Origin of the sequence: Caballeronia sp. ATUFL_F2_KS9A, from assembly GCF_023630765.1 — a bacterium.
Taxonomy (GTDB): Bacteria; Pseudomonadota; Gammaproteobacteria; order Burkholderiales; family Burkholderiaceae; genus Caballeronia; species Caballeronia zhejiangensis.
Genome location: NZ_JALQEK010000002.1, coordinates 282,853 through 396,514 on the forward strand (window position 1 = coordinate 282,853; position 113,662 = coordinate 396,514).

Annotated in this window: 103 protein-coding genes and 1 tRNA gene (2 of these 104 running past the window's edge); 47 read left to right on the forward strand and 57 right to left on the reverse strand. The window is 64.0% G+C overall.

The annotated features are described in order from the left end of the window. Window positions 1-203, reverse strand: partial view of a PA2169 family four-helix-bundle protein gene (locus NCS67_RS03605; RefSeq protein ID WP_008350776.1) — the beginning only. The gene continues 250 nt to the left of window position 1, outside the view; 203 of the gene's 453 nt are visible here — the first part of the coding sequence; its start codon is at window positions 201-203; its stop codon lies beyond the left edge, outside the window. A gap of 183 nt (window positions 204-386) precedes the next feature. Here NCS67_RS03605 and NCS67_RS03610 point away from each other — a divergent pair, with 183 nt between their 5' ends. Further along, window positions 387-638, forward strand: coding sequence for a hypothetical protein (locus NCS67_RS03610; protein WP_250434238.1), 252 nt, complete (start codon window positions 387-389; stop codon window positions 636-638). A gap of 58 nt (window positions 639-696) precedes the next feature. Here the strand turns inward: NCS67_RS03610 and NCS67_RS03615 are convergent, their stop codons facing one another. The 6 genes from NCS67_RS03615 to NCS67_RS03640 form a co-directional block, all read right to left on the reverse strand. Further along, entirely contained in the window at window positions 697-1,272 is a 576-nt protein-coding gene (locus tag NCS67_RS03615) for a glycine zipper domain-containing protein (protein WP_034471300.1), read from the reverse strand. 56 nt (window positions 1,273-1,328) lie between these two features. After that, window positions 1,329-1,688 (reverse strand): DUF1488 family protein, encoded by a 360-nt coding sequence (locus tag NCS67_RS03620; RefSeq protein WP_008350770.1) that lies wholly within the window; start codon window positions 1,686-1,688, stop codon window positions 1,329-1,331. Next, window positions 1,685-2,215 carry a DUF4142 domain-containing protein gene (locus tag NCS67_RS03625; RefSeq protein WP_250434240.1) on the reverse strand — a complete coding sequence of 177 codons (531 nt, stop codon included), beginning with the start codon at window positions 2,213-2,215 and terminating at the stop codon, window positions 1,685-1,687. The genes NCS67_RS03620 and NCS67_RS03625 overlap by 4 nt, the downstream gene beginning before the upstream one ends. A gap of 25 nt (window positions 2,216-2,240) precedes the next feature. Then, a complete protein-coding gene (locus tag NCS67_RS03630; RefSeq protein ID WP_008350765.1) occupies window positions 2,241-2,789 on the reverse strand; it encodes a type 1 glutamine amidotransferase domain-containing protein in 549 nt (182 codons plus the stop codon). A gap of 116 nt (window positions 2,790-2,905) precedes the next feature. Beyond that, window positions 2,906-4,273 carry an MFS transporter gene (locus tag NCS67_RS03635; RefSeq protein WP_034471296.1) on the reverse strand — a complete coding sequence of 456 codons (1,368 nt, stop codon included), beginning with the start codon at window positions 4,271-4,273 and terminating at the stop codon, window positions 2,906-2,908. 103 nt (window positions 4,274-4,376) lie between these two features. After that, entirely contained in the window at window positions 4,377-4,880 is a 504-nt protein-coding gene (locus NCS67_RS03640; RefSeq protein ID WP_008350762.1) for a YbhB/YbcL family Raf kinase inhibitor-like protein, read from the reverse strand. Between the two features lie 282 nt (window positions 4,881-5,162). On the opposite strand from NCS67_RS03640, the gene NCS67_RS03645 reads away from it, so the two are divergent. Next, on the forward strand, window positions 5,163-6,641 hold the full coding sequence (locus tag NCS67_RS03645; protein ID WP_250434242.1) for a sensor domain-containing diguanylate cyclase: 1,479 nt from the start codon (window positions 5,163-5,165) through the stop codon (window positions 6,639-6,641). On the opposite strand, the gene NCS67_RS03650 is transcribed toward NCS67_RS03645, so the two are convergent. Next, window positions 6,642-7,040 (reverse strand): hypothetical protein, encoded by a 399-nt coding sequence (locus tag NCS67_RS03650; RefSeq protein ID WP_239295192.1) that lies wholly within the window; start codon window positions 7,038-7,040, stop codon window positions 6,642-6,644. It abuts the gene before it with no gap. Between the two features lie 130 nt (window positions 7,041-7,170). Here NCS67_RS03650 and NCS67_RS03655 point away from each other — a divergent pair, with 130 nt between their 5' ends. After that, window positions 7,171-7,851, forward strand: a complete 681-nt coding sequence (locus tag NCS67_RS03655) for a TetR/AcrR family transcriptional regulator (RefSeq protein ID WP_008350756.1) — start codon at window positions 7,171-7,173, stop codon at window positions 7,849-7,851. Window positions 7,852-7,920: 69 nt separating this feature from the next. On the opposite strand, the gene NCS67_RS03660 is transcribed toward NCS67_RS03655, so the two are convergent. After that, complete coding sequence (locus NCS67_RS03660) at window positions 7,921-8,778, reverse strand: shikimate dehydrogenase (protein WP_034471290.1); 858 nt, start codon at window positions 8,776-8,778, stop codon at window positions 7,921-7,923. A 249-nt stretch (window positions 8,779-9,027) separates the two neighbouring features. Between NCS67_RS03660 and NCS67_RS03665 the strand changes: the two genes are divergently transcribed. Further along, on the forward strand, window positions 9,028-10,926 hold the full coding sequence (locus tag NCS67_RS03665) for a sugar phosphate isomerase/epimerase and 4-hydroxyphenylpyruvate domain-containing protein (RefSeq protein WP_250434585.1): 1,899 nt from the start codon (window positions 9,028-9,030) through the stop codon (window positions 10,924-10,926). 6 nt (window positions 10,927-10,932) lie between these two features. Here the strand turns inward: NCS67_RS03665 and NCS67_RS03670 are convergent, their stop codons facing one another. Continuing rightward, the gene (locus tag NCS67_RS03670) at window positions 10,933-11,250 is read right to left on the reverse strand and encodes a hypothetical protein (RefSeq protein WP_008350750.1); all 318 of its coding nucleotides are present in this window, start codon (window positions 11,248-11,250) and stop codon (window positions 10,933-10,935) included. A gap of 140 nt (window positions 11,251-11,390) precedes the next feature. Between NCS67_RS03670 and NCS67_RS03675 the strand changes: the two genes are divergently transcribed. The 6 genes from NCS67_RS03675 (at window position 11,391) to NCS67_RS03700 (ending at window position 18,701) form a co-directional block, all read left to right on the forward strand. Further along, window positions 11,391-11,465: transfer RNA gene (locus NCS67_RS03675), tRNA-Arg, on the forward strand. A gap of 123 nt (window positions 11,466-11,588) precedes the next feature. Further along, complete coding sequence (locus NCS67_RS03680) at window positions 11,589-12,386, forward strand: bestrophin-like domain (protein ID WP_008350748.1); 798 nt, start codon at window positions 11,589-11,591, stop codon at window positions 12,384-12,386. Next, window positions 12,386-13,132: a class I SAM-dependent methyltransferase gene (locus tag NCS67_RS03685; protein ID WP_250434244.1), complete on the forward strand. Its 747-nt coding sequence runs from the start codon at window positions 12,386-12,388 to the stop codon at window positions 13,130-13,132. The genes NCS67_RS03680 and NCS67_RS03685 overlap by 1 nt, the downstream gene beginning before the upstream one ends. Before the next feature lie 584 nt (window positions 13,133-13,716). After that, window positions 13,717-14,799 (forward strand): glycosyltransferase family 2 protein, encoded by a 1,083-nt coding sequence (locus NCS67_RS03690; protein ID WP_250434246.1) that lies wholly within the window; start codon window positions 13,717-13,719, stop codon window positions 14,797-14,799. 2 nt (window positions 14,800-14,801) lie between these two features. Further along, complete coding sequence (locus NCS67_RS03695; protein ID WP_250434248.1) at window positions 14,802-16,766, forward strand: HAD family hydrolase; 1,965 nt, start codon at window positions 14,802-14,804, stop codon at window positions 16,764-16,766. Between the two features lie 123 nt (window positions 16,767-16,889). Further along, complete coding sequence (locus NCS67_RS03700) at window positions 16,890-18,701, forward strand: GT99 family glycosyltransferase N-terminal domain-containing protein (RefSeq protein ID WP_250434251.1); 1,812 nt, start codon at window positions 16,890-16,892, stop codon at window positions 18,699-18,701. Window positions 18,702-18,742: 41 nt separating this feature from the next. Here the strand turns inward: NCS67_RS03700 and NCS67_RS03705 are convergent, their stop codons facing one another. Next, entirely contained in the window at window positions 18,743-18,925 is a 183-nt protein-coding gene (locus NCS67_RS03705; protein ID WP_008350739.1) for a rubredoxin, read from the reverse strand. Between the two features lie 217 nt (window positions 18,926-19,142). Between NCS67_RS03705 and NCS67_RS03710 the strand changes: the two genes are divergently transcribed. The 6 genes from NCS67_RS03710 to NCS67_RS03735 all read left to right on the forward strand — a co-directional run bounded on the left by NCS67_RS03710 (window position 19,143) and on the right by NCS67_RS03735 (window position 27,268). Continuing rightward, window positions 19,143-19,550, forward strand: coding sequence for a DUF4399 domain-containing protein (locus NCS67_RS03710; protein WP_033536673.1), 408 nt, complete (start codon window positions 19,143-19,145; stop codon window positions 19,548-19,550). Window positions 19,551-19,752: 202 nt separating this feature from the next. Then, window positions 19,753-21,687: an ATP-binding cassette domain-containing protein gene (locus tag NCS67_RS03715; protein ID WP_008350736.1), complete on the forward strand. Its 1,935-nt coding sequence runs from the start codon at window positions 19,753-19,755 to the stop codon at window positions 21,685-21,687. Window positions 21,688-21,988: 301 nt separating this feature from the next. Next, window positions 21,989-23,968, forward strand: a complete 1,980-nt coding sequence (locus NCS67_RS03720) for a DNA topoisomerase IV subunit B (RefSeq protein ID WP_008350734.1) — start codon at window positions 21,989-21,991, stop codon at window positions 23,966-23,968. Between the two features lie 26 nt (window positions 23,969-23,994). Further along, window positions 23,995-26,313 (forward strand): DNA topoisomerase IV subunit A, encoded by a 2,319-nt coding sequence (parC, locus tag NCS67_RS03725; RefSeq protein ID WP_250434253.1) that lies wholly within the window; start codon window positions 23,995-23,997, stop codon window positions 26,311-26,313. 97 nt (window positions 26,314-26,410) lie between these two features. Then, window positions 26,411-26,605, forward strand: coding sequence for a helix-turn-helix domain-containing protein (locus tag NCS67_RS31875; protein WP_277621788.1), 195 nt, complete (start codon window positions 26,411-26,413; stop codon window positions 26,603-26,605). Window positions 26,606-26,809: 204 nt separating this feature from the next. After that, window positions 26,810-27,268, forward strand: coding sequence for a CopD family protein (locus NCS67_RS03735; protein ID WP_008350729.1), 459 nt, complete (start codon window positions 26,810-26,812; stop codon window positions 27,266-27,268). A 13-nt stretch (window positions 27,269-27,281) separates the two neighbouring features. Here the strand turns inward: NCS67_RS03735 and NCS67_RS03740 are convergent, their stop codons facing one another. From NCS67_RS03740 to NCS67_RS03765, 6 genes are all read right to left on the reverse strand, one after another. Next, entirely contained in the window at window positions 27,282-29,723 is a 2,442-nt protein-coding gene (locus tag NCS67_RS03740; RefSeq protein WP_034471280.1) for a bifunctional diguanylate cyclase/phosphodiesterase, read from the reverse strand. A gap of 453 nt (window positions 29,724-30,176) precedes the next feature. Further along, window positions 30,177-31,088 (reverse strand): PhzF family phenazine biosynthesis protein, encoded by a 912-nt coding sequence (locus NCS67_RS03745; RefSeq protein WP_250434255.1) that lies wholly within the window; start codon window positions 31,086-31,088, stop codon window positions 30,177-30,179. 426 nt (window positions 31,089-31,514) lie between these two features. Continuing rightward, entirely contained in the window at window positions 31,515-31,976 is a 462-nt protein-coding gene (locus tag NCS67_RS03750) for a RidA family protein (RefSeq protein WP_008350722.1), read from the reverse strand. 24 nt (window positions 31,977-32,000) lie between these two features. Next, the gene (locus NCS67_RS03755; protein WP_008350720.1) at window positions 32,001-33,197 is read right to left on the reverse strand and encodes an aminotransferase-like domain-containing protein; all 1,197 of its coding nucleotides are present in this window, start codon (window positions 33,195-33,197) and stop codon (window positions 32,001-32,003) included. Window positions 33,198-33,272: 75 nt separating this feature from the next. After that, window positions 33,273-34,214, reverse strand: a complete 942-nt coding sequence (locus NCS67_RS03760; RefSeq protein ID WP_250434264.1) for a DMT family transporter — start codon at window positions 34,212-34,214, stop codon at window positions 33,273-33,275. Continuing rightward, window positions 34,211-34,993, reverse strand: a complete 783-nt coding sequence (locus tag NCS67_RS03765; protein ID WP_051079033.1) for a VOC family protein — start codon at window positions 34,991-34,993, stop codon at window positions 34,211-34,213. Before NCS67_RS03765 ends, NCS67_RS03760 begins: the two co-directional genes overlap by 4 nt. 177 nt (window positions 34,994-35,170) lie before the next feature. On the opposite strand from NCS67_RS03765, the gene NCS67_RS03770 reads away from it, so the two are divergent. Next, window positions 35,171-36,637 carry an aminotransferase-like domain-containing protein gene (locus NCS67_RS03770; RefSeq protein WP_034471274.1) on the forward strand — a complete coding sequence of 489 codons (1,467 nt, stop codon included), beginning with the start codon at window positions 35,171-35,173 and terminating at the stop codon, window positions 36,635-36,637. On the opposite strand, the gene NCS67_RS03775 is transcribed toward NCS67_RS03770, so the two are convergent. Then, window positions 36,634-37,179 carry a hypothetical protein gene (locus tag NCS67_RS03775; RefSeq protein WP_034471272.1) on the reverse strand — a complete coding sequence of 182 codons (546 nt, stop codon included), beginning with the start codon at window positions 37,177-37,179 and terminating at the stop codon, window positions 36,634-36,636. The genes NCS67_RS03770 and NCS67_RS03775 overlap by 4 nt on opposite strands. 118 nt (window positions 37,180-37,297) lie before the next feature. On the opposite strand from NCS67_RS03775, the gene htpG reads away from it, so the two are divergent. Further along, window positions 37,298-39,202, forward strand: a complete 1,905-nt coding sequence (gene htpG, locus NCS67_RS03780) for a molecular chaperone HtpG (RefSeq protein WP_250434265.1) — start codon at window positions 37,298-37,300, stop codon at window positions 39,200-39,202. A 54-nt stretch (window positions 39,203-39,256) separates the two neighbouring features. Here htpG and NCS67_RS03785 read toward each other — a convergent pair whose 3' ends face one another. Further along, window positions 39,257-39,514: a hypothetical protein gene (locus NCS67_RS03785; RefSeq protein ID WP_008350714.1), complete on the reverse strand. Its 258-nt coding sequence runs from the start codon at window positions 39,512-39,514 to the stop codon at window positions 39,257-39,259. Between the two features lie 137 nt (window positions 39,515-39,651). Between NCS67_RS03785 and NCS67_RS03790 the strand changes: the two genes are divergently transcribed. The 6 genes from NCS67_RS03790 (at window position 39,652) to NCS67_RS03815 (ending at window position 44,909) form a co-directional block, all read left to right on the forward strand. Then, entirely contained in the window at window positions 39,652-40,293 is a 642-nt protein-coding gene (locus NCS67_RS03790) for a chorismate--pyruvate lyase family protein (RefSeq protein ID WP_250434267.1), read from the forward strand. After that, entirely contained in the window at window positions 40,290-40,772 is a 483-nt protein-coding gene (locus NCS67_RS03795; RefSeq protein ID WP_250434269.1) for a DNA-deoxyinosine glycosylase, read from the forward strand. Before NCS67_RS03790 ends, NCS67_RS03795 begins: the two co-directional genes overlap by 4 nt. Further along, on the forward strand, window positions 40,769-41,662 hold the full coding sequence (locus tag NCS67_RS03800) for a class I SAM-dependent methyltransferase (protein WP_250434271.1): 894 nt from the start codon (window positions 40,769-40,771) through the stop codon (window positions 41,660-41,662). The genes NCS67_RS03795 and NCS67_RS03800 overlap by 4 nt, the downstream gene beginning before the upstream one ends. A 228-nt stretch (window positions 41,663-41,890) precedes the next feature. Beyond that, complete coding sequence (locus tag NCS67_RS03805; protein WP_008350708.1) at window positions 41,891-42,139, forward strand: DUF3311 domain-containing protein; 249 nt, start codon at window positions 41,891-41,893, stop codon at window positions 42,137-42,139. Next, window positions 42,139-43,689, forward strand: coding sequence for a monocarboxylate uptake permease MctP (mctP, locus tag NCS67_RS03810; RefSeq protein WP_008350706.1), 1,551 nt, complete (start codon window positions 42,139-42,141; stop codon window positions 43,687-43,689). The genes NCS67_RS03805 and mctP overlap by 1 nt, the downstream gene beginning before the upstream one ends. 113 nt (window positions 43,690-43,802) lie before the next feature. Continuing rightward, on the forward strand, window positions 43,803-44,909 hold the full coding sequence (locus NCS67_RS03815) for an FUSC family protein (protein ID WP_175981858.1): 1,107 nt from the start codon (window positions 43,803-43,805) through the stop codon (window positions 44,907-44,909). Window positions 44,910-44,921: 12 nt separating this feature from the next. Here NCS67_RS03815 and NCS67_RS03820 read toward each other — a convergent pair whose 3' ends face one another. The 7 genes from NCS67_RS03820 to NCS67_RS03850 all read right to left on the reverse strand — a co-directional run bounded on the left by NCS67_RS03820 (window position 44,922) and on the right by NCS67_RS03850 (window position 50,883). Further along, entirely contained in the window at window positions 44,922-45,350 is a 429-nt protein-coding gene (locus tag NCS67_RS03820) for a VOC family protein (protein WP_008350703.1), read from the reverse strand. Window positions 45,351-45,526: 176 nt separating this feature from the next. Then, the gene (gene tal, locus NCS67_RS03825; protein ID WP_008350701.1) at window positions 45,527-46,480 is read right to left on the reverse strand and encodes a transaldolase; all 954 of its coding nucleotides are present in this window, start codon (window positions 46,478-46,480) and stop codon (window positions 45,527-45,529) included. 227 nt (window positions 46,481-46,707) lie between these two features. Then, entirely contained in the window at window positions 46,708-46,965 is a 258-nt protein-coding gene (locus tag NCS67_RS03830; protein ID WP_250434274.1) for an energy transducer TonB, read from the reverse strand. A gap of 72 nt (window positions 46,966-47,037) precedes the next feature. Then, window positions 47,038-48,234, reverse strand: a complete 1,197-nt coding sequence (locus tag NCS67_RS03835; protein ID WP_175981862.1) for a benzoate/H(+) symporter BenE family transporter — start codon at window positions 48,232-48,234, stop codon at window positions 47,038-47,040. Between the two features lie 13 nt (window positions 48,235-48,247). Beyond that, window positions 48,248-49,423: a vWA domain-containing protein gene (locus tag NCS67_RS03840; RefSeq protein ID WP_250434284.1), complete on the reverse strand. Its 1,176-nt coding sequence runs from the start codon at window positions 49,421-49,423 to the stop codon at window positions 48,248-48,250. 19 nt (window positions 49,424-49,442) lie between these two features. Further along, entirely contained in the window at window positions 49,443-50,033 is a 591-nt protein-coding gene (locus NCS67_RS03845) for a GNAT family N-acetyltransferase (protein ID WP_034471257.1), read from the reverse strand. Between the two features lie 7 nt (window positions 50,034-50,040). After that, on the reverse strand, window positions 50,041-50,883 hold the full coding sequence (locus NCS67_RS03850) for an AAA family ATPase (protein WP_008350690.1): 843 nt from the start codon (window positions 50,881-50,883) through the stop codon (window positions 50,041-50,043). Window positions 50,884-51,281: 398 nt separating this feature from the next. Here NCS67_RS03850 and NCS67_RS03855 point away from each other — a divergent pair, with 398 nt between their 5' ends. Beyond that, window positions 51,282-51,647 carry a c-type cytochrome gene (locus tag NCS67_RS03855; protein ID WP_008350687.1) on the forward strand — a complete coding sequence of 122 codons (366 nt, stop codon included), beginning with the start codon at window positions 51,282-51,284 and terminating at the stop codon, window positions 51,645-51,647. 40 nt (window positions 51,648-51,687) lie between these two features. Then, window positions 51,688-52,068 (forward strand): c-type cytochrome, encoded by a 381-nt coding sequence (locus NCS67_RS03860; RefSeq protein ID WP_008350685.1) that lies wholly within the window; start codon window positions 51,688-51,690, stop codon window positions 52,066-52,068. 81 nt (window positions 52,069-52,149) lie between these two features. On the opposite strand, the gene NCS67_RS03865 is transcribed toward NCS67_RS03860, so the two are convergent. The 3 genes from NCS67_RS03865 to rsxB all read right to left on the reverse strand — a co-directional run bounded on the left by NCS67_RS03865 (window position 52,150) and on the right by rsxB (window position 54,154). Then, the gene (locus NCS67_RS03865) at window positions 52,150-52,581 is read right to left on the reverse strand and encodes a DUF1841 family protein (RefSeq protein ID WP_008350683.1); all 432 of its coding nucleotides are present in this window, start codon (window positions 52,579-52,581) and stop codon (window positions 52,150-52,152) included. A gap of 75 nt (window positions 52,582-52,656) precedes the next feature. Beyond that, complete coding sequence (gene nth / locus NCS67_RS03870; RefSeq protein ID WP_008350681.1) at window positions 52,657-53,301, reverse strand: endonuclease III; 645 nt, start codon at window positions 53,299-53,301, stop codon at window positions 52,657-52,659. Window positions 53,302-53,317: 16 nt separating this feature from the next. After that, window positions 53,318-54,154, reverse strand: a complete 837-nt coding sequence (gene rsxB, locus NCS67_RS03875; RefSeq protein WP_250434286.1) for an electron transport complex subunit RsxB — start codon at window positions 54,152-54,154, stop codon at window positions 53,318-53,320. 379 nt (window positions 54,155-54,533) lie between these two features. Here rsxB and NCS67_RS03880 point away from each other — a divergent pair, with 379 nt between their 5' ends. Further along, a complete protein-coding gene (locus NCS67_RS03880) occupies window positions 54,534-55,166 on the forward strand; it encodes a TetR/AcrR family transcriptional regulator (RefSeq protein WP_008350673.1) in 633 nt (210 codons plus the stop codon). A gap of 100 nt (window positions 55,167-55,266) precedes the next feature. Here NCS67_RS03880 and NCS67_RS03885 read toward each other — a convergent pair whose 3' ends face one another. Next, window positions 55,267-56,538, reverse strand: coding sequence for a polyhydroxyalkanoate depolymerase (locus NCS67_RS03885; RefSeq protein ID WP_008350671.1), 1,272 nt, complete (start codon window positions 56,536-56,538; stop codon window positions 55,267-55,269). A gap of 354 nt (window positions 56,539-56,892) precedes the next feature. Then, on the reverse strand, window positions 56,893-58,767 hold the full coding sequence (locus tag NCS67_RS03890) for a glycoside hydrolase family 15 protein (protein WP_250434296.1): 1,875 nt from the start codon (window positions 58,765-58,767) through the stop codon (window positions 56,893-56,895). A gap of 451 nt (window positions 58,768-59,218) precedes the next feature. Between NCS67_RS03890 and NCS67_RS03895 the strand changes: the two genes are divergently transcribed. After that, the gene (locus NCS67_RS03895; protein ID WP_033536686.1) at window positions 59,219-59,467 is read left to right on the forward strand and encodes a hypothetical protein; all 249 of its coding nucleotides are present in this window, start codon (window positions 59,219-59,221) and stop codon (window positions 59,465-59,467) included. A 151-nt stretch (window positions 59,468-59,618) separates the two neighbouring features. Here the strand turns inward: NCS67_RS03895 and NCS67_RS03900 are convergent, their stop codons facing one another. Then, complete coding sequence (locus tag NCS67_RS03900) at window positions 59,619-59,771, reverse strand: DUF3096 domain-containing protein (RefSeq protein ID WP_008350665.1); 153 nt, start codon at window positions 59,769-59,771, stop codon at window positions 59,619-59,621. Window positions 59,772-59,948: 177 nt separating this feature from the next. Here NCS67_RS03900 and NCS67_RS03905 point away from each other — a divergent pair, with 177 nt between their 5' ends. From NCS67_RS03905 to NCS67_RS03915, 3 genes are all read left to right on the forward strand, one after another. Further along, the gene (locus NCS67_RS03905; protein WP_250434298.1) at window positions 59,949-61,265 is read left to right on the forward strand and encodes a lactonase family protein; all 1,317 of its coding nucleotides are present in this window, start codon (window positions 59,949-59,951) and stop codon (window positions 61,263-61,265) included. Between the two features lie 39 nt (window positions 61,266-61,304). After that, on the forward strand, window positions 61,305-61,868 hold the full coding sequence (locus NCS67_RS03910; RefSeq protein ID WP_008350661.1) for a phospholipid:lipid A palmitoyltransferase: 564 nt from the start codon (window positions 61,305-61,307) through the stop codon (window positions 61,866-61,868). Between the two features lie 85 nt (window positions 61,869-61,953). Next, window positions 61,954-63,006 carry a transporter gene (locus tag NCS67_RS03915; protein WP_008350659.1) on the forward strand — a complete coding sequence of 351 codons (1,053 nt, stop codon included), beginning with the start codon at window positions 61,954-61,956 and terminating at the stop codon, window positions 63,004-63,006. 17 nt (window positions 63,007-63,023) lie between these two features. On the opposite strand, the gene NCS67_RS03920 is transcribed toward NCS67_RS03915, so the two are convergent. Both NCS67_RS03920 and NCS67_RS03925 read right to left on the reverse strand, forming a co-directional pair. Next, complete coding sequence (locus tag NCS67_RS03920; RefSeq protein ID WP_250434300.1) at window positions 63,024-66,599, reverse strand: DNA translocase FtsK; 3,576 nt, start codon at window positions 66,597-66,599, stop codon at window positions 63,024-63,026. Window positions 66,600-66,742: 143 nt separating this feature from the next. Further along, window positions 66,743-67,333: an META domain-containing protein gene (locus NCS67_RS03925; RefSeq protein WP_250434302.1), complete on the reverse strand. Its 591-nt coding sequence runs from the start codon at window positions 67,331-67,333 to the stop codon at window positions 66,743-66,745. Window positions 67,334-67,590: 257 nt separating this feature from the next. Between NCS67_RS03925 and purT the strand changes: the two genes are divergently transcribed. From purT to NCS67_RS03940, 3 genes are read left to right on the forward strand one after another with little or no spacing between them, the layout of a single operon-like run. Then, complete coding sequence (gene purT, locus NCS67_RS03930) at window positions 67,591-68,823, forward strand: formate-dependent phosphoribosylglycinamide formyltransferase (protein WP_250434304.1); 1,233 nt, start codon at window positions 67,591-67,593, stop codon at window positions 68,821-68,823. Window positions 68,824-68,867: 44 nt separating this feature from the next. Then, window positions 68,868-69,023, forward strand: coding sequence for a DUF6726 family protein (locus NCS67_RS03935; RefSeq protein ID WP_350029126.1), 156 nt, complete (start codon window positions 68,868-68,870; stop codon window positions 69,021-69,023). Window positions 69,024-69,060: 37 nt separating this feature from the next. After that, on the forward strand, window positions 69,061-69,417 hold the full coding sequence (locus NCS67_RS03940; protein WP_008350649.1) for an MliC family protein: 357 nt from the start codon (window positions 69,061-69,063) through the stop codon (window positions 69,415-69,417). A 64-nt stretch (window positions 69,418-69,481) separates the two neighbouring features. Here the strand turns inward: NCS67_RS03940 and NCS67_RS03945 are convergent, their stop codons facing one another. Beyond that, entirely contained in the window at window positions 69,482-69,883 is a 402-nt protein-coding gene (locus tag NCS67_RS03945) for a hypothetical protein (protein ID WP_244807849.1), read from the reverse strand. Between NCS67_RS03945 and NCS67_RS03950 the strand changes: the two genes are divergently transcribed. Then, the gene (locus NCS67_RS03950; protein ID WP_008350648.1) at window positions 69,882-71,363 is read left to right on the forward strand and encodes a DEAD/DEAH box helicase; all 1,482 of its coding nucleotides are present in this window, start codon (window positions 69,882-69,884) and stop codon (window positions 71,361-71,363) included. The two genes, NCS67_RS03945 and NCS67_RS03950, sit on opposite strands and share 2 nt — an antisense overlap. A gap of 55 nt (window positions 71,364-71,418) precedes the next feature. On the opposite strand, the gene gluQRS is transcribed toward NCS67_RS03950, so the two are convergent. Then, window positions 71,419-72,288 carry a tRNA glutamyl-Q(34) synthetase GluQRS gene (gene gluQRS / locus NCS67_RS03955; RefSeq protein ID WP_008350646.1) on the reverse strand — a complete coding sequence of 290 codons (870 nt, stop codon included), beginning with the start codon at window positions 72,286-72,288 and terminating at the stop codon, window positions 71,419-71,421. Then, window positions 72,288-73,151: a sulfurtransferase gene (locus tag NCS67_RS03960; protein WP_008350644.1), complete on the reverse strand. Its 864-nt coding sequence runs from the start codon at window positions 73,149-73,151 to the stop codon at window positions 72,288-72,290. Before NCS67_RS03960 ends, gluQRS begins: the two co-directional genes overlap by 1 nt. A gap of 210 nt (window positions 73,152-73,361) precedes the next feature. On the opposite strand from NCS67_RS03960, the gene dnaE reads away from it, so the two are divergent. Both dnaE and NCS67_RS03970 read left to right on the forward strand, forming a co-directional pair. Beyond that, complete coding sequence (dnaE, locus tag NCS67_RS03965; protein WP_033536668.1) at window positions 73,362-76,889, forward strand: DNA polymerase III subunit alpha; 3,528 nt, start codon at window positions 73,362-73,364, stop codon at window positions 76,887-76,889. Continuing rightward, window positions 76,889-77,953 (forward strand): glycosyltransferase family 4 protein, encoded by a 1,065-nt coding sequence (locus NCS67_RS03970; RefSeq protein WP_250434306.1) that lies wholly within the window; start codon window positions 76,889-76,891, stop codon window positions 77,951-77,953. Before dnaE ends, NCS67_RS03970 begins: the two co-directional genes overlap by 1 nt. Before the next feature lie 5 nt (window positions 77,954-77,958). Here the strand turns inward: NCS67_RS03970 and NCS67_RS03975 are convergent, their stop codons facing one another. Both NCS67_RS03975 and NCS67_RS03980 read right to left on the reverse strand, forming a co-directional pair. Then, the gene (locus tag NCS67_RS03975) at window positions 77,959-78,720 is read right to left on the reverse strand and encodes a glycosyltransferase family 2 protein (RefSeq protein WP_008350638.1); all 762 of its coding nucleotides are present in this window, start codon (window positions 78,718-78,720) and stop codon (window positions 77,959-77,961) included. A gap of 58 nt (window positions 78,721-78,778) precedes the next feature. Further along, on the reverse strand, window positions 78,779-79,774 hold the full coding sequence (locus NCS67_RS03980) for a glycosyltransferase family 2 protein (RefSeq protein WP_250434308.1): 996 nt from the start codon (window positions 79,772-79,774) through the stop codon (window positions 78,779-78,781). Between the two features lie 158 nt (window positions 79,775-79,932). Here NCS67_RS03980 and NCS67_RS03985 point away from each other — a divergent pair, with 158 nt between their 5' ends. After that, window positions 79,933-81,210 carry an O-antigen ligase family protein gene (locus NCS67_RS03985; RefSeq protein WP_250434310.1) on the forward strand — a complete coding sequence of 426 codons (1,278 nt, stop codon included), beginning with the start codon at window positions 79,933-79,935 and terminating at the stop codon, window positions 81,208-81,210. Between the two features lie 142 nt (window positions 81,211-81,352). Further along, complete coding sequence (gene msbA / locus NCS67_RS03990) at window positions 81,353-83,080, forward strand: lipid A export permease/ATP-binding protein MsbA (RefSeq protein WP_502801846.1); 1,728 nt, start codon at window positions 81,353-81,355, stop codon at window positions 83,078-83,080. A 35-nt stretch (window positions 83,081-83,115) separates the two neighbouring features. Here msbA and rng read toward each other — a convergent pair whose 3' ends face one another. The 9 genes from rng to upp all read right to left on the reverse strand — a co-directional run bounded on the left by rng (window position 83,116) and on the right by upp (window position 91,231). Then, the gene (gene rng / locus NCS67_RS03995; protein ID WP_008350634.1) at window positions 83,116-84,585 is read right to left on the reverse strand and encodes a ribonuclease G; all 1,470 of its coding nucleotides are present in this window, start codon (window positions 84,583-84,585) and stop codon (window positions 83,116-83,118) included. Between the two features lie 7 nt (window positions 84,586-84,592). Then, window positions 84,593-85,207: a Maf family protein gene (locus NCS67_RS04000; RefSeq protein WP_008350633.1), complete on the reverse strand. Its 615-nt coding sequence runs from the start codon at window positions 85,205-85,207 to the stop codon at window positions 84,593-84,595. Between the two features lie 54 nt (window positions 85,208-85,261). Further along, complete coding sequence (gene rlmH / locus NCS67_RS04005) at window positions 85,262-85,732, reverse strand: 23S rRNA (pseudouridine(1915)-N(3))-methyltransferase RlmH (protein ID WP_008350632.1); 471 nt, start codon at window positions 85,730-85,732, stop codon at window positions 85,262-85,264. A gap of 14 nt (window positions 85,733-85,746) precedes the next feature. Continuing rightward, window positions 85,747-86,199 (reverse strand): ribosome silencing factor, encoded by a 453-nt coding sequence (gene rsfS / locus NCS67_RS04010; RefSeq protein ID WP_008350631.1) that lies wholly within the window; start codon window positions 86,197-86,199, stop codon window positions 85,747-85,749. Between the two features lie 2 nt (window positions 86,200-86,201). After that, window positions 86,202-86,879 (reverse strand): nicotinate-nucleotide adenylyltransferase, encoded by a 678-nt coding sequence (locus tag NCS67_RS04015; protein ID WP_008350630.1) that lies wholly within the window; start codon window positions 86,877-86,879, stop codon window positions 86,202-86,204. Then, on the reverse strand, window positions 86,870-87,829 hold the full coding sequence (hemF, locus tag NCS67_RS04020) for an oxygen-dependent coproporphyrinogen oxidase (protein WP_008350629.1): 960 nt from the start codon (window positions 87,827-87,829) through the stop codon (window positions 86,870-86,872). The genes NCS67_RS04015 and hemF overlap by 10 nt, the downstream gene beginning before the upstream one ends. Window positions 87,830-87,962: 133 nt before the next feature. Next, a complete protein-coding gene (purD, locus tag NCS67_RS04025) occupies window positions 87,963-89,264 on the reverse strand; it encodes a phosphoribosylamine--glycine ligase (RefSeq protein WP_008350628.1) in 1,302 nt (433 codons plus the stop codon). A 266-nt stretch (window positions 89,265-89,530) separates the two neighbouring features. Continuing rightward, complete coding sequence (locus NCS67_RS04030; protein ID WP_008350627.1) at window positions 89,531-90,259, reverse strand: YebC/PmpR family DNA-binding transcriptional regulator; 729 nt, start codon at window positions 90,257-90,259, stop codon at window positions 89,531-89,533. Between the two features lie 318 nt (window positions 90,260-90,577). Then, window positions 90,578-91,231: a uracil phosphoribosyltransferase gene (gene upp, locus NCS67_RS04035; RefSeq protein WP_008350624.1), complete on the reverse strand. Its 654-nt coding sequence runs from the start codon at window positions 91,229-91,231 to the stop codon at window positions 90,578-90,580. Window positions 91,232-91,443: 212 nt separating this feature from the next. Here upp and NCS67_RS04040 point away from each other — a divergent pair, with 212 nt between their 5' ends. From NCS67_RS04040 to kdpE, 4 genes are read left to right on the forward strand one after another with little or no spacing between them, the layout of a single operon-like run. Further along, window positions 91,444-92,223: an SDR family oxidoreductase gene (locus tag NCS67_RS04040; protein WP_008350622.1), complete on the forward strand. Its 780-nt coding sequence runs from the start codon at window positions 91,444-91,446 to the stop codon at window positions 92,221-92,223. A gap of 13 nt (window positions 92,224-92,236) precedes the next feature. Beyond that, window positions 92,237-92,626 carry a methylglyoxal synthase gene (locus NCS67_RS04045; protein ID WP_008350620.1) on the forward strand — a complete coding sequence of 130 codons (390 nt, stop codon included), beginning with the start codon at window positions 92,237-92,239 and terminating at the stop codon, window positions 92,624-92,626. Window positions 92,627-92,649: 23 nt separating this feature from the next. Continuing rightward, window positions 92,650-93,624, forward strand: coding sequence for a quinone oxidoreductase family protein (locus NCS67_RS04050; protein WP_008350618.1), 975 nt, complete (start codon window positions 92,650-92,652; stop codon window positions 93,622-93,624). Between the two features lie 31 nt (window positions 93,625-93,655). Continuing rightward, the gene (kdpE, locus tag NCS67_RS04055; RefSeq protein WP_250434315.1) at window positions 93,656-94,354 is read left to right on the forward strand and encodes a two-component system response regulator KdpE; all 699 of its coding nucleotides are present in this window, start codon (window positions 93,656-93,658) and stop codon (window positions 94,352-94,354) included. Here the strand turns inward: kdpE and NCS67_RS04060 are convergent. The 7 genes from NCS67_RS04060 to NCS67_RS04090 form a co-directional block, all read right to left on the reverse strand. Beyond that, complete coding sequence (locus NCS67_RS04060; protein ID WP_008350614.1) at window positions 94,330-95,007, reverse strand: SDR family oxidoreductase; 678 nt, start codon at window positions 95,005-95,007, stop codon at window positions 94,330-94,332. The two genes, kdpE and NCS67_RS04060, sit on opposite strands and share 25 nt — an antisense overlap. 820 nt (window positions 95,008-95,827) lie before the next feature. Further along, window positions 95,828-99,163: an efflux RND transporter permease subunit gene (locus NCS67_RS04065; RefSeq protein ID WP_250434326.1), complete on the reverse strand. Its 3,336-nt coding sequence runs from the start codon at window positions 99,161-99,163 to the stop codon at window positions 95,828-95,830. Between the two features lie 3 nt (window positions 99,164-99,166). Further along, window positions 99,167-102,286 carry an MdtB/MuxB family multidrug efflux RND transporter permease subunit gene (locus NCS67_RS04070; RefSeq protein ID WP_008350610.1) on the reverse strand — a complete coding sequence of 1,040 codons (3,120 nt, stop codon included), beginning with the start codon at window positions 102,284-102,286 and terminating at the stop codon, window positions 99,167-99,169. A 15-nt stretch (window positions 102,287-102,301) separates the two neighbouring features. Then, entirely contained in the window at window positions 102,302-103,666 is a 1,365-nt protein-coding gene (locus NCS67_RS04075; RefSeq protein ID WP_250434328.1) for an MdtA/MuxA family multidrug efflux RND transporter periplasmic adaptor subunit, read from the reverse strand. A 321-nt stretch (window positions 103,667-103,987) separates the two neighbouring features. Then, window positions 103,988-104,821 (reverse strand): IclR family transcriptional regulator, encoded by an 834-nt coding sequence (locus NCS67_RS04080; protein WP_008350606.1) that lies wholly within the window; start codon window positions 104,819-104,821, stop codon window positions 103,988-103,990. A gap of 511 nt (window positions 104,822-105,332) precedes the next feature. Next, window positions 105,333-105,641, reverse strand: a complete 309-nt coding sequence (locus NCS67_RS04085; RefSeq protein WP_144403775.1) for a hypothetical protein — start codon at window positions 105,639-105,641, stop codon at window positions 105,333-105,335. A gap of 194 nt (window positions 105,642-105,835) precedes the next feature. After that, the gene (locus NCS67_RS04090; protein ID WP_250434330.1) at window positions 105,836-106,417 is read right to left on the reverse strand and encodes a DJ-1/PfpI family protein; all 582 of its coding nucleotides are present in this window, start codon (window positions 106,415-106,417) and stop codon (window positions 105,836-105,838) included. A 177-nt stretch (window positions 106,418-106,594) separates the two neighbouring features. Between NCS67_RS04090 and NCS67_RS04095 the strand changes: the two genes are divergently transcribed. Next, window positions 106,595-107,068, forward strand: a complete 474-nt coding sequence (locus NCS67_RS04095; RefSeq protein ID WP_051079045.1) for a BCAL1086 family glycoprotein — start codon at window positions 106,595-106,597, stop codon at window positions 107,066-107,068. Window positions 107,069-107,183: 115 nt separating this feature from the next. Beyond that, a complete protein-coding gene (locus NCS67_RS04100; RefSeq protein WP_250434333.1) occupies window positions 107,184-109,856 on the forward strand; it encodes a mechanosensitive ion channel family protein in 2,673 nt (890 codons plus the stop codon). A 7-nt stretch (window positions 109,857-109,863) separates the two neighbouring features. Here NCS67_RS04100 and NCS67_RS04105 read toward each other — a convergent pair whose 3' ends face one another. Further along, complete coding sequence (locus tag NCS67_RS04105) at window positions 109,864-110,472, reverse strand: cysteine dioxygenase family protein (RefSeq protein ID WP_051079032.1); 609 nt, start codon at window positions 110,470-110,472, stop codon at window positions 109,864-109,866. 127 nt (window positions 110,473-110,599) lie between these two features. On the opposite strand from NCS67_RS04105, the gene NCS67_RS04110 reads away from it, so the two are divergent. Beyond that, window positions 110,600-111,073: an Lrp/AsnC family transcriptional regulator gene (locus NCS67_RS04110; protein ID WP_033536869.1), complete on the forward strand. Its 474-nt coding sequence runs from the start codon at window positions 110,600-110,602 to the stop codon at window positions 111,071-111,073. Window positions 111,074-111,354: 281 nt separating this feature from the next. Beyond that, window positions 111,355-111,576: a hypothetical protein gene (locus tag NCS67_RS04115; RefSeq protein ID WP_008350594.1), complete on the forward strand. Its 222-nt coding sequence runs from the start codon at window positions 111,355-111,357 to the stop codon at window positions 111,574-111,576. A gap of 7 nt (window positions 111,577-111,583) precedes the next feature. On the opposite strand, the gene NCS67_RS04120 is transcribed toward NCS67_RS04115, so the two are convergent. Beyond that, window positions 111,584-113,662: the 3' portion of an FUSC family protein gene (locus tag NCS67_RS04120; protein WP_250434335.1), read on the reverse strand. It continues 465 nt past the right edge of the window; 2,079 of the gene's 2,544 nt are visible here — the last part of the coding sequence; its start codon lies off the right edge, out of view; it ends in the stop codon at window positions 111,584-111,586.

A 113,662-nucleotide genomic window follows, 5' to 3' on the forward strand; every position in this document is an offset into this window, starting at 1 on the left:
CCGCCGGTTTCGGGCTTGCCGCCCAGGCGTGCAACGATGTCCTGCAATTCGCGCGCGCCCTCTGCGCACTTTTGCGCGCGATTCTGAAACAGCAGCTTGAGGCTTGGATCACGCGTATCCTCGGCGGCCTTGAGAAAACCCTTTTCGCCGTCCTTCGAGGTTTCGACCAGATCGTTGAGTACCGATACGACATTCGTGCTCATATGAGACCTCCTTTTCGTTAGGACATTGCCACTGCGCAACCCCTGCGGGATGCGGCTCGCGGATTCATGACGCACGCGGCGTGCCCGATCGCGGGCCGCGCGGCATACGCCTTGCTGCCGTCACCGCACTACAGCGCGCGACCGGTTCGGGACGTGCGCACGACAAGGCAACAGGAGAACGCAGTGAAATTTTTCAACCGGCTCGCGCATCGCGAGTTTCTGGTGCTGGCGGCTGTCGCCGCATCGGCGCTGACCTTGCATATCCGACAAGAAAGCATCGACGCGCACGCGCGCTCGACACACGTTTCGCGCGCGGAATACGGACGCATCTGCGAGCCGCCCGTCGCACATGCGCAGAAGGGGCGCGTCCTGCCGGCCGACTGCGCCATTCGCGCCAACGTGCAGCCGAATCGGCCGAACGCGCCCTGGGTCTAGCACAGACGAAAACGCCCGCACGAAGCGGGCGTTTCATCGATACGGCGCGAAACTACGATCACACGCGCGATTGCGCGAACTCGCCAGCCGGTTGCGGCGGCTTCAGCGGATCGAAGTCGCTCCAGCGGCCTTGTTGCCAGCGGCCCGACGCGCGTTCGATGTCCATTCCGCCTGCTTCACGCAGCACCGCCGCGGCCTGATCGTGCGTTTCCGGCGATACGTGCACGGCCACCAGCACGCCCGCATGACGCGCGGGCTCTTCCGCTTGCGCCGCGCCGTGCGGCTTCTTCTTCGTATGCGACATCGCGCCGACGAGCGATCCGACGTACGCGCCGACGCCCGCCGCGATCACCGAAACCAGCAGCGGCGCCTTGAAGACGGCGAAGATCGCGGCGCCGATGACCGCGCCGACCACCGCGCCGATCGTCACGCCCTTGCCGGCGCCCTTGGGCGCGCCGCTCGCACCCGCATCGGTGCCGACATCGCCGCCGATCGGATGGCGTGCGTGCTGGCCGCTCGGATTGACGAAGAAAAGCGTCACGTCTTCCTCCAGGAAGCCGCGCGCAAAGAGCTTCTGCGCTGCCGTTTCGGCCGCGCGAAAAGTCTGAAATCGGCCCGCAATGATCAGGGACATGTTCCCTCCTTGTTGGCTTGGGTTTTGGGAATGCGTCGTTCAGACGACGAGGCCGCTCACTCGGGCTCCAGGCCGGCGACGCGGAACAATCCGCTCCTCAGCACGGCGGGCTGGCCGCCGTTGTCGTCGAGCACTTCGGCGCACACCGCGCGGATGCGCGACGCGCCTTGTTCGAACGCGGCGAGCAGATCGTCCTCGCGCGGCGATTTCGCGCCGAAGTGATCTTCGAGGGCTTCGGCGGTGATCGAGCAGACGACCGGCTCGCCGTCGATGAGCGCGGCGAAGTGAATCGCGAGATCGTCGCCGTCGTAGACAGGCGGTTCGTCGGCAAACGTGATGTGCATGGTCGAGTCCTCATAAGCGGGACGGGAAACGGAACGCAAGGCGGCGCGACCGGCGACGTGCGCGATCCTCATGACGCCGCCTTCGCTTTTGCGAGCTGCTGCGCCATCTCGTAGTGATGGCTGATGATCGGCAACGCCTTGGTCGCCGCGGCTTTCAGCGCGGTGTCGTTGCCGGTTTCGCTCTCTTTTCTGAACAGTTCGACGGCCTTTTGATGCCCGCCCACGGCCACCTTTTCAATATAGGCCTTGTCGAACTCGGCACCCTGGAGATTTTGCAGGCTGCCGATCACGGCGGTATCGGCGGCGGGCGGCGCGGTGATGCCGTGACGCTTCGCGAGCACGTCGAGATTGCGCGCGAGCTTCGTGTGATCGACGATCATTCGCTGTGCGAACTCCCGCACCTGCCGGTCGCTCGCATGCGTGAGCGCGAGCTTGCTCGCCGTGAGTTCGGTTGCGCCCGCCTGACCCGCGTCCTGCAGGAATTGCTGATCGATGGGCGAGAGCTTCTCGCTTGGCGTCTGTGCCTGCGCGAGCGGCGCGAAAGCAGCGGCGAGCGACAGCACGATCACGCGCGTCACGGATGGAAAGTATCTCGGCATCGGCGGGCCTCCGATGAACATGCGCTCACGCGCGCGCCTTGCCGAGCGCGTCGATCAGCGCCTCGTTGAACGCCGGAATATCGTCGGGCTTGCGGCTCGTGATGAGATTGCCGTCGATCTGCACTTCCTGATCGACCCACGTTCCGCCCGCGTTGCGCACGTCGTCCTGCAGGCTCGGCCAGCTCGTCATCGTGCGGCCCGCGACGATGCCAGCCGAGATCGGCAGCCAGCCGCCGTGGCAGATCACTGCGATCGGCTTCTTCGCGCGGTCGGCGTCCTTGACGAAGGCTTGCGCTTTCGCGTCGAGACGGATCGCGTCGCCGTTGACGACGCCGCCCGGCAGGACAATCGCGTCGTAGTCGGCGGGATTGGCGGCGTCGAAGGTCACGTCGACATCGACCTTGTCGCCCTTGTCGACATGCTTGAAGCCCTGAATCTGACCGGCTTTCTGCGATATGACGTCCACCTGCGCGCCCGCTTCCTTGAGCGCGCGTTGCGGTTCCACGAGCTCGGCCTGCTCGAAGCCGTCGACGGCGAGAATCGCGACCTTGCAACCGTTGAGGGAATTGGCCATGAACACACTCCTTATTGCTGATTTCGACTCTTCCGCGCGTGCGGAATCCATGGTCGAAGTTCAGCAAAGGCTGTGCCCAGCGGAACGGCCGGGCGGCCTTGAGCGGGAAGGGCGGATCAGGCGGGCTCGACGCTGCGTTTGCCCGTCAGACGCAGCACGCTGACGACCGCTGCGGCAGCCGCGAACACGGCTGCGACGCCGAGCGCGATCACCGGGCCTTGCTTGGGCGCGACGCCGAAGATCAGCGCGACGAGCGCGGCACCGAGCGTCTGACCGGTGAGGCGCGCGGTGCCGAGCATGCCGCTCGCGCCGCCGCTGCGATGACGCGGCGCGGAAGCGAGCATCTGACGATTGTTCGGCGACTGGAACAGCCCGAAGCCGAGCCCGCACACGGCCATGCGCCATGCGACGTCGAGGGCCGTCGGATGCGCGCCGACGCTCGCGAGCAGCACGAGTCCGACGGTCAGTATCGCGAGACCGATGCCGCCGAGCAGGCCGGCCGAATACCGGTCCGCGAGCACGCCCGCGAGCGGCGCGACGAACACGATCACGAGCGGCCACGGCGTCATCAGAAACCCGGTCTCGACCTGGCCCATGCCGAAATTGTTCTGCAAAAGGAACGGCAGCGAAACGAACGCGAGCATCTGCGCGCAGAACGAACACACCGACGCGCCGACCGACAGCGCGAACACCGGAATGCGCAGCAGATCGACGGGCAGAAGCGGCGCGCTTTGCGTCAGTTGCCGCTTGACGAAGAAATAGCCGATGACCGCCGTCGCGATGAATTCGGCGACGAGATACGGCCGATGCTCGCCGTGCCCGATGCCGTCGACGGCAACGATCGCGAGGCCGAAAAAGAGCGCGTTCATGATCGCGCTGATGTAGTCGTACGGCTGCCGATGCCCCGGCGTGCGCGGCATCGCGTTCCAGCCGATCGCGAACGCCGCGACGCCGATCGGCACGTTGATCGCGAAGAGCCACGGCCACGTCGCGACCGAAAGCACGCCGGACGCGACGGTCGGCCCGATCACCGACGAGATCGCCACGACCGTCGCGTTGATCGACACGCCGCGACCGAGCTGATCCTGCGGATAGATGATGCGCACGAGCGCCGTGTTCACGCTCATGATGCCTGCCGCGCCGAAGCCCTGGACGACGCGCGCGATGGTGAGCGCAGCGAGCGAGCCCGACAGCGCGCACGCGAGCGACGACAGCGTGAAGAGCGCGAGCCCCGTCATGTACACGCGCCGGTAGCCGATGCGGTCGCCGAGCGAGGCGAGCGGCAGCAGCGATATGGTGATCGTGAGCTGATACGCATTGACGATCCAGACGGAGTCGGCGGGAGACGCGTTCAGATTGCGCGCGATGGTCGGCAGCGCGACGTTGGCGATGGCGCCGTCGAGCACCGCGAGCGTGATGCCGAGCGCGACGACGGCAATGGCCCAGTATCGCTGGGGCAGCGGCAGACCTTTATCGGAGTCCATCGATGGGCGGGAAGTGGCGGGCGGCGCATCGTGTGTCGCGCCGTTTTTTCGAATGGCCAGGACGAAGACGCCGCCACGCGGGGCCGCGTCTTCGCCCGCGTGCTTACTTCAGTTCGTAGAGGCCGGTGTAAGTTGCCGAATCGATCTCGTTGAGATGCGTCATGAAGCGCGCGACGGCATTGGTCACGTTGCCATCGAGCGGCAGGCTTTCCGCCGAGAGCGCGTGGATGCGAAAGATGTAGCGATGCGGCTTGTCGCCACGCGGCGGCGCCGCGCCGCCGAAGCCGACCGTGCCGTAGTCGTTGCGCAACTGCAGCGCGCCTGGCGGCAGCAGGCTGCCGTCGGCCTTGCCGGCGTTGCGCGGCAGCGAGCGCACGTCGGGCGGAATGTTGACGACGATCCAGTGCCAGAAGCCGCTGCCGGTCGGCGCGTCGGGATCGTAGACGGTGAGCGCGAGACTGCGCGTTTCGGCGGGCGGATCTTCCCATTGCAGCGCCGGCGATACGTTCTCGCCCGAGCCGCCGAAGGCCTGCTGGTCGAATTCCTGCGCGCGCGTCATGAAGCCGTTCGCCGGAAATTCGTCGGACCAGATGCGGAAATCAGCCATGAGAGTCGAGCCTCCTTCTTATAGCGATGTGGATGGATGCGGCACGGCGCATCGGACTGCGTGGCGCCGCGAGCCTCGCGTGAGCCGGTGCAGCAAACGTGCCCGAGGCGGCAAGGACGAAGCCAGTCGAGTGTAGCATCCGCCCCCGATATCCCGCATGAGCGCGAATGCCGCTGGACGGAATGCGCGAAGACGGCCGGAAGCGGGCGATCGAGCCCTCGAAATATGACGCGCGTTACAATAATGAGATGAATTCAGCCGGCGCGAGCCGAAAGGACGACCATGCCAAACGACCCGCGCCGCGCTGCCGGTCAATTCGTGCCGGCGAGCATGCCGGCGGACGACGCCGACATGTTCGAGCTCGCGCCCGTTTCGCTCTGGCTCGAAGATTTCAGCGCCGTGCGCGAGCAGTTCGAACGCTGGCGCGCGGCGGGCGTCGCCGATCTGCGGTCGTTTCTCGCGGAGAATCCCGGGCGTATCGCGGAGTGCTCGTCGCGCATTCGGGTCGTGAAGGTCAACCGGCGCACGCTGTCGCTCTTTCACGCGAAGGATGTCGATCATCTCGTGCAGAACCTCGATCGCGTGTTCCGCGACGACATGCTCACCACGCACGTCGACGAACTCGAGCAACTCTGGGCGGGTCAATCGCGCTTCGTCAGTCAGACGGTCAACTACACGCTCGACGGCAAGCGTCTCGACGTGCTGCTCAAGGCGGTCGTGCTGCCGGGACACGAGGACACATGGAGCCGCGTGCTCGTCACGATCGAGGACATCACCGAGCTCGAAGCGATGCGCCGCAGCGCCGCCGCGAGCGAGCTCTATGCACGCGGGCTCTTCGAGCATTCGCCGGTGTCGCTGTGGGTCGAGGATTTCAGTTCCGTCAAGTCGTTGCTGGACGATGTGCGCGAGCGCGGCATCGTCGACTTTCGCACTTTCACGAACGTGCACCCGGAGTTCGTCGAGCGCTGCATGCAGGAGATCCACGTTCTCGACGTCAATCAGCACACGCTGCGGATGTTCGCCGCGCCCGACAAGGCGACGCTGCTCGCGCGCCTGTCCGATGTGTTCCGCGACGACATGCAACAGTACTTTCAGGAACAGCTCATCGATTTGTGGGACGGCAAGCTCTTCCAGCAGCGCGAAGTGCTGAACTATTCGCTCGAAGGCCACGAGGTGCACGTGCATCTGCAGTTCTCGGTGTTTCCGGGGCACGAGGCGCGCTGGGATCTCGTGCTCGTCGCGCTGACGGATATCACCGCGCGCAAGAAGGCCGAGGCGTATCTGGAGTTTCTCGGCAAGCACGACGTGCTCACGAAGCTCAAGAATCGCTCGTTCTATATCGATGAGATCAATCGTCTCGAACGCAAAGGCCCGTTCCCGGTGACGGCGATCGCCATCGACGTGAATGGCCTTAAGGCCGTCAACGATCAACTCGGCCACGCCGCCGGCGATGCGCTTCTGCGGCGCGCCGGCGAAGTGCTCGCCAAGGCGGTGGAGAAGCCGTTCCAGGCGGCGCGCATCGGCGGCGACGAGTTCATGGTGCTCTTGCCGGGCACCGACGAGCGCGGCGGCGAGGCGGTCATCGAGAGCATTCGCCAGTTGCTCGAAGTGAACAATCAGTTCTATTCGGGCAATCCGCTTTCCTTCGCGACGGGCGCGGCCACCGCGCACGAAGGCGAGCGTCTCGAACCGATGCTGCAACGCGCCGATGCCGCGATGTACGCGGAAAAGCGCGCGCATTACGACGGCGCGCGCGAGTGATCACTGCGACTGTGTGACTTCGTCGATGCCGCGGCTGAGTGCCGGACACGCTTCGCCGATCTGTTTCTTGTACTCGGCGGGATTGCTCGTCTTCAGCTTGTCGAAGCGATCGACGGTCGGTTGCGCCTGCGCAAGGCCGAGCTTCCATTCGCCATCGAAATCGGGTGCGTCGGGATAGCTTGTCCGCACGACGTTCTTGAAGCGCGCGACCTTGGCGGCGTCGATATGACAGACATCCGCCGCGCCCCGAGCGATGTTCGCGCTCGTCATCACGCCTTCCGCAGCCGCCAGTTCCTTCGATGACGGATGGCCCGGCGGCATCGCGGTCTGCGCCATCGCACACAGGCACCATGTGGTCAGAACGGCGGGAACGAGTAGGGTCGAGCGCTTCGTCGGCATGTGATTTTCGCTTTGTTCGTGGGGGCAAAAAATTATAGGTGAAGCCCTCCGTGCGCAACGTCTGTTATGGCGAGGATGCGTCAATATCGCGTGCTAGAATCGATTTTCAACGCCGTTCTCAGACAGAAAAATGAAAAAAGGAAGCAAGGCCGCTAGCGCCGCGCCCTCGTCGACCACGGAGCAGGGGCGGCGCAAGTACGATCCTGAGGAGACCAAGCGGAACATTCTCGACATCGCCACGCAGGAGTTCTCGGCGATGGGACTCGCGGGCGCGCGCGTCGATGCCATCGCGGAGCGCACCAACACCACGAAGCGCATGCTGTATTACTACTTCGGCAGCAAGGAAGGGCTGTACGAAGCGGTATTGGAGCAGGTCTATGGCGATATCCGCGCGCTCGAACAGGAATTGCAGCTCGCGGAAATGGAGCCGGAGGAAGCGCTGCGCGAATTCGTCGGCTTCACGTTCGACTATCACGACAAGCATCGCGATTTCGTGCGGCTCGTGACAATCGAAAACATCCACGGCGCGAAGTACATCGAACAATCGAAGACCTTCAAGGCGCGCAATTCGACGGTCGTGAAGACGATCGAAGATCTCATCGCGCGTGGCGTCGCGGCCGGCAAGTTTCGCGAAGACGTCGATCCGATCGACCTGCATCTGATGATCAGCTCGTTCTGCTTTCATCGCGTGGCGAACCGTCATACCTGGGGCGCGGCGTTCGGGCGCGATCCGTCGGGCGCGCGCTCGCGTGCGCGTCATCGCGAGATGATCGTCGATGCGGTGCTGCGGTTCATGCGGCGCGACGGCTGATTTCCCCGCGCGCAAAGCAAAACGGCGACGCTCTCGCGAGGTCGCCGTTTTTTCATTGCTGCCGATGCATCAGCGTTCCAGCAGGCTCTGGAAGTGCGCGAACATGCGCTCGGCATCCGGCTCCAGCCCGGTGAAGATGCGCAACGCATCGACCGCCTGACACACCGCCATCCCGCCGCCGCTCACCGTGCGGCAGCCGAGCGCCTTCGCCACTTTCAGCAGCTCGGTTTCGAGCGGGAAGTACACGATTTCCGCGACCCACAGTTCCTTGTGCAGATACTCGGCCGGCAACGGCAGGCCGGGCAGTTTCGCCATGCCGGTCGGCGTCGCGTGGATGAGGCCGCTCGCGCCGGCGAGCGTGTCGCGCAAGTCGCCGCCGCTTTTCACGACGCGATCCGGAAAGCGCGCCGCGAGCTCGGCGGCGAGCGAAGCCGCGCGGGCGTCGTCGGAATCGAAGAGCGTGAGTTCGCGCGCGCCCATCGTGAGCGCCGCGTGCGCGACGGCCGCGCCCGCGCCGCCCGCGCCCAGTTGCACGACGCGTTCGAGCGGCGCGTCCGGCAGACCGCGCTGAAACGCGCGCGCGAAGCCCGACCAGTCCGTGTTGTAGCCGATGCGCTTGCCGTCCTTCAGCACGACGGTGTTGACCGCGCCGAGCGCGCGCGCGTCGGGATCGAGGTCATCGAGCAACGGGATCACGCTTTGCTTGCACGGATACGTGATGTTCAGGCCGTCGTAGCCCATGCGCTCGGCGGCATCGAGCAGATCGGGCAGGGCGGACGGCTCCAGTTCCAGCGCCTGCAGGTCGATGCGCCGGTAGACGTAATTGAGTCCGAGGTTGCTGCCTTCCTTTTCGTGCATGGCGGGGGTGAGCGAGCCGCCGATGCCCGATCCGATCAGGCCGATGAGATACGAAGTCTTGTTGGTCATGCGAGCGCTCCGGCATGGATGAGCACTGCATGCTGCAGTGCGAGATGAATACGTCGCAGTGTGAACGCCCGCGCGAGGCTTGTCGGTTCGTGTTTCCACTGATTTGTACGGTCTAGTTAGTTTGTTATTATCTCGCAGAATGACATGGATTGCGCGCGTTCGCCATGCGGACGTCCTACACTGGAAGGCACCGCTCGATCCATCCCGCATTCACTGAATTGCAACGAGGAGGCAGCGATGCTGCGTTCGATCCGCACTTCCATCGCGACGGTTTCCATCAGCGGCACGCTTCCCGAGAAGCTGCACGCTATCAAGGCCGCCGGATTCGACGGCGTCGAGATCTTCGAGAACGACCTGCTGTATTTCGACGGCACGCCCGCCGACGTGCGCCGCATGTGCGCGGATCTCGGCCTCGAGATCTATCTGTTTCAGCCGTTCCGCGATTTCGACGGCGTGAGCGCCGAGCGTCTCCCGCGCAACGTCGAGCGCGCGAAGCGCAAGTTCGAGCTGATGCACGAGCTCGGCACAGACCGCATTCTCGTCTGCAGCAACGTGTCGCCGGATACGATTCGCGACGACGCGCTCATCGTCGACCAGCTCGGCGTGCTCGCCAAAATCGCGGAAGAAGCGGGGGTGATCGTCGCGTACGAAGCGCTCGCGTGGGGCCGCTACGTCAACTCGTACAAGCACGCGTGGAAACTCGTCGATGCCGTGAATCATCCGAGTCTCGGCCTCGCGCTCGATACGTTCCACACGCTGTCGATCCGCGATTCCGTCGACGAGATCGCGTCGATTCCGGGCGAGCGCATCGCGTTCGTGCAAATCGCCGATGCGCCCATTCTCGCGATGGACGTGCTCGAATGGAGCCGTCACTATCGGTGCTTTCCGGGGCAAGGCGCGTTCGATGTCGCACGCTTCACCGCGCGCGTGCTGGAAGCGGGCTACAAGGGGCCGCTGTCGCTCGAAATCTTCAACGACGGCTTTCGCGCCGCGCCGACCGCGATCACGGCGGCGGACGGCTATCGCTCGCTGCGCTTTCTGGAAGAGCAGACGCGCGAGCTGCTGGTTTCCGAAGGCAAGGCCGTGCCGCCGGAGCTGTTCAATCCGCCCGCGCCGCCCGAGCACATCGGCTTTCAGTTCCTCGAATTCGCCGTCGACGATTCGACGCGCGAGCATCTGTCGCAATGGCTCGGACGGCTCGGCTTCAGGCTCGCGGGCAAGCATCGCTCGAAGGATGTCGCGCTGTATCGGCATGGCGCGGGTTCGATCGTGCTGAACGCCGAGGCCGATTCCTTCGCGAGCGCGTTCTTCCAGAAGCACGGCTTGTCGCTGTGCGCGTCGGCGTTTCACGTCGATGACGCGAAGCAGGCGTTCGAGCGCGCCGCCGCGTATGGCTCGCAGCCGTTCTCGGGGCGCGTCGGTCCGAACGAGCGCGTGGTGCCGGGCGTGCAGTCGCCCGACGGCAGCCTCGACTATTTCGTCGACGAAGCGAAAGGCGGCCCGACTTTGTGGGAATCGGATTTCATCCTGACGGACATCGACGGGCCGTACGAAGTCGGCCCGCTGTCGCGCATCGATCACGTATGCCTGTCGCTTCCCGCCGATGCGCTCGATACCTGGGTGCTTTTCTTTCGCAGCGCGTTCGGTTTCGAGACCGAGCCCGCCGTGCTCGTGCCCGATCCGTACGGGCTCGTGCGCAGCCGCGCGGTGCGAAGCCGCGATGGTTCGGTGCGAATCGCGCTGAATGCGTCGATGGATCGCTATACGGCGGTGTCGGAGTCGCTGTCGACGTATCGGGGCTCGGGTCTGAATCACGTCGCGTTCAGCACGCCCGATATCTTCGACGCGATTCCGCGCCTCGAAGCCGATGGCGTCAAATTCCTGCGAATCCCGCGCAACTACTACGACGACCTTGTCGCGCGTTTCGGCCTGCCCGACGAGCAGATCGATCAGATGCGCGAGCACAATATCCTCTATGACCGCGACGAGCGCGGCGGCGAGTTCTTCCATGCGTACACGGAGCAGCTCGATCAGCGCTTCTTCCTCGAAGTGATCGAGCGGCGCGGCGGCTACGACGGCTACGGCGCGGCCAACGCGGCGGTGCGGCTCGCCGCGCACGCGCAACAGCGCGCGCGTCAGTCGGCCTGAAGACGCTCAGGCGCTTGCGGTTTTTCCGCTGCCCGCGGCGAGTTCGCGCTCGCGCCTGAGTTCTTCTTCGCGGGCGCGGCCGGCGGCCTCGAACGCGTCGATGTGCAGAAACAGCCGATGCACGGTCTGGATCTGCGTATGAGAGAGATGTGACCGACGCGTGATCGATGCGAGCCGCTCGCGCCAGTACGAAGGCGGCAGCAGCGGGCCGCCGAGATCGCACGACAATGAACGGCGCAGCACCAGTTCGAGGTGCGTCAGGTCTTGGTCTGCCAGCAACGCCGAAAACGCGCCCTGCGGCTTTGTATCGGGAAATGGGTCCATTACTCCGATGGCGGCGCGATCAGGCGGAACTTGATAGGTGCAAACCCTGGTTTTCGCCGATTTTTCGGATACGCGGCGAACGAAAGCGTTTGCTATACTCTGCGCTCGCTTCGCCGACGCTGTCGGCCCTGCGCGGTCCGCTCCCCGTAGTTCAATGGATAGAACGAGTGCCTCCTAAGCGCTAGATGCAGGTTCGATTCCTGCCGGGGGGACCACGATTCCCGCACGCCGTTTTTCCCCCTTCTTTTTCTTCGCCGTATCCGGTCCGCATTGGACCGCGCGCGCTTTCCCGTCGATAATGCGTCCACTCCGGTCACGCCATCACGGCTCGCGCGCTCATGACGGAAATTCAATCCGCGGTGCTCGTCTTCGTTCTCCTTCTGGCCAGCACGGGCATCGGCGCGATCGTGCGGCCGCTTCTGCCCGAGGAACACAAGGCGCAGGAGACGGTGCAACTGGTCCAGTTGCTCGTCGGCATGCTGGTCACGTTCGCGGCGCTCGTGCTCGGCCTTCTGACCGCATCGGCGAAAACGGTTTTCGACACGACCAACAACGACATGCGCAGCTACGCGTCCTCGATCATCGAACTCGATCGCACGATGCGCGACTACGGCGCCGAACTCGGTCACGCGCGGCAACTCCTGCGCAAATACACGGCGGCGGCGGTGGCGAGCACGTGGCCGAGCGAGCCGCGGCCGCCCGGCGAATATCCGGCGGTCGAGGCACCGAACAAGAACGACAGTCTCGCGAGCAGCACGCTCGGCGCCATGCTGAGCGAGGCGCAGCGCGAAGTGCGCTTGCTGGTTCCGCGCGATGACTATCATCGCCAGCTCGCGGTCGAAGCCGCCGCGCGCTTCGAGCAGCTGATCGCGCTGCGCTGGAAGCTGATCGAGGAGGCGCACGGATCGATTTCGTATCCGTTCGACCGGATTCTCGTCGGCTGGCTGCTCATCATCTTTCTGTGCTTCGGGCTGATCGCGCCGCGCAACGCGCTCTCGCTCGTGACGATCATGCTCGGCGCGCTGTCGATCGCGTCGGCGGTGCTTGTGATCCTCGATCTCGATACGCCGTTCACCGGGCCGATCATGGTCGGCAGCCAGCCGATGCGCGACGCGCTCTCCTACGAATCCCGCTGATGCTCTACGACGATCCGCGCCTCGTCGCGCTCTACGACGTCCTCAATCCGTTCGCCGCCGACACGGCGTTTTATCTCGCGCTGGCGCAATCGGCGCGGCACGTCGTCGATCTGGGTTGCGGCACGGGGTTGCTGGCTTGCGAGCTGGCCAAGCGCGGCCATCGCGTGACGGGCATCGATCCGTCGCCGCAGATGCTGCGCGTCGCGCGCTCGCGTCCCGACGGCGACGAGGTGACGTGGATCGAAGGCGACGCGAGCGCGCTGCCGTTCGTCGGCGCGGCCGATCTGCTCGTGATGACGGGCCACGTCGCGCAAGTCTTTCTCGACGATGACGCGTTTCTCGCGACGCTGAAAGCCGCGCGCCGGGCGATCGGGCCGGGCGGCGCGATCGCGTTCGAGAGCCGCCATCCGGCGGCGCGCGCGTGGGACAACTGGACGCGCGAGCGTTCGTCGAGATGCGTGAGCGCGCCCGATGGACGCGCGGTGGAAGTGTGGCAGGAGCGGCACGCCGAGCCCGATCCGCTTTCGACGGGACGCGTCGCGTTCACGACGCATTACCGCTTCATGCCGACGCCCGATGCGCCGGAGGAAACGCTGAGCGCCGTGAGCGAGCTGCGCTTTCGCACGCGTGACGAACTTGCGCGCTTGCTGACCGATGCGGGTTTCGCAAAAATCGACTGGTTCGGAGACTGGAACCGCGCGCCGGTCGATGAAGTGAGCCGCGAGTTGATCGCGGTGGCGCGCTGACTGGATCAAGTTCAATCCCCTGACTTAACGCGTTGGCATTCTGTCCAGGGGATCAATGTTCTTCGCATTGTTTGAACCTCGGCGCGCGCGGTGTCATGCGCGAACCCTATGCCTTTCGCCGGGATCGATAGTTGACGCGCCGAAAACCTCGAACGTTTGCAATCTAATTCGCGATATTATCCTGATAATAGGCTTTATACATAGCAGTTGCGCATCTAAACCTGTACATCGGAAAACAATTTATCACAGAATAAACGCCGAAATTTCCTAAATCATCGTTGTATTCAGCGCATCATGATCGACCTGTGAGCATCGGCGATTACACTTATAGTGTTCAGGCCTTAGCGGAAGATGCGAAGGTTAATTCCGAAGGTCTGCTGAAGGGCAAGCGTCCGTTGATTTTCGGCAATTATCGCGCATGGCTCGGATCGTCAATTTGAGACCCAGTTAGACATCCGGCTGGTTCGGGCCTTAAGGCGCATAAAAGCAAATGGTTCGCACTTTATGAATTTAACCCGTCCCATCTCGGCATCGGATTTCTCGATGTCGCGAAACCTCTACAAGTCAGCGGTCAAGGAATCGACATGATCGGGATTGTGATGCGTACGAAGGACCGGCCAGTCCTTCTGCGTAGAGCGCTGAAAAGCGTCATGCGGCAATCGTGGAAAAAATGGCACGTCGTCATTGCTAATACCGGTGATCCGCGAGTCGTTCAACGCGTGCTGGAAAGCTTGGGAGCCACCGACGGTCTAGCTATCGAGATAGTGCATCTGGACGAGGAGCTCAGCGCGGAAGATGCAACGAACGCGGCGCTGGAGCGTCTGAGCGGCGCAGAGCATATCGCATTTCACGACGATGACGATAGCTGGGCCCCGGATTTTCTGGGAATCTGCGTTAGGCAATTAGAAACATTATCGGAAATATATCCGGCAACGGTGGCCGTGATAGCTTTGGGAAAACGCGTCGATGAGGAAATCGACGGTAACGTGGTGCGTGTCAAAAGTACGGAGCTGATGCGGCCGCATATGAGCGCGGGATTTATTTCGCTTAATGCGATGGTGGTCGAAAATCAGTTCAAGAACATTCAGCTACTCGTAAAGAAAAGTGCGGTTGCCAAAATTCGCTTCAATTCGCTATTCGGCGGAATGTCAGACTGGGATTTTCACCTTCGTCTGCTCATGGCAGGAGATATCTATGTTATTCCGCAGGTGCTAGTGTTTTCTCACGTCCGAAGCTCGGTACGCGGCCCCTATGCAAACCGTTCGGCCGCCGCTCGTGCATTTGCCGGGACCGTCGCAGAAGCAACGATTTTGGGAAATGCCTGGCTTAGAGCCGACATTTCATCGGGAACAGTCGGCCTTGGGTTTCTGAACAGCATTCGACCGGTTCTTGAGCACTTGTCGTGGTACGCGACGCAAAGCAGCAACTCGTCCCGAGCGATGCTCGAACGATTACACGGCGACATAGGGGCCTTGGGGGCGGAGCTGTCGAACGTGTCCGGCAGAGTCTCACGTCGTCCAGTGCGAAACGTGTTCAAGCTCGGCTATTTGTGGCTGCGCTCTGGCCGCGCACTTCATTACTTGCTTCAGTTCTTGCGGACGGCGAATTCGGTCGGCTTGCGGCAAGCCGTGGACCGAACAAAAACCTGGTTACTCCTGCAGCGATAGATATGTGGCGCATAAACAAGAATTGCAGTTTTGAGGACGCAAAACGTCTGATCGACGAAGCAGGAATCGTGTCGTTTGACGTGTTCGATACGCTCATTCATCGTCTGGTTGCAAGACCTGCTGACGTTTTCGACTTGGTGGCGGCTCAATTGCGGCACGATGAGTACACTGAATTGGATTACGGGATGGTCGACTCGTTTCCGGCGAATCGACTTCTCGCAGAAATTCAGACGCGCGAGAAGTACTACAGGCTCCGCAACTCCTACGAAGTGACTTACGACGAGATCTATGAAGAGTTGGCATCGCAACTGGGAGCGGATCGCCTGGTTGACCGGTTCAAGGTGGTAGAACTCCAGGTGGAGCGGGCAATCGTCTATTGCAACCCAGTCATGCGGGAGCTAGTGCAATACGCGCAAGCCATTGGCAAGCCCGTGGTGCTTTGCTCCGACATGTATCTCCCGTCGACGGTCATTCTCGAACTCATTCAGGCATGCGGATACGGAAAGATAGAACTGGTGGTGTCCTGCGAGGAGGGAGCCAGCAAGCACGAAGGCTCTCTTTTCGCGATCGCTGCAAAAAGGGCAGGCGGCACGACGCGGGGCATGCTGCACTTCGGTGACAACCTCCACGCAGATGTAGAAATGGCGAAGCGCGCTGGCGTGAAGGGCGTGCATTTCGATTATCTCGCCCGCATCGAGTCCGATTTCTTACGGAATCCGATAGTGTCGTCAGTGGACATGCCGCACACCGCCAGTCTCATCGCCGGCGGGACGCGGGCAGTACTTATGCAGAGAAAGCGCGAGGTGGCGGAGCCATGGTTCGACATCGGCGCACAGGTGTTTGGGCCGTTGTTCCTCGGCTACTTCATCTGGATGATGCATCAGTTGAAGCTGGACAACGTTGACAAGGTTCTGTTCTTCGCGCGTGACAGTTACCTGTTCCATAAGCTGTATGAGCAGTACGCGGAGCAAATGGGTGTCAAAATTCCGAGCGAGTACGTTTACATTTCGCGCGCCGCCACGCTCCTGCCGAGCTTCGTCGATTTTCCGCCCGATCGGGTGTGGCATCTTTTCGGTGGAAAAACGGAGAGAACGGTCAAGCAGCATTTCAAACGTCTGGGGCTCGACGTTTCGCGTAATCGTGCCGCGATAAAGGCGGTCGGCTTCGCAAGCGAAGACGAGCGAGTAGTAGGCGGCGACATGCGAATGCACCGGCTGATCAGTATTCTTCTTTCGCAACTCATGGACGTCGCAGCCGAGCAGCGTGCGCTGGTATCTGCGTACTTGTCGAAGACAGTTATCGGATGCAAGAGAATCGCCGTGTCTGACATTGGCTGGGGAGGAAACATGCAAGGGGGCCTCTCACGTATCCTCCAGACGTCTCGAAGCGACTTCCGTACGTTTGGCTATTATTTCGGGACTTTCGAATCGGTGAGAATCAATCAGCTACCGAGTGACGCCTACTTCGGTTTCATGGTTCAGAACAGCGATCCCCGTCACGAAACGGAGCTTTTGCAAGCGGGGGGCGTCGAAATTCTGGAGTTTGCGACGGTAGCACCGCACGGCACGACATTGGGATACCGTCGTGAAGGAGACGAGATCGTTCCCATACTCGAGGAGAACAACGAAGACATCGCCGTGCAAAAGCTTGCGGCGGAGGTTCAAGCTGGCGCGCTCGAATATGTGCATACGGTCTTGCCGACGATCCTGGCTTTCGGCTACGAGAAATTCATCTCGCCGGCATGGGCGCAGCCGTTCAGCCGACTGGTCGAGCGTCCGAGCAAGAGCGAGGCGGCGTTATTCGGCGCGCTCACGCACTCGGATTCCGCAGGCGACACCAGCGCACGAACGAGTCTCGCCGAACGGCTTGACGTCAAAAATGGCCGGCCGAGCAACGAGGAAATCGCGCTCAGCAGAGCTCGCTCTTTCTGGAAGGCTGGTTTTGATGTATTGAATGCGCTAACTTAAAACAAGTAGCTGGATTGCTGAGAGAAAGAAGCGCCGCAAATGGCTCGCGCACGACGCGAGGACGCATTGCACGCTTCGTTCAAGTCCCATCGAAAATAACGAAGCATCAGACCGGCAAATCGTATGACGCATTTCGTCCTGTTCGTTCCACTCGTCGCTCCGGTGGAAGGAACTGCTCATTACTATTGGGTAATCCTGAAATGGCTTCACGCGTTCAGAGCAAAGCAGTCGACCATTCTTTTACCGCGGTACTACTTGAATATCGAATCCGACCTTTCTCGTTGGGAACTGTCGGACTGGTCAAAGCAGTTTCACGAGTATAACGTGTGGAATTTGGATTCTGAAAGGGTCCGGCTGGTTTGCTATGAAGACGGTTTGACGGACTGGTCACTTGACAAAGCACCGCTTGACCGGTTCATCTCTTACGTGACACGAGACTCTTCGGAATTGCATCGATATTTCGCAGACGCCTTTTCGCACTTGAAAGCGCTGCATCAAGAAGTTGTCGCGGTCACATGGCTCAATTGTCCGTCAATGCGACGCGCGGCCCAAGAGTCCGGTTGCGCGCTTGTTTTCAATGAGATCGGACCACTGCGAAAACCGTATTACGCACAATGCGCCTACTGGGACACGAGCGGAGTCAACGGAGATACTGAAGTCGGCATCCGGTGGCAGCGCGAGAAAGCCGCATTTCGCGATTGGGTCGGCGATCGAGGTGACGCCGCGATTTCCGAGACTCTCGAATCGGTACTGATCTCGGATTCAGCGCGCGAGATGTATCGTTCTTCGGAAGACTCGCATACGATCGGCGTCGCGCTGCAGGTGGAAACGGACTCTAACGCGCTCGCCTTCAGCAAAGGATGGAACAATCTCTCGCTGCTCGAATTCGCGTCGAGATCAACCTCCGAACACACTCCGCTTGTCCGATATCATCCGAACGGAAAGGCGCTTTATCCCGGCAAGGTCGACCTGGGAAGCTCGCCATTGAAATTCCTTGGCGCGATTCAGGAATTATGGACCATCAATTCGAGCCTCGGGATCGAGGCGGTACTGTGGCGCAAAAAGGTTCGATTCTTCGGTAGCACCCCTATTCAGACTTTTTTCGACGAGTCCGGCGAGTCGTCACGGTTATTTCGGATATGGTTCTTCCTGAATTATTTGATACCGTATTCGCTGTTGTTTTCGTCTGAATACTACTTATGGCGGTTATCGAACCCTTCAGTTGCCGACATCGCAGAAAAGCACTTCGTTTCGTTTCAGAATCAACGGCGCGGTGAACGGCTCGTGGACAAAAAGCCAGTTCCGGAAACTAGCGGCCGAACGCTGGAGGTTGATGCTCCAAATAAACTCCTTGATGAGCTCTTCAATCTGAGACGTCAGTGCGCTGAGCAAAATACCCGTATCTCACAACTGCAAACGTTCATTCTCGACCGTGATCGCTGGATAAGCGATAGGGACGGCTGGATAAAAGAGCGTGATCAGTGGATCGCGGAGCGAGACGCCAGAATTCGGGTGCTGGAAACCTGCGGCATCGAGCACAACGCAAGTTCGGAAAGACCGGATGGCCGAAGCGCTGCCGAGGAACTCGCGCTGAATGACCGCAACGTTGCGCTTGATCGGCTGTCGGCAGAAGCCGAAGTGTTACGGCTGGAGTTGGCGGAGTCGAAGGAAGCGCGGGAAATTGAAAAGCAAGAACACGAGCGTTTAAGGGAGGAATTTGCAAACATCAACGCGCAGAAAGCAACGGAAGTCGCGTTGCGCGAGAAAGCAGAAAGCGATGCGGTGATGTTGAGTAGCAGGCTGGCGGCGCTAGAATTGCGCCATGACCGACTGCTTCATGCCGCGCGCATCGTAGCGTCATATCTGCAAAGTAGATTGGTCACAACGAGATGGCGCACCCGCCACCTTGTCGCGATGCTAAAACTTTGCGATTGACAGGGCCTGCGCCGCGCCGCCAATTAGGCGCGGCGCCAGCATCAAAACTCGACGACGACGAAATCGGCCTTGCCCACGTCGCACAGCGGGCAGCGCCAGTCGGCGGGGATGTCGTCGAAACGGGTTCCGGCAGCGATGCCATCGTCCGGCAGACCTTCTTCCTCGTTGTAGATCCAGCCGCAAATCAGGCAGACCCAGCTTTTGAATTCGATGACTTCGCTCACGACAGACTCTTGATTCGAAAGAAATAAACGGACCGCGTGCGTTCGAAGACGATGCGCGGCGCAGCGAGCCGGCATCTTACCGTAATCGGCGCGATCGTTCCCCGATCGCCGTAGGCAGGATGGTCCCGATTCCGGCGTGCCGAAAGCCCGGTGTATGCTTTTCGAGGCTCCGGCGCCGACTCGCGCCATCGACCGGTTTCACAACGTGGAGAAAACGATGAAGAAAAAGCTCTTGGGCGCGATGCTGACGGGCGCGGTCCTGCTCACCCAGTACGCCGGCGCGGCGCATGCGCAGGCGCGCGTCTATTTCGTCGAACCGAAGGATGGCGCGACCGTCACGAGCCCCGTGCACGTCAGATTCGGCGTCGACGGCATGTCGGTCGCTCCGGCGGGCACGATGACCGATGGAACCGGCCATCACCACCTGCTGATCGATAGCAAGCCGCTGCCCAAAGGCACCGTGATTCCCGCGAACGACACGTCGCTGCACTTCGGCAAGGGCCAGACCGAAGCCGACGTGAAGCTGCCGCCCGGCGATCACACGCTGACAATGCAGTTCGGCGACGGCGCGCACCGCTCGTACGGCCCCGAAATGAGCCAGACGATCAAGGTGCACGTGCAGTAAGTTGTTTCGGCACGACGCGAGGAAAGGCCGCCACGGAGCGCATCCGGGCGGCCTTTCGCGCTTGCTGGCGCTGCGCGCCTCGTCCGTTCGGCCAATGGCGGATGGAGCGTGCGTGATCGCGCGCCGCGCCCGGTACAATGGCCGCTTCCATCGGTTGCTCGCGTGTTCGGCGCCGATTCTTCGCCATTCATCCGGTTTTCCCATGTCGCTTTATTCCATCTCGGACGCGCAGCTCGCGTTCGGCCACGTCGCATTGCTCGACCACGCCGACTTCTCGCTCGAAGCGGGCGAGCGTGTCGGGCTGATCGGCCGCAACGGCGCGGGCAAGTCGTCGCTTCTCAAAATCGTCGCGGGGCTCGCCGCGCCCGACGACGGGCTCGTCACGCGTCAGAGCGAGCTCACGACCGTCTACGTGCCGCAGGAACCCGAGTTCGATCTCGACGCATCCGTGTTCGATGTCGTCGCGTCCGGCCTCACCGAAGCGCGCGCGTTGCTCGACGAGTACGACGCCGTCGCGCACGCGCTCGCCGATACGCCCGAAGGCGCGAAGCACGACGAGCTGCTCGCGCGCATGAACGCGCTGCAGTCGGCGCTCGATACCCGCGACGCGTGGAACTGGCGCACGCGCGTCGCGACGACACTCGCGCAGATCGGTCTCGATGGCGATGCCCGCGCAGGCGATCTGTCCGGCGGCATGAAAAAGCGCGTGGCGCTGGCGCGCGCGCTCGTCGTTCAGCCCGACGTGCTGCTACTCGACGAGCCGACCAACCACCTCGACTTCGACGGCATCCGCTGGCTGGAGGAACTGCTCGTCACGTTGCGCACGGGCCTGCTCTTCATCACGCACGATCGCGCGTTTCTGGATCGCGTGGCGACGCGCATCGTCGAACTGGATCGCGGTCGGTTGCTGTCGTATCCCGGCAATTTCAGCGCGTATCAGACGAGGAAGGCGCAACAGCTCGAAGTCGAGCAGATCGAACAGGCGAAGTTCGACAAGCTGCTCGCGCAGGAAGAAGTGTGGATCCGAAAAGGCGTCGAGGCGCGGCGCACGCGCAGCGTCGGACGCATCGCGCGGCTCGTCGAAATGCGCAAGGAACGCGCCGAGCGCCGCAACGTGCAGGGCAATGTCAGGCTCGATGTCGGGCAGGGCGAGAAGTCCGGCAAGATCGTCGCCGAACTGACCGATGTGACCAAGCGCTACGGCGAACGCACGATCGTCGACCGGTTCACGGCAACTGTCATGCGCGGCGACAAGATCGGTCTCGTCGGCCCGAACGGCGCGGGCAAGACCACGCTGCTCAAGCTCATCCTCGGCGAACTGCAGCCCGACGAAGGCCGCGTGCGGACCGGCACCAACATTCAGGTCGCGTATTTCGATCAGATGCGCGCGCAGCTCGATCTCGACAAATCGCTTGCCGACACCATCAGTCCCGGCAGCGAATGGGTCGAAGTGAACGGCGTGAAGAAGCATGTCATGAGCTATCTCGGCGACTTCCTGTTCGCGCCCGAACGCGCGCGCTCGCCGGTGCAGTCGCTGTCCGGCGGCGAGCGCAATCGCCTGCTGCTCGCGCGCCTTTTCGCGCGGCCGGCGAACGTGCTGGTGCTCGACGAGCCGACCAACGATCTCGACATCCCGACGCTCGAACTGCTCGAAGAACTGCTGGCGGATTACGACGGCACCGTGTTGCTCGTGAGCCACGACCGCGCGTTCCTCGACAACGTCGTGACGTCGGTGTTCGCCGCGGAAGGCGGCGGCAAGTGGCGCGAATATGTCGGCGGTTTCTCCGACTGGCAGGTTCAGCGCGAACGTTCGGAGCGCATTGCCGAAGAAGCGGCGCGTCAGACCGCGAAGGACACGCCGAAAGACGATGCGCCGAAAGACAGCGCCGCCGGCCGCAATGCGCAGCGCACGGTGAAGCTGTCGTTCAAGGAACAGCGCGAACTCGAAGCGCTGCCGGGGCGCATCGCCGAACTCGAAGACGAGCAGAAGGTTATCGGCGCGCAACTCGAAGACGGCTCGATCTTCGCGAAGGACGCGAAGGAAGGCGCGCGTCTTTCCGAGCGACACGCGGCGATCGAAGAGGAGTTGCTCGTCGCCCTCGAGCGCTGGGAAGAGCTCGAAGCGAAGCGCAAATAGCGGCTCGCGCCCGCTGTGCGTGTGCTGAACGCATGTACGCGAACGAAGCGCGTTTTATCGCGCCGAGGTGGGCGCGGCGGGCGAAAACCGCTATTCTCCTAGCGCGGCTCGGATCGGCGGGCGTTTTTTTGCCTCGCTTTCAACGCATCCGGCCAGGCACAACATCAAGCATTTGCCGGCAGATCGGGCGTCATGTCGTGACATTCCGTCAGGCGTTCGAGAGCCGGATCAACGTTCAACTATGTCCACGAAAAAATCCAGCGCAATGGCGACAGGCACTGAACGAGGCAAGCGCCAGGTCATGAACGCCAAGGCAGCCGGCTACAGCGAAGCATCGATCAAGGTGCTCAAGGGCCTGGAGCCGGTCAAGCAGCGGCCCGGCATGTACACGCGGACCGAGAATCCGCTGCACATCATTCAGGAGGTGATCGACAACGCCTCCGACGAAGCGCTCGGCGGCTTCGGCAAGCAAATCACCGTCACCGTGCATCAGGACAACTCCGTGACCGTCGAGGACGACGGCCGCGGCATTCCTTTCGGCCTGCATCCGGAAGAAGGCGTGCCGGTAGTCGAGATCGTCTATACGCGGCTGCATGCGGGCGGCAAGTTCGATAAGGCCGCGGGCGGCGCCTATACGTTCTCGGGCGGTCTGCACGGCGTCGGCGTCTCGGTGACGAACGCGCTCGCAACCCGTCTCGAAGTCACCGTCTGGCGCGACAACAAGGTCGCGCAGCTTGCGTTTTCCAATGGCGACGTCATCGAAGAGCTGACGACGCGCCCGGCCGAACGCGGCGCGAAGAAGAGCGGCACGCGCGTGCGTGCATGGCCGAATCCGAAGTATTTCGACTCGCCGAATCTGCCGCTCGGCGAATTGCAGCGCCTCCTGCGTTCGAAAGCCGTGCTGTTGCCGGGTGTCGAAGTGGTGCTCGTCATCGAGAAAACGGGCGAGCGTCAGACGTGGAAATACGAAGACGGTCTGCGCGGTTATCTGCTCGAAGGCATGGGCGGCAGCGAACTGCTGATTCCGTTGTTCGAAGGCGAACGCTACGCGGAAAGCTCGAAGAACACCGAGGAAACCTTCGCGGAAGGCGAGGGCGCGTCGTGGGTCGTCGCGTGGACCGAGGAAGGGCCGCTGCTGCGCGAATCGTATGTCAACCTCATTCCGACGCCCGCGGGCGGCACGCATGAATCCGGTCTGCGCGACGGTCTCTTTCAGGCGGTGAAGAACTTCGTCGAGATTCACAATCTCCAGCCGAAGGGCGTCAAGCTGCTCGCGGAAGACGTGTTCGCGCGCGTGTCGTTCGTGCTGTCGGCGAAGGTGCTCGATCCGCAGTTCCAGGGGCAGATCAAGGAACGCCTCAATAGCCGCGATGCCGTGAAGCTCGTGTCGTCGTTCTCGCGGCCGGCGCTGGAGTTGTGGCTGAATCAGCACGTCGAATACGGCAAGAAGCTCGCGGAGCTCGTGATTCGCCAGGCGCAGGCGCGCACGCGCGCGGGCCAGAAGATCGAGAAGAAGAAGAGTTCGGGCGTCGCCGTGTTGCCGGGCAAGCTCACCGATTGCGAATCGACGGATATCTCCCGCAACGAACTCTTTCTCGTCGAGGGCGATTCGGCGGGCGGCTCCGCGAAAATGGGCCGCGACAAGGAGTTCCAGGCGATTCTCCCGTTGCGCGGCAAGGTGCTGAATACGTGGGAAACGGAACGCGACCGGCTCTTCGCGAACAACGAAGTGCATGACATCGCGGTGGCGATCGGCGTCGATCCGCACGGTCCCGACGATCAGATCGATCTGTCGAATCTGCGCTACGGCAAGATCTGCATTCTCTCCGATGCGGACGTCGACGGCGCGCACATTCAGGTTCTGCTGCTCACGCTCTTCTTCAAGCATTTCCCGCAACTGATCGAGCGCGGCCATGTGTGCGTCGCGCGTCCGCCGTTGTTCCGCGTCGATGCGCCCGCGCGCGGCAAGAAGCCCGCGCAGAAGCTCTACGCGCTCGACGAAGGCGAACTCGAAGCGATCCTCGACAAGCTGCGCAAGGACGGCGTGCGCGAAACGGCGTGGACCATCAGCCGCTTCAAGGGCCTCGGCGAAATGAGCGCCGAACAGCTCTGGGACACGACGATGAACCCGGACACGCGCCGTCTTCTGCCGGTCGCGCTCGGCGATCTCGGCTTCGATCTCACCGTTTCGCGCATGACGATGCTGATGGGCAAGGGCGAAGCGGCCTCGCGCCGAAGCTGGCTCGAAGAAAAGGGCAACGAAGTCGAAGCGGACATCTGACGCGAACGCATTAACACGGACATTCGATGGGAATCACAGACGATCTCTTCGCCGAACAGACTGCACCGGACGGCGAACAACTGACGCTCGGCGATTACGCCGAACGTGCTTATCTCGACTACGCGGTGAGCGTGGTGAAGGGCCGCGCGCTGCCCGACGTGTGCGATGGACAGAAGCCCGTGCAGCGCCGCATTCTCTACGCGATGAGCGAGATGGGCCTCGCGGCCAACGCCAAGCCGGTGAAGTCGGCGCGCGTGGTCGGCGACGTGCTGGGTAAATATCACCCGCACGGCGATCAATCGGCGTACGACGCGCTGGTGCGTCTCGCGCAGGACTTTTCGATGCGCTATCCGCTCATCGACGGCCAGGGCAATTTCGGCTCGCGCGACGGCGACGGCGCAGCGGCCATGCGATACACCGAAGCGCGTCTGACGCCGATCGCGCGTTTGCTGCTCGATGAAATCGATCAGGGCACGGTCGATTTCATGCCGAACTACGACGGCTCGTTCGAAGAGCCGAAGCTATTGCCCGCGCGCTTGCCGTTCCTGTTGCTGAACGGCGCATCGGGCATCGCGGTCGGGCTGGCGACGGAAATTCCGTCGCACAATCTGCGCGAAGTCGCGCAAGCCGCTGTCGCGATGATCCGCGATCCGAAGATCGGCCACGCGGGCTTGATGGAGAAACTGCCCGGACCGGATTTCCCCGGCGGCGGGCAAATCATTTCATCGCCGACGGAAATCTCGACGGCCTACGAAACCGGACGCGGCAGCCTGAAGGTGCGTGCGCGCTGGAAGATCGAGGATCTCGCGCGCGGCCAGTGGCAGGTCGTCATCACGGAATTGCCGCCGGGCGTGTCGAGCCAGAAAGTGCTCGAGGAAATCGAGGAACTCACGAATCCGAAGATCAAGCTCGGCAAGAAGACGATCACGCCCGAGCAGGTGCAGACCAAGCAGTCGATGCTCGCGCTGCTCGACGCCGTGCGCGACGAGTCGGGCAAGGACGCGCCCGTGCGGCTCGTGTTCGAGCCGAAGTCGAGCCGTATCGATCAGACCGAGTTCGTCAACACGCTGCTCGCGTACACGAGCCTCGAATCGAACGCGTCGATCAACCTCGTGATGATCGGCTCGGATGGCCGGCCGCGTCAGAAGGGCATTGTTGAGATCCTGCACGAGTGGATCGGCTTTCGCTTCGTCACGGTGACGCGGCGCACGCAGCATCGTTTGGGCAAGGTCAACGACCGCATCCATATTCTCGAAGGACGAATGATCGTCTTCCTGAATATCGATGAAGTCATCCGCATCATCCGCGAATCGGAGGAACCGAAGCAGGCGCTGATCGCGCGCTTCAATCTCTCCGACCGGCAGGCCGAAGACATTCTCGAAATCCGCCTGCGTCAGTTGGCGCGGCTGGAGGCGATCAAGATCGAACAAGAGTTGTCCGACTTGCGCGACGAAAAGACGAAGCTCGAAGAACTGCTCAACAGCGACGCCGCGATGAAGCGCGTGCTGATCAAGGAAATCGAAGCGGACGCGAAGCAGTACGGCGACGAGCGCCGCACGCTGATTCAGCAGGAGAAGCGCGCGACGTTCGAGGCGCGTGTCGTCGACGAACCGGTGACGGTGGTCGTGTCGCAGAAGGGCTGGGTGCGCGCGCTGAAGGGCCACGGGCTCGATCCGGCGGGCTTCACGTTCAAGCAGGGCGACGGGCTGTACGCCGCGTTCCAGGCGCGCACGCCGGATTCGCTCGTCGCGTGGGGCAGCAAGGGTCGCGTCTATTCGGTGCCGGTTTCGGCGTTGCCGGGCGGACGCGGCGATGGCGTGCCGGTGACGTCGCTGATCGAGCTCGAAACGGGCACGCATCTGCTGCATTACTTCGCGGCGAATGCTGAACAACAACTGCTGCTGGCATCGAGCAACGGCTTCGGCTTCATCGCGAAGCTCGGCGACATGGTGAGCCGCCAGAAGGCCGGCAAGGCGTTCATGACGATCGATGAAGGCGCGGCACCGCTCGCGCCGATGCCCGTCATTCCGGGCGCAATCTATGTCGCGTGCTTGTCGAGCGCAGGCAAACTGCTCGTCTTCGGCATGGACGAGATGAAGACGTTGTCGGGCGGGGGTCGCGGCGTCATTCTGATGGGCCTCGATCCGAAGGAAACGCTGCGCCAGGCGCTCGCCATCGATGCGCGCGGCGTGATGATGATCGGCACCGGGCGCGGCGGGAAGGCGAGGGACGAGAAGCTCAGCGGATCGCAGTTGCAACTGCATCTCGGCAAGCGATCGAGAAAGGGAAGGGCGCCGGATTCGTCGTTGAAGGTGACGGAGCTGCGGCCGGTGTTCGAGGGGTGATGTTTCAATGGGGCGCCGCGCGCGCTCCATGACAGCATGAAGCCCGCTCAGTGCGGGCTTTTTATCGTCTGTCGTTCGCGAGATTCAGACATCAATCATTTCAACGCTTCTTGGCATCAGTCAGCCCAAGCTCTCGCAGCTGATGCGTGGCCAGTTTCGCGGGCTCGGCGAGGCGAAGATGCTCGAACTGCTCGCGCGCCTTGGTCGCAATGTGCAGATCGTCGTCGGTCCACCGCGGCGCTCGGCGAAGCCGGGGCGGGAAAGCTGCCCGGCGGCCGATATCCGTCACTAAGGCAAGCCTCGGACTGGCATGGGGCATCGGCAAAACATATCCCATTCGCGCGATCCTTAGGGTCACGAATAATCCGGTTCTTTCGCGTGCCACGCTGTCATCGTCGAACAAAATCGGCCGGGCGGGGAACTCCACACTCCGCGCGTATTCCTATGCCTTGTGCCTGCACGTACTCAACAACTTAAATCAGCCCCGGAATTCACAATGAACAAAGCCATCGAAGCGGCGCTCTTTCTGCATTTGCTCGGCGTCGCCGTTTGGATAGGCGGAATGATCTTCGCGCATTTCTGCCTGCGTCCCGCGCTCGGCGATCTCACGCCGCAACTGCGTCTTCCGCTTTGGGAGTCGGTATTCGCGCGCTTCTTCAACTGGGTGGGCGCCTCGGTGATCGTCATCCTGCTCACCGGCGGTTTCCTGCTCATGCAATTCGGCGGCGGTCATGCGGCGTGGCCGCTGCACGCGATGGCCGGTCTCGGCATCGTGATGATGCTGATCTTCGGTCACATCCGCTTCGCCGTTTTTCCGCGCATCCGCCGCGCGGTGCAGGCGCAGAACTGGCCCGATGGCGCGAGGGCGGTCGGCACCGTGAGAAGGCTCGTCGTCATCAATCTCGTGCTGGGCGTCGTGACGATCGGCACGGCGGTTCTTTCGCGCGGCTTCTGATTCGACCCGTCGCTTAAACGCCGCGCTCGTCGCTGAGCGCGGTGCTCGATTCGTGGCCGGCGTCCTTGCGCGATCGCGGGGCGTGTCCGCGCGGCCATCCGCATACGCCGAAACGGTCGAGCAGCGCCTGCACGCCATCCGCCGGCACCGGGCGAGAGAACAGGAAGCCTTGCGCTTCCACCGGCCCGAGCGCGGCGAGCCACGCAATCTGCTCCTCGCGCTCCGTGCCTTCGACAATCACCGTCAACCCGAGCGAGCGCGCCAGATTGACGATCGCCGACACCATCACGCAGACGCTGCGATCTTCCGGAATCGCCTGGATGAACGAGCGATCCACCTTCAGCGTATCGACCGAAAAGCGGTTCAGATACGACAGCGACGAATATCCCGTGCCGAAGTCGTCGAGCGCGATACGCACGCCCAGCCGCTTCAGCGCGACGATCTTCTCCTGCACGAGCTCCGGATACTCCACCATCACGGTCTCGGTGATTTCGAGCTCCAGCTTGTCGGGCGGAATGCCGCTCGCCTCGATCGCGCGCGCGACCGTCTCCAGCAAATCGCCGCGCCAGAACTGCACGGCCGAAATGTTCACGGCGAGCGACAGTCCCGTATACCCGTCGCGCTGCCATTGCGCGAGCTCCATGCACGCGGTGTGAATCACGAAATCGCCGACCGCGACGATCAGTCCTGTCGATTCCGCCACCGGAATGAACTCGTTCGCCGGAATGAGCCCGTGCTGCGGATGATTCCAGCGCACGAGCGCCTCGAAACCGGTGATGCAGCGGCGCGTCAGATCGATCTTCGGCTGATAGACGAGGAAAAGCTGCTGCTCCGTCAACGCGACGCGCAGTTGCTGTTCCCACTTCATCAAATGGTCCGCGCGATGCGACAACTGCGGCGAATAGAACTGATAGCAGTTCCGGCCCGCGTCCTTCGCGCTGTACATCGCGAGATCGGCCTTCTTCAGCAGATCGATTTCGCTCTCGTTCGACACGGAAAAGAGCGCGATGCCGATGCTCGCATGCAGCACGAACGCGCTGCCGCGCACGTCGAAGGGCGTGGCGAACATCGTCGAGATGTCGTCGGCGAGCGTGACGGCGCGTTGCTCGACGTCGTCGCCCTTCACGACGACCACGAACTCGTCGCCGCCGATGCGCGACAGCGTGCCGCTTTGCCCGACCGTTTCGGCGAGCCGCGACGCGGTCATCTGCAGGACGATGTCGCCGGCGTTGTGGCCGAGCGTGTCGTTGACGGTCTTGAAGTTGTCGAGATCGATGAAGAGCAGCGCCAGGCGCCCGATGTTTTCCGGCTGCGCCACGTCGAGCCTGAGCGCGCGCAGCGTCGAATACCGGTTGCGCAGGCCGGTGAGCAGGTCGTATTCGACGAGATGCGTCATCTCGCGCTCGCGCCCGAGCAGCTTGCCGATGAGGCCCGTCGCGACCGCGAAGAAGCCGAGCATCGCGAGCGAAATGAAGCTCGCCATCAGCAGATAGACATTGCGCGTGTGGTTGTAGTCGACCATCTCCTCGCGCTCGGACAGGCCGACGAGCACGCCGAGCGGATAGCCGTCGATATGCCGGTACGACACGATGCGCTTCACGTGATCGATCGGATCGACGTAGATGCCCGACGCGTGATCGGTCGTCGGATACACGCCGGTCGCGCTGAACGCGGCGTGCGAGCGATCGGCCGGGCCGCTGCGCGCGCTGCCTTTCGCCGGGGCGCTCGCGGCGGCATTCGCGGCGGCGCTCTCGGCCAGGCTGCCGCCCGTGCTGCGCGCGAGCACGGAGCCGTTGTCCGACACGACCGCGATCACGCCTTCGTGCCCGATCGACGCGACGTTGTAGAAGTCGTTCGTGAAATACGCCGGGTCTTCCGACACGACCACGACGCCCGCGAACGAGCCGTCCGGATGATTGAGCCGCCGCGTGATCTGCAGCGTCCAGAGCCCGGATACCCGCCCGCGCACCGGGCGGCTGATGTAGAGCAGATCGTCGTTCGAATGCGCGTGGACCTTGAAGTGTTCGCGGTCGGAGAGATCGATCGGTTTCGGATGCGGATCGGATGTATTGGCGATCAGCGTCCCGTATTCGTCGATCAGCGAAACCTGCACGAGCGTGTCGCTTTGCACGACGCCTTTTTCGACGGTGGCGATCAGATCGAAGTTGTCGGGCGACTTCTCGTACTCGTATTTGACGAAGCGCGTGATCTGGTCGACCTGGTGAATCGCCTTGATGGTGTGCTGTTCGAGCGCCGACGAAAGAATGGCGGCGGACGACATCGACTCATGCGTGGTCGCTTCGCGCTCGACCGACAGCCGGGCGAAGATCACCGCCCACAGCAGCACCAGCACGAAGGTGCCGAGCACGGGAATCGCGAGAAGCGCGCGCCGACGCCGCGCCGACGGCGCGCCGAGGACGGTGTCGGAAAAGGCGTGGGAGCGCGTGCGCTTCATGGGGTGTCCGTCGGCGCTCTGTCGCGTGGCGCCTTGCGTGCTGCGGACTGCGCGAGGTGGATGAAGCGATGCATGTTCTGAGGCGTTCGACCGAAACGAGTGAATATACCGCGCGCGGCGCGCAGCGGATGATCGGCGGATATTTTCTCCGAGACCCGATCCACATCTCGATCCACCTCAGGTCCGCGCGCGACGGCCGTTCGGCGAGCCGTTTGCCGCTGCAGCGCCCGAAGCCCGGCATGAGCGAGACGGCGAGCATCCGGTGTCGTCGCGTGCATACGTTTGCGCTGCGGCGCGAGCGGCTCACCCTCACGACGCCTGTCGCCCGCCGATGTGAACCGCCATTGCGTTCCGATCCCCGATTGTTCAGATATTAACGAAGCCGCCGGGATTAAGAAAGGGGCCGCGCTTGGGGGTATACGCGCGGCGTCGGGCAGCGCGTAGGTCATTGTTTCAGATGCGGAATGTGCCGTCGATCACAGTTACCGAGGCGCCGCCGATCCAGATCGGTGCGCCGTCCGCCGCATCGTCGTATTCGATGCTGACGCGGCCATCGCGGCCGAGCGCCGTGCCCTGTCTCACCGTGAAACGCTGGCCGGGCCGCTGGTCCCGCGCCCGCAGCAGCGTCGCGAGCGCCGCGTTCGCGCTGCCCGTCACCGGATCTTCGATGTTCTCCGCGCCGAGCAGAATCACGCGCAATTCGAACGTCGCGGGTCCGCCGGCTTCGTGCGGCCCATACATGGCGATGCCGTGCGTGCCGACTTCCGCGACGAGCGCCGCGAGCGATTCGCGCGCCGCGCCTTGCAGCGACGTCGCGAAACACTGCGCCGCGTCCTTCACGCGCACGACGAGCCACGGCACGCCGTTGTTCAAGGCGGCGGGCGGCGAACTGAAATCGATTACGGCGGGCGCGAGTGCGGCGGCGAGGCGCTCGCACTGCGCATCTGAAAGCGGCGCGATGGTGGCGGGCGGCGCGGCGAACGCCCACTCGCCGCCATCGGCATCGCCATTGGCATCGCCGCGTTGCGCGAGCTCCACGAGTCCGACGCCGCATTCCTGCACGAGCCGGCCGGGCGTCTTCGGCGTGTAACCGGCATCGATGAGCGCGTGAGCGCTGCCGAGCGTCGGATGTCCGGCGAACGGCAGTTCGACTGCCGTCGTGAAGATGCGTACGCGGTAGTCGGCGCGCGGATCGGTCGGCGGCAGGAGAAACGCCGTCTCCGACAAATTCGTCCAGCGGGCGATTTCCTGCATGCGCTCGGCCGTGAGGCCTTCGGCGTCGAAGATCACCGCGAGCGGATTGCCCTTGAATGGAACGGCTGTGAAGACATCGACCTGCTTGAACTGGACGGTGCGTGAGGACATGGTTTTGGAATGAGTTCGATGGAAGGGCTATTCTGCCCCCAATACACTCCGGCGCGGTCTGTGAAAGGCCGCGGTCCGCGCTTCACGTTGCGGTCTGGCGCCGGGCGCGAGCGACCAATGCGGCGGCAAGCCGCTTCGTCGGCGTTTCACCTTCGACGGTCGACAATGCGAAGTACGCGATCTCGCTGGCGATCGACTATCACCGATCTGAAGGGGGTCTCCGCCGCGGCATACGATTCGCTGACCTTCCGCGTCGCCGTGGTGCGCCCGATGGGGCTGGACCTCGAGTTCCAGAGCTTCGGCCGTCCGGCAAAGTAAGACTCACATGAAGTCACGTGACGCACGCCCCGTTCTCGCGGTCCGGAGACGGGGCGTTGTCATTGGTGCAGGCGTTGGTTCGCCTCCATGCAGAAGCGAAAGCGCGCCTTACGCGACTTCCGCGATCAGCTCGATCTCGACGCACGCGCCGAGCGGAATCTGCGCGACGCCGAACGCCGAGCGCGCGTGCTTGCCGGCATCGCCGAAGATTTCCGCGATCAGCTCGGACGCGCCGTTCGTGACGATGTGCTGCTCGGTGAAATCGAAGGTCGAGTTGACGAGGCTCATCACCTTGACGATGCGCTTGACCTTGTTCAGATCGCCGACGTGCGCGTGCAGCGTCGCGATCAGGTCGATGGCGACGCTGCGCGCCGCCGCCTTGCCTTCTTCCGTCGTGATGTTGTCGCCGAGCTTGCCGACGTGGACCTTGCCGTCCTTCTTCGCGATGTGTCCGGAGAGATACACCGTGTTGCCGCTCTGCGCGCTCATCACGTAAGCGGCGGCGGGCGCGCCCGCGACGGGCAGGTCGATGCCGAGTTCCTTCAGCTTGTCGTACACGTTCGATGCCATCGGTTGCTCCTCTAAACGTTGAAATCAGATGCTCGCGCGGATCAGCGCGCCGAGCTTCGCGACGCCTTCGTCGATCGTGGCGGGCGGCACCGTCACGAACGAAAGACGCATGGTGTTGTGTTCGGCTTCGTTGGCGAAGAACGGGCCGCCCGGCACGAAGGCCACGTTCTGCGCGATCGCCTGTTCGAGCAGCTTCATCGAATCGATGTGTTGCGGCAGCTTCACCCACACGAACATGCCGCCTTCCGGCCGGTTCCATTCGACGCCCGCGGGCATGTGGCGTTCCAGTGCGTCCAGCATCGCGTTGCATTGATCGCGATAGAGCGCGCGGATCTTGGGAACGTGCGTGTCGAGGAAGCCGTCTTTCACCACTTCATAAACGATGCGCTGCGTGAGGCTCGGCGTGTGCAGGTCGGTCGCCTGCTTGGCCTGCACGAGTTTGAAGTGCAACTCCTCGGGCGCGATGATGTAGCCCACGCGCAGGCCCGGCGCCAGCACTTTCGAGAACGAGCCGAGATGCACGATGTGATCGGGCGCCATCGACAGCATCGTGGGCAGCGGCGCGCCCGCGTAGTCCAGCGCGCCGTAGGGATCGTCCTCGATCACCGGGAACGACGCTTTTTGAGCCAGCGCGGCGAGCGCGCGGCGGCGTTCGAGCGGCAGGCGGCGGCCGGTCGGGTTCTGGAAATTCGGCTGCGCGTAGAGCAGGCGCGCGTTCGCGGTGAGCGTGGCGTCGAGCGCTTCGGGGATCAGGCCCGATTCATCGGTCGGCACCTGCACGTAGTGCGGCTCGAATAGCGAGAACGACTGCAGCGCGCCGAGATACGTCGGCGTTTCGACGAGCACGCGGCTGCCCGGATCGACGAGCGTCTTGCCGAGCAGGTCGAGCGCCTGCTGCGAGCCCGTCGTGATGAGCACCTGCGTCGGACGGATATGCGCGCCGTTCACCGAATACCGCTTCGCGATCCACTCGCGCAGCGGCATGTAGCCTTCGGTCGCGCTGTACTGGAGCGCGGCGGCGGGCTGGTCGCGCAGGATGCGTTCGGAGGCGTGGCGCATTTCCTCGACGGGGAACGTCGCCGGCGAGGGCAGGCCGCCCGCGAACGAAATGACTTCCGGCCGCTCCGTGACCTTCAGGATTTCGCGAATCGCCGAACTGGTGAGCTTGCGAGCACGTTCGGAGAGTTGCCACGGCGTGGCGCGGAGATCGGCTTGATTCATGAAATGCCTCGATTGTCTCTGGGGTGATTTCTTATCGCGGAACGTACCGCAAACGTCGATTATCGCGCGAAGGCGTCATCTTGCGTGCGTCGTGCCGGCAGCGACCACGGCCGGCTGCGCCGCGGCGCGCACGGCGGACTTGCGCCCGAGCACGACCGTCACGATGACGGCGGCCGCGTACAGCCACGTCGACCCGCTTACGTGCTCGCCGAAGAAGAGCGCCGAGAACGCCATCGTGAAGAAGATCTGCAGCAGTTGCACTTGCCCGACGCGCGCGATGCCGCCCATCGCGAGTCCGGCGTACCACGCGAAGAAGCCGATGAACTGCGAGAACAGCGTCACGTAGCCGAACGCGAGCCAGGTCTTGAGAGCGAGCGGTTCGGGATGCGTCGCGTGGCTGCCGAACAGTTGCGCCCACGCGAGCCAGCCGACCGGCAGCAGCAGGAACGGCGCCGAGAGCACGAGCGCCCAGCAGATGACCTGCCAGCCGCCCATCTGACGCGCGAGCCGCGCGCCTTCCGCATAACCGAGCGCGCCGATGCCGACCGCGACGAGCATCAGCAGGTCGCCGGCCTGCAGCCCGCCGCCGCCCGCCTGCAACGCGAACGCGACGACGATCCCGCTGCCCGCGATCGCGCTCGCCCAGAACGCCTTCGACGGCCGCTCGTGCGAGAGCCACGCGGCATAGATGGCGACGCACAGCGGCTGCAGGCCGTTCACGACCGCGCCGTGCGACGCGGGCACGGTTTTCATCGCCCACGCGGAAAACACCGGAAACGCGATGATGACGCCCAGCGCGACCACCGCGAGGCTCTTGACCTGCGGCCACGTCGGCAGCTTTTCGCGACGCCACAAAAGCAGCGCGGCGGCGGGAATGGCCGCGACGAGCGCGCGTCCGAGGCCGTTCAGGATCGGATTGACTTCCGCGACGACGATGCGCGTCATCGGCAGCGTCAGGCTGAAAATGACGACGCCGATCAGGCCGAGCAGCATGCCTTCGGTTTCGCGGGTCTTCATTGTGCGGTGTCTCCGTGGTCGGTCATGTCGGGTGATTCCGTTTTCTTCGGGCGACGTGGCTTCGATGCCGCCCGCGCCTCGGCCTGTTCCGCCGATTCGCCGAGCGTGAGCGTCGTGCCATCGGGCAGATCGAACTGCGCGACGAGCACCGGCGCGCCCGCCGTCTCCTCGACGCGCATCAGATGCGCCGCGCCGAGCCACGCGAGCTGCTCCGCCACGGCCCGCGCGCGCGGATGAAACCCCGTCAGCGAACGCAGCGCGATGCCGGTTTCCGGCAGCGCGCCGCTCGGATGACGCGGCGTGTCCCACTGAATCAGCGACGGCAGCACGCCATCGCCGGCGCCCTGCCAGGCGGGGAACGCGCCGTCGTCGGGTACGGTCAGGCCCCAGGTATTGCCTGCGCGCGACATTGCCGCGACGGGCGCGATGCGCTCCGGATACTGCTCGCGCCAGCGCGCGAGCGACTTCGGCCGGTCCACGCGCGCGACCCAGTGCACGAGCTGCGGTCCGTGCTCGTCGAGGCGGCGCTGCATCGACGGATCGTCGAGTGCGAAAAGGCGTGGCCGCGCTGCTTCGGCATTCGCCGCCGGATCGATCGCGATCACTTCGAGATACGCGCCGCCCCACAGATTCAGCAGCCGGTTATGCGTGCCCATCAGCGGATGCGCGCCGCCGGGCGCGGTTTCCACGCCGAATTTCGCGGCGACGAACTGCGCGCCTTCTTCCAGCGTGCGTGCGGCGATTACGAGGTGATCGAGTTTCAGTCGATGGTCGGTCATGACGGGCAAAGCGATAAAAAGGGCCGATAGCATAGCGCTTCGTTCGCACGCGACGCGCAGCCCGAAAGCAAAATGTAGCCGCTTGCACCGGAACAGTAACGGTACAATCGGCCCCATACTATTCGGTACACTTTTTGACGGCCCAGTCACGCTGCGCGCCGCAGACCGGAGGCCCGCATGTCCGTTCCGCTCGATCAGATTCCCGCCCCGCACGACGCCGCGCAGCTCACGCTCGTCGATCAACTGGTGCAATGGGGGCGCAGGCGCATCGACGAGCGCGTGTTTCGTCCGGGCATGCGGATGCCGTCGATCCGCAAACTCGCGCTGGATAAAGGCGTGTCGCGCTTTACCGTGGTCGAGGCGTACGAGCGGCTCGTCGCGCACGGCTATCTCGATTCGCGGCGCGGCTCCGGTTTTTACGTGCGCGAGCGCATCGCGCCGACGCTCGTCGCGAAGGGCGAGACGCCCGCCGTCGCGGCGGATCGCGAGCCGGTGCAGAACACCATCGACGTGGTCTGGCTGCTGCGCAACATGCTGCATACGTCCAGTCCTGAAAAAGGGCCGGGGCTCGGCTATTTGCCGGGCCGCTGGCTCGACGGCGAATTGATCACCAACGCGCTGCGCTCGCTGTCGCGCCAGAGCGGGGCGCAGATGCTGGGCTTCGGCACGCCGCAAGGCTTTTTGCCGCTGCGCCAGCAGTTGCAGACGCGGCTCGAGGAACTGGAGATCGGCGCGTCGGCGGCGCGGCAGATCGTGCTCGTGTCGGGCATCACGCAGGCGATCGATCTCATTTCTCGTCTCTATGTGAAGCCGGGCGATGCCGTGATCGTCGGCGATCCGGCGTGGTTTCAGATGTTCGGCCGCTTCGCTTCGCAAGGCGCGCGGCTCGTCGGCATGCCGTACACGCCCGACGGCCCCGATCTCGATGCGCTGGAGACGCTCGTCGCGACCTGGCGGCCCAAGATGCTCATCATCAATTCGGTGCTGCAGAATCCGACCGGCACGTCGCTGACGGCGGCGCAGGCGTACCGCATTCTGCAACTCGCGCAGGAATACGACTTCATCGTCGTCGAGGACGATGTCTACGGCGATCTGTGTCCCGCTGGCTTTCCCGCGACGCGCCTCGCATCGCTCGATCAGTTGAAGCGCGTGATCTTCCTCGGCAGCTTTTCGAAGACGCTCGCGGCGAATCTGCGCGTCGGGTATATCGCGGCGGCGCCGGAAGTCGCGAAAGCGCTCGCGGATCAGAAGATGCTCGTCGGCATGACGAGTCCCGAGCTCAACGAGCGCGTCGTCTACAAGGTGTTGACGGAAGGGCATTACCGGCGTCACGTCGAGCGGCTGCGGGCCCGGCTCGACGGCGTGCGCGACAAGACCGCGCGCATGCTGGAAAAAACCGGCCTCAGACTTTTCGCGCCGCCCGCTGCGGCGGGCATGTTCCTGTGGGCGGACGCGGGCATCGATTCCGATGGACTCGCGGCAGCCGGACACGAAGCCGGCTTTCTGCTGACGCCCGGCAGCCTGTTTTCGCCGCATCAGTCTCCGACGACGTGGATGCGCTTCAACATCGCCAATTGCGGCGATCCGGCCTTGCCCGCCTTGCTGTCGAACTATCTGGAAAAGGCCGCGCGGCGCAGCGCCTAGCGGCGCCGTCCGGCAAGCCTTGGCAGATTGCGGCGCGCGGCGGGCGCGCGGATGAACTCCGCGAGCACGGTCTCATAGAGCGCGAGCGCGCCGGGCGTATGCCGGTAGCGATGCTCGTAAAGGCGGTTTTGCCCGTCGCAGAACTTGAGCGCGAAATAATCCGCGAGCAGGTTGCCTTGCGCTTCCATGTTGTAATCGCAGAGGCGCTTGTCATCGGCGAGCGTGTACGCATACCGCAGGCCGATGCGAATCGCGCCGCGCAGCCGCACCGGATAGCCGAGCTGGAATTGCCAGACATGCGTCATCTCGTGGATGAACCACATGCGGTCGGCGATGTCGCAGGCGGAGAAGTCGTCCTGAAAACATCCGCGCGGAAAATAGAGGTTGCCGTTCGGCGCCATCGCCGTGCGGCGCGGCTGCAGGCCGAACGGCAGATAGGCGCGCGCGTGCACGCGCACCCGCGAATAGTCGATGGCGTCGCGGAAGATCGAACGGGCGATGTCGATCTCGCCGGGTGTGAGTGCGCGGGCGGTGCGGTGCATGCAGGCATCATAACGGCGTGCACATCGCTCTTGAAATCGAGCGGCGCGCCCTTATATCGGACGAATTCGGCCAACACGGCCAACGCATCCGCATCAACGAAATCAAAGAGGAACCGACATGGCGCAAGAAACCATGAGCTTTCAGGCAGAAGTGAAGCAGCTTCTGCATCTGATGATCCATTCGCTCTACAGCAACAAGGAAATTTTCCTGCGCGAGCTGATTTCCAACGCATCCGATGCCGCGGACAAGCTGCGCTTCGAAGCCATCGAGAACAGCGCGCTCTACGAGAACGATCCGGATCTGCGCATCCGCGTGTCGTTCGATAAAGCCGCGCGCACGGTCACCATCGACGACAACGGCATCGGCATGAGCCGCGACGAAGCGATTTCGCATCTCGGCACGATCGCACGTTCGGGCACCAAGGAATTCTTCTCGAAGCTCTCCGGCGACCAGCAGAAGGACGCGGCGCTCATCGGGCAGTTCGGCGTCGGCTTCTATTCGGGTTTCATCGTCGCGGACAAGATCACGGTCGAGACGCGCCGCGCCGGTCTCGCGGCGAACGAGGGCGTGCGCTGGACGAGCGCGGGCGAGGGCGATTTCGAAGTCGAGGACATCGAGCGCGCGCAACGCGGCACGACCATCACGCTGCATCTGCGCGCGGACGAGGACGAGTTCCTGTCGACGCATCGTCTGAAGTCGATCATCCAGAAGTATTCGGATCACGTCGCGCTGCCCATCCTGATGAAGAAGGAAGAGTGGGACGCCGAAAAGAGCGAGATGGTCACGAAGGACGAGGACGAGACCGTCAACCAGGCGAGCGCGCTCTGGACGCGTCCGAAGAACGACATCACGGACGAGCAGTACAAGCAGTTTTATCAGCACGTTTCGCACGATCACGACGAGCCGTTCGCGTGGACGCATAACCGCGTCGAAGGCCGCAGCGAGTACACGCAACTGCTGTACGTACCGAAGCACGCGCCGTTCGATCTGTGGAACCGCGAGCATCGCGGCGGACTGAAGCTCTATGTGAAGCGCGTGTTCATCATGGATGACGCCGAGCAACTGCTGCCCGCGTATCTGCGTTTCGTGAAGGGCGTCGTTGATTCCGCCGATCTGCCGCTCAATGTCTCGCGCGAAATCCTGCAGGAAAGCCGCGACGTGAGGGCGATTCGCGAAGGCGTGACCAAGCGCGTGCTGTCGATGCTCGAAGAGCTCGCGACGTCTTCGGCCGAAGCCACCGAAGACGCCGACAAGCAGAAGTACGCCACGTTCTGGAACGAGTTCGGGCAAGTGCTGAAGGAAGGCATCGGCGAGGACTTCAGCAATCGCGAGCGCATCGCGAAGCTGGTGCGTTTCGCATCGACGCACAACGACAGCAACGAGCAGAACGTGTCGCTCGCGGACTACGTTGCGCGCATGAAGCCCGAGCAGACGAAGATCTATTACGTCACCGCCGATAGCTGGCAGGCCGCGAAGAACAGCCCGCATCTCGAAGTGTTCCGCAAGAAGGGCGTCGAAGTGCTGCTGCTGACGGACCGCGTCGACGAGTGGATGCTGTCGTTCCTCAATGAGTTCGATGGCAAGCCGCTGCAGAGCGTCGCGCGCGGCGACCTCGATCTCGGCGCGCTCGACGACGAGGAAAAGCAGCAGCAAGAGAAGGTCGGCGAGGAAATGAAGCCGCTCGTCGAGAAGATGAAGGAAGCGCTCGAAGGCAAGGCGAAGGACGTGCGCCTCACGTTCCGTCTCACCGATTCGCCGAGCTGTCTCGTCGCGGATGAAGGCGACATGAGCGGTTATCTGCAACGCATGCTGAAGGCAGCGGGGCAGAACGCGCCGCAAGCGGAACCGATTCTCGAAGTGAATCCTGAGCATCCGCTGGTGAAGTCGTTGAATGCGGATAACGCCAATTTCGTCGACTGGTGTCATCTGCTGTTCGATCAGGCGTTGCTGGCCGAAGGCGGCGCGCTGGAGGACCCGGCGAGCTTCGTGAAGCGCACGAACGCGTTGTTGCTTGCGCGGTAAGTCTTTGCAGGTGATTTGAATGAACGCGCCGCCGGGGAACCGGCGGCGCGTTTTTTACTTGCTCTTGCGTTCCTTGTTCGACTGAGCGATGAGCGATGCCGCCATCCTTCGGGTCTCTTCCGAATACTTCGGGCTTCTCAATGCTTCCGATGCCTTGTGTTCCATTGCCGCGCCGGTCTGTTTGTTCGTGTGGCGCTGCGCGAGAACCGATCCCGCGAAGCTCTTCGCAATCTTCGATGCGTGCGGATCATGCAATGTCTTTTCGGCGATCTCGGTGACTGCTTTCGACGACTGTTTCTTGTTGATTGTCATAGTCTTGTTTCATTGATTGTTCGTCTGGACGCCGCGCCTCGGTGATGCAGTGTTCGCGGCCAATCCCCTTATATCCGTGGATGGCGAGCAATTCCAGCCGAAACGTCCGAATAGCGGGTGCCTCTATAATCCGCCGCATGCTCACGCCCAACGATCCCATCGACGCACACTGGCGCGTCGTCCCGCTTGCCTCGCTCACCGACGCTCAAAAGGACTGGCTCACGCGCGGCGGCTCGCTGACCGCGCATCTGCGCACGCTCGGCGCGGTGACGGTCGAAGTGACGCGCGAAGCCGTCGATATGCCGTGGCGCGACGAATGGCGCGCGCTCGATGTCACGCCGCGCACGCCCGTCTGGACGCGCGAAGTCACGCTCAAGGTCGATGGCGCGCCGTTCGTCGTCGCGCATAGCGTCGTGCCGCTTTCGCACAGCACGGGTATCTGGCAATCGATGCGCCGTCTGCGCACGCGTCCGCTTGCCGAACTGCTTTATAGCGATAGCAGCGTGTCGCGCTCGGCGCTCGTCAGCAGAAGGATCACCGCGCGGCATCCGCTGCATCGCCTGGCATCGGCGCATGGGGAAAGCGCGCATGCGCTCGTCGCGAGACGATCCGTGTTCAAGCGTCACGGCGCGCCGCTGATGGTCACCGAATGCATGCTCGATGCGCTCTGGACGCGCCTCGACGTATCAGCCGCGAAAAAGCACCATTGGGAACACGCGCGTTCGCTCGAACATCTGAGCTCGCATGCGAAGCGCGTCGCGCACGGCGAGGCGAAATGAAGCTCGCGGGATTCGAACCGGTCGGCGATGACGCCACGCACACCCTCATCCTCGGCAGCTTTCCGGGCGTCGCATCGCTGGCGGCGACGCAGTATTACGCGCATCCGCGCAATCAGTTCTGGCGGCTCGTCGGCGCGGCGATCGGGGAATCGCTGCACGAACTGAGCTACGACGAACGTCTGGCGCGCCTGAAGCAGCACGGCATCGGCTTATGGGACGTACTCGCCGCGTGCGAACGCGAAGGCAGTCTCGATGCCGCGATCCGCAACGCATCGCCCAACGACTTCGCCGTGTTCCGCACGCGCTTCCCGAACTTGCGCAAGGTCTGCTTCAACGGCAAGACCTCGGGCAAGTTCGCGCCCGTCCTTGCAGCGGCGGGCTACGCGACGCTCGTGCTGCCGTCGTCGAGCGCGGCCAATGCTATCCTCTCGTTCGATCAAAAATTGCGCATCTGGCGCGACATCCTCACCACACAATGACGAATCTCATCAAGCGCGCGTCGGCCGAAGCCCGCGCGTTCGGCCGCAAGAAAGACAACGCCAAATCGAAGCGCAATCGCGACGATGACGAGCTCGCGAACGCCCCGCGCATCGAGGCGCCGCGCAAGCCGCGCTTCGCGCCCGTGACGTTCTCGGAAGAGGGCGGCGTGCGCTATCTGCATTTCGGCACCGAATGGGTGCAAGGCGCGATGCGTTTGAAGAAGCCCGATCACATCGAGCTCGAATACGCGCAGCAGATGATGGCGTGGCTGCTCTTCATCGAAACGCCCGAGCGCATCGCGCAACTCGGTCTCGGCGCGGCCGCGCTCACGAAGTTCTGTTACCGCTTTCTCAAGCGCGCGAAGGTCGAAGCCGTCGAACTGAACCCCGCGGTCGTGATCGCCGCGCGCGCGATGTTCGAACTGCCCTATGACGACGCGCGCCTCACCGTCACCGAGCGCGACGCGTGGGAGTTCGTCAACGATCGCGCGAACCACGGCACGATCGGCGCATTGCAGATCGATCTCTACGACGCCACCGCGCGCGGCCCCGTGCTCGACAGCGTGTCGTTCTATCGTGCGTGCCGCGCGTGTCTCACGCCCGAGGCGGGCGTCGTCACGATCAATCTGTTCGGCGATCATCCGAGCTTCGTGCGCAACATGCGGCATCTGAACGAAGCGTTCGATCATCGCGTGATCGCGCTGCCCGAAGTGCACGACGGCAATCGCGTCGCGCTCGCCTTCGCCGGTCCCGCGCTCGACGTGCCATTCGCCGCGCTCGAAACGCGCGCGAAGCTCATCGAAGCCCAACTCGGCCTGCCCGCGCGCAAGTGGGTGAAGGGTCTCGCCGAAAGCGCGGGCATCCCGACGACGGGTTCGTTCTCCATCTGACCGAACATGCATCGGGCCGGAGCGTGCGTTCTGGCCCTTTCGCGGCTATCACAGAAGCAAGCAGAGAAATCAGCGGAATCTGAATAGTCGGGATTCTCCCTGATTTGAGCGCTATTTATCGGTCCATATACTCCCTCTGTTATTTCGGGGCGCTTCAAGCGGCATGTCTACCCGACGACCGGCATCCCGCCGGGCTCGCAATAACGACAAAACAAGAGGAGACCGTTCATGGCTCACGAAGCTACGACCGGCACCGGACAACCGCGCAACAAGCATTGGCTGTGGCTTCTGATCCTTCCGTGGATCGGTGTGGTCTGGGTGCCTTTCTACAACAAGATCGAGCCCGTTCTGTGGGGCTTTCCGTACTTCTACTGGTATCAGCTGCTGTGGGTGCTGATCAGCGCCGTCATCACCGCCGTCGTCTATAAGAAGACGAAGGCGCTGCCCTCGGGACGAAAGAACGGAGGCGCGCGATGATGAACACCACCGCAACCTTCGTCTTCGTCCTCTTCTTCGTCGGCGTCACGATTCTCGGCTTCATCGCCGCGCACTGGCGCAAGGGCGATCTCGCCCAGCTCGACGAATGGGGCCTCGGCGGACGCCGCTTCGGCACCATCGTCACGTGGTTCCTGCTCGGCGGCGATCTCTATACCGCCTACACGTTCGTCGCGGTGCCGGCGCTCGTGTTCGGCGCGGGCGCGACGGGCTTCTTCGCGCTGCCGTACACGATCCTCATTTATCCATTCGCGTTCGTCGTGTTTCCGAAGCTCTGGAGCATCGCGAAGCGTCACGGCTATGTGACCGCCGCCGACTTCGTGCACGCGCGCTACAACAGCCGCATGCTCGCGCTCGCCGTCGCGCTGACGGGCATCGTGGCGACCATGCCGTACATCGCGCTGCAACTCGTCGGCATCGAAGTGGTGATCGGCGCGCTCGGCTTCTCGACGCAGGGCTTCGTCGGCGATCTGCCGCTCATCATCGCGTTCGCGATTCTCGCCGCGTACACGTACACGTCGGGCCTGCGCGCACCCGCGATGATCGCCGTGGTGAAGGACGTGCTGATCTACGTCACCATCATCGCCGCGATGATCGTGATTCCAGCGCAGCTCGGCGGCTTCGGCCATATTTTCAGCACCGTGCCGCCTGAAAAGCTGCTGCTGAAAGCGCCCGATGCCGCGAGCCTGAACGGCTACAGCGCGTACGCGACGCTCGCGGTCGGCTCGGCGCTCGCGCTCTTCCTGTACCCGCACTCGGTGACGGCGATTCTGTCGTCGAATTCGGGCAACACGATCCGCCGCAACATGTCGCTTCTGCCGGCGTACTCGCTCGTGCTCGGCCTGCTCGCGCTGCTCGGCTACATGGCGCTCGCCTCGGGCGTGAAGGACATGCCGGAATACGCGCAGTACTTCAAGGCCTACGGCGCGAACTTCGCCGTGCCGGCGCTGTTCCTGCACTACTTCCCGTCGTGGTTCGTGGGCGTGGCGTTCGCGGCGATCGGCATCGGCGCGCTGGTGCCGGCGGCGATCATGTCGATCGCGGCGGCGAACCTGTACACACGCAACGTGCATCGCGAGTTCGTCAACACGAACATGACGCCGGAGCAGGAGACCAACGTCGCCAAGCTCGTGTCGCTGATCGTGAAGGTCGGCGCGGTGGTGTTCATTCTCGCGCTGCCGCTCACGTACGCGATCCAGCTGCAACTGCTCGGCGGCATCTGGATCATCCAGACGCTGCCGGCGCTCGTGCTCGGCCTCTATACGCGCGTGCTCGATCATCGCGGCTTGCTGATCGGCTGGGCGACGGGCATCGGCGTCGGTACGTGGATGGCCGTGTCGCTGCAACTGAAGGGCTCGATCTATCCGCTGCATCTGTTCGGCTACGTCGTGCCGGGCTACGCGGCGGTGTGGGCGCTGATCGCGAACCTCATCGTTTCGATCGTCGTGAGCGTGCTCGTGCGCGTTCTCGGCCTCAAGCGCTCCGACGACCGCACGCGTCCGGAAGATTATCTGGACATCGTGGAAGGCTGATTCCGGCCGTCGCGCACCTGCCCGGCGCGGCGCGCGAAAAGCTGGTAAAACGCCCGTAACAGGCTTCTCGCCTTTGCGGGCGTTTTTTTGGACAGCCTTCGTGTGAGCGAACCATGCTTTCTCCGACATCGACGTCAATCAGGCGCGGCCGTCTCTCACGCCTCGTTCACTGGGTCACGTCGCCGTACTTCCGATACCGGCACGCGAACCTGATCCACGGGCTGCGCGTCGGCCTTGCCGTGGCAATGTCGATCGCCGTCACGACGGGCGTCGACATGCCGCACGGCATCTGGGCGACGGTGTCGGTGCTCGTCGTGATCGGCGGGCTGCAGCACTACGGCAACATCCGCAAGAAGGCCGCCGAACGCGCCATCGGCACGACGCTCGGCGCGGGCTTCGGCCTCGTGCTGATTCTCGCGGAGACGCTGACCGGCTCGCAGATGGTGTTCTTCGTGCTGATGTGCCTGGTCGCGGGCGGCTGCGCGTATTACGCCATCGGCAAGCCGGGCTATGTCGCGCTGCTCACGGCGATCACGATGGTCATCGTTTCCGGGCACGGCGACTTGCCGCTTTCCACGGGTTTGTGGCGCACGGCCAATGTGATGATCGGCGTCGTGATCGCGCTCGCGTTCTCGTTCGTGCTGCCGCAATACGCGACGTATTCGTGGCGCTACCGTCTCGCGGACAATCTGCGCGAATGCGCGAGGATCTACGGCGCTTTACTGGATGGCACGCCGCTCGTCGCCGAGGACACGGCGCGCCGCATGTATGCGATGAGCCAGCGGCTCGTGCAGGCGCGCGCGCTGATGGAGTCGGTCGCGAAGGAAACCGATGTGCCGATGGCGCGGCTGGAAGAGATCCAGCGCCTGCATCGCTCGATTCTCGCGGCGCTGGAAATGCTCGTGACGTCGATGCCGGAAGTCTCGGGCGCAACGCCCAGCCGTTTTGCGATTGCGTGCTCGCCGGGCGAATACGCGGTGCGCGGACAGCTCCTGCAGATGGCGCGCGCGCTGCGCTTCGGGCGCGTCGGTTTGCTGTATCGCGCGATGGATGCGTCGGGCGCGCCGCAATCGATCGCCGCCGACGACGAGAACGCGACGACGCAGGGCATGCACTGGCTCGCGATGCGTTTCGTCGAGCAGGTGGATCGCTTGCGGATGCGGCTGTCGGAAATCGAGCGGCAGTGGAATATCGAAGGGGCGCGGCCGCTCAATCCATGAAGCAGTGAATGCTCAGGCTGCCTGCACTTCGGCTTCGTGCACCACGTTGATGAGCCAGGGCACGCCGAAACGATCCGTCAGCATGCCGAAGCCTTGTGTCCAGAACGTGGATTGCCACGGCGTGAGCACGTTGCCGCCTTCGGCAAGCATGTTGAAGATGCGCTCGCCGGATTGCGCGTCGTCCGCGGCGATCGACAGCGTGAAGCCCGAATAGTCCTTGCGCGGCTGACCATAGCGGCCGTCGGACACCAGAATCGCGTTCGGGCCGACGCAGAATACCGCATGCATGATCTTGTCTGCCCAGTCGGGCGGGGCGTTGCCGCCGTCCGGCGCATCGCGGAAGCGCACCAGCGCGGCGATCTGCGCCCCGAACGCGGCCTGATAGAGTTCGAGCGCCTCGGCGCAGTCGCCGTTGTAGAAGATATAGGTATCCAGTTGCATGAGCGAATGACTCCGTGCATATAAAGCGGACATGCCGCCAGAGCCCGAAAGTCTATTGCAACGGCGTCCTACGTCGACTCGGAAACGGTCAAATTACGTCAAGAAGCAGCGAAATGGAAAAAACCGCAAATCGCACCAGTGATCCGGCGCGATTCGCGGTTCTGTTTTCAGCGCGCTTATTGCAGCGCGGTGATCAGCTTTTCGAGCTTGATCGCATCGGCGGCGAAAGCGCGGATGCCTTCCGCGAGCTTTTCGGTCGCCATGGCGTCGTCGTTGACGAGGAAGCGGAACGTCGGCTCGTCGACGGCGATCTTCTCCACGTTCTCGTTCTTCACGCTCTCCGGCGAGAGCTTGCGCTCGACCTTTTCGTTGCTGTCGGCGAGTTTCTTCAGCAGATCGGGGCTGATCGTGAGCAGGTCGCAGCCCGCCAGTTCGGTGATCTGACTCACCGTGCGGAAGCTCGCGCCCATGACTTCCGTCTTGTAGCCGAACTTCTTGTAGTACGAGTAGATGCGGCGCACCGACTGCACGCCCGGATCGTTCGCGCCGCCGTTTTTCACTTCGTCCCATTCCGCGCCGGCCGACTTCTTGTACCAGTCGTAGATGCGGCCGACGAACGGCGAAATAAGCTGCGCGCCCGCTTCGGCGCACGCGACCGCTTGCGCGAGCGAGAAGAGCAGCGTCATGTTGCAGTGAATGCCTTCCTTCTGCAGCACTTCGGCCGCGCGGATGCCTTCCCACGTCGACGCCAGCTTGATCAGCACGCGATCGCGACTGATGCCCGCGTTCTCGTACAGCTTGATGATGTCGTGCGCCTTGTCGATGGACGCTTTCGTGTCGAACGACAAGCGCGCGTCGACTTCGGTGGACACGCGGCCCGGAATGATCTTGAGAATCTCGGTGCCGAACGCGACGAGCAGATTGTCGATGATCTGCGGCATCGGCTTCTTCGCGTGCTCCTTGACGGTCTTTTCGAGCAGCGGCTTGTAGTCGTCCTTCTGGACGGCCTTCAGGATCAGCGACGGATTGGTCGTCGCGTCCTGCGGCTTGAATGCGATGAATTGCTGGAAGTCGCCCGTGTCGGCGACGACGGTCGTGTATTGCTTGAGCTGGTCGAGAGCGGATGTCATGTCGAGTCTCAGACGCGTGGCGTCTTGTCAAATTGCGGAAAACAACCCGCGGATTGCCCATGATTGCGACGCCGCGCGGCGACTTCGTTCGCGCGGCGCGCCCCTGAATTCATTTTCCCATTCTAGTCCCGAGCGCGGCGAACGCGCTGATCCGTGCACGCACGCACGCGGCGTGCCGGAATTCGACCGGCGCGCCGCCTCGCGCGTTCAATCGCGTCCAAGCGCGTTCAGTCGCGTTCAATCGGCCGCGTAAGCGAGCTCGTGCCAGCGCCGCACCGTGCCCGAGTCCAACTGGCCGCGCGCGAAACGCATCTTGCGGACTCGTCGAGCGCGTGCGCGTCTGTCGCCGGATCGCCGCCGCTCATCTTCAGGACGACGTCCTGGACGTGCCCGGCGTCGTCGAGCAGCACGCGCACGATCGTCTTGCGCTTAGGTGCGGTGCCAGGCGGCGTGGAGCGCGCCAACAGTCTGTCGATCAAAGCCATGACGGAAATGCCAAAAACGATTGCGGAAGCATCGGCCGGAAATCGGGGCCGATTCCGCCATTGTAGGCTGCGTCAGGCGCGTCTGGCATTGAGCACGACATGCGTCACAACGCCCGCGATCAAGCCCCAGAACGCGGAGCCGATCGACAGCAGCGTGAGGCCCGACGCCGTCACCATGAACGTGACGAGCGCGGGCTCGCGTTGACGCGCGTCCTGCATCGCGTTGGCGAGGCCGCTCATGATCGAGCCGAAGAGGGCGAGCGCCGCCACCGACACGACGAGCTCCTTCGGAAACGCCGCGAACAGCGCCGCGATGGTCGCGCCGAACGTGCCCGCGAGCAGATAGAACACGCCGCACCAGACGGCCGCCGTGTAGCGCTTGTCGCGATTCTCGTGCGCCTCGCGGCCGGTGCAGATCGCGGCGGTGATGGCGGCGAGATTCACGCCGTGCGAGCCGAACGGCGCGAGCACGAGCGACGCGAGGCCGGTCGTCGAGATGAGCGGGGCGGAAGGCGTCGTGTAGCCATCGGCGCGCAACACGGCGATGCCTGGCACGTTTTGCGAGGCCATCGCGACGACGAAAAGCGGAATGCCGATGCTGATCGCCGAGGCGATCGAGAACGCGGGCATCGTGAAGACGGGATGCGCGAGCGCCACATGAAAGCGCGAAAAGTCGAGCAGCCCGAGCGCGCCCGCGACCGCGATGCCGACGACGAGCGTCGCCGGGATCGCGTAGCGCGGCAGGAAGCGCTTGCCGGTGAGATACGTGAAAAACATCACGATGACGAGCGAGGTGCGATGCTCGGCGGCGCGAAAAATCTCGATGCCGATCTCGAACAGGATGCCCGCGAGCAGCGCGGCGGCGATGCCCGACGGAATGCGCTTCATCAGCGTGTCGAACCAGCCGGTCAGGCCGACGGCGGTCAAGAGCACCGCGCAGACGATGAACGCGCCGATCGCATCGGCGTAGGCGACGTTCGGCAGCGACGAGACGAGCAGCGCCGCGCCCGGCGTCGACCATGCGACGACGATCGGCGCGCGATAGCGCAGCGACAGGCCGATCGTGCAGACCGCCATGCCCATCGAGAGCGCCCAGATCCACGAGGAAATCTGCGCATCGGACAAATGCGCGGCCTGGCCCGCCTGGAACATCAGGACGAGCGAACTGGTGTAGCCGGTCATCATCGCGACGAAACCGGCGACGATCGTGGAGAGCGACGTATCAAAGAGGAAACGCGGCGCGGCGGGCGCCGGAGCGGAAGCTTTCATTCGGGTGTCTCGATTACTTCGACAGGGCGCGCATGGCGGTTTCGAGGCCGGCCATCGTCAGCGGATACATGCGATTGCCGAGCACGTTGCGGATCGCGGAGATCGACTGGCGATATTCCCATAGCCGCTCGGGCTCGGGATTGAGCCATGCGTGATGCGGGAATTGATCCGCGAGACGGCGCAACCACACCGCGCCGGCCTCGGCATTGTTGTATTCGACGGAGCCGCCCGGCTGCAGCACTTCGTAGGGACTCATGGTGGCGTCGCCGACGAAGATCAGCTTGTAGTCCGGCGTGAACCTGTGCAGCACGTCGAAGGTCGGCGTGCGCTCGGTGTGACGGCGGCGGTTGTTCTTCCACAGATAGTCGTACACGCAGTTGTGGAAGTAGTAGAACTCGAGATGCTTGAACTCGGCCTTCGCCGCCGAGAACAACTCTTCGACGCGCTTGATGTGATCGTCCATCGAGCCGCCGACGTCGAGCAGCATCAGCACTTTCACGTTGTTGTGGCGCTCGGGCACCATCTTGAGATCGAGCCAGCCGGCGTTGGCGGCGGTGCTGCGGATCGTGTCGGGCAGATCGAGCTCTTCGTTCGCGCCTTCGCGCGCGAAGCGCCGCAAGCGCCGCAGCGCGACCTTGATGTTGCGCGTGCCGATTTCGACCTGATCGTCGTAATCCTTGTACGCGCGCTCGTCCCACACTTTCACGGCGGTGCGGTTCCCCGCCGATTCCCCGCCGATGCGAATGCCTTCCGGGTTGTAGCCGCCATGCCCGAAGGGCGACGTGCCGCCCGTGCCGATCCATTTGTTGCCGCCTTCGTGACGCTCCTTCTGCTCGTCCATCAGTTCCTTCAGGCGTTCCATGAGCTTGTCGAGGCCGCCGAGCGCCTCGATGCGCTTCTTTTCTTCCGCCGTGAATTCGCGTTCGAGCCGCTTCCTGAGCCAGTCGAGCGGAATGTCGAAGACTTCGTCGGGAAGCTGCGTCAGGCCGTGGAAATACGCGCCGAACGCGCGATCGAACTTGTCGAAGTACTTCTCGTCCTTCACGAGCGTCATGCGGGCGAGGAAGTAGAACTCGTCGAGCGACGGCGAAATGACCTGCGCCTTCAGCCCTTCGAGCAAGGTCAGATATTCCTTCACCGAAACGGGCAGCTTCGCGTCGCGCAGCGAGTAGAAGAAGTCGATCAGCATGGCGCGCTCTCCATCGTGCTTAACGTTCGAGCCGGAAATTCAGATTGGCGCGCACAGCCGGCCATTCCGAGCGGATGATCGAAAACACGACGGTGTCGCGCAACACGCCGTCCTTGCCGACCTGATGATTGCGCAGAATGCCGTCCTGCTTCGCGCCGAGCCGCGCGATCGCCGTGCGCGACGCGTGGTTCATGAAATGCGTCCGGAATTCGACGGCGATGGCATCGAGCCTGTCGAAGGCGTGCGTGAGCAGCAGCAGTTTGGCTTCGGTGTTGAGCGCGGTCTTCTGCACGCGCTTCGCATACCACGTATGCCCGATCTCCAGCCGACGATTCGCTTCGTCGACGTTGAAGTAACGCGTCGATCCGACGATGTCGCCGCTCTTCGCATCGATCACCGCGAATGGATGCGCGCCCGAGCGGTTGCGCATGTCGAGCGCGGTGTCGATATAGGCGCGCGTCTTGTCGGGCGGCGGCACGAAGGTGTACCAGAGCTTCCACAATTGGCCATCGCTCGCGGCGGCCGTGAGGGCCTGCTCGTGCTCGGGCGTGAGCGGCACGAGCCTGACGTGTTCGCCTTGCAGCGTGACGGGTTCGATCCAGCGGCTCATGTCGTTATCAGCGATGGTTGCGGTTCATGAACAGCAGCCGCTCGAAGAGCGCGACGTCCTGTTCGTTCTTGAGCAACGCGCCGTGCAGCGGCGGCACGATCTGTTTCTGATCCGACGAGCGCAGCGCCTCGGGCGGAATGTCTTCGGCCAGGAGCAGCTTGAGCCAGTCGAGCAGTTCGGACGTCGACGGCTTCTTCTTCAGGCCCGAGACCTGGCGCAGCTCGAAGAAGCTCTGCATCGCCGCGGCGAGCAGATCCTGCTTGATGTTCGGAAAATGCACCTCGACGATGGCCTTCATCGTCTCCGCGTCCGGGAACTTGATGTAGTGGAAGAAGCAGCGGCGCAGGAACGCGTCAGGCAACTCCTTCTCGTTATTCGACGTGATGATGACGAGCGGCCTGTGCTTCGCTTTCACGAGCTCGCGCGTCTCGTAGACGTAGAACTCCATGCGGTCGAGTTCGCGCAGCAAGTCGTTCGGAAATTCGATGTCCGCCTTGTCGATCTCGTCGATGAGCAGCACGCTCTGCTGGTCCGACTCGAACGCCTGCCACAGCACGCCCTTGACGATGTAATTGCGGATGTCCTTCACGCGCTCGTCGCCGAGCTGCGAATCGCGCAGGCGCGAGACGGCGTCGTATTCGTACAGGCCTTGCTGGGCTTTCGTCGTCGATTTGATGTGCCACTGCAGAAGCGGCATGCCGAGTGCTCCCGCAACTTCCTCGGCGAGCATGGTCTTGCCGGTTCCCGGTTCGCCCTTGATGAGCAGCGGCCGTTGCAGCGTCATCGCGGCGTTCACCGCGAGCTTGAGATCGTCGGTTGCGACGTATTGCGATGAGCCTTCGAAACGCATGACGAAGATCCGGTTGGCAAAAAAATCCCAGTATAAGTCAGAAGACCTTTCCGCATTGAGGCGCGCCCGGTATCGTTTGAGCCGCTTTATCGGCAGGTCGACGCTGCATGCCCGAGCGCGGGTGAAGCGTGCGCGCAAGCGGGTTCATCGCGTGTACAGGGACGAATTGTCGCAGGGCAAACGGCTGCTTTTCAGCCGATTCCCCTTGTCAGCAGGGCTTCGGCGCGGTTCGCGTGTGGACGGAGGGTAGGTCGCGCGGTACAATTAGCGCGATTTTTTTGGCCTGCGTGGCGACAGACCCTGCAACAGCAAACAGTCCCGAGAAGGTTGTATTGCGCTCGGCGCGGGCCGCGGCCTTGTGAGCGCCGGATTTCCCCTCAAGCCAGGTTAGAAGAGCTATGAACAATTTCGTCGGCAAATGTGCCGTGATTGCAGCGCTGTCCGGTCTCGCCGGCTTCGCGAGTGAGGCGTCGGCCGACGTCGTCGGCAACGCGAAGGCCGCAGAGGGCAAGGTTGCGATGTGCATCGGCTGCCACGGCATCCCCGGCTATCGCACCGCGTACCCCGAGGTGTACGAAGTGCCGATGCTGGGCGGCCAGAACGCGCAGTACATCGCCAATGCGCTGCATGCCTACAAGAAGGGCGACCGTCATTTCGACACGATGCGCGCCATCGCGACGACGCTGTCGGATCAGGATATCGCCGATATCGCCGCGTACTACGCTGCGCAGACTCCCCAATCGAAGAACAATCCCGACAAGTGATCCGCGCGTGAACGCAAAGCGACAACGGGAAGGAGAATTCATGAAGCCGTCCAAGGCACTTCACTCAAGCTTTAAGGCAGCGAGCGCCGCAGCGGCGCTCATCGGCATGACGGCGTTCGGCAGCGCGCACGCAGCCGATGTCGCAAACGGCAAGGCGCTTTCCGACAGCCACAACTGCGCGGCCTGTCACGGTCCCGGTCTGAACAAGCCGGTGAGCGGCGAGTATCCGCGTCTCGCGGGTCAGCACGCGACGTACATCTACTGGGCGCTGCGGCAGTATCAGATCGGCGGCAACAACCCGAACTTCGGACGCAACAACGCCATCATGGCGGCGCAGGTGCAGAACCTGTCGCAGAGCGATCTGAAGGATCTCGCGGCATACATCGAATCGCTCGATGGCAGTCTCGTGCTGAAGAAGTAAGCGCGATTTCTCCCGCAATCCGCACAACGAAACACCCCGCTCGAAGCGGGGTGTTTTGCTTGATGCGTCCAGTTTCGATGCTTAGTCGCGCGAAGCACGGCGCTCGATCAGCGCGAGATAGGCGTCGGTGTCGGGCGGGGTGCCGGAGCGCTGCGCTTCCCAGATGATCTGGCCGAGGCAATCCATGATCGCGTGCTGCGCGTCGTGCGGCGAGCCGAGGCGTGCGACGAGCCTGTCGTGCGCGCGGCGGATGCCCGGCGGCTGATCGATCGAAAGCTGCTCGCTGATCGCGAGATGCATCGACAGATGCAGAAACGGGTTCGTCTGACCGCGATCGGGCGAGTAATCGGCTTCGCGCGATTCGGGGTTCACGAGCGCGTCGTGATATTCCGGATGCTCGCCGATCCAGTCGGCGGCCATGCTTTCGAGCGGCGTCAGAATCTCGCCGGCGCGCTCCTTGCGCCACGTTTCGGTGAAGAACTGGCGAACTTCGTCGCGGCTGGGGTTGAACATAACGTATTGATTCGATTGCGGGTTTCTGAATCCGCTATTGTAGACCGCGATGCGCAGGTTCTGCCCAAACCCTCTTCATTCGACGGGCGCGGGCGTCTTCGGCCGATATTCGCAGAGCGGCTCGATCGCGCAATGCCAGCATTCCGGCACGCGCGCCTTGCAGACATAGCGTCCATGCAGGATCAGCCAGTGATGCGCGTCGTGCAGAAATTCCTTCGGCGTGAATTTCTCGAGCGCGGTTTCGACGGCGCGCACGTCCTTGCCCGGCGCGAGCCCGGTGCGATTCGCGACGCGAAAGATGTGCGTATCGACGGCGATAGACGGCTGCCCGAACGCGATGTTCAGCACGACGTTCGCGGTCTTGCGGCCGACGCCCGGCAGCGCTTCCAGCGCCTCGCGATTGTCCGGCACCTCGCCGCCGTGCTGCTCGACGAGCATGCGGCACGTCGCGATCACGTTCTTCGCCTTCGTGCGATACAGCCCGATCGTGCGGATGTATTCCGCTACGCCTTCCTCGCCGAGCGCGAGCACCGTTGCCGGCGTGTTGGCGACGGGAAACATCTTGCGCATCGCCTTGTTCACGGAGACGTCGGTGGCCTGCGCGGAGAGCATCACGGCGATCAGCAGTTCGAACGGCGTCGTGTATTCGAGCTCGGTCACCGGGTGCGGATTCAGGCTCTGCAAAGTCTCGTAGATCGCGCGGCGCTTCGTGGCGTTCATGATTCGATGTCCGTTCTTACGCGGGTTTATCGCCTTTATCGGGATGGGACGCGTTTGCGTCGTCCGTAATGCCAAGACGGCGGCGGCGCGCTTCCGCTTCGTCGATCTGCGCCTGCACGGCCGCGCTCACGTGAGCCGTGTTCTTGGGACCGGCGCCGAGCTTCGCCATCTCTTCTTTCTTCTTGCGCGCGCGCTCCAGCGCGGCCTGGATGATCGCGCGTTTCTTCGCTTCCGGATCGTCGCTCGCGGGCTGCGCTTCGTACGTGGCCTGCGTCGCTTGCGCTGTTTGCGCCGCCCGCGCGGCCTGACGCGCGCTCGCGCGTGCCTGCGCCTCGGCGCGCTCGCGCTCCAGACGTGCCACGCGGCGGTCGTGCCGGGCGCGCGCAGCATCGGCTTGTTCCTGACTCCACGCGTCCCAGCCGGTGCGATCGCCGGTCACGGGCACCATCGCGATGCAATCGACGGGGCAGGGCGGCACGCACAGATCGCAACCCGTGCACAGTTCGGCGATGACCGTGTGCATCTGCTTCGCGCCGCCGACGATCGCATCGACCGGACACGCCTGCATGCACAGCGTGCAGCCGATGCACACGTTCTCGTCGATCACCGCGACGGGCCGTGCGCGCTCGACGCCATGCGTCGTATCGAGCGGTATATCGGGCGCGCCCAGCAGCGCGGCGAGACGCGCGACACCTTCGGCGCCACCCGGCGGGCACCGGTTATAGCTCGCCTCGCCCGCGGCGATGGCGTCGGCGTAGGGCCGGCAGGCCGGGTAGCCGCACTTGGTGCATTGCGTCTGCGGCAGCAGGTCTTCGATGCGCTCGGCGAGCGTCTTGGAAAAGGTTGCGGTCACGAGGAATTGCGATGATGCCTTGGGGACTGGCGCAGCGTGGGCGAAGATCGCGTTGGGAATCGCGCGGTGCGCTTCGGATGCGAAGAGAACGCTTCGGCGTCCACGACGACGGGCACGCTGCCTGTTCGGCGCGCGTCCCGTTTCGCGGGCGCACGCTCGGCTTTGATCGACATTATCGCCGAAGTCGTCAACAGTCGTGCCGAATGGCTTCTACTCCCAATTGCCAACGTCCTTTCGATGTGCGCATAATCGAAGCGCTTTTCCGTTTGACCGCAGGACGGTGTTTCCCAATAACCCTGGGCAGCGCCCGTTCACGTCATGTACCCAATGCGGGCCGCGTGACGCTAATCCGGCAACGCGGCTCCCGAGTCATGCCACCATGAATCAGCCGAAAATCAAAAGAGATCCTGAAGGCACCCGGCGCCGTATTTTGCTTGCCGCCGCAGAAGAGTTCGCGGCCGGTGGCTTGTTCGGCGCCCGTGTCGATCAGATTGCGCGTCGGGCGGAGACCAATGAGCGCATGCTCTATTACTACTTCGGTAGCAAAGAGCAGTTATTCACCGCCGTGCTCGAACATGCGCTATCGGCGCTCGTCGAAGCGGAACGCACGCTCGAACTCGACGGCATTGCGCCTATCGAAGCGATGACGCGTCTCGCGCATTTCGTCTGGGATTACTACCGGGATCATCCGGAGTTGCTGCGCCTCATCAACAACGAGAATTTGCACGAGGCGAGATATATCAAAGGATCGAATCGAATACGCGAGCTCATTTCGCCGATCGTCGCGACGCTCACGGCCATTCTCGATCGCGGTCAGAAAGCCGGACTGTTTCGCACCGACGTCGATCCGCTCAAGTTCTACATCATCCTGTCGGGACTCGGCTATTACATCGTTTCGAATCGCTTCACGCTGGAAGCGACTTTCGGGCTCGATTTCAGCGAGCAGGCGCAGCGCGAGCAGATCGTGCGGATGAATACCGAGTTGCTGCTGGCCTTTTTGACGCGCCGCTGAATCGACGCGGTCGGGAGAAAAAACGTCGCGCCCTTTGCAAGGCGCGACGTTTTTGTTTGCCGCGATGGAATCGGTACCGGCGCGTTCGTGCGTTCGTACCTTAGGCCGGAACGGCTTCGGTCTTCGGCGTCTTGTCGTGCTCGAGAATGAACTCGCGCAATTGCGGATACACCATCGTGCGCCAGCGGCGGCCCGAAAAAATGCCGTAGTGGCCGGCCTTTTCCGCCGTGAAATGGCGCTTGTGCTTCTCCGGAATGCCGGTGCACAGATCGTGGGCGGCGCGCGTCTGGCCGCTGCCGGAGATGTCGTCGAGTTCGCCTTCGATCGTGAAAAGCGCCGTGTGCTTGATGTCCTGCGGACGCACGAGCTCGTCGTTGACTTCCCATGTGCCTTCGGCGAGCCGGAATTCCTGGAATACGATGCGGATCGTTTCGAGGTAGTACTCGGCGGCCATGTCGAGCACGGCGTTGTATTCGTCGTAGAAACGGCGATGTTGCTCGGCGTCCTCATCGTCGCCGCGCAGCAGATTTTGATAGAAGTCCCAATGGGCCGTGAGATGGCGCTCGGGATTCATCGCGACGAAGCCCGCGTGCTGCAGGAAGCCCGGATAGACCTTGCGCCCGACGCCGGGATAGTTTGCCGGCACCGTGTAGATGACGTTGTTCTCGAACCACTCATACGAGTGCTCGTTCGCGAGCGAATTGACGGAGGTCGGGCTGCGGCGCGCGTCGATCGGGCCGCCCATCATCGTCATCGTGCGCGGCGTGTCTTCGCCGCGGCTCGCCATCAGCGAAATGGCGGCGAGCACCGGTACGGTCGGCTGGCACACCGAAATGACGTGCAGGTCCTTCGCGCCGATATGACGGATGAACTCCTGGATGTACTCGACATAATCGTCCAGATGGAACGGGCCGTTCTCGGTCGGGACCATGCGCGCGTCGATCCAGTCGGTGATGTACACCTTGTGGTCCTGCAAGAGCGTTTTGACCGTATCGCGCAAAAGCGTCGAATGGTGGCCCGAGAGCGGCGCGCACACGAGCACGATCGGCTCGTTCTTCAGCTTGGTGACGGTTGCGCTGTCGTCCGCGAAGCGCTTGAAGCGCAGCAGGCGGCAGAACGGCTTCTCGATCACCGTCTGCTCGACGATCGGAATGTTGTGACCGTCCTTGACGATCTGATGAAGATTGAACTCCGGCTTCTCATAGTCCTTGCCCAGCCGGTAGAGCAGTTCGTAGCCTGCGGCGAGACGGCTCGAACCCGGCACATAGGCGAGCGGACTGGCCGGGTTGACGAAGGATTTCGATGCTGCCTGGGCCCATGCTGTGAGGGGAGACAGCATGGCGCGTTGGAATTCGTGAATTTGATAGAGCATGGTTGCCCCAGTAACTCCGGTGGAAACCGGTACGCCCGTTGATCCCGGCAATGCTTCCGGCGACGAACTTCAACGGCTTTCGAAGATCCCCGGCGGCGCGGCGGGCTGTCGCCTTGCTGCCGGGGCACTGACTTCCTGCGATGCTTCGCGTGCCTTTTCGCGTTGCCACCTGCGCGTTATCGACGCGGGAAGAATGCAACTTGAGTCGAGGCAATATTTTCCGCGCATTAAACGTTCAATTCAACCGATCGGTTGAAATTGCTCGCCTGGAAACAACACATCCTGCAATCATACTTTTTGTGCATTGCACAAATATTACCGTCAAAACACTGATTTCGCCAATAAAACAGAGATTTATGACTTTCCCGCCGCAGCGTCGATTTCGGCCTGCGCTTCCGATTCGGCGTGATGTTCCGAGCCGGACGGCTGACCGGTCGCCTTCGCCATTTCTTCCTCGTGACGCATCAGGTTCATCCCGGTGTGCACGAGAGCCACGTGGGTAAAGGCTTGCGGGAAATTCCCGACCATGCGCTTCGCCACCGTGTCGTACTCCTCGGCCAACAACCCGACATCGTTCGCGAGACCGACGAGGCGCTCGAACATTTGATGCGCTTCGTCGATCCGGCCCTGCAGCGCCAGATTGTCGACCAGCCAGAAGCTACAAGCCAGAAACGTGCCTTCCCCGGGCGGCAGCCCGTCCGCGACTTCCGCGGTGTGGTAGCGCTTGACGAGCCCATCGTGCGTCAAATCGGTCTCGATCGCATGTACGGTTCCGGTCACTCGCGGATCTTTTGGCGGCAAAAATCCGAGCAACGGAATGAGCAGCAGGCTGGCATCGAGCGCGTCGCTGCCATAAGCCTGCGTAAAGGAGTTGAGCTTCGGATTCCAGCTTTTCTTCAGCACCTCGGCGCGGATGCGCGCACGCATCTCCCGCCAGTGATCGATCGGGCCAGGCAGGTCGAAGCTTTCCGCCGACTTGATCGCCCGGTCGTACGCGACCCACGCCATCACCTTCGAGAACGTGAAGTGTTGCTTGCCGCCACGCACTTCCCAGATGCCTTCGTCGGGTTCTTCCCAGATCGTGTCGAGGTGTTGCAGCATGGCGCACTGGATCGACCACGCGGTTTCATCGCTCTGCAGCCCGCCGACGCGCGCGAGATGGAGCGCGTTCATCACTTCCCCGTAGACGTCGAGCTGCAACTGGTCGACCGCGCCGTTGCCGATCCGCACCGGCGCCGCGCCTTCGTATCCCGGCAGCCACGGGATCTCCCATTCGGGCAGGCGGCGCTCGCCCGCGATGCCGTACATGATCTGAATCTGCGCGGGCGAGCCCGCCATCACGCGGCCCAGCCACGCGCGCCATGCGCGGGCTTCGTCGTAGTAGCCGCCGCGCATCATCGCGAGCAGGGTGATGGTCGCATCGCGCAGCCAGCAGTATCGGTAGTCCCAGTTGCGCGTGCCGCCGAGCTGTTCCGGCAGCGATGTCGTCGGCGCGGCGACGATGCCGCCCGTCGGCTCGTACGCGAGCGCCTTCAGCGTGATGAGCGAGCGGCGGATCGCGCTCGCCCAGCGGCCGTTGAGCTCGCTTTGCCCGGACCACTCGCGCCAGTGATTTTCGGTGCGCGCGAGTTGCGTATTCGGATCGGATGCGTGCGGCAAGCGCAGATGCGACTGCGAATAGCACAGCGAGAACGGCACGCGCTCGCCCGGGCTCACATCGAAGCAGGCGGTCGTGTGCATGTTCTCGCCGACGAGATCGACGGGCGTGCGCAGCACCGCGAGATCCGGCCCGGCGATCGCGCGGATGCCACTGTCGTCGGGCAGGCGGCTGACCCACGGCACCGCGGAGCCGTAATCGAAGCGCAGCACGAGTTCCATCTTCATCCGTACCGTGCCGCGGCGTCCGATCACGATACGCACCAGCTCCGAATGGCCGTTGCGAAGCGGCATGAAATCGACGATCGTCACCGCGCCTTGCGGTGTCTCGAAATCGGTTTCGAGGACCAGCGTGTCATCTCGATAGCGGCGGCTGACGACAGGCGACTCGCCGTCGGGCATGTCGGGCGCGAGGAGCCATCGGCCGTGCTCGGGCGTGCCGAGCAGCGCGGCGAAGCACGCGCCCGAATCGAAGCGCGGCCAACAGAGCCAGTCGACGGAGCCGTCGCGGGAAATGAGGGCGGCGGTGTGGCCGTCGCCGACCATTGCATAGTCTTCGATCAGTGCGGGCATAAGCGAACATCTTCCTGCAGGCGGCGCGGGCCGAATCGAAACGCGCCGCGGGTTGAGCAAACGATTCGGGACACGAGCGCCCGAGCGAAACGCGGCGTCGTCGGCGGTCGGGGCGACGGACGTCATGCATGCTTTCTGGCCGCATTCTGCCGCAATCGTTCACGGCGAGCAGGAAACCGGGCCGGGCGTCATCGGGACGTGTCGCACGGTTGGCGGAAAATGACTAGCGAAGCGCCGAACGCACCGTTGCTTCTGCATTCGACTGATGTTTAGAATGAAGCTTCGTGAAAGGCATCCGCGCCGCGGCCTTTTCGAGCAGGGCGCGGAAACTTTCTGCGCCTTTCATTTGTCTTTCAGCATGTTCCCGGTCGTCTCGCGCGCGGGTCATGCAGTCGCTTCGCGCAACGTCTCTTCCGGTTTTCAACGTAGCGTTTTCGAGGAACAGAATCCCATGCTCTATCCGTCGAAAGCTGACTGCATCGCCATTCTTTCCGCCGCGAGCCGCGTATCGGACGCCGACATGCTCCTCGCGCTCGATCACAAGAACCTCGGACTGTCGCGCAACGCGATGGACGCCGCCGCCGCGTTCCTTACGGAGCGCGGCTGTTTCAACCGCTATACGTTCGGCGTGACCGGCGTGTCGGTCGGTGCGCTGTCGCTGCAGGGACGCCTGCGTCTCGATCAGCTCGCCAACGGCTGACACGGCCGATCCGCGCGGCAGGCCCGCGCGTCCTTCTTTCGTGACACTTTGCGCACGCGCACGGACATTCCGTACGCGTGCGTTCGCGCGTTCGTGCGCGTCCGCGGAACCGCCGACGGGAATCGGCGTCACAACGACAGTCGCGCGCCCGTCAGAAATGAGCCGATCCCATGCCGAACAGGCCGATCAGCCCGATCACGATCAGATAGATCGCGACGATGAAGTTCAGCAGCCGCGGCATGATGAGAATGAGGATCCCTGCGATCAGCGAGACGAGCGGGGCGAGGCTTAGGTGGATGGTCATCGCGGCAACTCCTGTTGTTGGTTCGAATCGTGTCGGTTGGCCGGTCGTGCAAAGGTGTATCGTCGTTTTCATCGTTTGGAGCGGAACTTGCTCCCGCACGTCCTTGGGCCTTGCGATGTCGGCGGTTTCGCGCGCCGCTCCCGATAACAAGCATCAAAGAGACGAAGAGGAGGTTTCATGCACCCGAGCCAACCTTGCGGCGCGAATCCGCTGATGCACGTCTTGCAAGACGCGCGCCCGAAGCGCGCCGAGCGCGTCGCGTGGGCGAAAGGCGTCGCGCTGATGCTCTCGTTTGCAGCGGCGCAGGCCTTCGCGCAAACGGCCGCGACGCCCGCCGCGCCGGGCACCGCGAGCGACGTCGCCGCGTCGAAACCGGCCAGCGGCGACGTCTACGATCTGCTCATCGGCACCTATACGGGCGGTGGCAAGAGCGAAGGCATCTATGTCTATCGGTTCGACACGGGCAGCGGCGAGCTGTCCCGCATCGCGTCGGCGCAGACGGTGAATCCGTCGTATCTCGTCGTGAGCCGCGACCGCCATTACGTGTACGCAGTGAACGAATTGCCCGGCGACAACGGCCCGGCAACGCAACGCGGCGGCGTCAGCGCCTTTCGCTTCGATCGCGCGAGCGGCCAGTTGAGCTTTCTCAATCGCGTGTCATCGGACGGCAACGATCCGTGCTATCTCGCGATATCGCCCGACGGCAAATATCTGCTGACAGCCAACTATTCGGTCGCGTCCAATCCGGGCGGCAGCTTCGCGGTGTTTCCGCTGGCTTCCGATGGCCACGTCGGCAATTCGGTGCTGACGGTGCATCACGAAGGCGCCGGTCCGGTGAAAGGACGGCAGGACAATTCGCATGTCCACTCGACCGTGTTCTCGCCCGACGGCAAGTATCTCTTCGCGCAGGATCTCGGCGTCGACAAGGTGTTCGCCTATCGGTACACGGCCGATCCGTCCGCATCGAGCCGCGGTCTGCTGGGTCCGACCGAATCGCGCTACACACCGATCAAGGCGGGTTCCGGGCCGCGCCATCTGGTCTTCGACGCAAGCGGCAAGCACGCTTATCTGACGACCGAGCTGAACGCATCGGTGCTAGCGTTCGATTACCGCGACGGCAAGCTCACGCAAATCCAGACTGCCTCGCTGATCGCGCCGGGTTTCAGAGGGAAGATCGGCGGCGGCGCGATTCATCTGTCGCCTGACGGGCGCTTCCTGTACGCGACCAATCGCGGCGACGCCAACGAACTCGTGCAGTTCTCGATCGATCCGGCGAACGGCCATCTGAAGCTCGTCAAGCGCTATCCGACGCTCGGCAAGACGCCGCGCGAATTCGCAATCGATCCGACCGGGCGCTGGCTCATCGTCGGCAATCAGGAGAGCGACAGCGCGTATTTCTTTCGCCGCGATCCGCAGACGGGCGAGCTTGCGTCGGACCCGAAGCGGCTGTCGATCGGCTCGCCGGTCGATTTCAAGTTCGTATCGCCATCGTGACGCGTCGATCGCGGCGATTGAAACGACCGGGCGCGGACGATGAAAACAACACTGGTCAAGGCAGTCACGATTTCGATGCTGTGCGTGTCGTGCGCGGCCCACGCGGACGACAAGGAATGCGATTACAAGCGCGACTGGATGTCGTCGGCGTGCCAGCGCGTGATGCGCGTCGCGCATGAAGGCACCTGGGATCTTTACGTGACGGGCTACGGCTGGCACATCAACGGCTTCGACAATCGCAGCGAACTGAATCCGTGGTCGTGGGGCGGCGGCGCGGGCAAGCACTGGACCGACGCGAACGGTAACGAAGACATCCTGTTCGCATTCGCCTTTTCCGATTCGCATCACAATTTCGAGCCGATCGGCGGCTACGCGCGCCAGTGGTACACGAAGCCGGTGCTCGGCGGATTGCAGGCGGGCGGCGGATTCTTCGTCGGCTTCACGGCGCGCAGCGACATCGCGCATTACCTGCCGTTGCCGCTCGCGCTGCCGATCGGCTCGATCCGCTACCGGAGCACGTCGGTGATGGCGACGATCATCCCGCACATTCCCGGTCTCAACGACGGGAACGTCGCCTTCTTCTGGGGCCGCTACGAGTTCTAGTACGATGCCTTTTTGATACGCCTGTCTTTCGCATCGACTGAAAGGTGTACTGAGGAAATCGAAAGGCAATAGCAGGGAAAGCAACTTGAACACGACTCATACATTCGACGCCCGCGAGCGCCCGGCGAAGCGCAACGAACCGGCGCCGCCGGGATTCATCAGCGCATTCAGCTTCGCGGGCGGCGAGGCGTTGCGGCTGACGTGGGACGAAGCGCGCGCAGCCGTCGCCGGAGATGGCCCGACGTGGCTGCATCTGTCCGCGAACGACGACGCCGTCGAAGGCTGGCTCGAAGGCGTCACGTCGATGCCGGACGTCGCGCGCGAATTCCTGAACGGCGAGGACAAGCGTCCGCGCGTGCATATCGGATCGAACTTCATGTATGGCGTCGTCGCGGACCTGGAGCTCGTCGCGAAGACGCCGGACGCCACCGCGCCCGATGCCCGCGAGGCGAACCGCGCGACCGGCGCGCTGCGCTTTTACGTCGACCGGCATCGCATGATCACGGTGCGCGCGCGGCCGCTGCAATCGACCGACCGGCTGCGTCACGCCGTGCTCGAAGGCGCGATGTTCCGCGATACCGTCGATCTTTTCGCGGGCCTGATCCGCGCGCTGAACGACACTTTCGCGGATCGCATCGACGAAATCGGCGACTGTCTCGACGATGTCGAGGAAAGCGTGCTCGAAGGCGGCCACGCCAGGTGCCGCTCCGTGCTCGGCGACGTGCGTCGGCGGCTCGTGGAAGTGCGGCGCTTCATCGATCCCGAGCGCAATGCGCTCACGCAGCTCGTCTTGCGCAAGCTCGAATGGGCCGAGCCGCGTTCGATGGAAGCGCTCGTGCAGGCGATCCAGGTGCTGAACGGCCTGGGCGGCGGTCTGGAAGGGCTGTACGAACGCGCGAAGCTGTTGCAGGACGAGATCGCCGCGGCGCTTTCGGAGGACATCAACCGCAAGCTGCTGTGGCTCGCGATCATGTCCGCCTTGCTCTTGCCCGCGACGCTCGTGACCGGCATTTTCGGCATGAACGTGGCCGGTTTGCCCGGCACGAAAGATCCGGCGTCGTTCTGGATCGTGGTCGGCGTGATGGCGTGCTGCGCCGCCATCACGATCTTTCTGTTGCGCCGCTTGCGGCTCTGGTAACGCTTCAGGCGCGCGGCTTATTCGGCGGGGCCGGGCGGCGCGAGCACTTCGCGGTTGCCGTTGCTGCCCATCGGCGAGACGAGGCCTGCTGCTTCCATCTGCTCGACGAGCCGCGCCGCGCGGTTATAGCCGATGCGCAATTGCCGCTGCACCGACGAAATCGACGCGCGCCGCGTACGCACGACGAATGCGACAGCTTCGTCGTAGAGCGGATCGGCTTCGGCATCGGACGAATCGCCGAAAAGATCCTGCGTGCCGCCGCCTTCGGGCGTCGGTCCGGACAGAATGCCTTCCTCGTACTCCGGTTCGCCGAACTGCTTCAGATGTTCGACCACGCGATGCACTTCCTCGTCCGCGACGAACGCGCCGTGCACGCGCTGCGGATAGCCGGTGCCGGGCGGCAGGAACAGCATGTCGCCCGCGCCGAGCAGCGATTCCGCGCCCATCTGGTCGAGAATCGTGCGCGAATCGATCTTGGATGACACCTGAAACGCCACGCGCGTCGGAATATTCGCCTTGATGAGGCCGGTGATGACGTCCACCGATGGCCGCTGCGTCGCGAGAATCAGATGGATGCCGGCCGCGCGCGCCTTTTGCGCGAGACGCGCGATCAGTTGCTCGATCTGCTTGCCCGCGACCATCATCAGATCGGCGAGTTCGTCGATGACCACGACGATGAGCGGCAGCGTCGAGAGCGGCTCGGGCGCATCGGGCGTGAGCGAGAACGGGTTCGTGAGCTTCTTGCCGGCGGCTTCGGTGTTGCGGATTTTCTGGTTGAAGCCCTGCAAATTGCGCACGCCGACCGCCGACATCAGCCGGTAACGCTTTTCCATTTCGCCGACGCACCAGTTGAGCGCGTTCGACGCGAGCTTCATGTCGGTGACGACGGGCGCGAGCAGATGCGGAATGCCTTCGTAGACGGAAAGCTCCAGCATCTTCGGGTCGATCATGATGAGGCGCACGTCCTCGGGCTTCGCCTTGTAGAGCAGCGAGAGGATCATCGCGTTGATCGCGACCGACTTGCCCGAGCCCGTCGTGCCCGCGACCAGCATGTGCGGCGCCTTCGCGAGATCCGTCACGACCGGATTGCCGATGATGTCCTTGCCCATCGCGATCGTCAGATTCGACTTCGAGTTGCGGTACACGTCGTCTTCGAGGATCTCCGAAAGGCGGATCATCTGGCGTTTCGGATTAGGCAGTTCGAGGCCCATGCAGGTCTTGCCGGGAATCGTCTCGACGACGCGAATCGACGTAAGGCCGAGGCCGCGCGACAAATCCTTCATCAAGCCGACGATCTGGCTGCCGCGCACGCCGAGCGCGGGTTCGACCTCGAAGCGCGTGATGACCGGACCCGCCGACGCGCCGACGACCGTGACCGGCACCTTGAATTCTTGAAGGCGCTGCTCGATGAGCAGGCCGGTTTCGTTCAGACGCTCCTCGGAGACTGGCTCGACTTCATCGGATGCGGGTTCGAGCAGATCGAGCGTCGGCAATTCCACCGCCGATGCGTGCGGCGCGTGGAATTCGAATTCCGTCGGCGCGGAACCGCGTACCGGCGGGCGCGGTTCGGGCGCCGGGCTCGGCTGATTCACCACGGGCGCAGCGGCGGGCGCGGCGACCGCTGGCAGCGGCGCGACCGGCGCGGCGGCGATTACCGGAAAGCGCACGATGTTCGACGGCGTCGCGAACTCGTCGCCCGATGCCTGCTGTTCGGCGACCGGTTGTTCATCTTCGGCGGGCATTTCGTCCGGCTCATCGACCACTCGAAGCAGCGATGGGGGCGGGGGCTCGCCTTGCTCGTCGGCGGGCTCGGGCGCGTCCAGCCAAGGCGGCGTTTGCGCAAGATCGCGCAGGTCCGGCTCGGGCTCGGGTTCTCGCTCCCGGACCACAGGCGCGGGTTCTGCCGTCGTTGCGTCCGGGCGAGGCAGCGGCGGTTCGGACGGCAAATCGATGCGCGCCGGCTCCGGCATCGCAGTTTCTTCCGCTTCCTCTTCGACGGCTTCGATCGCGGGCGGCGTGTCGGGCTCGGAGGCCGCGAATTCGGGAATCGACGGCTCGGGCAGACGCATGTCGAAAAGCGGCGGCGGTTCGACGAGCGCGGGCGCGATGACGTGCGCGTCGATCGACGGCGGATCGATGCGCTCATCGATTTCCTGCACGTCCACGAGCGGCGTCACTTCCGGCGCCGTTTCGACGATGCCTTTCACGGGCGCCGCCAGCTCCGGTACGTCGGCGGCCGGCTGGACTTCGGGCTGCGCGGCGCGCGCCATCGCCACATGCCCGCGCGCGAGACTCGCGCCCGCGAGTGACGTCCACATCGCGGTCTTCTCTTCGATCGAGCGCAGCGCCGCCTGGATGGCTTCGGGCGCGGGCGGCGGCGTCGGCGGTCCGAGCGGCGCGGCAGGACGCGAGAACGCGGGCGCGGCGAGCGGCGAGGGCGCGAACTCGCGCGTCGAAACGGCTGCGGCGGCTGCGGCGGCTGCGGCCGGACGCGCCGGGGGACGCCTGAAGCCCTGCGGGGCTTGCGTCACAGGCGGCCGGCGTGACGCGCCGGGATTCGTGCCGACGGATGTCGACATGCTCGCCACGCCCGTCGATCGCTGCGCGGGCATCGATGTCGCCGGACTGCGCGGGCGATCCACGCGCGGCGCAGGAGGCGGCGTCTGGACGCGCGGCTTGTCGACGGCGACGGATGCGCGCAAGCCCGATCCGGAAGGCTCGAACGCCGACGCCTGACGCGGCGCAAACGGCGCGCGGGCCTCGCGATTCGCCGCCGATGGCGACGAATTCAACCAGCCCGAAGGCGCCATCGGCTCGGTCTGCGTCACGGGAGGAGCGACGCCTGCGGCCTCGAAGGCGGGGCGTTTCGCGTACGCCTCGGCCGTGGCGACGGCGCTCGCCGCGGCCGCCACCGTGCGGCTCGCGCCGCTCTTGCCGGTCGCGGGCGGGCGCCACGCTGTCGGCCGCTGATAACGTGTGCTGCGATGACCGGTCGGCAGACCGAGCGTCGGCTCGTCGGGCAAGGTGCGCGGCGTCGGCGAATCGAAACGCTCGGCGCGATGGGCGCGTTCCTGCGAATCGCGTGCGGTCTTCGCGCGGGCGCGCCGTTCGAACCAGTTCGCCGTCTTGTCACGCGTTTTGTCGCGCGCCTTGTCACGGGTCGTCGACTGTTGCCGCGACTCGCTTTCGCGTTCGCGGGGCGTGAGCCAGCTTTGCGGCAGGCCGAAGCCGAACGCTTCGTCGGCCCATGCGAGCACCGAGCGCCAGCTGAATTCGATCAGCCAGGGCAGAAAGATGGCGAGCACGAGCGCCGCGATCGCGCCCGCGCCGGCCAGATCCGCCGGGCCGCTCAGCGCCGCGGCGAGCGCGAGTCCGATGCGATTGATGTTCGCCTGCGTTTCGAGCGAGTTTGCGAGCGCGCCTTCGAGCGTGCTGCTCGCAATCAGCACGGCGACAAACCCGATCCAGAGGCGGATCGTGCCGGGGCCGCGCACGCCTGCGCCGCCGGGCAGCGCCTGTTTGACGATGCGCCAGAAGAGCGGAAGGAACCAGACGACCGATGCACCGAACCAGCCGAGAACTACCATGTGCATGCTTGAGATTGAATCAATGTTGGGTGAAACAAATGAGACTGCTGCCCGGCCGCAGCGATATCGCCGGTCGGCCGGGCTGTTCGATCGAGCAGTTTAACGGCTGGCGCACGCGCACGACGTTCCTGCCGCGAGTACGCAACACATCATTTCCCACGTGGCGCGAAGGTGAGCACCTGACCGTCGTCGAGCGTCAGTTGCAGCGCTTGCGGCGGATTCATCTGCACGCCGCTCTTCGCGACGTGTGCGAGCGCGTCGAGATACGGCCGCTCGAGCGCCGCGCCCGCGCCGGACACGCACGCCATCCGCGTGCCGGCGAGCGGACCGAACGTGAGCTTGCCGTTCTTCAGCTCGTAGGCGCCCGCAAAGCGGTTGCAGCCCGAGAAGCCGCTCGCCTGACGGCGTCCGTTCGCGGTAGAGAAATCGAGCGTGAGCGGCTGCGCGTTGTTCTCGCCCGCGTGCGGGACGGCGCGCGACTGGCCGCTCGCATCGGTCCAGCTCGTGAGCGCCCATTGCGTGTCGTCGAGCAGTTGCGTGGCGGCAGGATTATAGGGATCGGTGGGCGGGGCGCTTGCATCGGTGTGCTTCGGCATCGCGCAGCCGGCGACGACGCTCGCCGCGACCACGAGCGCGCACGTGCGGGAGACCAGCGCGAGCGCCTTCTTGCGGCGCCACAGCGGATTTGACGATGAGCGCGGCGAGGTAAGCGCGGACGCGCGAGGGAAGTGCGTGGGCATCGATGATCCTGAAGCTGGCGAAAGCGTAAGGGTATCGCACGCGTCCTGTGATTTGTCCAGCGCCGCGATGCAACAAAATGACTGGCTGCGCTTTCGGGAGCTTGCCATCGATCGGAAACGCGCCGGGACTTCCGACGCGCATTCGCCTGTCAATAGGCCGAACGGCAAAGTGTCGCCGCTGGTGCTGCGTGTTAACATCGCGCCCAATTCAGCCGCTTTGCGCCTCGTTGACCTCACCACCCGATTCTGGAGCACTCATGCAGACCGATCCACGCCGCACCGGCGCCACGCGCCTCGGCACGCCGCTTTCTCCCAATGCCACGCGCGTGATGCTGCTCGGCGCGGGCGAACTCGGCAAGGAAGTGATCATCGCATTGCAGCGGCTGGGCGTCGAAGTGATCGCGGTGGACCGGTACGCGAACGCGCCGGGGCATCAGGTCGCGCATCGCGCGCACGTGATCGACATGACCGACGCCGCCGCGCTGCGCGCGCTCGTCGAGAAGGAGCAGCCGCATCTGATCGTGCCGGAGATCGAGGCGATCGCGACCGAAGCGCTCGCCGATATCGAATCGGCCGGGCTCGCAACCGTCATCCCGACGGCGCGCGCCACGCAGCTCACGATGAATCGCGAAGGCATCCGGCGGCTCGCGGCCGAAGAACTGGGCTTGCCGACTTCGCCGTACGCGTTCGCGCAATCGCTCGACGAGATGAAGGCGGCGATCGCGAAGATCGGCTTTCCGTGCGTCGTGAAGCCGGTGATGTCGTCGTCGGGGAAAGGCCAGTCGGTGCTCAAAAGCGACGCCGACGTCGAACCCGCGTGGAACTACGCGATGGCGGGCGGGCGCGTGAATCACGGGCGCGTGATCGTCGAGGGCTTAATCGACTTCGAATACGAGATCACGCAGCTCACCGTGCGCGCGGCGGACCCCGCGAGCGGCGAGACGCAAACTTACTTCTGCGATCCGATCGGTCACGTTCAGGTCGCGGGCGATTACGTCGAGTCGTGGCAGCCGCAGGCGATGAGCCCGGCCGCGCTCGCCAAATCGCGCGATGTCGCCGCGAAGGTCGTGACCGCGCTCGGCGGGCGCGGACTCTTCGGCGTCGAACTCTTCGTGCGCGGCGACGACGTCTGGTTCTCGGAAGTGAGCCCGCGTCCGCACGACACCGGCCTCGTCACGCTCGCGACGCAACGTTTCTCCGAGTTCGAACTGCACGCGCGCGCGATCCTCGGCTTGCCCGTCGATACCGCTTTGCGCGCGCCCGGCGCGTCGGCCGTGATCTACGGCGGGCTGGATGAAGCGGGCATCGCGTTCGAGGGCGTCGCCGAAGCGCTCGCCGTGCCGGGCGCGGATCTGCGGCTTTTCGGCAAGCCGGAAAGTTTCGTGAAGCGCCGCATGGGCGTCGCGCTTGCAACGGGCGCCGACACCGGCGAAGCGCGCGAACGCGCGAAACTCGCAGTGTCGAAGGTGAGGCCGGTTTCGGCCAGATGACCGGCGCGCGCGCCGGCGGGAGCGAGCAAGTGAAATGGAAACCGATGTCCGCGCTCGTCGTGGTCTGCGTGGCGCTTTCGGGCTGCGGACTTGCGGCGGCGCCGTGCCGGATCGCGTCGGCGGGACTGAAAATCGTGCCGGTGGTCGGGCATGTCGCTGCCGCGCCGACCGACGCATGCGCGGCAGTCATCGACCCTTGAGCGCTGCCTCGCGCACCAGACACAAGTGAATCGAACGATGAAAAAACCGATTGCGATCATGCTCGCGTTGCTCGGCGCCCAGGCGGCGCTCGCCATGCCGCTCACCGTGCCGCAGATCCAGACCGCGTCGACGCAGACCACGCGCTACGACTGCAAGGACGGCAAAAGCGTGTCCGTTCAATACACGAACACGCGCAACCATCAGAGCTTCGCGGCGTTGACCGTCGACGGACGTAAGCTCCTGTTCGTCAACGTGATCGCGGGATCGGGCGCGAAATACGTCGCCGATCAATATACGTGGTGGACCAAGGGCCCGCAGGCGAATCTCTACGATGAGATGGCCGCGAAAGATTCGCCGCCGCTGCTCGCCGATTGCGAGGCGCGCAAGAAATAGGCGCGCCGCTTGCTGTACGCTCCGGGTGCGCTCTCGCGCCGCCGGAGCGCTTCGGCGCGCGGTGCTACAATGTGCGGCTTTCCGGCTGTAAAAATCGCGGCCGGATCGGGTCCAGAATTTCCGGCATCGCCGTTCGATGCCGCTTGAGCGGGCACTGGGCGTCGAGCGCCCGGCCGCTTTGGAAGACAGATCGCGCGATGCCGCGTGCCTTGAAGGCGTCATCGAAGCCGTGTTCCATCGGAACGCCGGCACGCGGATCGAAACAGAGCAATGAGCGGGGCGTGATGCTCGATTGACCGGCCGCCCCGTCCAGCGCGCGCACCTTGCGCTTGACCGACGCGCCGCGTGCACCAACGAAACCATCCGCGTAAGCAACCGATCGAGACGATCGACCGAAACAACCGACCGAGTTTTTTACGCGCGCCGCATCGTGCGGCATTTTAGCGAAAGCCAATATAGTCACCATGTCCGATTCCGTCGCCACGAACACGTCCACCGCACCGGCCGCAGCGCCGACGTTCGACCAGTTCGGTTTGTCCGCCGACATCCTGAAAGCGGTGCGCGAGTCCGGCTACACGACGCCCACGCCGATTCAGGCGCAGGCCATTCCCGTCGTCCTCGCGGGCCGCGACGTCATGGGCGCCGCGCAGACCGGCACCGGCAAGACCGCGAGTTTCTCGCTGCCCATCATCCAGCGGCTCTTGCCGAGCGCGAACACGAGCGCCTCGCCTGCGCGTCATCCGGTGCGCGCGCTGATGCTCACGCCGACGCGCGAGCTCGCTGACCAGGTCGCCGCCAACGTGCAGACTTACTCGAAGCACACGCCGCTGCGCAGCACGGTCGTGTTCGGCGGCGTCGACATGAATCCGCAGTCCGACGCGTTGCGCCGTGGCGTCGAGATCCTGATCGCGACGCCGGGCCGTCTGCTCGATCACGTTCAGCAGAAGACGGTGAATCTCGGTCAGGTTCAGATGCTCGTGCTCGACGAGGCCGATCGCATGCTGGACATGGGCTTTCTGCCCGATCTCCAGCGCATCCTGAATCTGCTGCCGAAGGAACGTCAGACGCTGCTGTTCTCGGCGACGTTCTCGCCGGAAATCAAGAAGCTCGCGTCCACGTATCTGCGCAATCCGCAGACGATCGAAGTCGCGCGCAGCAATTCGACGAATGCGAATGTGCGCCAGATCGTCTACGAAGTGCACGAGAGCGACAAATCCGGCGCAGTCGCGCAGCTCATCCGCGAGCGCGAACTGAAGCAGGTGATCGTTTTCTGCAATAGCAAGATCGGCGCGAGCCGCCTCGCGCGCGTGCTGGAGAAGGACGGCATCGTCGCGACGGCGATTCACGGCGACCGCTCGCAGAGCGAACGCATGCAGGCGCTCGACGCGTTCAAGCGCGGCGAGATCGAGGCGCTCGTCGCCACCGACGTCGCCGCGCGCGGTCTCGATATCGCCGAATTGCCGGCGGTCATCAACTTCGATCTGCCGTTCAACGCGGAAGATTACGTGCACCGCATCGGCCGGACCGGGCGCGCGGGCGCATCGGGCGATGCGCTGTCGCTGTGCAGCGCGAACGAGCGCAAGCAGCTCGCCGACATCGAGAAGCTGATCAAGCGTCCGCTCCAGGTCGAGCCGCTCGAAGTGACGATTCGCGCGCGCCGCGACGCATCGGCGCCGCGTCGTGACGAGCGATTCGGTCGACCGGAGCGCACGGAGCATCGGCATTCGCCGCGCGACGAGTCGGGTCCGCGCCGCCGCACGACGGGCACGCACGATCGCCCGCGCGGCCGTCAGCAGCCCATCGACGAATTTTTCCTAAAGCCGTACGAGCCGTCGCCCTCGGCGATGAAGCGTCAGGAAGAAACGGTCGAGTCCGAGCGCAAGAGCGCGCCGAAGCAGCCGCTCGCGGCGTTGCTCGGCGGTCTGGGCATGCCGCGCAAGTCGTGATTTTCGTTGCGCTTCGAATCGAAAGAGGCAGCCCGCGCGGCTGCCTTTTTTGCGTCTAGCGCGCGAAACGCTTCGCCCATTCCGCCGTTGCGGCGCTGTAGAACGTTTCCAGCGATGCGGCCGGCGCTTCGATGCCCAGATGCCGCGCCGCTTCGACGAGCGCATCGAGCGGCGCGTTGCGATCGAGCGGCGCCGCGCCCGTCTGCTTGCTCAGCTTTTCGCCGATGCCGTTGTTGACCACAGGCACATGCAGGTATTCCGGCGTCGGCACGCCAAGGCACTGCTGCAAGTAGATTTGCCGCGCGGTCGAATCGAGCAGGTCGGCGCCGCGCACGACGTGGGTGATGCCGGCATCGGCATCGTCGACGACGACCGCGAGCTGATAGGCCCACAGTCCATCGGCGCGTTTCAGCGCGAAATCGCCGACTTCGGTCGCGAGATCCTGCGTCTGCGCGCCTTGCCAGCGATCGACGAACCTGACGACTGCCGCGTCGCCGTCCGGCACGCGCAGCCGCCACGCGCGCGCGGGCTTGCCGTGCAGGCCGGTGCGGCACGTTCCCGGATAGGCGAGCGTCGCATGGCGCGCGTGGGCGTTCACCAGCGAGTCGGCGATTTCGCGGCGCGTGCAACCACACGGATAGATGAGACCCGTCGCCTGAAGACGCTCGAACGCGGCGCGATACGCGTCGCCGCGCGCGCTCTGCCAGACGGGCGGCTCGTCCGAGTGCATGCCGAAGTGTTCGAGCGTCGCGAGGATTTCATCGGCGGCGCCGGGAACCGTGCGCGGTGCGTCGACATCTTCGACGCGCACGATCCAGCGTCCGCCGTGCGCGCGCGCATCGAGAAAACTCGCGAGCGCGCTGACGAGCGAGCCCGCATGCAGCGGGCCGGTGGGTGAGGGCGCAAATCGTCCCCGATAAATCATTACGCGGCGGCGCCGACCTTCGCGTCGGGATGGCAAGCCGGGCACGTCTCGCCCGGCTTGTAGAACGGCGACTGCTGATCTTCGACCGACACCACCGCGCGGCAGCCGAAACATTGTGCGGTTGCGGTCGGCTGCAGGTTCGGATCGAGCGCCGTGCGGTAATCGAACACGAAGCACTCGCCGTTGTAGTGCGCGCCGCCGACTTCCTCGAAATACTTCAGAATGCCGCCTTCAAGCTGATAAACATGCTCGATGCCCACTTCCTTCATGTGAATCGCGGCTTTCTCGCAGCGAATCCCGCCGGTGCAGAACGACACGACCGTCTTGCCGTCCAGATCCGCCCGATTCTGCTCGATCACTTCAGGAAACTCGCTGAACTTCGTGATGCGGTAGTCGAGCGCGTTGTCGAACGTGCCGACATCGACCTCGAATGCGTTGCGCGTGTCGAGCATCACGACAGGACGGCCTTCGTCGTCGTGGCCGCGGTCGAGCCAGGCTTTGAGCGTGGGCGCGTCGACGGACGGCGCGCGGCCGAGTTCCGGCCTGATCGCGGGCTTCTTCATCGTGATGATTTCGCGCTTGAGCTTCACCAGCATGCGGCGAAACGGCTGCTTCGCGGAAAGGCTTTCCTTGAATTGCAGATCGGCGAAGCGGCCGCCGAAGAGCGCGTCCGTGCGGATGTAATCGATGAACTCGCGGACCTCGGCGACCGGCCCAGCGATGAACAGATTGATGCCCTCCGGCGCCAGCAGAATCGTGCCCTTCAGACCGAGCGCGTTGCAGCGTTCGGTGACGAGCGGCCGCCACGCGGGGCCGTCTTCGATGGTGACGAATTTATAGGCGGAGAGATTCAGGATGCTCATGATCGGATGACGCGCAAAACGGCTGTGACGGGTAAAAAGTGCGGGCGAAAATCGCGCGCAAAACACGTATTATCCCGCAAACGGCCCGCATCTTCGCCGGATTCCCGCTGACGCGTCGCGAAGCCTTGCGCACGCGCAATTCCGGGCGCGGCGCGGGCCTTATCCGTTCGGCTAACGTGCCCTTCGGCGCCGGTTCAGCCGATGGCCCGCATGTACAATACCGCCATGTCAGATCCCCGCTTCGTTCATCTCCGCGTCCACTCCGAATTCTCGATCGCCGACGGCATCGTGCGGCTGGACGACGTCGTCAAGGCTGCCGCAAAAGACGGGCAAGGCGCGCTCGCGCTGACCGATCTCGGCAACGCATTCGGTCTCGTGCGCTTCTATAAGGAAGCGCGCGGCATGGGCGTGAAGCCCATCGCCGGTTGCGACGTCTGGATTACCAATCCCGCCGATCGCGACAAGCCTTCGCGCCTCCTGTTACTCGTTCGCGACAAACAGGGCTACCTCAACCTGTGCGAGCTGTTGAGCCGCGCGTGGCTCACGAACCAGTATCGCGGCCGCGCCGAGGTGATGGTCGAATGGCTCGAAGAAGGGCTCGCAACGGGACTGCTCGCGCTTTCGGGCGCGCAGGGCGGAGATATCGGCATGGCGCTCGCGGCGGGCAACGTGCAATCCGCGCAACGCAACGCCGAGCGCTGGACGAAGCTCTTTCCGAACGCGTTCTACATCGAACTGCAGCGCGCCGGTCAGCCGGGCGAGCAGGCTTACGTGCAGGAAGCGGTCAAGCTCGCGGCGAAGCTGAAGTTGCCGGTCGTCGCGACGCATCCGATGCAGTTCATGACGCCCGACGACTTCACCGCGCACGAAGCGCGCGTGTGCATCTCCGAAGGCGATATCCTCGCGAATCCGCGTCGGCAGAAGCGCTTCACGCAGGACCAGTATTTCCGCACGCAGGACGAGATGTGCGCGCTCTTCGCGGACATTCCGTCGGCGCTCGCGAACACTGTCGAGATCGCGAAGCGCTGCAATCTGACGCTCGAACTCGGCAAGCCGAAGCTGCCGCTGTTCCCGACGCCCGACGGCATGTCGCTCGACGACTACCTCGTGCAGTTGTCGAAGGAAGGCCTCGAAGTCCGTCTGCAACAGCTTTATCCCGATGAAGCCGAACGCAGCGCGCAGCGCGAAACGTACTACGCGCGCCTCGATTTCGAATGCGGCACGATCATCAAGATGGGCTTTCCGGGCTACTTCCTGATCGTCGCCGACTTCATCATGTGGGCGAAGAACAATGGCGTGCCGGTCGGTCCGGGGCGGGGCTCGGGCGCGGGTTCGCTCGTCGCGTACGCGCTCGGCATCACCGATCTCGATCCGCTGCGCTACAACCTGCTGTTCGAGCGCTTCCTGAACCCGGAACGCGTGTCGATGCCCGACTTCGACATCGACTTCTGTCAGGAAGGGCGCGACCGCGTCATTCAGTACGTGAAGGGCAAGTACGGCGCGGATGCCGTGTCGCAGATCGCGACCTTCGGCACGATGGCGGCGAAGGCGGCGGTGCGCGACATCGGCCGCGTGCTCGATCTCGGCTACATGTTCACCGACGGCGTCGCGAAGCTGATTCCGTTCAAGCCGGGCAAGCACGTGACCATCGCGGACGCGATGAAGGAAGAGCCCACGCTTCAGGAACGCTTCGATTCCGAAGACGAAGTGCATCAACTGCTCGAACTCGCGCAGCGCGTTGAAGGGTTGACGCGTAACGTCGGCATGCACGCGGGCGGCGTGCTGATCGCGCCGGGCAAGCTCACGGACTTCTGCCCGCTCTACACGCAAGGCGAAGACGGCGGCGTCGTCAGTCAGTACGACAAGGACGACGTCGAAGCCGTCGGCCTCGTGAAGTTCGACTTTTTGGGCCTCACCACGCTGACGATTCTGGACTGGGCGGAGCGCTATATTCGCCGCCTCGATCCGTCGAAGAAGGACTGGAGCCTCGCGCAGGTTCCGCTCGACGATCCGGCCTCGTTCCAGATATTGAAGAAAGCGAACACCGTCGCCGTGTTCCAGCTGGAAAGCCGCGGCATGCAGGGCATGCTGAAGGACGCGCAGCCGGACCGCTTCGAGGACATCATCGCGCTGGTTGCGTTGTATCGGCCGGGCCCGATGGACCTGATCCCGAGCTTCTGCGCGCGCAAGCACGGGCGCGAGATCGTCGAATATCCGGATCCGCGCGTCGAACCTGTTCTGAAAGAGACCTACGGCATCATGGTCTATCAGGAGCAGGTGATGCAGATGGCGCAGATCATCGGCGGCTACTCGCTCGGCGGCGCGGACTTGCTGCGTCGCGCGATGGGCAAGAAAAAGCCCGAGGAAATGGCCAAGCATCGCGAGATTTTCGCGGAAGGCGCGGCGAAGAACGGCCTCACGCGCGAGAAGGCGGACGAGACCTTCGACCTGATGGAGAAGTTCGCCGGCTACGGCTTCAACAAGTCGCACGCTGCGGCGTATGCGTTGCTCGCGTATCACACGGCGTGGCTGAAGGCGCATCATCCGGCGGAATTCATGGCCGCCAACATGTCGCTCGCCATGGACGACACGGACAAGGTCAAGATCCTGTTCGAAGACTGCCTGGCGAACGGCATGGCGGTTTTGCCGCCCGATATCAACCAGTCGGCGTATCGCTTCGAACCGGTCGCGGAAGCCGATGGCAAGCGCTCGAAAACCATTCGCTACGGCCTTGGTGCGGTGAAAGGCAGCGGCCAGAACGCAATCGAAGAGATTCTGCGTGCGCGCGAAGACGGCCCGTTCGTCGATCTGTTCGACTTCTGCGAGCGCATCGACCGTCGTGTCGTGAATCGGCGCACGGTGGAAGCGCTGATCCGCGCGGGCGCGTTCGATTCGATTCACGCGAATCGCGCGCAGTTGCTCGCCTCCGTCCCGATGGCGATGGAAGCCGCCGATCAGGCCGCCGCCAACGCAATGCAAGCCGGCCTCTTCGACATGGGCGACGCGCCGCTCGCGAAGCACGAGTACGTCGACGAAGCCGAGTGGTCCGACAAGAAGCGTCTGCAGGAAGAAAAGACCGCGCTCGGCTTCTATCTGTCGGGCCATCTGTTCGATGCCTACAAGGGTGAAGTGCGCCGCTTCGTGCGCCAGAAGATCGGCGAGCTAAAGGAAGGGCGCGACAAGCTCATCGCGGGCGTGATCTCCGCCATGCGCACGCAGATGACCCAGCGCGGCAAGATGCTGATCGTGAATCTCGACGATGGCAGCGGCCAATGCGAAGTCACCGTCTTCAACGAGCAGTTCGAAGCGAACAAGGCGCTCTTCAAGGAAGACGAGCTGCTCGTCGTGCAGGGCATGGCGCGCAACGACGCGTTCACGGGCGGCATCCGTTTCACCGTCGATACGGCGATGGACCTCGAACGCGCGCGCAGCCGCTACGCGCAGTCGGTCAAGGTCGAGATGAACGGCAACGCCGATGCCTTGCGCCTGCGCCGCGTGCTCGAAGCGCATGCGGCGGGCGCGCAGGAAGCGCCGCCGCCCATGCCCGTGAAGGAGAACGGCCGCCAGCGTCAAAGCGCGCCGATTCCGAACGGCCTGAACGTGAGCATCGTCTATCGCAGCGAGCATGCCGAAGGCGAAGTGCGCCTCGGCGACGCGTGGCGCGTGAAGCCGACCGACGATCTCATCACGGCGCTGCGCGGCGAATTCGCGGGCAGCGCGATCGAAATCGTCTACTGATGCGGATCGGCATTTCGGCGAATGCGCTCAAGCATTCCGGCGGACTCGAACGCTACGCGATGGATCTCGTGCGCGGCCTCGCCGCCGCGGGCTTCGAAGGCAAGCGCAAGCCCGCGTTTTTCGCCCGCAAGATCGACACGTCGCTGCCCGAAAGCCGATTGATCGAGCCGCATCGCATCAAGGTGTCGTTTCTGCCGGGCAAGCTGCGCGACGCGTATTTCTCGTGGGCGCTCAAGCGTGCGCGCAAGAAGGCGAAGGTCGATGTGCTCATCGGCTGCAATCGCGTGGAAGGTTCCGAGATCGCCATTTGCGGCGGCACCCATCTCGGCTTCCTGCGCGCGACCGGGCGGCGCGAGAAACCCTCGGACACGCGGCAGATCGCACTGGAGCGGCGTCAATACGCGCACGCGAACGTGGTCGTCGCGCATTCGGACATGATGAGCGACGAGCTGCGCGCGTTGTATGGCGTGGATATCCGCAAGATTCGCGTGCTTTATCCGCCCGTCGACGGCGCGCGATTTTCGCCCGTCGGTGCCGCTGCGCGTGCGCGTCTGCGCGAACAGTTCGGCTTCGAACCGGATGAAACCGTGCTGCTGTTTCCGTCGAGCAGCCACGAGCGCAAGGGCTTGCCGCTGATCGAGAAGGCGCTCGCCGGGATGAACGTCGTGATCGCCGTCGCGGGCCGCGCGCCCGAGAAGCCGGCAGCGAACGTGCGCTATGTCGGCTACGCGAAGAACATCGAAGATGCGTATCGCGCGGCGGATTTCACCATTCTTGCGTCGAGCTACGAGCCATTCGGACTCGTCGGCATCGAATCGGTGATGTCCGGGACGCCGGTGATCTTCCCGGCGTGCATCGGCTGTTGCGACGCCATTGCAGATCACGCGAAGCACGTCTTCAAACCTGGCGACGCCGACGATCTGCGCCGCACGGTGCAGGAGGCGATCGAAGCGCGGCGCGACGCCCCGCGCGCGCTAGCCGGCGCGGTGCGCTATGACGCGAGCGTCGAGTCGCATGTGCGCGCTTTGCTCGATCTCGCGCGTGACATCGATGCGAAGCGCTGAGCCAATCAGCGCGCTTCGTTGAGATGCGCCAGCTTCAGGAACCGGTAGTAGACCGTCTGCGCGTTGAATAGCGCGATCATGAAGCCGGTTTTGCCGTCCAGAAAGCCGCGGCGCAGCACGTAAGTCCGCACGAACGCCCACGCGCCGCGCGACACCGCGATGCCGAAGCTGCCGCGCTTTCCGGCCGCGTGGCGTTGTTGCGCACCCGCCGTCGAGTAGGCGTCGAGCTTGCGCAATACCGCTTCGAAATCCTCGTAGGAGTAGTGCATCAGCTTGCCGGAAAGGCGCACGACGGGCTTGCCGGTCGACAGCACGAGCCGCTCGTGCACGAGATCGGGCGAGAAGCGCGCCGTGCCGCGCCGGAACAGGCGCGGAATCCAGTCGGGATACCAGCCGCTGTGCTTCACCCATGTGCCGCAGAAGCTCGACAGGCGGTCGACCGCGTAGACGTCGGCTTGCGGATCGGTGATCGCGGCGCGGATCGAAGCGGCCAGTTCGGGCGACACGATCTCGTCGGCGTCGATGGACAGCACCCAGTCGGTCGAGAGCGCGTCGAGCGCGCGGTTCTTCTGCGGGCCGAAGCCTGGCCAGTCGCGCGCCACGATCACGCGCGCGCGATGCGCCTCGGCGATGCCCACGGTCGCATCGCTGCTGCCGCCGTCGACGACGACGATTTCATCGGCGAAGGAAACGGCCTGCAGGCATTGCGCGAGCCGCGCGGCCGCGTTGTGGGTGATGATGGCGATGCCGAGGGTTGGAAATGTCATGGTGCCTTTCGAGTGGCGCTAGCGCCTTGTTGTTCTGCCGGGCGCGACGCTCGCGCGCTCATCCGCGCACATGCCACTTCACGAAGAAGAACGGGGAAAGCAGCCACGGACACGTCGCATAGACGAACATTTTGACGCGAAAGCCGAAGTCCACGTCTTTCGACGCCATGACGAGCGCGAGCTTGCGCGCGAGCGAGCGCTCGCCGAACATCGCGCTGACATAGCTTTCGCGCGCGGACTTCTTCGCGAGCAGCGCGCGCATCGGGCCGCCGACGCCCACTTTCTCGGCATCGCTCACGAGCTGGCTCGTTTCGCCCGTACCGTTGACGTTCGCCAGCTTGATGCGCGCGACGAAATCCGCGGGCGTGCGCCATTTGCGCTTTCTCGACAGTCCGCCGCGCCGGTACTGCACGAGCGGTTCATGCAGCGTATGAGCGCCGTGACTCATGATCGCGCGAAACGTCATGATCTGGTCCTCACCGTAGATGCCGGGCGCGATCGGCCCGAATTCGTTGAAGAGACGCCGCGCCCAGGCATGCGCCGCGCCGACGACGTGCGGCCGGTTCCGCGACCAGTCTTCGAAGGTGCGGTAGCCGTCGAGGTCGGTCACGCGCAGCACGCCGTGCGCATTGCCGTCGGCGTCGATATCCTGCAGGTCCGTCGCGACGAGGTCGTAGCGCCTGTCGCTCGCGAGCCAGTCGCGCATCACGCGCTCGACGCGCTCGGGGCGGGAGATATCGTCTCCCGCCGCGATGAAGAGCATTTCCCCCGATGCGCGTGCCGCGAGCGCGCTCAGATGCGCGCTGATGCCGAGATTCTTCTCGTTGCGATAGAGGCGCACGGTGTGCGGGCCGCGATAATCGCGCACGCAGCGTTCGGCGACAGAGAAGGTGCCGTCGGCGGAGGCGTCGTCGGAAATGAGGATTTCGAGCGGCGTCCAGGTTTGGGCCAGAGCGCCGCGGATGGCGTCGGCGACGGTTTCTTCCTGATTGAACGTGATGAGCAGGAGGCTGGCGAGCGGTGCGTCCGGCTCTGTTTTAGGTGTCGCTGGCATTTCGGATTCACAACGCATGGAATGACCGGCATGCCTTCCCGGCGCGAGTCAGGCGTTCCGTGAGCGAAGAGCGTGCCAGGCGGCAACGGCTATAATATCGCGGGTTTTCGGGGCGCGCGACCGGAACGGCCGGTCGAACCCATGTCAGGTTCATCGATTTGGAAAAAATTCTGCGTTATGTCATCGCCGGCATGGTTTTGCTGGCGCCCGCGACCACACTGATCGTGCGCGGTGGAACCGGTTACTGCTTTTTCCTGTTGCTCGCTATTGCGCTCTTTGCCGGATTCAGCAAGCCGTTTCGGCTGAAGGGCCGTCTGCTCGTCACCGCTTATCCGTGGTACACCGCAGCCATGCTGTGCTTCATGGTTTATCTGCCGCTGCAACAGGCGATCGAAGGCTACTATCTGCCGCGTGAATTCGACGGCCTTTCTCGTCTGGCGCTGAGCCTGCCTATTTTTCTGCTGCTCGTGAATCTCCCGGTCCGCTACCTGAAGGCGCTCGGCTGGGGTTGCGCGCTGGGCGCGATCGGCGCGGGCCTCTGGGCCGTCGACAGCAACCTGCACATGACGATCAACGATCTCAATCGTCTCGGCAACGACTATACGAATCCGATTCCCTACGGCAATACGGCGCTCCTGCTCGGCTTTCTCTCAGTGATGACGATGCGCTGGGACGACTACCCCAACGTGCTCGTAAAACGCGTCGGTATTGCGATCAAGCTTCTGGGGCTCGCGGGCGGCGTGTATGCATCCTACTTGTCCGGCACGCGCGGCGGATGGCTCGCGATCCCGCTGTTCCTCGTGCTGTGCTCGCTCAATTTCGGCTGGATCAGGCGGCGACGACATTGGCTCGCCGCGTTGCTGGTCGCGATCGTGGCGATGTCCGCCTTGCTCGCGTCGCCGCTCGGCCGCGAACGCGTGATGGCGACGCGCTCGGATCTCGTGATGCTTTCGGAAGGCTCGGGCGCCTACAGTTCCATCGGTGCACGTTTGCAGCTCTGGCGCGCGTCGATCCATCTGTTCGAGGCGCATCCGCTGCTGGGCGTCGGTAAGGGGCATCTGGAGGCGTCGCTGAAAGAGATGGCGAACAAGGGCGAAGTTCCGGGCTTCATCGTCAATCAGCGCGCGCATAGCGAGTTCTTTTCGACGATATCCGAACTCGGCGCGGTGGGCGTCGTCTGTCTGGCCTTGCTCTACTTCGGGCCGCTTCTGTATTTCGTGCGCTATCGGAAATCGCCGCAACGGGACGTTTCGACGGCCGCCTATTGCGGGATCGCGGTGTCGGGGTCGGTTATCATCTTCGGTTTGAGCATCGACGTGTTCACGGTGGTGATGAGCACGGCGCTCATCGCGCTTTTCTGGGCCGTGCTGCTCGCGGTCATCACACACGACACGCGCCAGCCGCAAGGCAACCCGGGCCGCGGTCCGATCGGCTGATCGGCGAGCCGTCCTGGCTGATGACCAAACCAACAAACCTTGCGCGACAGGCGATTCCGGCGCCGTGCGAAGTGGAGATACGCTCTTGAACAACCAGGCAAGTTTGCGCAAACCGATCGGCGGCGAGGAAAGCAGCTCGCCCATGGCCGTCATGAAACGGCTATGGCCGTATATCCGTCCGCTGCTCGGCATGGTGATGCTAGGCCTGCTGACGATGGGTATCGTCGCCGCGACCGAGGCCGGCATTCCGATGTTGCTCAAGCCGCTGCTCGACCATGGTTTCGGCTCGAAGAGCAGCGATCATGCGAAATGGCTCGTGCCTGCAGCGGTCATCGGCCTTGCGCTGGTGCGCGGCGGGGCACAATACGCATCGGGCTATTTTCTCTCCTACGTGACGAACAAGATCCTGCTGCAACTGCGGCTCGAAATGTTCCAGCGCATGATCCATACGAGCGCGGGCTTCTTTCAGCGCGAAACCGCGAGCACGGTCATCAACGCGATCGTCTTCGAGGTCAATCAGATCCTGAGCGTGCTGCAGAGCGTGGTCGTGACGCTCGTGCGCGATTCGCTCACGGTCGTGTTCCTGCTCGGCTATCTGTTCATCCTCAACTGGCGGCTCACGCTGATCGTCGCGGTGATCCTGCCGGCGATCGGCTGGCTCGTCAGCAAGATCAACCGCCGGCTGCGGCGCCTGAATCGCGAGCATCAGTCGTTGACGAACGATCTGTCGTATATCGTCGAGGAGACGGTCGGCGGCTACAAAGTCGTCAAGGTGCACAACGGCGAGCCGTACGAAATCGACCGCTTCACGGAGATGAGCCAGCGGTTGCGCGGCTACTCGATGCGCATGCAAGTCTCGGGTGGTCTCGCACAGCCGCTTACGCAGTTTCTCGCATCGATCGCGCTCGCCATCGTCATCACGATCGCGGTCGTACAATCGGCCAACGATCAGACGACGGTCGGCGGCTTCGTCGCGTTCGTCACGTCGATGCTGCTCGTGATCTCGCCGCTCAAGCATCTGATCGACATCAATCAGCCCTTGCAGCGCGGCATGACGGCGGCCGAGCTGATCTTCGGCCTGATCGACGAGCCGGCCGAGCCCGATGGCGGCGGCCGGCGTCTCGAACGCGCGCGCGGCGAAGTCGAATTCCGCGACGTGTCGTTCAGCTATGGCTCGGTCGACCGGCCGACGCTCGATCGCGTGTCGTTCAAGGTCGCGCCGGGCGAGATGGTCGCGCTCGCGGGCCCCTCTGGTAGCGGCAAGACGACGCTCGTGAATCTACTGCCGCGCTTCTTCGATCCGCGCGCCGGCCAGTTGCTCGTCGATGGCGTGCCGATCAGCGAGTACAACCTGCACGACCTGCGCGGCCAGCTCGCGATGGTCAGCCAGGACGTCGTGCTCTTCAACGATACGATCGCCGCGAATGTCGCGTACGGGCAGACGCCGGACCCCGAACGCGTGATGTCGGCGCTGACGGCGGCGAATCTCGCGGATGTCGTCGCGTCCTTGCCGGACGGAATCAACACGCTCGTCGGCGGCAACGGCATGCGTCTGTCGGGCGGGCAGCGCCAGCGTCTCGCGATCGCGCGCGCGATCTACAAGGACGCGCCGATCCTGATTCTCGACGAGGCGACCTCGGCGCTGGACTCGGAATCGGAGCGGCACGTGCAGTCGGCGCTCGAGACGCTGATGAAAGGACGCACGACGCTCGTCATCGCGCACCGGCTCTCGACGATCGAGCGCGCCGACCGCATCCTCGTGATGGAAGCGGGGAAGATCGCGGAGCAGGGCAGTCATGCGGAGTTGCTGCGCAAGGACGGCTTGTACGCGCATCTGCATCGGATTCAGTATCAGCAGCAGGCGGCGTGAGGCAGTCGGCCTCGCTCGAATGACTTTGGGCGAGGCTACATCAACACGATGTCGTATTGCTCTTGCGACAAATTACTCTCCACCTGCAGCGAAACCGGCTTCCCGATGAAGTCCATCAGCATCGCCAGATGCTGCGATTCCTCTTCCAGAAACAGATCGATCACCTGCTGCGAAGCCACCACGCGAAACTCGCGCGGATTGAATTGCCGCGACTCGCGCATGATTTCGCGCAGCACGTCGTAGCAGACGGTGCGCGGCGTCTTCACCTGACCTTTGCCCTGACACACCGGACACGGCTCGCACAGCACGTGAGCCAGTGACTCGCGCGTGCGCTTTCGCGTCATCTCGACGAGCCCGAGCTGCGAAAAGCCGTTCACGGTCACGCGCGTTCTGTCGCGCGAGAGCGCCTTCTTCAGCTCGCCCAGCACCTGATCGCGATGCTCGACATTCTCCATGTCGATGAAATCGATGATGATGATCCCGCCGAGATTCCTCAAACGAAGTTGCCGCGCGATCGTATGCGCGGCTTCGAGATTGGTCTTGAAGATCGTGTCGTCGAAGTTGCGCGCGCCGACATACCCGCCCGTATTCACGTCGATGGTCGTCATCGCTTCGGTCTGGTCGATCATCAGATAGCCGCCCGACTTCAGATCGACGCGCCGCGACAGCGCCCGCTGAATCTCCGCCTCGATGTTGTACAGATCGAAGAGCGGCCGCTCGCCGGTGTAATGATGCAGACGCGACGCCACCGCCGGCGTGAACTCCGCGGCGAAATCCGCGAGCATTTGAAACGTCTCGCGCGAATCGACCTGAATACGCGTGGTTTCGTCGTTGACGAAATCGCGCAGCACGCGTTGCGCGAGGTTCAGATCCTGATAGAGCAGCGTGGTGGGCGGCACGCGCTGCGCTTGCGCGACGATCGTCGCCCAGGTCTTGCGCAAGTACGCCACGTCGGCCGCGAGTTCTTCGCTCGTCGCGTCTTCGGCGATGGTCCGCACGATGTAGCCGCCTTTCTCGTCGGCGGGCAGGACGGCGGTCAGTCGCGCGCGCACGGCCTCGCGCTCCGCTTCGCTCTCGATCTTCTGGGAGATGCCGATATGCGGCTCCTGCGGCAGATACACCAGCGTGCGTCCCGCGATGCTCACCTGCGTCGACAGGCGCGCGCCCTTGGTGCCGATCGGGTCTTTCACGACCTGCACCATCAGCGACTGACCTTCGAAGACGATCTTTTCGATCGGCGTGTGCGGCTGTGAGTTATGCGGCTCGCCCGCGATGCGCGGATGCCAGATATCCGCCACATGAAGAAACGCGGCGCGCTCGAGACCGATGTCGATGAACGCGGACTGCATGCCCGGCAGCACGCGCACGACCTTGCCGAGATAGACGTTGCCGACGCGCCCGCGCGAAAGCGTGCGCTCGACGTGAAGCTCCTGAACGGCGCCTTGCTGAACCAGTGCGACGCGGCTTTCCTGGGGTGTGACGTTGATCAGGATTTCTTCGTTCATGGCCTGTTTAGAATGCGACGCGCGCCAGGCGCAAGAGAGCAGCGGTTTCGAAAAGGGGCAGACCCATGATACCCGAATAGGACCCGTCGATTCGCTCGATGAACTCGGCCGCGCGGCCCTGAATGCCGTACGCGCCCGCCTTGCCGAGCGGCTCGCCCGATGCCGCGTAGCGTTGCAGCGCAGCACGGTCGACGTTCGAAAAACGCACTTGCGAGCGCGAGAGCGCGGGTTCCAGCAACGCGCCATCGGCATCGACGACGGCGAGCGCCGTCAGCACTTCATGCTCGCGGCCTGCGAGGCGTTCGAGCATCGCGACGGCGTCTTCTTCGTGAAGCGGCTTGCCGAGAATCAGCCCGTCGATGGTGACGGTCGTATCGGCGACGAGAATCGGCGCGGACGCGAAGCCGCCGGCGAGCAATCGCGCGCGCGCGGCCTTTGCCTTTAACGCGCACACGCGCACGACGTACGCATCGGCGGCTTCGCCGGGCAACTCGGCTTCGAGCGCTTCGGCGTTTTCATCGGCACGGGGAAGAAGGAGTTCGAACTGCACGCCCAGTTGAAGAAGCAACTCCTGACGGCGTGGGCTTTGCGAGGCGAGATAAACGTAGGGATGAGTCGGCATCGTGATGTGGATTCGAATGACGCGCGGGGCATTCGATCCAGCGTCGAAGCACCCTCAAGCGCGATGATAGGGATGATTCTGCGTGATGCTCCACGCGCGGTAAAGCTGTTCGGCGAGCAGCACGCGCACCATGCCATGCGGCAACGTCAGGCTCGAAATGCGCAGCATCAGTTCCGCGCGCGATTTCACCTCCGGATGCAGCCCGTCCGCGCCGCCGATCACGAACGCGACGTCGCGCCCGTCCTGCTGCCAGCCGGGCAGGGCGTTCGCGAGTTGCATCGTGGTCCAGTCGCGGCCGCGTTCGTCGAGTGCGACGACGCGCGCGTTCTTCGGCAAGGCGGCTTCGATGCGCTGCTTTTCGGCCGCCATCACGCTCTCGGCATTGCGTCCCGACGAGCGCTGTTCCGGCTTGATCTCTTTGAGCTCGATGCGCAGTTCGGGCGGCATGCGCTTCGCGTATTCGTCGAAGCCATTCGTGATCCAGTCGGGCATCTTGTGTCCGACGGCGAGGATGACCAGCTTCATGAAACGAAGCGGTGTCAGTGCTTGCGCACGGTCTTCCGCGCGGGACGTTTGACGGCGGGCGCGTCGTCTTCGTCGTCCTCGTCTTCATCGGCGGTGACGCTCGCGCCGCCGAACATGTTCGGCCTTTGGAGCTTCACGCGCACGGGCTTGTCGCCCCAGACTTCCTCGAGGTTGTAGTACTGACGCAGAGCGGGTTGCAGGATGTGCACGACCGCGTCGCCGCAGTCGACCAGCACCCATTCGCCGATCTCTTCGCCTTCCGTGCTGACGATGTCGCCGCCCGCTTCCTTGACCTTCTCGCGCACGCTGTTGGCGAGCGCCTTGGTCTGGCGGTTGGACGTGCCGCTCGCCACGACCACGCGGTCGAAAAGCGACGTCAGATGGGTCGTGTTGAACACTTTGATGTCTTGCGCCTTGACGTCTTCGAGACCGTCGATGATCGCGCGTTGCAGCTTCTGAAGTTCCATAGTTACGATGTCTGGTACAGGTGATGTTGAACAATATAGTCCCATACGGCGGATGGGACCTGCGCGCGGGCGTCGGTCGCACCGTTCATCGAACGCGCTTCTTCGCGGATCGCCGTGGCGGATACGTCGAGTAGCAGCATTTCGTCGATGTGCATGTGACCGTGCGGACTCCCGCGCAAAACGTCGGGCGATGCGCGGCGCGCTTCGAATTCGGCCGCGACCGGGGCGGGCAGCGTCGCGACGTCGAAGCCGGCGCGCGTTTCCACGCAAATATGCGCGTAGTCGAAGAGCCGCTTCCACTGATGCCACGAATCGAGCTTGACCAACTGGTCCGCGCCCATCAAGAGCGTGATCGACGCGTCCGCGCCTTCGCGCTCGCGCCAGTGCGCGAGCGTGTCGACGGTGTACGTGTCGCCGTGGCGGTCGATCTCATCGGTGGCGACGACGATCTGCACGCCATCGAGCGAAAGCGATGCCGCCGCCGCACGCGTCATCGCCAGCCGATGCTCCGGCGCCGATACGCCCGCCTTCTGCCACGGCTGTCCGGCGGGCAGCAGTACGAGCTCGGTCAGTTGCAGCAACTCGACGAAGCGCCGCGCGAGCGCGAGATGCCCGTTGTGGATCGGATCGAATGTGCCGCCGAGCAGGCCGACGCGCTTGGCGCAGGGCGTCACAGCCATTCCCGGCGCACCAGAAAGTCTTCGTACAGCCGCGCTTCCGGCGTGCCGGGCGCGGGCTTCCAGTCATAGCGCCAGTTCGCGACGGGCGGCATCGACATCAGAATCGATTCGGTGCGTCCGCCGCTTTGCAGGCCGAAGTGCGTGCCGCGGTCGAACACGAGATTGAACTCGACATAACGCCCGCGCCGATACGCCTGAAACTCGCGCTCGCGCTCCGTGTAGGGCGTGTCGCGGCGTCGTTCGATGACCGGCAGATACGCCTTCAGGAACGCATCGCCGACGCTTCGCATCATCGCGAACGAGCGCTCGAAGCCCGGCTCCGAGAAATCGTCGAAGAAAATTCCGCCGATGCCGCGCTGCTCGTTGCGATGCTTCAAATAGAAGTACTCGTCGCACCAGGTCTTGAAACGCGGATACAACTCCGCGCCGAACGGATCGAGCGAATCGCGGCAAACCTGATGGAAATGCCGCGCGTCTTCCTCGTAGCCGTAGATCGGCGTGAGATCCATGCCGCCGCCGAACCAGAAGATCGGCGCTTCGCCGTCTTTGGTCGCCGTGAGCATACGCACGTTCATGTGCACGGTCGGGCAGTGCGGATTGCGGGGATGCATGACGAGCGAGACGCCGAGCGCCTCGAAACCGCGTCCGGCGAGTTGCGGACGCGCCGCGCTCGCCGAGGGCGGCAGCGCGTCGCCTTGCACATCCGAAAAGCCGATGCCGCCGCGCTCGAAGAATCCGCCGCCTTCGAGGATGCGCGTCACGCCGCCGCCGCGCAGATGCGCGCCGGGCTCGCGGGTCCAGGCGTCGGTAGCGAAGGCGGTGCCGTCGAAGGCGCCGAGCGCATCGGCGATGCGCGTCTGCAGGCCCCTCAGATAATCGCGAACGGCGGCGATATCGTGGGCTGCGTCGGATTGTGTGCGTTGTTCCGCGCTGCGGTTCGGTTCACTCATCGATTGCTGCGTGCGCCCCTGTGGGCGGCCTTGAATGGCAGGGGTTAACCCTTCGTATCGAAACTCTCAAAAGCACGCTGCCGGACACGAGGTCCGGCAGCGCGGGTGCTTGGGCGGCGTGCGCCGCGCCGTGTCAGTGCTTGTCGCCGGGTTTTTCCGCCGTCTGCTTGCGATTCAGCGCGCGATAGCCGATGTCGCGCCGATACTGCATGCCGTCGAACGAGATCTGGTTGACTGTATCGTAGACCACGGATTGCGCGCCGCGCACGGAATCCGCCAGGCCGACGACGCACAGCACGCGCCCGCCCGAGGTCGTGAGCTTGCCGTCGGTGAGCGTCGTGCCGGCATGGAAAGTGACCGAATTCTCGGTTTCCGCGGGAATGCCGCTGATGCGGTCGTCCTTGCGCGGCGTATCCGGATAGTTATGGGCCGCGAGCACCACGCCGAGCGCGGTGCGGCGGTCCCAGTCCAGATCGACGGTGTCGAGCTTGCCGTCGATCGCCATTTCCACGACCTTCGAGAAATCGCCCTTCAGGCGCGCCATGATCGGCTGCGTCTCGGGGTCGCCCATGCGGCAGTTGAACTCGAGCGTTTTCGGATTGCCGTTCGCGTCGATCATCAGGCCGGCGTACAGGAAACCGGTAAAGCGGATGCCTTCGCTTTCCATGCCGCGCACCGTCGGCTGGATGATTTCGCGCATCACGCGCGCGTGCAGTTGCGGCGTGACGATCGGCGCGGGCGAGTACGCGCCCATGCCGCCGGTGTTCGGGCCCTTGTCGCCGTCGAGCAGGCGCTTGTGGTCCTGGCTCGACGCGAGCGGCAGGACGTGCTTGCCGTCGACCATCACGATGAAGCTCGCTTCCTCGCCCGCCAGAAACTCCTCGATCACCACGCGCGCGCCGGCGTCGCCGAGCTTGTTGTCGGCGAGCATCGAATCGACGGCGGCGTGCGCTTCTTCCAGCGTCATCGCGACGACGACGCCCTTGCCGGCGGCGAGGCCGTCCGCCTTGATGACGATCGGCGCGCCTTTGGCGTCGATGTAGGCGTGCGCGGCGGCGAGCTCGGAAAACGTCTCGTATTCGGCGGTCGGAATGTTGTGGCGCTTCATGAACGCCTTCGCGAAGTCCTTCGAGCTTTCGAGCTGCGCGGCTTCCTTGCTCGGGCCGAAGATTTTCAGCCCGCGCGAACGGAACAGATTGACGATGCCCGCGGCGAGCGGCTGTTCCGGCCCTACGAGCGTGAACGCGACATGTTCCTTCTCGACGAAATCGGCGAGTTCCGCCGGATCCGTGATGTCGACGTTGCGCAGGCGCTCGTCCTGCGCGGTGCCGCCGTTGCCCGGCGCGACATAGACGATCTGCACGCGCGGCGATTGCGCGAGCTTCCAGGCCAGCGCATGTTCGCGGCCGCCGGAACCGACGACGAGTAACTTCATGTGAATCCCCGAAATCCTGACAAAAAGCGGCTTGAGAAAAAGCGGCGGGCGCATCGACCGTAAAGCGCGCGTATGACACTCGTCATGGCGTCGCGAAGGCGGCTCGCGCTGACATCGGCTGCGTCACGCGCCTTCCTCGGGCGATGCCGCGCCGCGAAGGCCGTGCGGCGCTGCTCCGGCATGGCAGCCGAAGCGAAAGATGTTCCATGCGAGGCCGCGGCGGACTTCGATGCCGCCGCGCCCCTGCGCTACGAAGCTCGGAAAGCTCAGTCTTCGTTGATCGCGGCGTTTGTATAGACTTCCTGCACGTCGTCGAGATTTTCGAGCGCGTCGAGCAGTTTTTGCATTTTCACTGCGTCGTCGCCGCTGAATTCGACTTCCGTCTGCGGTTTCATCGTCACTTCGGCGAGTTCCGCCTTGAAGCCCGCGGCTTCGAGCGCGTCCTTCACCTTCTGGAAATCGTTCGGCGGGCAGACCACTTCGATGCTGCCGTCCTCGTTCGTCACGACGTCGTCCGCGCCGGCTTCGAGCGCGGCGTCCATCAGCTTGTCTTCCGGCGTGCCGGGCGCGAACAGGAACTGGCCGACGTGATCGAACATGAACGACACCGACCCGTCCGTGCCCATGTTGCCGCCGAACTTCGAGAACGCGTGGCGCACTTCCGCGACGGTGCGGGTGCGGTTGTCCGTCATCGTGTCGACGATGATCGCCGCGCCGCCGATACCGTAGCCTTCGTAGCGGATTTCCTCGTAGTTCGCGCCATCGACGCCGCCGGTGCCGCGCTGGATCGCGCGGTTGATGTTGTCCTTCGGCATGTTGGCGTCGTAGGCCTTGTCGACGGCGAGGCGCAGCCGCGGGTTCGAATCGATCTCGCCGCCGCCCATGCGCGCCGCGACCTGGATTTCCTTGATGAGGCGCGTCCAGACCTTGCCTTTCTTCGCGTCGGCCGCGGCTTTCTTATGCTTGATGTTGGCCCATTTCGAATGACCCGCCATTACCTTTCTCCATCGCGCGCGGACCTGCCGGGCGCCTAGTGTGCTGTCGTGCTGAATGTGTCTGTCTGCCGCGCGCTGCTCGGCCGCGGTCGGGTTCGCTCGGGGATCGTTTCGATCCGGCCTGACCCGAATAGGAACAGACCGAAATTTTAGCATGGCGTCGTGCGCTCTCAATGCCGAGTGGCACGGGCCGGAACGCGAAAATCGGCGCAAACCGTGCGAAATTCCGTCGAATCGCGTGGAATTCGCGCGAACGAAGCCGTAAACGCAAACCGCCGCGCAGAATCGCGCGGCGGCTGGAATGGTTCCGGCGAACGCTTAATTCCTCGTGCCGAAGAGACGGTCGCCCGCGTCGCCGAGACCCGGAACGATATACGCATGCTCGTTCAGATGCGAATCGAGCGACGCGACATACAGCTTCACATCCGGATGCGCGTCCTGGAACACCTTCACGCCCTCGGGCGCGGCGACCAGTGCGACGAAAATGATGTTTTCGGCTTGCACGTTGCGGCGCTTCATCACGTCGACGGCGTGCACCGCCGAGTAGCCCGTCGCGACCATCGGATCGCACAGAATGAAGACGCGCTCTTCGAGATCGGGCGGCAGACGCACGAGATACTCGACCGGACGATGATCGTCCGCGCGATACACGCCGATATGCCCGACACGCGCCGAGGGCACGAGATCCAGCAGGCCGTCCGACATGCCGATGCCCGCGCGCAGCACCGGCACGATCGCGAGCTTCTTGCCGGCGATCACCGGCGCGTCGATCCCGACGAGCGGCGTTTCCACGCGCTTGGTCGTAAGCGGCAGATTGCGCGTGATTTCGTAGCCCATCAGCAGCGTGATTTCGCGCAGCAGCTCGCGGAACGTGCGCGTCGACGTGTCCTTGTCGCGCATGTGAGTGAGCTTGTGCTGGATCAGCGGATGATCGGTGATGAAGAGATTGGGAAAGCGGCTGTCTTGTTTCATGGGTCTCGCGCGCGGCGCGTCCTGCTCGTGTGATGTTCTGCCTCTGACGCTCGGGGAGCGGACAGTGGCGACAGTTTACCCAAAAGCCCGCGCACGCCTAAGAAGATTCGCGCGGGCCTTGGCGTTTCCGCCGCCGACGTTGCTGCCCCGATTCTTCTAGAATTGCGCGAAGACGTCACGATCTGTGACGAAAGACAACTGGAGGAAAGACGATGGATATGGGAATCGCGGGCCGCACCGCGTTGGTATGCGCGGCGAGCAAGGGCCTGGGACGCGGCTGCGCCGAAGCGCTCGCCGCCGAAGGCGTGAATCTCGTCATCACCGCGCGCACGGCGGAAACGCTCGAAGCGACGGCAGCGCACATCCGCTCGACTTACGGCGTCACCGTGACGACCGTCGCGGGCGACATCACGACGCCCGAAGGCCACGCCGCCGCGCTCGCCGCCTGTCCCGCGCCGGACATTCTCGTCAACAACGCGGGCGGGCCGCCGCCGGGCGACTTCCGCACTTTCACGCACGAGATGTGGATCAAGGCGCTCGAAGGCAACATGCTGACGCCGATCGAGCTCATCAAGGCGACCATCGACGGGATGATCGAGCGCGGCTTCGGGCGCGTCGTGAACATCACGAGTTCGTCGGTGAAGGCGCCGATCGACGTGCTGGGTCTCTCGAACGGCGCGCGCTCGGGCCTGACCGGTTTCGTCGCCGGCGTCGCGCGCAAGGTCGCATCGACGGGCGTCACGATCAACAATCTCCTGCCGGGCACGTTCGACACCGACCGTATCGCCGTGACGATGGAAGCGCAGGCGAAGGCGCAGAACATTTCGATCGACGAAATGCGGGCGCGCCGTGCGCAAAGCCTGCCCGCGGGCCGCTTCGGCACATCGGAGGAATTCGGCAAGGCATGCGCGTTCCTCTGCAGCGTGCATGCGGGCTACATCACCGGTCAGAATCTGCTGATCGACGGCGGCGCTTATCCCGGCACCTACTGAGACGGAGCCTCTGATGACCACACGCGTCGCGCTCATCGCGCACGACATGAAGAAGGACGACATCGTCACGCTGGCGGGCGAGTTCGTCGACACGCTCGCGCAATGCAATCTCGTCGCGACCGGCACGACCGGCGGACGCATCGCGGCGGCGCACGGGCTGGAGATCGAGCGCAAGCTGTCCGGCCCGCACGGCGGCGACCTGCAGATCGGCGCGGAACTGGCGGAAGGGCGCGTGAACATCGTGATCTTCCTGCGCGACCCGATGACGCCGCAGCCGCACGAGCCCGACATCAACGCGCTCGTGCGCGCCTGCGACGTGCACAACGTGCCGTGCGCGACCAACATCGCGACGGCGCGCATGATTCTCGACGACTTGCGTCTGCGCTTCGCGCGGGCGTCCTGAAGATCAAAGGAGACGAACGAGCGATGACCAAGGCAATCCGATTCGACAAGGCAGGCGGCCCCGAAGTCATGAAGTGGGTCGACGTGGACGTGGGCGCGCCGGGCAAGGGCGAAATCCGCGTGAAGCATCATGCGGTGGGCCTCAATTTCATCGACGTGTACTTTCGCACTGGCCTGTATCCGATGCCGCTCCCGGGCGGCCTCGGCATGGAAGCGGCCGGCGAGGTGACGGCGGTGGGCGAGGGCATCACGCAGTTCAAGCCGGGCGATCGCGTCGCCTATGCGTCGCGCCCGCCGGGCGCCTATGCGGAAGAGCGCGTGATGTCGGCGGATTACGTCGTCAAGCTGCCCGATTCGATCGGCTACGAAGATGCCGCGTCGATCATGCTGCAGGGTTTGACCGCGCAATATCTGCTGCGCCGGACGTATCGCGTGAAGGCGGGCGACACGGTGCTGATCCACGCGGCGGCCGGCGGCGTCGGCATGCTCGCGTGTCAGTGGGCGAAGGCGCTCGGCGCGACGGTGATCGGCACGGTCGGCTCCGACGAGAAAGCCGAGCTCGCGAAGGCGCACGGCTGCGATCATCCGATCGTCTACACGCGCGAGAATTTCACGCAGCGCGTGCGCGAGATCACGAACGGTGCGGGCGTGCCTGTCGTCTACGATTCGATCGGCAAGGACACGTATATCGCGTCGCTAGATTGCCTGTCGCCGCTTGGGCTTTTCGTGAGCTTCGGCAATTCGTCGGGCCCGTTGCCGCCGCTCGATTCGTCGGAGCTGGCCGGTCGCGGCTCGCTGTATTTCACGCGGCCGACGCTTTTCAGCTACATCGCCAAACGCAGCGATCTCGACACGATGGCGGCGGAACTGTTCGATGTCGTGTCGTCGGGGAAAGTGAAGACGAACGTGCGCCAGCGTTATCCGCTGTCGGAAGCGGCGCGCGCGCACGAAGACCTCGAAGCGCGCAGGACGACCGGCTCGACGATTCTTCTGCCGTGAAGCGACGCGAAACCGCGCGGACGGCTATCCGATGAGCGAGCCGTCCTTTACCGTCGTCCTGATCGAGGATGAGAAGCAGATTCGGCGCTTCGTGCGCGTGTCGCTCGAAGCGCAGGGCATGACGGTCCACGAAGCGGACACCGGTCAGAAAGGTCTCGTCGAAGCCGCGACGCGCAAGCCCGATCTCGTGATCGTCGATCTCGGCCTGCCGGACACCGACGGCATCGACGTGATCCGCGAACTGCGCGGCTGGACCGCGCTGCCGATCATCGTGCTGTCGGCGCGCACGCAGGAGGAGGAGAAAGTCGCCGCGCTCGATGCCGGCGCCGACGATTACCTCACGAAGCCCTTCGGCGTTTCCGAGCTGATGGCGCGGATTCGCGCGCATTTGCGGCGGCGCAATCAGGCGTCCGCGAGCGAGACGCCGGTCGTGACTTTCGGCGATGTGACCGTCGATCTCGCGCTGCGCCGCGTCACGAAGCACGCCGAAAACGTGCATCTGACGCCGATCGAATACCGGCTGCTATCGACGCTCGTGCGTCACGCGGGGCGAGTGCTGACGCATCGGCAATTGCTGGTGGAAGTGTGGGGGCCGTCGCATGTCGAAAGCCCGCATTATCTGCGCATTTACATGGCGCATCTGCGGCAGAAGCTGGAGCGCGATCCCGCGCAGCCGGAACATATCGTGACCGAGACGGGCGTGGGTTACAGGCTCGTCGGCGTGGCGTGACGGACCGCGCTGAGCGAAGCGAGCGCGGTATCGATCGGCACGTCGCCGCCGACGAACGCGATCAATCGGTCGCGGATGCCGAGCGTCACACATCGCACGGCGATGCGCGCGACGTCGGCGCGTGCGACTTCGGGCGTGTGTTCAGTGAGTTCGTCGGCGAGCGCGATGGTCCCGCGCGGCGGCGCGTCCGATAAAGGCCCTGGCCGAAGAACCGCGAACGGCACACCGCGATGCGCGACGTATTCGTCGGCTTCGCGCTTCATCCGCGAGTAATGGCGCAATGCAAAACTGCTTCGCGCCGGATGAAGTGCGGATAGCGCGCTCACGACGACGAGCTGCTGCACGCGGCGGCGCCTGGCGTAATCGGCGGTGCGCATGACGGCATCGCGATCGATCGCGCGTTCCTCGTTGACGCCTTCGTTGTCCGCCGATCCGGCTGCGTAGATCACATGCGTGATGTCATCGAAGGCGTGAGAAAAGTCGTTGGTGAGATCGCCTAGCAGGATTTCGGCGCCCATCGCCGCGAACTCGCTCTTGTGCGCGGATTTGCGCAGCATTGCGCGGAATGGCATGGCTTGCCGATGCAATCGCTCGGCGATGAGGCGGCCCGTGCGGCCGTGGGCGCCGATCAGCAGAACCTTCAGCGAGTTCATGTGCGGAAGTCTCCTTTGCTTGCGGTTCCTTTTTTTTTGGTCGGTGGCTTCGGCTTTCGCCGGATCCCGGTTTCGTGTCGGTCTATTAACGTTGCCCCTGTGCGGGGCGGCACCTACTTTCTTTGCTGCTGCAAAGAAAGTAGGCAAAGAAAGCAGCTTTTCAGGCCCGCGGTCACACGCAATTTGGGTAGTTCTCTCGTTCTCGGTGGCACTCGCCTAAAGAGTGCCCTCATCATAATCACCGGGCTTGGCTCGCGCACGGTCTGCCATCACTCGGCACGCAACGAACAGGTTCAGCACCAGATAGCTCCGGCCCGCTTCGCGGCCGATGGGTCAATCGGGTCCGCGCGTGCTTCTCTACTAACGTCTCCATCTCACTGCAATCGCCGCCCTTTGGTTTCCCTTGCATACCCAACGGCAGCGCGTAGCGCTGTGCCGAAGCTCTTTCGTGCTGAACCAGCGGCCATCTAAAACTAGCTCGTCAGACCGTGCGCGATCCAAGCCCGATTGGTCCTTTGAGGGCGACACTTAGGCGAGTGCCACCGAGGACGAGAGAACTACCCAAATTGCGTGTGACCGCGGGCGTGTCGAGCTGCTTTCTTTGGTTACTTTCTTTGCAGCAGCAAAGAAAGTGACTGCCGCCCCGCACAGGGGCAGTGCTAATAGACCGAGAGCAAAACGGGATCCGGCGAAGGACCAAGAACAAACGCCCACTCCGGCATCCGGCGACGGACCAAGAACAAACGCCCACTCCGGGATCCGGCGAAGGACCAACAACAAACGCCCACTCCGCGATCCGGAGAAAACAAAGAGCAAAACCTCACTCCGCCGCGCCAGCCGGCCCCGCCCCGCGCTGCCGCCGAGCGCGCCGTTCTTCCGCGCGAATCCGAAACCGATCCATATAAAGATAGACCACAGGCGTCGTATAGAGCGTGAGCATTTGACTCACGATCAACCCGCCAACGATCGCGATCCCGAGCGGCGCACGCATCTCCGAACCTTCGCCGCTGCCGAACGCCAGCGGCAGCGCACCGAGCAGGGCGGCGGCGGTCGTCATCATGATCGGGCGAAAGCGCAACAGACACGCCTCGCGGATCGCGTCCTGCGGCGTCTGCGCGCCGTGGCGCGTCGCCTCGATCGCGAAATCGACCATCATGATCGCGTTCTTCTTCACGATGCCGATCAGCAAAATAACCGCGATCAGCGCGATGATGCTGAACTCCGTCTTGAACAACAGCAACGCGAGCAGCGCACCGATGCCCGCCGACGGCAAAGTAGAGAGAATCGTGATCGGATGGATGTAGCTCTCGTACAGAATCCCGAGCACGATGTAAACCGCTGCGAGCGCCGCCAGAATAAGGAGCGGCTGGTCGTTGAGCGATTGCTGGAACGCCTGCGCCGTGCCCTGGAAGCTGCCGTGAATGGTCTGCGGCACGCCGATCGTGGCCATGGTCTCGTAGATCGCCGCGGTCGCGTCGGAGAGCGACTTGCCCGGCGGCAAATTGAACGAGATCGTCGATGCGACGAACTGGCTCTGGTGATTCACCGAAAGCGGCGTGTTGCCCGGCCCGAACTTCGCAATCGCGGAAAGCGGCACCATCGTTTCCTTCGATGTCGACACCGCCGCGCCCGACGACGACCCGTTCTTGCCCGTCGCGGCGATCGCGTTGGTCGCCGAGTTCTTCACGGCGGCCAGCGCAAGGGCAGCGGTTGTGTCGGACGTGCTCGTCGAGGAACCGCCCGCGCCCGTCGATCCCGTCGCCGAAGTGGACGCGGTCGTCGTCGTGCCGGACGTGGTCGTCGATTGCGTCGATGCCGAACCGCTCGCCGTGCCGCCCGACGTGCTGATGTAAATCTGCTTGAGCATCTCCGGGTCCTGCCAGTATTTCGGCGCGAGCTCCATCACGACGTGATACTGCGACAGCGGGTTGTAGATGGTCGATACCTGCCGCTGGCCGAATGCGTCGTAGAGCGTGTTGTCGATCTGCGCGGGCTTGATGCCGAGGCGCGCGGCCGTCGCGCGGTCGAACGTGACCATCGCTTCGAGGCCGCCTTGCTGCTGGTCGGAATTGACATCGGCGAGTTCGGGGCGCTTTTGCAGCGCCTCGGTGAGAAGCGGCCCCCACTTGTACAAGTCCGCCGTGGAGTCGGACAGCAGCGTGAACTGATATTGCGCGTTCGATTGCCGCCCGCCCACGCGAATGTCCTGCACCGCCTGAAGGAAGGTGCGCGCGCCGGCGACCTCCGCGAGCGGCTTGCGCAGGCGGTTGATGACCTGATCGGCGGACACCTTGCGCACGCTCTTCGGTTTGAGCGAGATGAACATGAAGCCCGAATTGGTCGAGCGCCCGCCCGTGAAGCCCGCGACGCTGTCGACGGCCGGGTCCGCTTCGACGATCTTCATCATCTCGGCGAACTTGAGTTTCATCGCCTGGAACGACGTGCTCTGGTCCGCCTGAATGCCGCCGATGATGCGGCCCGTGTCCTGCTGCGGGAAAAAGCCCTTCGGCACGATGACGTACAGATAAACGTTCAGCCCGATGGTCGCCAGCAGGATCAGGAGAATCGTGCGCGGATGCGTGAGCGCCCAGCCGAGCGTGCGCGCATAGCCGCGCTGCATGCGATCGAACTGGCGCTCCAGCCAGCGCGCGACGCGGCCTTCCTGCTTGCGCTCGTGCGGCTCTTCGAGCAGGCGCGAGCACATCATCGGCGTGACGGTCAGCGAGACGACGAGCGACACCGCGATCGCGAGCGACAGCGTGAGCGCGAATTCGCGGAACAGCCGCCCGACGATGCCGCCCATCAGCAAAATGGGCAGGAACACGGCGACGAGCGACACGCTGATCGACAGCACCGTAAAGCCGACTTCGCGCGCGCCGAGTATGGCGGCCTGCATCCGCGGCACGCCTTTTTCCACATGCCGAGTGATGTTCTCGAGCACGACGATCGCGTCGTCGACGACGAAGCCCGTCGCGATGGTCAGCGCCATCAGCGAGAGATTGTCGAGCGAGAAGCCGAGCAGATACATCGCCGCGAACGTGCCGATGATCGAGATCGGCACGGCGACGCTCGGTATCAGCGTCGCGCGCCAGTTGCGCAGGAACAGGAACACGACCATCACGACGAGCGCCACGGCGATCACGAGCGTGAGCTCGGTATCGTGCAGCGATGCGCGGATGGTCGTGGAGCGGTCGGCGGTCGGCGTGATCTGCACGTCGGCGGGAAGCGCGGCCTGCAACTGCGGCAGCATCGACTTCACGCGGTCGATCGTCTCGATGATGTTCGCGCCCGGCTGGCGATACAGGATCACGAGCACCGCGCGCTTGTTGTTGATGAGGCCGAGATTGCGCAAGTCTTCGACGGAATCGACCACTTCGCCGACATCCGAAAGCTTCACCGCCGCGCCGTTGCGGTACGCGACCACGAGGTCCCTGTACTGCGCGGCCTTGCTCGCCTGATCGTTGGTGTAGAGCTGGACGCGCGTGCCCTTGAACTCGATCGCGCCCTTCGGACTGTTCGCGTTCGCCGACGCCAGCGCGGCGCGCACGTCCTCCAGCCCGATGCCGTAGTGAAAGAGCGCACCCGGCTCGAGCTCGACGCGCACGGCCGGATTCGCCGAGCCGCTCACGTCCACTTCGCCGACGCCCGGCACGGTCGAGAGCGTCTGCTGCAGCACGGTCGCCGCGGAATCGTAGAGCGAGCCCGCCGTGCGCGTGGGCGAGGAGAGCGCGAGCACGAGAATCGGCGCGTCGGCGGGGTTGACCTTGTGGTACGTCGGATTCTGGCGCAGCGCGGTCGGCAGGTCGGCGCGCGCGGCGTTGATCGCGGCCTGCACGTCGCGCGCGGCGCCGTCGATATCGCGATTCAGGCCGAATTGCAGCGTGATGCGCGTCGTGCCGACAGAGCTCATCGAGGTCATTTCGCTGACATCGGCGATGGTGCCCAGATGTCGCTCCAGCGGACTCGCGACGCTCGTCGCCACCGTCTCCGGACTCGCGCCGGGCAAGGACGCCTGCACGGAGATGGTCGGAAAATCGACTTGCGGCAACGGCGCCACCGGCAAGCGCACGAACGCGAACATGCCCGCGAGCGCGATGCCGACCGCGAGCAGCGTCGTGGCGACGGGCCGGGCGATGAAGATGCGCGACAGGTTCATGACTCAGCGGCCCTCGCTGGCCGGGGCCGGCGGCGCGTCGCGATGAAAGCGCGCGCGCAGCTTGCGGGCGAGCGAATCGAAGCCGAGATAGATGACGGGCGTCGTGAACAGCGTGAGCAACTGCGACACGATCAGGCCGCCGACGATCGCCACGCCGAGCGGACGCCGCAGCTCCGAGCCCGCGCCCCAGCCGAGCATCAGCGGCAGTGCGCCGAGGAGCGCGGCCATCGTGGTCATCAGAATCGGGCGGAAGCGCAGCAGACACGCCTGGAAGATCGCTTCGCGCGGGGGCTTGCCCTGATCGCGCTCCGCTTCGAGCGCGAAGTCGATCATCATGATCGCGTTTTTCTTCACGATGCCGATCAGAAGCACGATGCCGATGATGCCGATGATGTCCAGATCGTGCCCGGTGATCATCAGCGAGAGCAGGGCGCCGACGCCTGCGGACGGCAGCGTCGAGAGAATCGTGATCGGATGGATGAAGCTCTCGTACAGCACGCCGAGCACGATATACATCGTGACGATGGCCGCGAGAATCAGGAACAGCTCGTTCGACAGCGACGCCTGGAACGCGAGCGCGGCGCCCTGATAGCGGATCTGGAACGACGCGGGCAAGCCGATTTCCTCCTTGGCCTGCTCGATTGCTTTCACGGCCTCGCCGAGCGACGCGCCCTTCGCGAGATTGAAGGAAACGGTCGTCGCCGGGAACTGGCCGAGGTGCGTGACGAGCAAGGGCGCCGCGCGTTCGTGGAACTTCGCGATGGCCGAGAGCGGCACCTGACCGTTGGTCGCGGTGGAAGAGGGCAGATAGATGCCGTTCAGCGTTTCGCTGTAATGCGCGTCGGACGGTTCGGCTTCGAGAATCACGCGGTACTGGTTCGATTGCGTGAAGATCGTGGAGATGATGCGCTGGCCGAATGCATCGTAGAGCGCATTGTCGACGGTCGCGGGCGTGATGCCGAAGCGCGCGGCTGTCTCGCGGTCGATCTCGATATAAACCGACTGGCCGTTCTGCTGCAGATCGGTGGCGACGTCCGTCAGCACGGACGTGTGTTGCAGCCGCTCGACGAGCTTTGGCACCCATTCCGCGAACTCCGACGCGTTCGGGTCCGTCAGCATGAACTGATACTGCGTCGGGCTGACGGTCGAATCGATCGTCAAATCCTGCACCGGCTGCATGTACAGCTTGATGCCGGGAATATCGGCGACTTCGCTCTGAATCTCGCGGATGACATCGCTCGACGTATTGCTGCGGTCGTCGCGCGGCTTCAGGTTGATGAGCATGCGCCCGCTGTTCAGCGTGATGTTCGAGCCGTCCACGCCGACGAACGAGGTGAGGCTTTCGACGTCCGGGTTCTGCAGAATCTTCTTCGCGAGCGCCTGCTGCTGGTCCGCGACAGCCTGATACGACGCGGCCTGCGGCGCCTGCGTAATCGCCTGGATCACGCCGGTGTCCTGCGTCGGGAAAAAGCCCTTCGGAATGTACACGTACAGCACGGCGGTCAGAATGAGCGTGAGCACGAAGACGAACAGCGTCGCGCGTTGGCGCGCGAGCACCCATTCCAGCGCGACCGCGTAACGCCCGATCACGTAATCGATGAACTGATGCGCGCGCGCCTCGAAGCGCTTGCTTTCCTTCGGCGGCGTGTGGCGCAGAAGTTTTGCGCACATCATCGGCACGAGCGTGAGCGAGACGATTGCCGAAATGACGATGGTCACCGCGAGCGTGATCGCGAACTCGTGGAAGAGGCGGCCGACGACATCGCCCATGAAGAGCAGCGGAATCAGCACGGCGATGAGCGAGACCGTCAGCGAGATGATGGTGAAGCCGATCTGCTTCGAACCCTTCAGCGCCGCTTCGAGCGGCGGATCGCCTTCCTCGACGTAACGCGCGATGTTCTCGATCATCACGATGGCGTCGTCGACCACGAAGCCGGTCGCGATGGTCAGCGCCATCAGCGAGAGATTGTCGAGCGAGAAGCCGCACAGGTACATGATCGCGAGCGTGCCGACGAGCGACAGCGGCACCGACAAGCTCGGAATGATGGTCGCGTAGACGTTCGCGAGGAACAGATAGATGACGAGCACGACCAGCACGACGGACAGCGCGAGTTCGAACTGCACGTCGCGCACCGAAGCGCGGATGGTCGTCGTGCGGTCCGTGACGACGCGCACGTCGAGCGCGGCCGGCAGCGATTGCTGCAATTGCGGCAGGATTTTCTTGATGCCGTCGACCACCGCAATCACGTTCGCGCCCGGCTGACGCTGCACGTTCAGGATGATCGCGGGCGTCGAATCGACCCATGCGCCGAGCTTCGTGTTCTCCGGCCCCTCGACGATGCTCGCGACGTCCGTCAGCATCACCGGACGGCCGTTGCGATACGCGACGACCGCGCTCTTGTACGCGTTCGCGTCGGTGAGCTGGTCGTTCGCGTTGATGGTGTAGGCGCGCGTCGGGCCGTCGAAGTTGCCCTTCGGCGTGTTGACGTTGAGGTTCGAGATCGTCGTGCGCAGATCGTCGATGTTCAGGCCATACGACGCCAGCGCGCGCGTGTTCGCGCGAATCCGCACGGCAGGGCGATTGCCGCCGCTCACCGATACGAGGCCGACGCCCGCGACCTGCGAGATCTTCTGCGCGAGACGCGTGTCGGCGAGGTCTTGCACTTGTGTCAGCGGCAAGGTTTTCGAGCTGACCGCGAGCGTCATGATCGGCGCGTCGGCGGGGTTCACCTTTGCGTAGATCGGGGGCGCGGGCAGGTCGGACGGCAGCAGATTGCCCGCTGCGTTGATCGCCGCCTGCACTTCCTGTTCGGCGATATCGAGCGGCAAATCAAGGCTGAACTGCAGCGTGATGACCGATGCGCCCGCCGAACTTTGCGACGACATCTGGTTCAGGCTCGCCATCTGCCCGAACTGCTTTTCGAGCGGCGCCGTGACGCTCGACGTCATCACGTCGGGCGACGCGCCCGGATAGAACGTCTGGACCTGGATCGTCGGATAGTCGACGGCGGGCAGCGCCGAGAGCGGCAAAAAGCGCAACGCGACGAGGCCGACCAGCATGATCGCCGCCATCAGGAGCGCCGTGCCGACCGGACGCAGAATAAAAATGCGGGATGGATTCATGCTTTCGAATTGCGCTTACTGCTGCGATTGCTGACGCCGATGACCGCCGTGGCGCGCACCCGACGCCGCCGAAGCTGGCGCCGCAGCCGACGCGCCCGATGCACCCGACGCGCCCGACGCGCCCGATGCCGCTTTCGCCTTTTCAGCCGGAATCGTGATTTTCGCGCCTTCCTTCAGGCGGTCCGAGCCGTCGATGACCACGCGCTCGCCGACTTGCAGTCCGGATTTGATGCTGGTGCGCTCGCCGTCGACCGGGCCGGTTTTCACGTTGCGCACGGTGACGGTGTTATCCGGCTTCACGACGTACACGAACGCGCCCGACGAACCGTTGAGCACCGCCGGCGTCGGCACGATGGTCGCGTTCTTGATGACGTCGACGAGCAGCTTCGTGTTCACGAACTGATTCGGGAAAAGCATGCCTTCCTTGTTGTCGAAGGTAGCGCGCAGCTTGACGGTGCCGGTCGTCGTGTCGATCTGGTTGTCGACGGTCTCGAGATAGCCCGCTTCGAGCGACGTGGTATTGGCGCGGTCATACGCCGTGACCGACATCTTCGTGCCCGCGTGCAGCGGCTTGAGAATCGCGGCGAGATTGTCTTCGGACGTGGTGAAGATCACGCTGATCGGCTGCAACTGCGTGATGACGACGACGCCGTTCGTGTCGCCCGTCGTCACGTAGTTGCCCGGATCGACCTGACGCAAGCCGACGCGCCCCGACACCGGCGCCGTGATGCGCGCGTAGGTCAGATCGAGCTTGTAGGTATCGACGTTGGCCTGATCCGACTTCACCGCGCCTTCGTACTGCTTGACGAGCGACGCCTGCGTGTCGACCTGCTGTTTCGCGATGGAATCCTGCGAGAGCAGCGTCTGATAGCGCTGCAGGTCGAGGCGCGCGGTCTGCAGCAGCGCCTGGTCTTTCGCGAGCGTGCCCTCGGCGTTGCGCAGCGAGATTTCATACGGACGCGGATCGATCTGCGCGAGCACGTCGCCCTTCTTGACCATCTGGCCTTCCTTGAACGCGACATCGACGAGCGTGCCGTTCAACTGCGTCTTGACCGTGACGTTCGCGAGCGGCGTCACGGTGCCGAGCGAATTGATGACCACAGGCATTTCGCCTTGCGTGACGGTCGCGACATGCACCGGCTGCGGCTGATTCATCGGATTCGGCATGCCGCGCCTTCCGCCTTGACGGGCTTCCGGCGCGCCGCTCGTGCCGCCGCTCTCGCCGCGATTCCACGGATGCCACCACGCAACTGCGCCGGCGACGATCAGGATCGCGACGATGAGCGGCACAACCCGGCGCCGCCGCGGCGCGGGTTCGATGGCGGCAGGCGTCGGAGGCGTCGGGCGCGAGTGCCCTGGGGGATTCTTTTGGTCGTCCATCGGTTCGGAGGCTGGTCTTTCAAATCTGTTCGGAGCGCGGACGGGCGGCGGTCACGGTTCAAGCGCCAGACGATGCGCCGCGCGCATGAACCGAGACCGAAGCGGAGGCCGTGAATGACGCGGGGCCGTTGAAAGCGGCTGGAAAGGCTGCCTGTCGAGTTAGGCGAGCAATCCGGCGCGACCCCGGTGCGCGCGAAGCATGATGCTACGTCCCGCACCCGAGGGCGTCCACCGGCCTTTCTTTCTGTTGATTACGAGTGTTACACGCGCAACCGGCCGCGCTTTCGAAGGCGTTCGGCCGCGCGGCGGCCGTCGCGTAGTCTAACTGGCGGCGCGCAATAGGTTCGGGGCGTGCGTTCCGCCGATCTCGCGTGTGATCTGCTCGACGCAATCGAGCAGGGCGGGCGCGACCTCGTCGATCAATATGTCGCGCGGACACTGATGCGCGGCGCCGCCGCAATTGACCGAATAGCGTTCTTCGGACGGCCCGACGAAGCCCGCCGCGACCGCATTCAATCCGTGATGCCATTCGCCGATGGAGATCGCGAAGCCGAGGCGCAACGCATCGTCGAGGCCGCGTTGCAAGCCGCCCGCGATGGCCGGCCAGTCGTCGCCGGATGCGATCTGCAAGCTGCCGATCAGCGCACGCCGATCCGCGTCGGACAACACCGCGAGATACGCGCGTCCGACAGCGGTGCGGCTCAGGTCCATCCTGCCGCCGACTTCCAGCCGCGACACCAGAACGGCGGACCGCGGCCGAATGGCATCGATTACAACCATCTCCAAACGATCGCGCACGGCGAGGTGCACCGAGAGACCGGTGCGCTCGGCGAGACGGATAAGAAACGGGCGCGCTCGAGCGCGAATATCGAAATTACGTAAGAATCCGTTGCTCAGTTCGAGAACGGACGCCGTCAGCACGAAGCGCTCGCTGTCGGGCAAGCGGTGCAGCAATCCGGCGCCGACGAGCGTCGCGGTGATCCGGGATATCGTGGGCTTCGGAATTCCCGTCCAGTCGGTCAGTTCGCGATTGCTCACCGGCGCGTCCGCGGCGGCGATCCGGCGCAGCACATCGAGCCCGCGGGCGAGCGCGGTGACTTCCTCGCCGTCCTTCTCCCGGGCGCGTTCGCGGCCCACCGACGGTTCGTTTTGCATAGGCATTCGTTAAGTGAAACATCGTTTTGTTTGATGACCTGGCGCAATTCTACAAGGCCAGCACGAGAAACTTGCAAACGATGCAAACCTTCAGAATAAGCTGTACCCGCAATGAAACTTTTATGTGTTTCGGTGCATGTTGAACGAAACTTGGGCAGTTGCCCGGACCGCGAGATTTTGCTTGACTTGAGCAGCGATCCCGGAAAAAATGGAACCGAATTTCGAAACCCGGGGTGACGCGCGCTTCAGCGCTTACCGCCCGAGCTTCGGAGACAGGCTCTCAGGTTCTAGCACGGCCCTCGGAATGGCTAGAACTTTTAAGGCGCTACGGAAACGTAGCGCCTTTTTTTTCGTCCGTGCGTTCGTCGAAAGTCTTGGCGCGAATATACCGGAAAGCGCGGGGGAGCCGGGTCTCGTCGTTCGGACGTCGAAAGGAAATGATGGGGAGAGAAGCGGCAGTCATCTTCGCTGCCGAAAGCAAAACGCGGCGCAATGTGCGCCGCGCTGGAGATCAATACATGTTCGCAAACACGCGTGGCTGCCGAAGCAAGCGTTTGCCGCGCCCGATCCAGTAGACCGCTGCGCACACCAGCAATAGCGCGACCGAGTACACGACGAGCGGCGAAATTCGTTCGGGCGCGGGCGGGCTCGTCGCGATGAGCAGAGCCGCGAAGAATGCAGCGCCCGCCTGACAGAAAGCGCGGTGAGCGAGACTGCGACGCATGCGTGGAGTGGTGAAGCGGGAGACAGGGGCGCGAGTGAACGGCTCGAAGAGCATCAACCCTGCGACAAGGGCGACGGCGACATTCATGAAGAGCATGGTGCGAGACTTCGTGGGAGGCGGGACGGCGGCAAATATATGCCAACCGTATAGGGTGCCAAAACCAGAAGTCTCCGAAATGTAGAGGGAAAATTCTATTCGCCGCTCACCGCGGGTAAATCGTTTGCGCCAGCTATATGTAAGGCTGGCGCACCCCGTTGACCAGAGGCGAGGTTCCCCTGCGATGCAAGGTTTCAAAGTTCGATTCGAGTGCCGAGCAGCGCCAGGAATTGCCCGATCCACGCCGGATGCGCGGGCCATGCGGGCGCGGTGACGAAATTCGCATCGGTGATGGCCTCATCGACGGCGATATCGGCGTAAGTCGCGCCCGCGAGCCGCACTTCGGGCGCGCACGCCGGGTACGCGGAAATGCGCCGCCCATCGATCACGCCCGCCGCAGCGAGCAATTGCGCGCCGTGGCAGACCGCGGCGATCGGCTTGTTCGCCTGCGCGAAGTGCCGCACGAGTTCGAGCACGCGATCGTTCAGGCGCAGATATTCCGGCGCGCGGCCGCCTGCGATCGCGAGCGCGTCGTAACGGGCCGGATCGATGTCGTCGAAGCTCGCATTCAGCGTGAAGCGATGTCCCGGCTTCTCCGTATAAGTCTGATCGCCTTCGAAATCGTGGATCGCCGTCTTCACGGTGTCGCCGCGCTTTTTACCGGGGCACACCGCATCCACCGTATGGCCGACGGCCTGCAACGCCTGAAACGGAACCATCGTTTCATAGTCCTCGGCGAAATCGCCGGTGAGAAACAGAATCTTCTTGGCAGCCATCGCTAACCTCGTCAGGGAATGGGTTGTCGGATGCTCGATGCCGCGCGCCGCTCCATCGCGCTCGCGCCGCGCGGATCAGTCTACTATTCGCGCCGCGCTTCGCATGTGACAGCGCGAAGCGACGCGCACCGACAGCGTATGATGTGCGCGAGTTTCGAGACGAAGGAAGGTATCACCATGCAGATGACTCCCATGACCCGCATCGCCGTGACGCTCGCCGCGCTGGGCGTGCTGGCCGCGTGCGAGAAGCACGACGCAACCGCGGGGCAGGCCGCGAGCGCTCTCAACAATCTGGCGAGCCAGACGAGCCAGAAGTTCGACCAGGCGGCGAGCTACGTCGGCCAGAAGGTCGATGCCGCGAAACAATCGGCGCAGCAGAACATCGACAGCGCCGGATCGATGCCCGATGTCTCCGCGAGCAGCGTCGCCGCGACGGCGCGATCGAACTTCGACAGCGCGGCGAGCGCGACGAACGCCGCGATCAACAATGCCGCGAGCGCGACGGGCGCGGGCTTGCAATCGGCGGGGCGCAAGCTGCAGGAATGGTCCGCGCAGTCGGGCGGCGCGTCGAATCCGCAAGCGAGCGCGCAAGGCTCGGTCGCCGGACCCACGTCCGAGTCCAGCGGCGCGCGCACCGAGATGGATAAATAGAGCTGTTTCGTCTGAAAAATCAACGCAGAAGCGCTTAACATTCGGTTACGTCCGCTTTGGGCGGCCTCCCTGTTATAGCCGCTAAACTGGCGGACTTTCAGAAATCGAGACCGTTATGAAGTCACGCAAGCTCGCGCCGCGAAGCGCGGCGGCGTCTGGCGCGATCTCCTGGATGGCGGCGTGCGTGCTGTTGCGCGCCGCACTCGCGCGCCACGCTGCGCGCGCGTTTTCGCTTGCAATGTCGTCGATGCTCGCCGCGCTGGCCGCGTCGATCGTGTTCGCCTCGCCTGCCGTCCAGGCCGCACAGGCCCTCACGCTGCCCACGTTCCAGGAACTGATCACGCCGGCCGCGCCCGCATCCGCACCGGATGCCGCGTCGGGGCCCGCGATGTCCGACGCCGAGATGCTGCGCTCGCTCGACAACATCATCGCCACCCTCGATAGCGACAAGCAGCGCACGGCGCTCGTCGCGCAGCTCAAGCATCTGCGCGATGCGAAGCGCGCCGCCGATTCCACCGCTCCGGCATCCGGCGCCGCGGCGGCCTCCGCGACGGCGGACACCGCCGCGAGCGGCACGGCAGCGGGCGCACAGCCGACTTCGGGAACGACGGCATCGTCGGTCGTGGCGACCATCGCGCAGAACGCGGGCTTGCTGGGCGCGATCGCGTCGGCGCTCACGAACATCGAGGCCGACGTGAAGCGCGGCAAGACGCCTATCGCCTATTGGGTCGGACGCTTCAACGCCGCCGGCAACGAGCTTTTCACGATCGTCACGAGCCAGAGCCGCGAATCGTTCGGCCGCACGCTCTTCAACTATTTCGCGACGCTCGCGGGCTGGGGCGCATGCGCGATGGCGCTCGTCTATCTGCAGCGGCGCGTGCGGGCGCGATTCGGCATCGACAGCGGCCTGCATTCGAACCCGACGACGCGCGAACTGCTGCTCTTCACGCTGCGCCGCGTCGCGCCGTACCTGTTCGCGTTCCTCGCGGCGCTCACGTTCACGCACTACATGCCGCTGTCGCTCGGCCGCACGCTCGCGATGGTCACCGCTTACGCAATCGTCGCGGGCGCGGTGTTCTCCGCAATCTGTCTCATCATGTTCTCGCTGTTCGGCTCGGCGCACCGGCGCGTCGCGGTGAACCTGCTCATCGGCCGCGCGCGGCGGCTTCTCTTTCTGATCGGCACGCTCGGCGCGCTCGGCGACGCCGCCGCGAATTACGACGTCGCGCAGCAGCTCGGCACCAATCTCTCCGCGCTGATCTCGACGTGCGCGAACATGGGCGCCGCGGCGCTCACCGCGTATTTCGCGCTCGCGTTCCAGCGGCCCGTCGCGCATCTGATCCGCAGCCGCACGTACGAGCAGCGCAACACGCGCAAGGCCGCGACCGAGACGTTCGAAGTGGTCGCGTCGCTTTGGCAGTTGCCGCTGCTGCTGCTCGCGTCGGCGTCGGTCGTGGCGACGCTCATGGGCATCGGTACGTCGGAGAACGTGCTGCAGATGGCGATCGCCACCGCGGGCCTGCTCGTCGTCGCGTTCTTTCTCTCGGCGATCGTCGTGCGTATCACGCGGCCCAAGTCGAGAAAACCGCGCCGCCAGTCGGCGTATGTGCGCAGGCTCGTCAAGTTCGTCGGCACGATGATCGTGGTCGGCGTCTGGCTCGTGTTCCTCGAATTGTCGTCGCGTTTCTGGGGATTCTCGCTCGCGCACATGGCCGAGGAGAGCGTCGCCGCGCGCGGCATCACGCACGCGGTCGGGATGATCGTGCTGACGTTCTTCGTCGTCTGGCTGATCTGGATTCTGATCGACACGGGCATTCAGGAAGCGCTCAGGCCCGACGCGGCGCGGCGCGGCGGACGCGGCCCGAGCATGCGCGCCCGCACGATGCTGCCGCTCGTGCGCAACGTGGTGTTCGTGTTCCTGCTGACGGTCGCCGCGATCGTCACCGCCGCGAATCTCGGCCTGAATGTGACGCCGCTGCTCGCGGGCGCGGGCGTGATCGGCCTCGCGGTGGGTTTCGGCGCGCAATCGCTCGTGGCGGATCTGATCACCGGGCTTTTCATCATCATCGAGGACACGATTTCGGTCGGCGATTCGATCGAGGTTGAAGGCGGTCACGCGGGCATCGTCGAAAGCCTGACGATCCGCACCGTGCGCCTGCGCGACGGCCAGGGCGCGATCCACGCGATTCCGTTCTCGCAGATCAAGACGGTGAAGAATCTGTCGCGCGATTTCGCGTACGCGGTGTTCGAGGTGCGCGTGCCGTTTTCGGCGGACGTCGACCAGGTCACGCAGATGATTCGCGAAGTCGGCGCGGATCTGCTGGACGATTTCCGCTATCGGCTCGAAATGCTCGGGCCGGTCGAAGTGTGGGGACTCGACCGCTTCGATCCGAACTGGATGGTCGTGAAAGGGCAGATCAAGACGCGCCCGTTGCAGCAATGGAGCGTCGCGCGGGCGTTCAATCTGCGTATCAAGCGAAAGATGGACGAAGCCGGCATCGAGATTCCGGTTCCGCAGATGCACGTGCAAATGACGCGCGACGCGATGTCGGGCGCCGACGCCGAAGGACGCGAGCGCGCGCGGCGCATCTGGACGGGCGAGGCGCCGGCGCCGGTGGAAGAGGAAGAAGAACTCGCGGCCGGGCCGGCCTTTGTGCGCGAGACGAAGATCGCCGCAGCCGCGGCCCGCGACGTTTCGCACGAACCCCAGCCGGCGCCGCCGCCGACCGATCAATCCGTGCAGATTCCGCCGCAGATTCCGACCGCGTCCGAGCCGGGGAAGGGCTGAGCTTTTTTCAGGCGGCGAGCAGATCGTTGACGTGTGTGGCGATCTGCTCGCCCGCGACGCCGTAGACATGCAGCGATACGGCGCGCGCGGCGGCATCGGCGGGATTGCCGAGCTGATGAATCGCGCCGCGTCCCGCATCCACATAGGACACCGCGCCCGGCGCGCGCGGATGACGCCGCGTCTCGATCGCGCGATGCGCGACTGCATCCCAGCGATAAAGCGTTTCTTCGAGCGCGCCATCGATCACCGCATAGCCGCACCATGTCCGATGACCATGCACCGGGCTCGCTTGCCCCGGCTCCCAGACGAGCGCGGCGATCGCGTAACGGTTGAGCGGGTCGGCGGCGAGCAGATGACGGCAATAGTTCCGCGGATCGCTCACGCGCTGATCGGGGCGCAGCAGGCCCGGATCGGCGATCGCGCGTTGCAGCGCGAGGCGCACGCGCTCGCCGAACGACGCGCGCGAATCCGCTTCGGCGGCGGCGAATGCGGCGTCGATTTCGCGGCACAGTCGTTCGAGCGCGGGGTTTCGGAACGCGGCACAATCGGCGGCCGGGGAAGCCGCCAAAGCCGATGAAGAGGGCCGCGCCAGGCGGCTGACATGTTCGAGTCGCATAGTGGATGAGCCGTCGCGTCGTTGTTGTTCGATCCGCTCATTTATACCGGCTTGCCTCCAGAATTAGTTTCCATATAATTCCGCTCGACCATCAAGAAATAGAATAATTTCCTATAAGGGGTGCAGCATGGGAATGGACCTCATCGACCGCAAGCTGCTCGAATTGCTTCAGCAGGATGTGACGATGCCCATCGCGGAACTCGCGCAGCGCGTGAACCTTTCGCAGACGCCGTGCTGGAAACGCGTGCAGCGTCTGAAAGAGACGGGCGTGATCCGCGCGCAGGTTGCGTTGTGCGATCCGAAGAAGCTGGGCGTCGGGACGACGGTGTTCGTCGCGGTACGCACCAACCAGCACACCCAGACCTGGGCCGACGATTTCACGCGCGCCGTGCGCGATATTCCGGAAGTGGTCGAGGTGTACCGGATGAGCGGCGAGACCGATTATCTGTTGCGCGTCGTGGTGTCGGATATCGACGACTACGATCGCGTCTACAAGCAACTCATTCGCGCCGTGCCGCTGTATGACGTGAGCTCGAGTTTCGCGATGGAGCAGATCAAGTATTCGACGGCGTTGCCGGTGCGCCCCACGCTCGAACCCTGAACCGCCGACACATAAGAAAAGCCGCCCGGGCGGGCGGCTCAACACGTCCGGTCACTAGGTATCCCGGGATTGCCCCTTTAGCCCTTCCCGGGATCGGACGCGCATGGAATCGTGACTAGTATCGTCAATCGGACGGGCCGCGTTCAAGCGCGCGCGTGCAGCAGAGAATTTCGCGATGGCGGCGCGGGTTGCGAAACGACGATGGGCGCCCCGCAATCCAACTGAAACCCAACCCGAGTACCATAGCGGGTCCTTCCCGACACGCCGCCACGAATCCATTCATGAGCCACGACCCCCGCGATCCGCGCCGCCCGGACGGTACGCCGAAAAAGAATCCGACCCGCGCCGTCAGCGTGTTCATCGTCGTCGTGGTGCTAATCGTGATCGGCACGATCCTGTTCAACGCGATCCGCGAGAAGCGCGAGTTCGACGAGGAAAACGCGCAGCCATCCGCGGCGAGCGACGTGCGGCCCGCCGTGCCGGCGGTCGGCGCGTCGCAGTAGGCACGCGTCAAACCGGCAGGCGAATCTGCGCGGCGTCCTTCTCGATCAGCGATGACGCCGTCAGCATCTGCTTGCATTGATGCGCGAGCAGCTTGAGATCGTGAAGCGCATCGGCGGGCAGCGACTGCGCGCGCTCTGCATCGACGACCATCTTGTCCAGATCGCGCCGCAGTTGCTTGAGCGCGTCCGCGTGAGCGGGCGCCGCATCGGGCTTGGCGGCGGGCAGTTCGCCCTCGGCCTCGGCGAGATTGTCGCGCACGATCCCGAAGGTGCGCTGCACCGGCTCGAACGGCTGACCGCCCACCTCGTTGAGCGATTGCAGCAGCGGCGCGGCGGCGGTGATCTGCGAGGCGAGCACATGGCTCTGCACGAGCAGATCGTTCAATTCGGCGGCATACCTTTGCTGCGCCTTGGGCTCCAGCATCATGCGCTGGAACGCCTGCGCGAGATTGGCGAACGCGATATGCACGTTCTTGCGCGCGAGCCGGTAGCGGAAGTCGCGGTCGAGCGCCGTGGCGGTCACCGTCGCCGCGGCGGACGCGCCCTTGCTCGCCGTGGCCGCCGTGCTCTCGCCGATGCTCACCGACGATAAACGCTGCGCCGTCGCGCTCGCGGCTTTCATCGCGGAATCGGCGGCGGGCGGCGGCGTGGCGGCCATCGGCTCGACCGGTTCGCTGACCGCTTCCGCCGCGATCGTCACCGTTTGCGCGGGCGTCGCCACGGCCGACGACGTCGCCGCCACCGCACCCGCGTTCGCATCGGCGAACACGGCGCGATCGACCGGCGTTTCGGCCGCCGGCGCGTGAACCGCAGCCGCGCGCGCCTTGTCGGTCTGCGTCCCGCGCCACCACCAGCTCGCTTCGAGATAATTGCGCGTCGCGGCGAGCAGATCCTTCACGGGCTTGCCCATCAGCCGATATTCCCAGTACGGAAACAGATGACTCGCCGCGATCGCGATCGCGCAGCCGACGACGGTGTCGATCGCGCGCTCGCCGATGATCCGCATGTTGCCCGGCGCGAGCAGATGGAACATCAGCAGCACATACGACGACGTGAACACGACGCTCGCCGCATAGTTGAAAAGCAGAAGGCTGTAGCTCATCACCATCGACGCGAACATCACGACGAGCAGGATATGCGGCTCCTTGAAGAACAGGATCAGCGCGATGGTCACCGCGCAGCCGATCGCCGTGCCGATGATCCGCTGCGTGTTGCGCTGCTTGGTGAGCGAGTAGCCGGGCTTCAGAATGATGACGGTCGTCATCACGATCCAGTACGCGTTCGTGAGCGGCAAGAGACGCCCGAGCCAGAAGCCGATACCCACGGCGATGGTCACGCGCAGCGCATGCCGGAAACTCGGCGACGACATCGTGAGGTTCGAGAATATCTGCATGAACGGCACGCGCCGGCTCGATATGAAGCGCGACAGCGCGTGGTCGATCTGCACTTCGGTTTCGGTGACGCTGGGTTCGTCGCGCGTGCGGCGGCGCATCTTGTCGATGAGACGCGTCGCGCTCCACAGACGCCTGAACACGGCGGCCGCCGCCGCGTACGCTTCGGGATTCTTCTCCGGCAGCCCGTGCTTGCGCATCAGTTCCAGTTCGTATTCGATCGCGCGCAGTTCGGCCTTCATGCTGATCTGCCGGCCGGCCGCCTTGTTCTGCAGCACCGCGAGCCCGATTTCCTCGAGATCCGCGCTCGCCTTGCGCATCAGGTCGCGATAGAAGATCAGCACGTCGGAGCCGGCGAACGTCTTTCTCACGAGCGGATAGTCCGTATGCGCGCCGACGAAGAACTCGTGCAGATCGACCACGTTGATGAACAGATTGAAGAGCCGCGCGCGCCGCGCGTTGAGCTTGCCGCTCTTCACCTTCGGCAAGTTGCGCAGCACGATGTCGCGCGCCGCTTCCTGCCGCTCGACGGCCGCAATCTGCTTTTCGATGAGCACGCGATAACACTCGTCGAGATCGGCGTCGCTGTCGTAGAACTCGGCGCGCGCGAGCAGATACTCCGCGCAACTGAAGATGCTTTCGGCCAGCGCCTGCTGCTCGATGCGATAGACGAGCAGCCGTGAGACCAGCGTCGC

Excerpts from the sequence above, each read along its gene's own strand:
- NCS67_RS03655 (WP_008350756.1), top strand. The coding sequence starts at position 7,171 with ATGAAAAAAGGAAGCAAGGCCGCTAGCGCCGCGCCCTCGTCGACCACG.
- NCS67_RS03830 (WP_250434274.1), bottom strand. The coding sequence starts at position 46,965 with ATGGCTTTGATCGACAGACTGTTGGCGCGCTCCACGCCGCCTGGCACC.
- NCS67_RS03795 (WP_250434269.1), top strand. The coding sequence starts at position 40,290 with ATGAAGCTCGCGGGATTCGAACCGGTCGGCGATGACGCCACGCACACC.
- NCS67_RS03755 (WP_008350720.1), bottom strand. The coding sequence starts at position 33,197 with ATGAATCAAGCCGATCTCCGCGCCACGCCGTGGCAACTCTCCGAACGT.
- NCS67_RS04015 (WP_008350630.1), bottom strand. The coding sequence starts at position 86,879 with ATGGCTGTGACGCCCTGCGCCAAGCGCGTCGGCCTGCTCGGCGGCACA.
- NCS67_RS03620 (WP_008350770.1), bottom strand. The coding sequence starts at position 1,688 with ATGAGGATCGCGCACGTCGCCGGTCGCGCCGCCTTGCGTTCCGTTTCC.
- NCS67_RS03690 (WP_250434246.1), top strand. The coding sequence starts at position 13,717 with ATGATCGGGATTGTGATGCGTACGAAGGACCGGCCAGTCCTTCTGCGT.
- NCS67_RS03775 (WP_034471272.1), bottom strand. The coding sequence starts at position 37,179 with ATGCACCGCACCGCCCGCGCACTCACACCCGGCGAGATCGACATCGCC.
- NCS67_RS04110 (WP_033536869.1), top strand. The coding sequence starts at position 110,600 with ATGGGAATGGACCTCATCGACCGCAAGCTGCTCGAATTGCTTCAGCAG.
- NCS67_RS03760 (WP_250434264.1), bottom strand. The coding sequence starts at position 34,214 with ATGAAGACCCGCGAAACCGAAGGCATGCTGCTCGGCCTGATCGGCGTC.
- NCS67_RS03685 (WP_250434244.1), top strand. The coding sequence starts at position 12,386 with ATGCTCTACGACGATCCGCGCCTCGTCGCGCTCTACGACGTCCTCAAT.
- NCS67_RS03790 (WP_250434267.1), top strand. The coding sequence starts at position 39,652 with ATGCTCACGCCCAACGATCCCATCGACGCACACTGGCGCGTCGTCCCG.
- NCS67_RS03640 (WP_008350762.1), bottom strand. The coding sequence starts at position 4,880 with ATGGCTGATTTCCGCATCTGGTCCGACGAATTTCCGGCGAACGGCTTC.
- htpG (WP_250434265.1), top strand. The coding sequence starts at position 37,298 with ATGGCGCAAGAAACCATGAGCTTTCAGGCAGAAGTGAAGCAGCTTCTG.
- NCS67_RS03910 (WP_008350661.1), top strand. The coding sequence starts at position 61,305 with ATGAAAACAACACTGGTCAAGGCAGTCACGATTTCGATGCTGTGCGTG.
- NCS67_RS03695 (WP_250434248.1), top strand. The coding sequence starts at position 14,802 with ATGTGGCGCATAAACAAGAATTGCAGTTTTGAGGACGCAAAACGTCTG.
- NCS67_RS03770 (WP_034471274.1), top strand. The coding sequence starts at position 35,171 with ATGTCCGTTCCGCTCGATCAGATTCCCGCCCCGCACGACGCCGCGCAG.
- gluQRS (WP_008350646.1), bottom strand. The coding sequence starts at position 72,288 with ATGATTTATCGGGGACGATTTGCGCCCTCACCCACCGGCCCGCTGCAT.
- rsfS (WP_008350631.1), bottom strand. The coding sequence starts at position 86,199 with ATGGAACTTCAGAAGCTGCAACGCGCGATCATCGACGGTCTCGAAGAC.
- mctP (WP_008350706.1), top strand. The coding sequence starts at position 42,139 with ATGAACACCACCGCAACCTTCGTCTTCGTCCTCTTCTTCGTCGGCGTC.
- NCS67_RS03975 (WP_008350638.1), bottom strand. The coding sequence starts at position 78,720 with ATGACATTTCCAACCCTCGGCATCGCCATCATCACCCACAACGCGGCC.
- NCS67_RS03885 (WP_008350671.1), bottom strand. The coding sequence starts at position 56,538 with ATGCTCTATCAAATTCACGAATTCCAACGCGCCATGCTGTCTCCCCTC.
- NCS67_RS03860 (WP_008350685.1), top strand. The coding sequence starts at position 51,688 with ATGAAGCCGTCCAAGGCACTTCACTCAAGCTTTAAGGCAGCGAGCGCC.
- NCS67_RS04045 (WP_008350620.1), top strand. The coding sequence starts at position 92,237 with ATGACCACACGCGTCGCGCTCATCGCGCACGACATGAAGAAGGACGAC.
- NCS67_RS03895 (WP_033536686.1), top strand. The coding sequence starts at position 59,219 with ATGCTCTATCCGTCGAAAGCTGACTGCATCGCCATTCTTTCCGCCGCG.
- NCS67_RS03840 (WP_250434284.1), bottom strand. The coding sequence starts at position 49,423 with ATGCTGATCGACTTCTTCTACTCGCTGCGCGACGCGAAGCTGCCCGTT.
- NCS67_RS03880 (WP_008350673.1), top strand. The coding sequence starts at position 54,534 with ATGAATCAGCCGAAAATCAAAAGAGATCCTGAAGGCACCCGGCGCCGT.
- NCS67_RS04090 (WP_250434330.1), bottom strand. The coding sequence starts at position 106,417 with ATGGCTGCCAAGAAGATTCTGTTTCTCACCGGCGATTTCGCCGAGGAC.
- NCS67_RS03905 (WP_250434298.1), top strand. The coding sequence starts at position 59,949 with ATGCACCCGAGCCAACCTTGCGGCGCGAATCCGCTGATGCACGTCTTG.
- NCS67_RS03785 (WP_008350714.1), bottom strand. The coding sequence starts at position 39,514 with ATGACAATCAACAAGAAACAGTCGTCGAAAGCAGTCACCGAGATCGCC.
- tal (WP_008350701.1), bottom strand. The coding sequence starts at position 46,480 with ATGACATCCGCTCTCGACCAGCTCAAGCAATACACGACCGTCGTCGCC.
- rng (WP_008350634.1), bottom strand. The coding sequence starts at position 84,585 with ATGAACGAAGAAATCCTGATCAACGTCACACCCCAGGAAAGCCGCGTC.
- NCS67_RS03820 (WP_008350703.1), bottom strand. The coding sequence starts at position 45,350 with ATGCAACTGGATACCTATATCTTCTACAACGGCGACTGCGCCGAGGCG.
- NCS67_RS03745 (WP_250434255.1), bottom strand. The coding sequence starts at position 31,088 with ATGTCCTCACGCACCGTCCAGTTCAAGCAGGTCGATGTCTTCACAGCC.
- kdpE (WP_250434315.1), top strand. The coding sequence starts at position 93,656 with ATGAGCGAGCCGTCCTTTACCGTCGTCCTGATCGAGGATGAGAAGCAG.
- NCS67_RS03740 (WP_034471280.1), bottom strand. The coding sequence starts at position 29,723 with ATGAAGCGCACGCGCTCCCACGCCTTTTCCGACACCGTCCTCGGCGCG.
- NCS67_RS04050 (WP_008350618.1), top strand. The coding sequence starts at position 92,650 with ATGACCAAGGCAATCCGATTCGACAAGGCAGGCGGCCCCGAAGTCATG.
- NCS67_RS03630 (WP_008350765.1), bottom strand. The coding sequence starts at position 2,789 with ATGGCCAATTCCCTCAACGGTTGCAAGGTCGCGATTCTCGCCGTCGAC.
- NCS67_RS03660 (WP_034471290.1), bottom strand. The coding sequence starts at position 8,778 with ATGACCAACAAGACTTCGTATCTCATCGGCCTGATCGGATCGGGCATC.
- NCS67_RS03935 (WP_350029126.1), top strand. The coding sequence starts at position 68,868 with ATGTCCGCGCTCGTCGTGGTCTGCGTGGCGCTTTCGGGCTGCGGACTT.
- NCS67_RS03625 (WP_250434240.1), bottom strand. The coding sequence starts at position 2,215 with ATGCCGAGATACTTTCCATCCGTGACGCGCGTGATCGTGCTGTCGCTC.
- NCS67_RS03925 (WP_250434302.1), bottom strand. The coding sequence starts at position 67,333 with ATGCCCACGCACTTCCCTCGCGCGTCCGCGCTTACCTCGCCGCGCTCA.
- NCS67_RS04000 (WP_008350633.1), bottom strand. The coding sequence starts at position 85,207 with ATGCCGACTCATCCCTACGTTTATCTCGCCTCGCAAAGCCCACGCCGT.
- NCS67_RS03615 (WP_034471300.1), bottom strand. The coding sequence starts at position 1,272 with ATGTCCCTGATCATTGCGGGCCGATTTCAGACTTTTCGCGCGGCCGAA.
- NCS67_RS03645 (WP_250434242.1), top strand. The coding sequence starts at position 5,163 with ATGCCAAACGACCCGCGCCGCGCTGCCGGTCAATTCGTGCCGGCGAGC.
- NCS67_RS03845 (WP_034471257.1), bottom strand. The coding sequence starts at position 50,033 with ATGAGCCGCTGGATCGAACCCGTCACGCTGCAAGGCGAACACGTCAGG.
- NCS67_RS03865 (WP_008350683.1), bottom strand. The coding sequence starts at position 52,581 with ATGTTCAACCCCAGCCGCGACGAAGTTCGCCAGTTCTTCACCGAAACG.
- NCS67_RS04075 (WP_250434328.1), bottom strand. The coding sequence starts at position 103,666 with ATGGACGACCAAAAGAATCCCCCAGGGCACTCGCGCCCGACGCCTCCG.
- NCS67_RS03765 (WP_051079033.1), bottom strand. The coding sequence starts at position 34,993 with ATGACCGACCATCGACTGAAACTCGATCACCTCGTAATCGCCGCACGC.
- NCS67_RS03720 (WP_008350734.1), top strand. The coding sequence starts at position 21,989 with ATGAACGCCAAGGCAGCCGGCTACAGCGAAGCATCGATCAAGGTGCTC.
- purD (WP_008350628.1), bottom strand. The coding sequence starts at position 89,264 with ATGAAGTTACTCGTCGTCGGTTCCGGCGGCCGCGAACATGCGCTGGCC.
- nth (WP_008350681.1), bottom strand. The coding sequence starts at position 53,301 with ATGAACGCCACGAAGCGCCGCGCGATCTACGAGACTTTGCAGAGCCTG.
- NCS67_RS03890 (WP_250434296.1), bottom strand. The coding sequence starts at position 58,767 with ATGCCCGCACTGATCGAAGACTATGCAATGGTCGGCGACGGCCACACC.
- parC (WP_250434253.1), top strand. The coding sequence starts at position 23,995 with ATGGGAATCACAGACGATCTCTTCGCCGAACAGACTGCACCGGACGGC.
- NCS67_RS03815 (WP_175981858.1), top strand. The coding sequence starts at position 43,803 with ATGCTTTCTCCGACATCGACGTCAATCAGGCGCGGCCGTCTCTCACGC.
- NCS67_RS03715 (WP_008350736.1), top strand. The coding sequence starts at position 19,753 with ATGTCGCTTTATTCCATCTCGGACGCGCAGCTCGCGTTCGGCCACGTC.
- rlmH (WP_008350632.1), bottom strand. The coding sequence starts at position 85,732 with ATGAAGCTGGTCATCCTCGCCGTCGGACACAAGATGCCCGACTGGATC.
- NCS67_RS03680 (WP_008350748.1), top strand. The coding sequence starts at position 11,589 with ATGACGGAAATTCAATCCGCGGTGCTCGTCTTCGTTCTCCTTCTGGCC.
- msbA (WP_502801846.1), top strand. The coding sequence starts at position 81,353 with ATGGCCGTCATGAAACGGCTATGGCCGTATATCCGTCCGCTGCTCGGC.
- NCS67_RS03635 (WP_034471296.1), bottom strand. The coding sequence starts at position 4,273 with ATGGACTCCGATAAAGGTCTGCCGCTGCCCCAGCGATACTGGGCCATT.
- NCS67_RS04105 (WP_051079032.1), bottom strand. The coding sequence starts at position 110,472 with ATGCGACTCGAACATGTCAGCCGCCTGGCGCGGCCCTCTTCATCGGCT.
- NCS67_RS03850 (WP_008350690.1), bottom strand. The coding sequence starts at position 50,883 with ATGCGTTTCGAAGGCTCATCGCAATACGTCGCAACCGACGATCTCAAG.
- NCS67_RS03855 (WP_008350687.1), top strand. The coding sequence starts at position 51,282 with ATGAACAATTTCGTCGGCAAATGTGCCGTGATTGCAGCGCTGTCCGGT.
- NCS67_RS03670 (WP_008350750.1), bottom strand. The coding sequence starts at position 11,250 with ATGGACCCATTTCCCGATACAAAGCCGCAGGGCGCGTTTTCGGCGTTG.
- purT (WP_250434304.1), top strand. The coding sequence starts at position 67,591 with ATGCAGACCGATCCACGCCGCACCGGCGCCACGCGCCTCGGCACGCCG.
- hemF (WP_008350629.1), bottom strand. The coding sequence starts at position 87,829 with ATGAGTGAACCGAACCGCAGCGCGGAACAACGCACACAATCCGACGCA.
- dnaE (WP_033536668.1), top strand. The coding sequence starts at position 73,362 with ATGTACAATACCGCCATGTCAGATCCCCGCTTCGTTCATCTCCGCGTC.
- NCS67_RS03835 (WP_175981862.1), bottom strand. The coding sequence starts at position 48,234 with ATGAAAGCTTCCGCTCCGGCGCCCGCCGCGCCGCGTTTCCTCTTTGAT.
- NCS67_RS03980 (WP_250434308.1), bottom strand. The coding sequence starts at position 79,774 with ATGCCAGCGACACCTAAAACAGAGCCGGACGCACCGCTCGCCAGCCTC.
- NCS67_RS04030 (WP_008350627.1), bottom strand. The coding sequence starts at position 90,259 with ATGGCGGGTCATTCGAAATGGGCCAACATCAAGCATAAGAAAGCCGCG.
- NCS67_RS03950 (WP_008350648.1), top strand. The coding sequence starts at position 69,882 with ATGTCCGATTCCGTCGCCACGAACACGTCCACCGCACCGGCCGCAGCG.
- NCS67_RS04095 (WP_051079045.1), top strand. The coding sequence starts at position 106,595 with ATGCAGATGACTCCCATGACCCGCATCGCCGTGACGCTCGCCGCGCTG.
- NCS67_RS04085 (WP_144403775.1), bottom strand. The coding sequence starts at position 105,641 with ATGCTCTTCATGAATGTCGCCGTCGCCCTTGTCGCAGGGTTGATGCTC.
- NCS67_RS04040 (WP_008350622.1), top strand. The coding sequence starts at position 91,444 with ATGGATATGGGAATCGCGGGCCGCACCGCGTTGGTATGCGCGGCGAGC.
- NCS67_RS03735 (WP_008350729.1), top strand. The coding sequence starts at position 26,810 with ATGAACAAAGCCATCGAAGCGGCGCTCTTTCTGCATTTGCTCGGCGTC.
- NCS67_RS03805 (WP_008350708.1), top strand. The coding sequence starts at position 41,891 with ATGGCTCACGAAGCTACGACCGGCACCGGACAACCGCGCAACAAGCAT.
- NCS67_RS03970 (WP_250434306.1), top strand. The coding sequence starts at position 76,889 with ATGCGGATCGGCATTTCGGCGAATGCGCTCAAGCATTCCGGCGGACTC.
- NCS67_RS03750 (WP_008350722.1), bottom strand. The coding sequence starts at position 31,976 with ATGGCATCGAACGTGTACGACAAGCTGAAGGAACTCGGCATCGACCTG.
- NCS67_RS03920 (WP_250434300.1), bottom strand. The coding sequence starts at position 66,599 with ATGCACATGGTAGTTCTCGGCTGGTTCGGTGCATCGGTCGTCTGGTTC.
- NCS67_RS03960 (WP_008350644.1), bottom strand. The coding sequence starts at position 73,151 with ATGAGCATCCTGAATCTCTCCGCCTATAAATTCGTCACCATCGAAGAC.
- NCS67_RS03900 (WP_008350665.1), bottom strand. The coding sequence starts at position 59,771 with ATGACCATCCACCTAAGCCTCGCCCCGCTCGTCTCGCTGATCGCAGGG.
- NCS67_RS03700 (WP_250434251.1), top strand. The coding sequence starts at position 16,890 with ATGACGCATTTCGTCCTGTTCGTTCCACTCGTCGCTCCGGTGGAAGGA.
- NCS67_RS04100 (WP_250434333.1), top strand. The coding sequence starts at position 107,184 with ATGAAGTCACGCAAGCTCGCGCCGCGAAGCGCGGCGGCGTCTGGCGCG.
- NCS67_RS04065 (WP_250434326.1), bottom strand. The coding sequence starts at position 99,163 with ATGAACCTGTCGCGCATCTTCATCGCCCGGCCCGTCGCCACGACGCTG.
- NCS67_RS04080 (WP_008350606.1), bottom strand. The coding sequence starts at position 104,821 with ATGCAAAACGAACCGTCGGTGGGCCGCGAACGCGCCCGGGAGAAGGAC.
- NCS67_RS03940 (WP_008350649.1), top strand. The coding sequence starts at position 69,061 with ATGAAAAAACCGATTGCGATCATGCTCGCGTTGCTCGGCGCCCAGGCG.
- NCS67_RS03650 (WP_239295192.1), bottom strand. The coding sequence starts at position 7,040 with ATGCCGACGAAGCGCTCGACCCTACTCGTTCCCGCCGTTCTGACCACA.
- NCS67_RS04070 (WP_008350610.1), bottom strand. The coding sequence starts at position 102,286 with ATGAATCCATCCCGCATTTTTATTCTGCGTCCGGTCGGCACGGCGCTC.
- NCS67_RS03710 (WP_033536673.1), top strand. The coding sequence starts at position 19,143 with ATGAAGAAAAAGCTCTTGGGCGCGATGCTGACGGGCGCGGTCCTGCTC.
- NCS67_RS03800 (WP_250434271.1), top strand. The coding sequence starts at position 40,769 with ATGACGAATCTCATCAAGCGCGCGTCGGCCGAAGCCCGCGCGTTCGGC.
- NCS67_RS03945 (WP_244807849.1), bottom strand. The coding sequence starts at position 69,883 with ATGGTGACTATATTGGCTTTCGCTAAAATGCCGCACGATGCGGCGCGC.
- upp (WP_008350624.1), bottom strand. The coding sequence starts at position 91,231 with ATGAAACAAGACAGCCGCTTTCCCAATCTCTTCATCACCGATCATCCG.
- NCS67_RS04060 (WP_008350614.1), bottom strand. The coding sequence starts at position 95,007 with ATGAACTCGCTGAAGGTTCTGCTGATCGGCGCCCACGGCCGCACGGGC.
- NCS67_RS04115 (WP_008350594.1), top strand. The coding sequence starts at position 111,355 with ATGAGCCACGACCCCCGCGATCCGCGCCGCCCGGACGGTACGCCGAAA.